The sequence below is a fragment of the Achromobacter sp. RTa genome (genome assembly GCF_000757485.1).
In the GTDB taxonomy this organism is placed as follows: Bacteria; Pseudomonadota; Gammaproteobacteria; order Burkholderiales; family Burkholderiaceae_B; genus Achromobacter.
The window spans coordinates 606,501-721,843 of sequence record NZ_JPYO01000042.1 but is presented as its reverse complement, the minus strand read 5'-3'; the positions used below and the strand labels follow the sequence as shown (position 1 = coordinate 721,843).

Sequence of the window (115,343 nt, the reverse complement as noted above, 5' to 3'; positions counted from 1 at the left end):
GGTGGCCGAGCAGGGCCGCGCGTCCGATGCGCCGCCGAAACGCGGCGCGCCGGCCTCCATGCGCGTGCTGTACCGGCGCGCGGGGGCCATTGTGGGGGCGCTGGCCATCGACGTGGGCGTGGTGGTGCTTGCCGCCATGGCAGGCGGAGCCGCGGCCCTGTGGAGCACGCCCGGGCGCGGGACGCTGGATGCGTTGGCGGCCGTGTTCCTGAAGGCTTTCGTGTCGGTGGAGATCGTCAAGGTGGCGGTCCGCACGGTATTCGCCGTCAAGCATCCGCACCTGCGCCTGCTGCCCATGGCCGACGAGCATGCCAAGTACTGGAATGCCTGGCTGCTGCGCATCGTCGTGGCGGCCGGCTACGGCACGCTCCTGGTCGATCCCGTGGTGTCGGCCTCGCTGTCGCCCGCTCTGGGCAGGCTGGCCAACCTGATCATCATGCTGGCGGTGTACGCATATGCCGTGCGCGTCATCTGGCGCAACCGCCAGACGGTGCGCGAACGCCTGGACCGCCGCGCCGCCAGCGCCACCACGTTCATGGGATCGCGCTTGCACATCCTGTCGCGAGTGTGGCATGTGCTGGGCATCGGCTATTTCACGATTCTGCTGGTCGTCAGCCAGATAGACCCGACCAACGCGCTGCCATTCATGGCCCGCGCCACCGCGCAGACGCTCCTGGTCATCGGCGTGGGCAGCCTGCTGATCCTGCTGCTGAACGCCGTGCTGGCCAAGCCGATCAAATTGCCGGCGGACCTGCGCCAGCGCCTGCCGCTGCTGGAGGCCCGCGTCAACGCCTACGTGCCGGCCATGTTGAAGCTGATCGGCCTGATCATCCGCATCGTCCTGGTGCTGCTGGTCCTTGACGCCTGGCACGCCTTCGACCTGTCGAGCTGGTTGGCGTCGGATGCCGGCGGCGCGGCCATCAAGATGGTGCTGAACATCGCCATCGTGCTGCTGATCGCGGCGCTGGCCTGGACCGTGGTCGCCAGCGTGATCGAGCACCGGCTCAGCCAGAGCGAAGGGCGGGGCATGCCCAGCGCGCGCGAACGCACGCTGCTGGCGCTATTTCGCAACGCCGCGCTGATCGTCATCGTGACGATGACGCTGATGGTGCTGCTGTCGCAGATCGGCATCGACGTGGGCCCGCTGATCGCCGGCGCGGGCGTGGTCGGCCTGGCCATCGGCTTCGGGGCGCAAAAGCTGGTGCAGGACATCATCACCGGCGTCTTCATCCAGCTTGAGAACGGGATGAACGAGAACGACGTGGTGCAGGTCGCGGGCGTGTTCGGCACGGTCGAGAAGATGACGATACGCTCGGTGGGCATCCGCACGCTGGACGGCGGCTATCACCTGGTGCCATTCTCTTCGGTGGACGTGGTGGCCAACCATATGCGCGACTTCTCGTACCACCTGGGCGAATACACCATCGCCCACCGCGAAAGCGTGGACGACGCGATCGTGCACCTGCGCGCGGCCTTTGCCGAGCTCATGACCGACACGGTGCTGGGGCCCGAGATCCTGGAAGAGATGACGGTCGCAGGCGTCACGGCGGTCAACGAAAAGGGCGTGACCATCCGGATCCTGATCAAGACCACGCCCGGCATGCAGTGGGCCGTGCAGCGCGGCTACAACCGGCTGTTGAAGAAGCATTTCGACGCCGCGGGCATCGAGCTGCCGTACCCGCACACCGTGGTGTACTTCGGCCAGGACAAGCGGGGGTTCGCGCCGGCGGCCAACGTGACGCTGCAGGCCGAACGCCCCGACGAGGGCGAGGATGCCCGCGCGGCGGGGCACACGCGCCGCCGCCTGGAGCCGCAAGCGCCCAGCGAGGACTCGGCCGAGGTGCTGGGCAACGAGCTGGAGGCGCGCGAGGATCCCGACGCGCCGCGCGCGTAGCGATACGCGGGTCAGGCGCGGGGGCCGCCGGATTCGGCGGCCAGCGCCTGGATCATGTGCCGCACGAATCTCTCGGTGGCGTCGGGTAGCGTGACGTGGCTGGCGGTCTGTATCTGCAGCGTGCGTTCGGCGAACACCGGCTGTTGCAGTGCGACCGCCACCAGCGCGCCGCTGGCCAGCGGTTCGGCGAGCGTGATCTCGCCGGCCAGCGTAATCGCATGGCCGGCCTCGACGATGGCGCGGGTGACCGAGGAAGAGTTGCTGGAATAGGCGACGTCGAAGGGCGGGCCGTTGCCGTTGGCGGCGGAGTTGTCGAACAGCAGGCGCACGGTGGTGCCGGAGTCGGTCAATGCGATCGGATAGTGGCGCAGATCGTCCAGCGAGAGGCTGGGGCGCCCGGAGAGGGGGTGGCCAGGAACCATGATCGCGCGCACGGGCGACACGATTTCGTAGCGCACGTCGATGCCGCTGCCGGCATTGATGCTGAAGGCCAGGCCTACGTCGATGGCGCCGTCGCGCAGGCGCTGGGTGACCACGCCGGGCGAGGCGATGTGCACCTGGAACGCCACCTCGGGATGCTGGCCGCGGTAGGCGCCCAGGATGCTGGGCAGAACGTTGCGCGCCACGGCTTCGTTCGAGCCGATGCGGATGGTGGTCAGCTCCGCCTGCCGCAGGCTGCGGATGTCGCGCAGCACATGTTCGGAATCCATGGCGGCGCGGCGCGCGTAGTCGGCCAGCAGCTCGCCGGCCCGCGTCAGCACCATGCCGTGAGGGCGGCGCTCGAACAGCGCCGCGCCGCAATCGTGCTCCAGCTTCGCGATCTGCCGGCTGATGGCTGAAGGCGCCACGTGCAGGGCGGCGGCAGCTTCCTTGATGCTGCCGCCCCGGACCACTTCGAGGAAATAGCGATGCGCGGTGCTGAGCATGGATTTGATTCTAAAAAATGCAATCAAGATGCGAATTATTGATCTTGATTGCCTAAACAGCAATTCATAGAATGGATTTGCCTATCGGCGGCCGGATGAGCGGACAGAGAGCCGAGGCCGGCCGCGTTTTCATGGACCAAGGGGAATCGCATGTCCATTGCCGTCTGCAAATCGAATCTCACCGGATCGCGCCCGCTGGGCCGCGGTCTCCTCACGCGCGCTCTTGCCGCGCTGGCGCTGTCGTCGGCCATGGCCGGAGCGCTTGCCGCAGACTTTCCGCAGCGTTCCATCCAGCTGATCCTGTCGTTTCCGCCGGGCGGAGCCACCGATGTGCTGGCGCGGGAACTGAGCCAGCGGCTGGGCGATACGCTGGGGCAGTCCGTGGTGGTGTTGAACCGCCCTGGCGCGGGCGGGCTGATAGGGATGCAGGCGGCGGCAAGGTCCGAGGCCGATGGCTACACGCTGTATATCTCGTCCGTAATGTCCAACTCCATCTACGAGGCCCTCAACGGCAAGCAGCAGGTGTCGCTGGACGGAGATTTCGATGCGGTGGGCGCAATTGCAAGCGCGCCGCATATCCTGGTCACGCCCTCCAAGCTCGGCATCAAGGATTACGCCAGCCTGGTGTCCTACCTGAAGGCAGCGCCGGGCAAGTACAACTACGCCTCGATGGGAGCGGGCACGCTGTCCAACCTGGAAGCCGAGATATTCAAGGAACAGACCGGCGTGGATGCGCTGCAGATCCCTTACAAGGGCAGCAGCCAGGCGCTGCCCGAGGTGATCTCCGGCGCGTCGGTATTCATGTTCGATAGCGTCACCAGTTCCTTGCCGCACAAGCAGGGCGGACGCATCGATGTGCTGGGCGTGGCGTCGGCCAAGCGCCTGCCGGTGATGCCCGAGGTGCCCACGCTGAAGGAGCTGGGCGTGCAAGGGCTGGAGGCCGAGAACCTGTTCGCGCTGATGGCGCCGCGCGGCACGCCCCAAGACAGGCTGGACATCGTGGCCCGGGCGTTGGCCAAGGCGCAGGACGACGCGGCCTTCCGCAAGGCGATCGAAGCCCAGGGTTTCCAGATCAGCGAGATTCCCGGCGCGGCGCTGCCGCGCTTCATCCTGGACCAGCAGGCCTTCTGGAGGGACAAGGTCAAGGCCTTGAACATCAGCGCCGGCAAATAGCGGCGGCAATTCCGAACTTCCGAACCGACACCCATGCCCATTCCAAACGATCCCTTCTGGCAGCTTCCCTATCCCTCGCAGCGCATGCCGGTGCTGGCGGACAACGTGGTCAGCACCTCGCAGCCGCTGGCCAGCGCCGCAGGCCTCCAGATGTACGCGCGGGGCGGCAACGCCGTCGATGCGGCCCTGGCAACCGCCATCGCGCTGACCGTGGTCGAGCCGTGCATGAACGGGATCGGCGGCGATATGTTCGCCATCGTCTGGCACGAGGGGCGCCTGCACGGCCTGAACGCGTCGGGACGGGCGCCGGCCGCATGGGAAACGGAGCGCTTCGCACACCTGGACGGCATGGATCCCATTGGTTGGGGCAGTGTGACCGTGCCCGGCGTGGTGTCCGGATGGCGCGCGATCTGGGAGAAGTTCGGTTCCCTGCCGTTCGAGGACCTGTTCGAGCCCGCCATCCGCTACGCGCGTGACGGCTACCTGGTGTCGCCCACCGTTCACCGGCAATGGCAAAAGCAGGTGCCGCGCCTGAGCGGGCAGCCGGGCTTCGCCGAATCCTTCGCGCCGGGCGGCCGGGCTCCCTTGCCGGGCGAGCGTTTCCGCTGCCCTGGGCAGGCGGCCACGCTGGAAAGCATTGCCCGCAGCAAGGGCGAAAGCTTCTATCGCGGCGAGCTGGCGGCGGCCATCGCGGCCCATGCCCGCAATACCGGCGGCTACATCACGCAAGCCGATATGGAGCGCCATCGGGCGGATTGGGTGGAACCCATCGGCATGCGCTACCGCGACCTGGAATTGTTCGAGATCGGTCCCAACGGCCAGGGCATCGGCGCCCTGATGGCCCTGGGCATGCTGGAGCGCTTCGATCTGCGCGAGAGCGGCCGCGATACCGGGCGCACACTGCATCTGCAGATCGAGGCCATGCGCCTGGCGTTCGCCGATCTGTACGAGCACGTGGGCGATCCGGATCACATGAAGGTATCCAGCGCGCAGCTGCTGGACCCCGCGTATCTGGCCGAGCGGGCCAGGCTGATCGATCCGGGGCGCGCCGGGGCGCCGCGCCCCGGCAATCCGCACAGCGGCGGAACGGTGTACCTTACCGCTGCCGATCAGCACGGCACCATGGTGTCGTTCATCCAGTCCAACTTCAAGGGCTTCGGCTCCGGCGTGGTGGTGCCGGGCACGGGCATCGCCCTGCAGAACCGGGGGTGGGGCTTCTCCACCAAGCGGGGCCACCCCAACGTGGTCGCGCCCAACAAGCGGCCGTTCCACACCATCATTCCCGGCTTCCTGATGAAGCAGGGAAAGCCCTTGATGAGCTTTGGCGTGATGGGCGGATCGATGCAGGCGCAGGGGCATTTCCAGGTCACGAGCCGGTTGGCGGACTTCGGCCAGAACCCGCAGGCGGCCAGCGATGCGCCGCGCTGGCGCGTCAAGGACGATAACGTCGGCGTGGCGGTGGAATGGAACTGCCCGCCCGAGGCCGTGGAGCAGTTGCGCGCCTTCGGTCATCAGGTCGACGTGGCGCCGAGATTCGACCTGGAGTTCGGCAGCGCCCAGATGGCCATGCGGCTGGAGCAGGGCGGCTATCTGGCGGCATCCGATCATCGCAAGGATGGGTATCCGATAGGGTATTGAGGCGCCGCATGGCGAGCGGGATGCGAATGCGCCGGCCCGTGGGCCGGCGCATTCGCTTACGAATACCTGCCGTTCGAATGAAACAACTATTTTCAAAAAAGGGCTTCGAGGCCGCGCAGCCGATGGCGGCGCGCCGTTTTGTCGAGCCGAATCCACGTTTCGTCGAAAAACGCTGAGACCTGTCTTGGCGCGGTGATAAAAATCGAAACTTCTTCGATTTGAATCGAAACAGCCTCCAGCTGATTGTGACGGCCGGAGCTGCCCGCAAAGGATTAGCGATGAAGAAGCTGACGACCAGCCTGACGATGCGCAGAAGTGTAGCGACGGTATTCGGACGGGACCCCAGGCCGGCGCGGCCGCATTTCAGCCTGCTTTCCTCCATGTCGGTCACGGCGGTGGGGCTGATCCTGGCCCAGCCGGCCATGGCGGACGTCTCCTGCCCCACGCCCAATTCTTCGACTTCATCGGTCACCACCTGCACTGTCGATTCCAGCGCAAGCGGCAACCTGACCGTCGATTACACCGGCCCCACGGGTACCGGCACCAACGGCGGCGGCTATGGCGGCAACTATATCGTGGTGAACAATGGCTACCTGGGCCCGAGTCCGCAGCAGGCGGTGCTGCTGGTGCGCCTGAAAGGCGGCACCGGTTCGCCGGACGGCGACGACGGCGGCACGTTCGGGGGCTGGGGCGGCACGATCACCATCACCAGCAACGAATCGATTTACGCCAACGGCACTCCCACGGAGGCTGCACAAGGTTCCGCGCCGGGAGTCTGGGACGACAGCAGCGGCCAATTCGGCATTTACGGCGCCTCGGTGGGCGGCACGGGCGGCACTCCGCCGGACGACATCGGCGGCGGCAGCGGGGGCAGCGGCGGCAACGGTTCCCCGGTCACGATCAGCAACAACGATAGCGTCACGTTGGTGAGCCTGCCCTATGGCGGGGTGGGCATCTACGGGGCCAGCATCGGCGGGCTGGGCGCCGACCAGATGAGCGCCGCGACGGGCGACCAGGTAGGCGGCAATGGCGGCAACAGCGATATCGTCAACATCACCAATAACGGTTCGGTCTCGGTGTCGTCCAACAATGCGGGCCGGTATGCCTGGGGCGTAGGCGCGGAATCCATCGGCGGCGCCGGCGGCGTGGCCAACGGCTGGGGCGGCACGGGCGGAGGCGGGAACCCCGACGGCACCACCATCGTTACGAACAACGGAAAGGTGGACGTGCAGGTCGAAATCCCCGGCAGCGCCACCAGCAATCTCCTGACCAACGGCGTGCGCGGGCTGTATGCCACCAGCCAGGGTAATGCCGGATTCGCGTCCACCGACGGCAGCGACAACGGCGGCGCGGGCGGCGGGTTCGGCACGGTCGCGGCCGTCAATAACGGCCAGATCACAGTCACCAGCTACTCGGTGCCGGCGCCGACGACCCTGGCGAGCCTGTCCGGCGGCATCGTGGTGGTTGGGCTGGGCGGCAATGGCGGCGACGGTCCCGATACCATCACCAACACCACTGGCGAGATCGCCGGCGTGGGGGGCACGTCCAAGTACGTGGCGAGCGTCACGCTGAACAACGGATCTTCGATCACGACCACAGGCGATTATCTGCCTGGCGTCAGCGTGGTCAGCCAGGGCGGCAACGGCGGGGCGGGGCGCGAAGACAGCAATGGGGCCGACGGCGGCAAGGGCGGCCCCGTTCAGATCGGCATGAACGGCACTGCCAAGATCACGACCTACGGCGCGCAATCGCACGGCATTGCCGCGCGCAGCTACGGCGGCGGGGGCGGCGGCGTGCTGACCAGCAGCGGCCTTGTCGATTTCACGCCCGAGAACGCGGGCGTGGGCGGCGCGGGCGGCACGGTCACCGTGGCGACCGGCGATGCCTCGGCGAATGTCGCCGGTGGCACGATCGTTACGCAGGGATCCAATGCGATCGGCATCCTGGGCCAGTCCATGGGCGGCATCGGCGGCACCACCACCGGCAATTTCGAACTGTTCGGAGATGCCGGAGCCAATGCCGGCAGCGGCGGCGCCAGCGGCACCGTCAATATCGACAGTCTCACCACCATCTCGACGTTCGGATCTTCGGCGCACGGCATCGTGGGACAGGCCATCGGCGGGGGCGGCGGCACGGCGGGCCCCAGCAGCGGCATCATCGCGGTGGGCGGCGCGGGCGGGAGCGCGGTCGCCGGCGGCACGGTGACCGTCACTCAGGGCGGCAACCTGAGCACCTCGGGCTCCGCGGCCATAGGCATACTGACCCAATCCATTGGCGGCGGCGGCGGGGATGGCGGCGGCGCCAATGGCGTGGCCGTGATCGGCGGCTCGGCTGGTGGCGGGGGGGCGGGCGGCAATTCGACGGCTAAGCTTACCGGATATACGGTTTCGACCGGCGGCGATCATGCCTATGGCATCGTTTCGCAGGCGATCGGCGGCGGCGGCGGGACGGGCGGCGCGGCCTCGGCCTACGATGCCGGCGTGGGGTTCTCCATGGCGGTGGCGGTCGGCGGCACGGGCGGCGGCGGCGGCAGCGGCGGGGTGGCGCAGGCCAACGTGAGCAACGCCAGCGTGAAGACCAGCGGAAGCGACGCGCATGGCGTGATCGCGCAATCGATCGGCGGAGGCGGCGGCGCTGGCGGCGCGTCCGTGGCCCAGGCCATGACCATTGCGGTGCCTACCGAGGATGCCTCGTTCGGCGTGGCTGTCAGTTTCGCCATGGGCGGCACGGGAGGCTCGGGCGGCTCCGGAAACTCGGCAACGGCAACGCTGACCAACGCCGGGGTCTCGACGCAGGGCGCGAACGCGCAGGGCGTGATCGTGCAGGCCATCGGCGGGGGCGGGGGCATGGGCGGCAGCGCGTCCGCCACGTCGACGGTGATCGGTACGGGCGAATCGATCGGCGGGTCGCTGCAGGCGTCGCTGGGCGGCAGCGGGGGCAGCGGCAACACGGGCGGCAGCGCGACGCTGACGATGACGGGCAGCAATGTCTCCACGATGGGCGACTCCGCCAATGGGGTCCTGGTGCAGAGTGTGGGCGGCGGCGGTGGGGCCGGAGGTGTGGGATCGGCCACGGGCCGCAGCGCCAATACCGACGCCAATGTGTCGATCTCGATGGCGCTGGGCGGCACCGGAAACACGGGTGGCTTTGGCGGGCTTGCCAGCCTGACTATCGATTCGGCCAGCTCCGTGACCACGCATGGCGACGGCGCGCGGGCCGTGCTGGTGCAATCCATCGGCGGCGGGGGCGGCGCATCGCAGGGAGGCCAGGTGGGCCTGGAAGTCCAGGCGACCGAAGAGGACAGCACCACGGACTTCAACGGTTCCGTGGAAGTTGGCGGCGGGGGCGGCGGCGATAGCGGCGTGATCGATTTGAACAGCGACGGCAATATCACCACCTATGGCGCTGATGCGGACGGCCTGCTGGTGCAGAGCATTGGCGGCTCCGGCGGCCTGGGCGGCGCGGTGGGCGGCAATAGCGCCACGACCTCTCCGCTGCCTTCGGTGAACGATTCCGGAACCACTTATCAATTCCATGTATACGTGGGCGGGACGGGCGGGGGGAGCGGCAGTGGCGGCGACATAGGGAGCAGCAGCGCGCCCGCCATCCTGGGCGCATACACCCAGACCTACGGTGACTATGCGGACGCGGCGGTGGTGCAATCCATCGGCGGGGGGGGCGGCGCGGGCGGCGCCTCCACGGTGTCGTCCAGCCTTTCCACGTCCAATGTGACGCTGGCGGTCGGCGGCCGCGGCGGCGGCGGCGGGGGAGGCGCCATCACGGCCGCACTGAATGACGACGGCGGCAATGGTTTCAACACTGCCGGCTACGGCGCGGCGGGTATCGTCCTGCAGTCCATCGGCGGGGGCGGCGGCATGGCGGGGTCCGGATCCCCGCGGGCGAGGGGTCAATTGTTGCTGGGAGGCATGAGCGGGGACGGCGAAAGCATCACCGTCACGCCTGGCAGCTGGGCCAACATCGAAACGAAGGGCGATAGCGCCTACGGCCTGGTCGCGCAATCGATCGGTGGCGGCGGCGGCATCGCCATGGCGGGCAGCGCCGGTTCGGCGGCAACTCCCGGCAGCCTGCAGTTCGGGATGGTCGCGGGCAACAGCGGCGGAGGCGGCTTTGGCAGCTCCGTTAAGATTTCCACAGGCTTGAGTCTGAACACCTACGGCGACAGGGCGATGGGGGTCATCGCGCAGTCCATTGGCTCTGGCGGCGGCATCGCGACCTCTGGCGCCGCGGACGGCGTGAGCTCGCTCCAGCTGGGCAGCCAGCGCAACACCGGTTTGGGCAGCAGCGCCGGCGGCGTGAGACTCGACCTGACCGGCAGCGTGACGACGCGAGGAGCCGGCGCCCACGGCATCGTCGCCCAATCCATCGGCGGGGGCGGAGGCATCATCGGCGATGTGTCCCAAGCCATCCAGTTCAATTCGCAGGGCTTCAATAGGCAGTCGGTGTCGGTCAACTCCGAGGGCGGCGGGGGCAACATCGTCAACGTTTCCTTCAACGGCAGTCTGATCACCTCCGGCGCCAATGCGCACGGCATTGTCGCGCAATCGGTTGGCGGCGGCGGCGGGCTTGCCGGTGGCCCGCAGGGGGGATTCGCGGGAGCCGCCGGACAGAATGGCACTGCGAGCCCCGTCTCCGTCGAGCAATGGGGAACCTTGAATGCCACGGGCGAGGGATCGGCGGGCGTCTTCGCGCAAAGCGACGGTCAGGCACGGGTAGAGCCGGTTGGGGTCGTCGTCAACGGAGATGTGCAGGGCGGCTCAGGATCGGGCAGCGGCGTGTGGATCGCCGCAGGCAAGAAAAACCAATTGGCTGTACGTGCCGGCGCCTCGGTGGGCGCCTTGTCGGGCGTGGCCGTGCGCTACGACGGCTACGGCGCCTCGTCGGGTTCCAGGCTGACCATCGATAACGCCGGCAAGCTGGCCGGCAGCACGCTGTGCCACAACGGCGACGGCAGCAACGCCTGCATCTTGAACAACCAGGCCGGCGCTGTCGCGACCGACGCCGTTGCCTACAATGCCGACGTCCACAATGACGGGCTGATCGTGATCGGCAAGCCCGGCCAGTTCCAGACCCTTACCGTCAGCGGCAGCCTGACCCAGTCCGGCAGCGGCGTGCTGCGCGCGGATGTGGACTTCGACAAACTGCGGTCCTCACGCATGGTCGTGGAGGGCGACGCCAGCCTGGCGGGAGGCATCGACGCGCTGCCGCAGGCGCTGCTGCCCAATCGCGAGCTTTCGGTCGTGACGGTGCAGGGGAGTTCGCAGGGGGCGCTTACCGCGGTGGACAGCCCGGTCTATGACTACGAAGCGCGCCAGATCGGGCCGGACACCCGCATTCGCGTTGCGTCGGCCAATTTCAGCGCGCCTTCCATGGAGTTGAAGGGAAATCAGAGCGAGGTCGCTGGCCACCTGCAGCGCATCTGGAACGCGGGCGGAAATTCCGCGCTGGCGCCGCTCTTCGCGCAGCTGGACCTGGCGTCGCGCCAGGGCGCGGGCGCATATGGCGACAGCGTCGCCAACCTGTCTCCGGGCGTGACCATCGCGCCGGCCGTGCAGTCCGCCGCCAACCTGGGGCAGTTCACCGGGGCCATGATGTCGTGCCCGACCTTCACCGGCGTGGACGCGCTGACCGGAGAGCAGAACTGTTTCTGGGGCCAGGTTACCGGCCGGGCCACGAACCAGGATGGCAGCCGCGGCACGGCGGGTTTCGATTACGACACCGTTACGTACCAGTTCGGCGGCCCGCGCGAGGTCAGCCCCGGCTGGTTCCTGGGCGGGTCCGTGGCCTACGAGAACAGCCACGTGCGCGCCAGCGACGGCAGCGTGCGCGGCAACGGCGACAGCGGCTACGCCGGGGTGGTGCTCAAGCGCGAGGAGGGGCCGTGGGTGTTCTCGGCCGCGCTGGGCGGCGGCTACGGCGGTTATCGCATGGACCGCGACATCGACATCGCGGGCTACCAGGACACGCTCACCAGCCGGCCGGACGTCTACGGTTTCAACGCGCGCCTGCGCGCGGCGCGCACCTTCGCCTACAGCAACATGTACGTGAAACCCTACGTGGACCTGGACTTCAGCTACAGCCGCATGCCCGCATACACGGAATCGGGCTCCAATCCGCTGGCGCTGTCGGTCGACAGCAGCGACCGCTTCATCATGGGCGTGTCGCCCATGATCGAGTTCGGCGGCCGGTCGGAACTGAAGAACGGCGCCATGCTGCGTCCATTCCTGTACGCGGGCGTGTCCTTCCTGTCCCAGGACGACTGGACCTCGAGCGCGCGCCTGCGCGGCGCCCCGGCGGGCACGGGATCGTTCGACACCACGCTGCCCATCGACGACGTCGTCGGCAGGGTAGGGGCGGGCCTGCAGGTGATGAATGCGGGCGGCGTGGACTTCCGCCTGCAGTACGACGGGCAATTCTCCGAACACGTGCGCAGCAACAGCGCAACGCTGAAGGTGATGGTGCCGTTCTGAGCGGCGCTCAGGACTGCGCCACGGCCCGCCGCAGCCGCAGCGATGCGACGCGGCCCAGGACGACGGGCGCGACGTCGTTGATGAACGCCACTTCGGTCTGGGAACCGGAAAGCTGCGACAGATGGGAGATATGCTCGAGATTGATGATGATCGACCGGGACAGGGCGCAGAAGGGCGGGCATGGAAGCTGCGCCGCGAGCCGCTTGAGCGTGATGTGCATCAGCTCGTTCGCGCGCTCGGCGCCGCACAGAAGCACGTAGTCTCCCTGGGCCTGCGCGAGCGTCAGCTCGTGGATCTTGATGAGTTTCGTGCCGGCCTTCGTCCGCATGGACAGGTAGCCCGCCGAGCGGGGGCGCAGCCGCGCCAGGGCCTGGACCAGCCTGTCGGGGCGCACGGGCTTGAGCAGGTAGTCGACCGCTTCGACGTCGAAGGCGCGGGCGGCGTAATCGTCGTGCGCGGTGACGAACACGACCGCCGGCGCCGGGCCGGGGCCATGCAGGAGGTCGAATCCGGTGCCGGACGTCAGTTCGATATCCAGGAAAACGGCGTCGGGGCGAAGCTGCCGCAGCAATGCCTGAGCCTGTTCGACGGTGGCGGCTTCGCCCGCGACCTGGACTTCGCCCGCGGCTTCGAGCAGGCGGCGCAGGTAGCGCCGCGCGGGGGCTTCATCGTCCACGATCAGCACGCGCAGCATTTTCCTCCTTGCCGCCCGGACGGGGCGGGTATAGTTTTCCGGTCCAGCACGCGGGTAAATATAAGGCCATATGCGGTGTTCAGTGAACCCTGTCCATCGCGAAAATCCGGCTTCGAGAGGGGGCGTCCATGATCTTCACATCCGTCAGCCAGGAACTCAGCCAGGGGGATTCCGCGCCGGGGTTCTGGCGCGCCCAGATCGTGGGGTGGATGTTCCTGGCGTTCGTGGGGTTCTTCATCCGCCTGGCCGTGTTCGGCAATGCGGTCGTGGCGTTCTGGCTCACGCTGGGCCTGGAGCCGCTGGCGTTCGCGATGACCAGCGCGGCCGCTGTGCTGCACGGGCGGCGCTCGGACAAGGCCGATGCGCCGCTCCTGGTCCTGGCCTGCGCGGTGCTGCTGTGCCTGGCCGCGTCCGCGCTGCTGGCGCTGATCGCCTACGGCATCCACGGCCTGTTCGCTTCCGAAACGATCAGGGTGGTTCCCGGCAACCAATACCGGCTGGGCTTCATCTACTACATGGGGATCTGTCCATCTGGACATTGATCTATTTCGGCGTGTCGGCGGAGCTTGCAGCGCGCACCGAGCGCCTGTCCAAGATGCGGGCCGAAACACGGTCCCTGAGGCTGGAGCTCGAACACCTGCAGTCGCAGATCGAGCCTCACTTCCTCTTCAACGCGCTCAATACCATCGTGGCTGAGATCGCCGAGCGGCCCGCCATCGCCGAGGAAATGACCCGCAGCCTGGCTGGCTACCTGCGGTATTCGCTGGACAGGCGGGGGCGGGGGCTGTCCCGGCTCGAGGAGGAAATCGAAGCCGCGCAGGCCTACATCCGCATACAGGCCTTGCGGTTCGACAAGCGGCTGGAATGCCGCTGCCAGATAGACCCGGCCACGCTGGAGATCAATATTCCCCGCATGACGTTGCAGGGCCTGGCGGAGAACGCCATCAAGCACGGCATGCGGGCCCAGCACGACAGGTTCCAGATCCGGATCCGCACCCGGCTCGCAGGCGACGAGTTGATCATTGAAGTCGACAACCCCGGACAATTGCAGGCGCCCTTCGACCTCGCCAAAGGCGGTGGCGGGCTGGGGAATCTCTGCCGCCGATTGGCGCTGCGATACGTGGACAGATACGCTTTCTCGCTGGAGCAGCGAGGCGAGAGGACCGTGGCCGAGATCAGGCTCAAGGGGAGTCCGGAAGCCTTGTAGCGCGCTTTCGCCGGCTATGCAATCGTGTCAAACTCGCGCATTGATTCGATCTGGCCTCAGGGCTGCCTTCGCCTGGAATGGCATTGTCTTGGGACGATATGAAAATACAAGGAAAGACCGCCGCCGAGATCTTCGACTGCGTGCGCGCGCTGCTGCAATCGGGGCAGCTGCGGCCGGGCCAGGCCCTGCCCCCCGTGCGGGACCTTGCGGCCGAGCTGGACATCAACCGCAATACCGTCGCCGCGGCCTATAAGCGCCTGGCGTCCGCGGGCATCGCGGTGACGCAGGGGCGCCTTGGCACCCTCATCCGCGAGCCCTCCGGCCCCGGCGAGCAGGAGGGCGCGCTGGCCGATACGCCGCTCGTGGACCTGGCCAGCGGCAATCCGGGGCGGGCCTGGCTGCCGGACATCACCGCGGCGCTGGCCATCCGGCCATACGTGCCTCGGCTTTACGGCGAACCCACCGTCAACCCGGGCCTGGAAGCCTATGCGCGGGCCTGGTTCGCGCCGGATTGCCCCGCGCCTTTCGAGGTCGACCTTACCCATGGCGCGGTGGACGCCATCGAACGGTTGCTCGGCTCGCACCTGGTTCCGGGCGACAAGGTGGCCGTGGAGAACCCCTGCTTTCTCAGCAGCATCAACATGCTGCGCATCGCCGGCCTGCAGGCGGTCGGGGTGCCGGTCGACGCCGAGGGTATGCAGGTCCAGGCCCTGGAGGACGCGCTGGCCAGGGGCGCGCGGGCGGTCATCCTGACGCCGCGCGCGCACAACCCGACCGGCTGCAGCCTGAGCGCGAAGCGCGCGCGGGCGCTGGCGCGCGCGCTGGCGAAGCATCCCCAAGCAATGGTCATCGCGGACGATCACTTCGCGTTGCTGTCCGGCGCACAATACCACTCGGCGCTGCCGGCGGGCGCGCAGCGCTGGGCGCTGGTCAGGTCGTTGACCAAGGCGCTGGGGCCCGACGTGCGCGTGGCCATGGTTGCGAGCGATCCCGCGACGTCCCGGCAACTGCGCGGGAGGCTCGCGTCCGGCACCAGCTGGGTAAGCCATCTGCTGCAGGATATGGTGGAGGTCACGCTGGGCCGGCCCGAGGTGGCCAGGCAGATTGCGCAAGCTCGTGAAGACTATGCCCGGCGCCGGCAGGCGCTGGAGGGCGCGCTGCGCGAGCAGGGCGTTTCTTGCGCGGCCCAGGGTGACGGCCTAAATCTCTGGATCCCGCTGGACGGCGGCGGCCAGGCCGTGGCCCTCGCCCTGGCCCAGCGGGGCTGGCTGGTGCGCCATGGCGATGCCTTCGCCGTCCAGGATCCCGTCGAAGGGCTGCGCATCACGGTGACGGAACTGGAGCCCAGCCAGTGCCGGGAACTGGCGCGCGATATCCGCGCCAGCCTGGGTTAGGCGGCTCGCCGCAGCCTCACCGCCGGGAAATCCACCGGAACGGCGAAGGCCACATTGACGTAGTTCGTGAACAGGTTCAGCGCCACGTGCGCAAGCATCTCCACGATCTCCTGGTCGTCGAACCCCGCTGCGCGCACGGCCTGCACGTCGGCGTCGCTCAATTGACCGCGGGCCTCGACCAGCTGCAGCGCGAAGCGCAGCGCCGCGGCGGTCTTGGGATCGGCGGCATTGCCGGCCTGGGCGGCGGACATTTCCTCGGCGCTGGCGCCTGCCTTGCGGCCCAGCGCGGTATGGGCCGCAAGGCAGTACTCGCAACCATTGCGGTCAGCCACGGCCACGGCGATCTGCTCGCCCAGCCTGGCGGGGATGACGCCCGCGCCCAGCGCGCCGAACGCGCCCCACATGCTTTTGAGCGCCGCCGGAGAGTTGGCGACGGCCCGGAACATATTGGGCGTGGCGCCGAAGGCGCCTTGGACCTGCGCCAACAAGGCCTGGCGGTCGGCGGTGGTGTTGCTGGCATCGATAAGAGGGACTCGGGACATGTCGGTAACTCCTGAAATAAGGAAGAAGGCCATCCCTATCGGGTGGTTGATTGAAATCTTACGTAGTATTGCTGGACGATAAGTGCTTTAATTTCCATAAATATTGTCCATTCGTCCAAATCATGAGTGACCCTGCCATTTCCCAGGTAGACCGGCTGTCGGCGCTGCTGGACCGCTTCCGCGTGCGCGCCACCCTGTTCCATACGGGCGCGCTGTGCGGCGCCCAGGCTTTCGAGGCGGTGCCCGGGCGCGGCTTTCTGCACGTTTTGCGCCGCGGGGCGATGGAATTGCGGCATCGTCCAGGTGAAGCCGTCGCGCCGCGCCTGCGCCTGGACGAACCTACCTTGCTGTTCTATCCGCGCGCCTTGCGCCATGAATTCGTGAATCCGCCCGTGGACGGCCCGGATTTCACCTGCGCGGCGCTCGACTTCGATGGAGGCGACCGCAATCCCCTCGTGCAGTCGCTGCCGCCCTTCATCCGGGTGCCGCTGGACGCGGTCGATGGCTTGAGGCCGGCGCTGGACCTGCTGTTCGCCGAAGCCGATCACGTGCGCTGCGGCTCGCGCCTGCTGGCCGACCGGCTGTTCGAAGTCGTGCTGATCCAGCTGCTCAGATGGATCGTGGACCATCCCGAGGAGGCCGGCGTGACGAGCGGCCTGATCATGGGCCTGTCGGACCCGCGCCTGGCGAGGGCGCTGGTGGCCGTGCACCGGTCGCCTTGCGACGAATGGCCGCTCGCGAAAATGGCGGAGGTCGCGGGCATGTCGCGCAGCGCCTTCGCGGCGGCGTTCAAGCAAGCCACCGGTTCCACGCCGGCGGCCTATCTGACGGATTGGCGCCTAAGTCTTGCGGCGTCCATGATGCGTTCGGGCCGGCCGGTAAAACAGGTCGCGGTGGAGCTGGGCTTCGCCAGCGCGTCTTCCCTGTCCAAGGTGTTCAGGCAGCGTTTGGGAGCGTCCCCGCGCGTTTGGCTGGCCGCCAAGGGCTAGCGCGGCGCAGCCCCAAGGTTGCGTTCATATCGATAGGTCATTATATTGTTTGACCTATGACAAAAACCAGGGCCGGCGCGGATCGCATCCGGTCCGCGTTACGTTCCTACGCGAGGTGCAGGCATGAACGACGACATCCAGGGCCTGGGCGGCGGCACCCAGACGCAGCACGACCAGCATGGCCTTTGGCCGAAGGCCGAAACGGTCGAGGACTTCCGCCGCAACCTGGACACGGTGCACGCGCGCATCGCGGCAGCGTGCCAACGCGCCGGACGCGATCCCGCAAGCGTGCGCCTGCTGCCGGTCAGCAAGACCGTGGAAGAGGCGCGCATCCGGCTTGCCTATGAGGCGGGATGCCGCTACCTCGGGGAAAACAAGCTTCAGGAAGTGTCGCGGAAGTGGGAAGCCATGGCCGACCTGGCCGACTTGAAATGGTCGGTCATCGGCCACTTGCAGACCAACAAGGCCAAGCTCGTGGCGCGCTACGCCGCGGAATTCCAGGCGCTGGACAGCCTGAGGGTGGCGGAGGCGCTCGACCGCAGGCTGCAGGCCGAAGGGCGCGCGCTGGACGTGTTCGTGCAGGTCAATACCTCCGGTGAGGCCAGCAAGTACGGCCTGCATCCGGACGAGACGGCGGCCTTCCTGCGGGAGCTGCCGGCCTTTCCGGCGCTGCGCGTGCGTGGACTGATGACGCTGGCGGTGTTCTCCGCGGAACCCGCGCGCGTGCGCCAATGCTTCATCCTGCTGCGCGCGCTGCGCGACCGGTTGCGCCAGGAAGCCCCGGACGGCATCGGCCTGGATGAACTGTCGATGGGCATGTCCGGCGATTACGAGATCGCGATCGAAGAAGGGGCAACGGTGGTCCGTGTCGGGCAGGCGATCTTCGGCGCCCGCAACACGCCCGATTCATTCTACTGGCCGGCGGAGCCGGATGCAGGCACTGCGGCCTGAAGGCCGGCAGCGGGGTACCGCCAGCGCGCGACCGTGGATAGAATGGCCGGTCTTCACAGGCTAGATTGATCCTATTGGGCAGACCGCATGGCAAAGACATTCGAGCTCGAGACGCTGAAGATCCGCCTGAACGACGAGGACCTCCAGCGCCTGGACCTGAACCAGCGCATCCAGCGTGCGCTGCGTGCACTGATACTCGACACCGCGCTGGGTCCGGGCGTGAAACTGCCCGCGACCCGCGTCCTGTCGAAATCGCTGGGCGTTGCCCGCGATACCGTCGAGAATGCCTACGTGCAATTGCATCGAGACGGCTACATCGTGCGCCGAGAAGGCTCGGGCAGCTACGTGTCCGACTCGGTGGGCACGCAGTTGCGCGGCGCGGCGCGCGGGCGGGCTCGGCCCGATCCGGCAAGCCGCGCTGCGGAACCGGGGGCCGGCCTGAGCCGGCGCGGCAGGATGATTCTGGACAGCGGCGGGATCGCCGACCAGCAATCGATCAAGGCATTCGCCACCGGCCTGCCGGAAACCCGGAACTTTCCCGTCGACGTCTGGGAGCGCCTGCAACGGCAGGTGCTGAAGGATTACCGCGCCAGCGTCTTGCTTCATGGCGACCCCCAAGGCGCCGAACCGCTGCGCAAGGCCATCGCCGCCTATCTGAACCTGGAGCGCGGGGCCAAGGTCGCCCCGGAACAGATCCTGGTCCTGAGCAGCACGCGGCAGGCCTTGTACCTGTGCGCGCAACTGCTGGTGGACGCGGGCAAGCCCATCCTGATGGAGAATCCGGGCTACTTCGGCGCAAGAAAGGCGTTCGAGTCCGCGGAGGTCCGGATCGTGCCCATCGACGTCGACGCGCAGGGCATCCGCACGGACCTGCTGCGGGCGGATCGCAGTGGGGCGAACTGCGTCTACGTGACGCCGTCGCACCAGTATCCGACGGGCGTCACGCTGTCGTTGGCGCGCCGGCTGGAGCTGACGGGCTGGGCCGCCGCGAACGGCAAATGGATCATCGAGGACGACTACGACAGCGAGTTCCACTACGATGGCCTGCCGACCGCCTGCGTGCAGGGCCTGGACAGGCATCAGCGGACCATCTATCTCGGCACGTTCAGCAAGACGCTCTACCCCGGCCTCCGGATGGGATACATGGCGCTGCCGCAGGAGCTGGTGGGCGCTTTTTCACGCGCGCGCAGCATCATGGATGGACATACCCCCCAAGTCCTGCAGCTGACGCTGGCGCGCTTCATGGAGCACGGCCATTACAACGCCCACGTCAGGGCGATGCGCAAGCTCTACGCCGGGCGCAGGCAGGCGCTTTTCGAATCGATAGACAGGCATCTCGGCGGCATCGCGACGGCCATCCGGCCGCCGGGCGGGCTGCAGATACCCTGCTTGCTGGAACGCGGATGGCAGGAAGAGGAAACCATCCGCCTGGCGGCGGCCGCCGGCGTTAAGCTGGCCGGCCTGGAGCGGCTATACGCGGGCGCGCAACGGCGGCAGGGCTGGCTGCTGGGCTATGCCGCGTTGACGACCTACGAGATCGAGGCCGCGATGCTGCGCCTGGCCAACGCGCTGGCTGGCCGGCGGCGGCTCGGCCCAGGCCGCCGGCTGGCTCGATCTCAATAGGGCAGGGGAAAGCGCCTGGCGATGCCGCTCGGCATCGACGGCGCCCCAGATGTCGGGGTCGGCCTGTCGCAGGGGAAGGGCGTTGACGGCGGGCAGCGCGAGTCCGTCCGAATGGGCAGTTTGGGGGTGGCGGGTCCAGTGTAGGAAAGGGATGGGAGGGAATCGCGGGCGCTATGGCTTGGCCGGGCCGGCGGCCAGCCGGGGCTGCCCGCCATGGATCAGCAGGTGCGCCGTCAGGCCGGCCACCAGGCCCCAGAACGCGCCGCCCACGCCCAGCATCGTGACGTTGGCGGCGGTGGCCAGGAAGGTGATGAGCGCGGTTTCGCGGGTGCGGGCGTCGGCCACCGCGTTCGCCAGGCTGCCGCCGATGGCGCCCAATAGCGCCAGGCCGGCCAGCGTCGTGATGAACGCCTTGGGCAGCACCATGAACAAGGTCGCCAGCGTGACGCCGAAGGTGCCCACCAGGATGTAGAACAGTCCGCATGCCAGCCCTGCCACGTAGCGCTTGGCGGGATCCTCGTGCGCGTCCCTGCCCGTGCAGATCGCCGCCGTGATGGCCGCCACGTTGAAGGCGTGCGCGCCGAACGGCGCCATGACGAGCGACCCGAGGCCCGTCACGGTAAGGATGGGATTCGCGCTGGTCCGGTAGCCGTCGTTGCGCAGCACCAGCATGCCCGGCATGTATTGCCCGGTCAGCGTGATGACGAAGAGCGGCAGCGCGACCCCCAGCAGGGCCTGTAGCGAGAACCGGGGCATTTCGAACACCGGCGCGGCCAGGCTGAGATGGATCGCCGAAAAATCGATCCTGCCCTGCGCGATGAGCAGGCCCACGCCGATGACGAGAATGCCGACCACCGCGAAACGCGAAGTGAAGCGCTTGAGCAGAGCATAAGCAATCACCAGCACGATCACCAGCGCCGGATCCATGCTGGCGCCGCCGAAAGCATTGACGCCGAATTGCAGCAGGATGCCGGCCAGCAGGCCGGCGGCGATGCCGCCTGGAATCATGCGGACGAGCTTCTCGAAGGCGCCGGACAGGCCCAGCACGATGAAGCCCAGCGCCGAGACCATGTAGGCGCCGATCACTTCGCCATAGGACGTGAAGGGCATCACGGTAGCCAGGAAGGCCACGCCGGGCGTCGACCACGCCGTGATGATGGGCGCCTTGTAGCGGAAGCTCAGCAGCGCGCCCGTGACGCCGACGCCGATGGACACCGCCCACACCCAGGACGCGGTCTGGGCCGGCGACAGCCGGGCAAGTTCGGCGGCCTGGAACACCAGGACGAAGGTCCCCCCGTAGTTCACCAGCACAGAGATCAGGGCGGCGACGGTGGGGGAAAAGAAATCGGCGGGTCGAAGGCCGGGCGGCGATGCATTCATGGGTCACTCCGCGTTCGTCTGAAGCCCGGCTGAATGGCCAGCGGGGCGAACGGGAAGTCTAGGATCGTCGTGGCCGGTTGGTTCATGCCACATTCGGAGAGATGGGCAGACCGCTTCGACCGGCCCGGGCGCTGGCAGCGGCGCGGCTTACCTGATCAGGGCGTGAGCGTCTTCAAGGTTTTGAGGAAGTCTTTCGCCGGCCGGCCCAGTGGCTCGTACAGGAGGTGGAAAGCGTCCACGTTCACCCGCACGTCGGTGGCCAGGGGCTTGACCACCACGTCGGTGTGGGCCAGCCGCGACGCGGTCAGCGTATCCACCAGCGCGATGCCGGTCTGCTCCTCCGCCAGGGCCCAGGCGACGTGGGCCTGCTGCACCTCGATGCTGAAGCGCAGCAGGCTGCCGGCGCGTTCGGCCACGTCGCGCAGCGATTGCGCGAATGGGATATCCGTGGCGTAGCCGATCAGTTTCTGTCCTTCGAGGTCCTGGACCAGGATCTTGCGGCGCCTGGCGAGCGGATGCGATCGCGGGATCGCCACCGACCAGCCAGTCTCGCACAGCGGATGTACGCGCAGGTTGGGGTGGCCGATGGGCATGTGGGCCACGCCGATCTCGAATTGCCGTTCCAGCAAGGCCTGCAGCAAGGCGCCGGGGCTCATGGTCCGCAGGACGACCTGCACGTCGGGGTGCGCGCGCGCGAAGGCGCTGATGGCGCGCGGCATCAGGGACTGGCTCAGGTTGGCGCTGCAGGCCACGCGCAGGTACGCCGTGCGCTGGTGGATCAGGTCTTCGGCCACCTCGTTGACGCGCGTGACGTATTGATAGAGCGAATCGACTTCCATGAAGAGCCGGTTGGCTTCGGGCGTGGGGTAGATGCGCCCCTTGATGCGCTCGAACAATTGAATGCCCAGGCGCTGCTCGGTGTAGGCGACCAGCCGGCTGACGGCCGGCTGGGACACGTTGAGCACCTTGGCCGCGCCGCTGATGGAGCGCGCCAGCATGATGGCGCGGAAAACTTCGATCTGACGCAGGTTTATTTTCATTTCCGATCGATAACACGAGATTATGAAAATGGCACAAATAAGCATAAGCCATTGTGGCTTGTCCTTCCTATACTGCCTGCTCCCCTGTCTTGAGGATGGCTGACGTGAGTGACTTCGACTTGGTGGTGCGCGGCAATATCGTGGATGCCGACGCCGTCGTGCAGGACGGCTGGATCGGCATCCGCGACGGGCGGGTGGCGGCCCGCGGGCAATGCCTGGGCGGGTCGGATGCCCCCATGGCGCGGGACCGCGTCGATGCGCGCGGCCTGTGGATCGTGCCCGGCGTGGTCGATGGCCAGGTCCATGCGGCCAGCCAGGCCAACCAGGAGGGCCTGGGCCATGCGTCGCGGGCGGCGGCTGCCGGCGGCGTGACCACCATGGTCGATATGCCCTACGACGATCCCGAACCCGTCGCTTGCCGGGCCAGCCTGGACGCCAAGATCGCCGAGGTCGAGCGTGACTGCCATGTGGACGTGGCGCTATACGGCACGCTCAACGATATCCACGGCCTGGGCGCGGCCGGTGGCCTGATCGAGGGCGGCGTGTGCGCGTTCAAGTTCTCGACCTTCGAGGCCAGCCCTGGCCGCTTCCCCCGCGTCGAGGAAGATATGCTGTACGAGGCCTTCCGGCTCATCGCGCCCTCGGGCCTGGCTTGCGGGGTGCACAACCAGAACCAGGAGCTGACCCGCAAGAACATTGCCCGCATGGTCGAGGCCGGCGATACCGGCTGGGACGCCTTCATGCGCGCGCACACGCCGCTGATCGAGAACCTGGCGACCGCGGGCATCTACGAGATCGGCGCCGAGACCGGGGCGCGCGCGCACGTGGTGCACGTTTCCACCGCGCGTGGCTTCGAGATCCACGATATGTACCGCCGCAGCGGGCACGCCGTCTCGATCGAGACCTGCGTGCAGTACCTGATGCTCAATCATGAAGAGCACACCCGGCGCTTCGGCGCCAAGACCAAGCATTACCCGCCGATCCGGCCCAAGGACGAAGTCGAGCGGCTGTGGACCCACATTGCCCGGGGCGACTGCACCTTCGTGTCATCGGACCACGTGAGCTGGGGCCTGGAGCGCAAGCAGAACCCCAACGTCTTCAAGAATTCCTCCGGCGGGCCGGGCCTGGAAACGTTGCTGCCGGCCTTCTGGACGGGTTGCGAAGACCGCGGCATTTCGCCCACGATGGTTACGCGGCAGCTGAGCGCCAATCCGGCGCGTCATTTCCTGCTGCACGATCGCAAAGGCGGGCTGGCCGTGGGGCAGGACGCCGATCTGGCGCTGCTCACGCCGGAGCGCTACGCGTTCGACCCCGCCGGCAGCCTGTCCGCCGTGCAGTGGAGTTCGTTCGAGGGCATGGAATTCAGCGTGCGAGTCAGCGCCACCTATTGCCGCGGGCGCTTGGCCTACGACGGCGCGATCCGCAATGAGGCGGGCTTCGGCCGCTTCCTGCGTCCCGCAGCGGGAGCCTCGCGTTGACCGCCGCTCCCCGCATCGACGCGGACCGGCTGTGGCAGCGGGTGCAGCGGCTGGCCGAATTCACGCGCCCAGGGGCGCCCTGGACGCGCCGCGCCTTCGGCCCGGAGTTCGCCGCCGCGCGCGCCTGGCTGGCGGAGTCGTTCCGCGAGGCCGGACTGGAGACGCGGGTCGACGCGGCGGGAAACCTGATCGGCCGCCGGCCCGGGCGTCGCGGCGGCCTGCCGCCGCTGGCGACGGGCTCGCATTGCGATACGGTGATCGACGGCGGTCGGTTCGATGGCATCGCCGGCGTGCTGGCCGGGCTGGAGATCGCGCATTGCATGCAGGAAGACGGCCTGCGCTTCGAGCATCCGCTGGAGATCATCGATTTCCTGTCCGAGGAGCCCAGCGATTACGGCGTGTCCTGCGTGGGCAGCCGCGCCCTGGCCGGCGCATTGACGCCGGACCTGCTGGCGCAGGAGGATCCGGCGGGCGAGACGCTGGCGCAAGGCATTGCCCGCATCGGCGGCGACGTCGCGGCCATCGGCTCGGCGGACCGCCGCGGCACGCCCAACGCCGCCTTCGTGGAGCTGCACATCGAGCAGGGGCCGGTGCTGGAAAGCCGCGGCCTGCCGATAGGCGTGGTCAGCAGCATCGTGGGCATCCGCCGCGTCGCGATCGAGGTGCTGGGGCGCCCGGACCACGCGGGCACGACGCCCATGGACATCCGGCGCGACGCGCTGGCCGGCGCGGCCGAGATCGTCCTCGAAGCGCGCAACCGGGCGAACGTCTATCTGGGCGGCCCAGCCTACGTGGTGGCGACGGTGGGCCGGCTGGAAATGACGCCGAACGTGGCCAACGCGGTGCCCGGCGCGGTGCGGATGACGCTGGAGGTGCGCAGCGGCGACAGCGCCGTGCTGCGCGTCTTTCCGGAACGCGTGCTGGAGGCGGTGGAGCCCCGGCTGGAAGCAGCCGGACTGCGCGCGTCGATGCGCGCGCTCACGGATGCGCAACCCACCGACTGCTCGCCCGCGGTCATGCGGACGATCGGCGAGGCCGCGCAGGAACTGGGGCTTGCGAGCATGGTGTTGCCCAGCGGCGCAGGTCATGATGCGGCCTACATGGCCGCGGCAGGCCCGATGGGCATGATCTTCGTGCCCTGCCTGAACGGGCGCAGCCATTGCCCGGAAGAGTGGCTGGAGCCCGGGCAGTTGGCGGACGGCGCCCGGGTCCTTTATCAGACATTGCACAAACTCGACCGCGCGTTGGCGCGGTCCTGAACGACGGGGCTCGCTCCGGAGGGGAAAGAAATGGAACCACGACGCATTCGGGCACAACGCGGCACCGCGCTGCGCTGCAAGGGCTGGCACCAGGAGGTGATCCTGCGCATGCTGGAGAACAACCTGGAGAACGGCGAGCGTCCTGAAGACCTGGTGGTCTACATGTCGGCCGCGAAGGCCGCGCGCGACTGGGACAGCTTCGACCGCATCGTCCAGGCGCTGAAGACATTGGACAACAACGAGACGCTGATCGTGCAATCCGGCAAACCGGTGGCGCGCTTCCGCACGAACGAGCGGGCGCCGCGGGTGCTGCTGGCCAACGGCAACGTGCTGGGCCGGTGGGCGGGCGACGACGCCATGTTCCAGCTGGAACAGCGCGGCCTGACCATCCTGCCGGGCATGACGGCGGCCTGCTGGCAGTACATCGGCAGCCAGGGCATCGTGCAGGGCACCTACCAATCCTTCGTCGGGGCCGCGCATCGGTATTTCGGCGGTTCGCTGGCGGGGCGCGTCATCCTGACGGCCGGCTGCGGCGGCATGGGCGGCGCCCAGCCGCTGGCCGGCAAGATGGCGGGCGCGGCCACGCTGGTGGTGGACGCCAATCCCGACGCCTTGCAGCGCCGCGCCGACACGGGCTACCTGGACACGATCGCGGCATCCCTGGACGATGCCCTGGAGCGCATTCAGGCGCTGGCCGACGCGGGCGAGGGCGGTTCGGTGGGACTGGCCGGCAACGCGGTCGACCTGTACGAGGCCATGCTGGCGCGCGGATTCCAGCCGGACATCGTCACCGATCAATGCATGGTCGATCCCTATCGCGGCTATGTGCCGTCCGGCTCGACGCCCGCGCAGGCAGCCCGCTGGATACAGGAAGATCCGGCCGCGGCGCTGGAGGCCGCCGCCGCGACCCTGCGGCGCCACGCCGGCGCCATCCTGGAGTTCGAGCGCCGCGGCGCGCTGGCGTTCGAGTACGGCAATACCTTGCGCGCCCGCGCCGTCGAGGCGGGGTTGCCGCAGGCGGCGGAGCTGGAATCCTTCGTTACGCTGTTCATCCGGCCGCTGTTCTGCCAAGGCATCGGGCCGTTCCGCTGGGTGGCGGCCTCGGGCGATCCGAAGGATATCGAGGCCGTCGACGCCCTCATCGACGAAACCTTCGATGCGGGGCATCCGATCCGCCATTGGATCGGCATGGCGCGCAAGCATATCCAGTTCCAGGGCCTGCCGGCGCGCATCGGCTGGCTGGGGCACGGCGAGCGCAGCCGCCTGGCGCTGCGCGTGAACGAGGCGGTGGCCAGCGGTCGCATCAGCGCGCCGATCGCGTTCACGCGCGACCACCTGGACGCCGGCTCGGTGGCGTCGCCGTATCGCGAAACGGAAAAAATGCAGGACGGCAGCGACGCCATCGCCGATTGGCCCTTGCTCAATGCCATGCTGGCCTGCAGCGGCGGCGCCACGCTGGTGGCCATCCATTCGAACGGCAACAAATCCCAGAGCGCGGGCCATACGGTGATCGCCGACGGCACGCCGCTGGCCGCCGAGCGGCTGGCGGCGGTGCTGGACGGGGACACGGGGATCGGCGTGACGCGGTATGCCGAGGCAGGCTACGAACAGGCGCGTGGCGTCGCCGAGGCCGCCGGGCTGGGCGTGGCGCGCGCGGGGAGGCAGGCATGAGCCAGGACACCTTGGGCTTGGACGATATCGACGCCGCCATCGCGGGCGGATTGCTGCTCTCGGCCGGCGGCAGCGGCCGCGCCCGCGTGGCGCAGAGCCGCCGCTTCGCCGAACTGGCCTGTGCCCGCGGACCGTTGGCGTTGCGTTCGCTGGCCAGCCTGCCGGCGGACGGGCAGATCCTCGTTTCGACGGCGGTGGGCGCGCCGGGCGCGGGCAAGCACCTGGCGGATCCCGATCATGCGCTGCGCGCCGCGCGCAATCTGGTGCAGGCCAGCGGCGCGCGCATCGACGCCGTGATGCCGGGTCACGTGCCGGGCTTCTATGCCTGGCTGCTGGCGGCAGAACTGGGCGTGCCGCTACTGGACGCGGCCTGCAACGGGCGCGGGCATCCCACCGTGCGGATGGGCAGCCTGGGCCTGTCGTCCCGGCCGGACGCGCTGCTGTACCAATGCGGCGTGGGCGCGGGGCTGGAGATCACCCTGCACGGCAATATGCTGACGACCGCCGCCCTGCTGCGCGCGGCCGCCGTGCAGGCGGGCGGGCTGATCATGGCCTGCCGAGGACCGTTGGCCGCCGGCATGGTTTCGGACGCGGCCGCGCATGGCGCCATCGGCTACCAGCTCAGCGTCGGGCGCGCCATGCTGGCCGCGCCGGCGCAGGGGGAGGCCCGCCTGGCCGCCCTGGTGGCGGCCACCGGCGCGCGGGTGCTGGCGCGCGGCGAGATCGCGGGCTCGACGGTGGTCTATCGAGAAGGTTTCGACGTGGGCGAGGTGGCGGTCACCGACGCAGGCACCGGGGCCCGCATCGCGCTGGGCGTCTGCAACGAGTTCATGACGGCCGAGGCCGACGGACGGCGCGTTTCCACGTTCCCGGATCTGCAGGCCGTGCTCGACGAGAAGACGGGCGAGGTTCTGGCCATTTCGGAGCTGGAGGCCGGCCGCCGCGTGGCGGTTCTGGTCGTGCCCAAGGGACGCCTGCCGATGGGCGCCGGCATCTTCGATCCGGCCGTCTATCCCGACGTGGAGGCGCGCATGAACGCGCCGCTCGCCGAGTACGCACTGAATCCGGACGCTTGAGGGGACTGGGCATGACCATTCTTTACGACAGCCGCAATTCGGGCAACGGATGGAAGATCAGGCAGCTGCTCAGCCTGCTCGGCCTGCCCTACGAAAGGCGCATCCTGGACCTGGCGGCGGGCGAGTCGCGCACGCCGGAATTCCTGGCCATCAATCCCCAGGCCCGCGTGCCGGTGCTGCGCGAGGCCGGCGGCCTGGTGCTGCGCGAGTCCAACGCCATCCTGGCGCACTTGGCGCAGGGCACTCCCTACCTTCCGGAGGGCAGGGCGGCGCGCGCCGAGGTGATGCAGTGGCTGTTCTTCGAGCAGTTCGACCACCTGCGCAATTTCGCGCGGCCGCGCTTCCTGGTGAGCCTGGCGCGCAGCGCGGCGGCGGACTCGCCGGAAGTGCTGGCCTTGCGCGGGCAAGGCGCCAAGGCGCTGGCCGTCATGGAGTCGCACCTGGCCGGGCGCGACTACCTGGCGGGCGGCGTTTACACCATCGCCGACATTGCGCTGTATCCCTACACCCGTCTCTCCCCCATGGGAGGGTACGACCTGCAGCCTTATCCGCAGGTCCGGCGCTGGCTGGAACACATTGCCGCTCGCCCGGACACGATCGCCTTGCCCTGATTTTCCGTTCAACCCGTCCGATCCGGACGCCGGAGCCTCTCATGTCCTCACGTCACAGTATTGCCGCCGTCCTCGGCTGCCTGAGCTTGTCCTTGGCGTCCGCCGCGCCGACGGCCGCCGCCGACGCGTATCCCAGCAAGCCGATCCGGCTGATCGTGCCGTATCCCGCCGGGGGAGGATTCGACACGGTCGCGCGCCGCCTGGCCGACGGCCTGCGCGAGCGGCTGGCGACTCCCGTCATCGTCGAGAACAAGCCGGGCGGCAACACCATCATCGCGACCGATGCGGTCGTGCGCGCGCAGCCCGACGGCTACACGCTGCTGATGAACGCGCCCGCCGGCATCGTGCAGGGGCCCTGGCTTCAGAAACTTCCCTACGATCCCATGCAGGCGTTGCAGCCGCTCTACATGGTGGCGCAGGTGCCCACGGCGCTCATCGTGCCCACTTCGCTGGGCGTGTCCACCTTCGACCAGTTCAAGGCCTATGCCGGCGCCCACAAAGGCGAGATGGCCTATGCCAGCCTGGGCAGCGGCAGCACGCTCCACATCTTCGGCGCGATGCTCAACGAGCGCCTGGGGGCGCAAGCCACCCACGTGCCCTACAAGGGCGACGCGCCGGCCATGGGCGACCTGGTCCCCGGCCGGGTGCAGTTCATGTTCAACAACCCGGTATCCGCCATCAACTTCGCCAAGCAGGACAAGGTGCGCATCCTGGCCATCAGCGGGGCCGCGCGGCTGCCGGCGATCAAGGACGTCCCGACCCTTGGCGAACTGGGCATGCCGGAGTTCAACATCACCGGCTGGTACGGACTGTTCGCTCCGGCGGGAACGCCGCGTCCCGTCGCGGACAAGCTGGCCGACGCGGTCAAGGCCGTCATGCAGACGCCTGCGTTGCGCGAGTACCTGGAAAGCGTCGGCGTGGTGGGCGGGGATTCCGGCGTGGATGCGTTCACCCGCCAGGTCGCCGAGGAGTACCAGGCGTGGGGCGAACTCATCAAGAAGAACAACATCCGCATAGAGTAGCGGCCATGTGCATCCCGCGCATCCCGCGTATCGCGCGTATCCCGCGCTTCGCAGGCGAGCTGGACGCTGCGCGGCCGTACCGGCGGCGGCCTTGGCGCGATCGAACGCAGTGTTTTCGATCCGGCCGGCAGCCGTAGCAAGGTTTTCGTTTTCGGGTATGCCGCGCCTCGCGCGGATTTGAACTGACGCCGAGTCAGGAAGGAACCAGAACATGAAGAACGCGATGAAGCCGCGCGGGCTACGCCTGCCGCGGGCGCTGGCGCTATGCTGCGCCGTCATGCCGGCCTGGGCGCTTGCGCAGCAGACCGTCCGCCTGGACGGCGCCAGCCTGACCTACGAACAGGTCGCGCTGGTGGCCCGGTCTGGCGCCAAGGTCGAGATCGCGCCCGAGGCCCGCCGCCGCGTGGCCCAAGGCCACGACGTGGTGCTGGCCGCCGCGCAGGCGGACATGCCGATCTACGGGCTGAATCGCGGCGTCGGCGCGGCCAGGCAGGTCGCCGTGCTGGAAGGGCAGCGCGAGAACGCCGTCGATGTGCGCAAATCGTCGGAGGCGTTCAACCGCAACCTGCTGATTTCGCACAGCCGGGCGACCGGGCCCGCGACCGATGCGGCCATCGTGCGCGCCGCGCTGACCGCGCGCCTGAACACCGCCCTGACGGGCGCCTCCGGCATGCAGCCCGAGATCGCCGACATGTACGCGACGCTGCTCAATGCGGGTATCACGCCGGTCGTGCCGCGCGACGCGTCGGTGGGCGAGGCCGACATTTTCCTGCTGTCCTACACAGGCCTGGCGATGATGGGCCTGGGAGAGGTGCTGGTCGACGGCCGCCGGGTGCCTGCCGCGCAAGCGTTGCGCGCCGCCGGCATCGCGCCGGTGCGCCCGTTCGCCAAGGATGCCTTGGCCATCATGAGTTCGAACGCATACTCGGCCGGCCATGCGGCGCTGGTCGCCTACGACCTGGGCCGTCTGCTGGACCGGGCGGACCTGGTGTTCGCCGCCAGCCTGGAAGCGTTGAACGGCAACGTGGCGCCGCTGCTGCCCGACAGTGTGGCCGCGCGCCCCTTCCCGGGGCATCGCGAGGCCGCCGGACGGATCGCGGCGCTGCTGGACGGCAGCTATCTGTGGAAGAAGGACTCCGCGCGCTTCAGCCAGGATCCGCTGAGCTTCCGCACGACGCCACAGCTGCATGGCGCCCTGCGCCAGCAGTTCCAGGCGCTGGCGGAGCATTTGCGCACGCAACTGAACGCTTCCGACGATAACCCCGTCGTCCTGCTGGACGTCACGCCGGCGGAAGGCGCTCGCGAGCAGGAGGCGCGGTACTACGTCAAGGGAATGGTCGATGGCCGTCCGGTGGCCGGCGCCGTCGTTCCGACCGCGCACTTCGAACCCGTGGGTTGGGCCCTCGACGCGCAGGCGATGGCGGTGGGCCTGAGCCACCTGTCCAACCATTCCATGCAGCGGGCCAACCGGCTGGCGACCAAGGATTTCACGGGCATCGACCTGCTCGACGGTCAGCCGCCGGGCAGCCTGGCCGGCTTCTGGAAGACCGCCAACGTCCTGCAGACGCGCATCTATGCGGAGACGGTGCCGGTGTCGTCGCTGGTGCAGCCCTCGGCCCGGGACATCGAGGACGTGGGCACGCAGGCGCCGCTGATTGTGGAGCGCCTGGACCGCGCAGCCGAGCTGGCCAATCGGATGCTGGGCGTCGAATTGGCGGTCGCCGCCCAGGTCGTGGAGCAGCGCCAGCGGCAGCACCCGGAACTGGCGCTGGGCCGCGCCACCGGCGCGCTACTGGGCGACACGCGCAAGGCCATGGCGGCGCAACCCGCGCCGCGCCTGCCGGGAGGGGATATCGACGCCGCCTATCTGCAGTTGCGCTGATTCGGGTGGGCGGCGGCGGGCGCCTGCGGCAACGGCGGCTGATGCCGGGCCCGCCTCTCCGTGAAATCCGGTATGTTCCGCCGGCGGCCGCGCCGATACACTGCGTTTTCCCACCCCATAACGAGAACGCCATGAGACATCTACTTTCCACCCTGGGCGCGGCCCTTGCCCTGTCGCTCGGCGCCCAGGCTGCGTCGGCCCAGCAGGCGCAGTCGCCGGCGCCACGCGATCCGTTCTTCTGGCTGGGCGAAATCAACAAGGCGACCGCCGTCATCAACACGGACGAGGGGCTGCTGGACAAGTCCATGGCGCCGCGCCTGGCCGCGGGCGTGGCCAAGGTGATCGCCGACGGCAACGAGCCCGGCGCCAAGCGGCCCTCCAGCGTCATCACCTTCGAGCCGCTGCTGATCAAGGCGGCGGGCGAGGACGTGACGCTGCTGCACGCGGGGCGCTCCAGCCAGGACATGCACGCCACCTACCGCAGCGCAATCCTGCGCGACAAGCTCCTGGAGCTGGCCGACCAGCTCAACGCCACTTCGACCACGCTGGTGGAACTGGCCGCCAAGCATGCCGGCACCATCGTGCCGAACTACACCAACGGCGTGGCCGCGCAGCCGAACAGCTACGGGCATTACCTGCTGGGCCAGGCGGCCGGCCTGGCGCGGGACGCCCAGCGCATCCGCGAGGCCTATGCGCGCATCGACCGTTCGCCGATGGGCACCACGGTGCTCAATGGCACCAGCTGGCCGCTGGACCGCAAGCGCATGGCGCAATACCTGGGGTTCGAGGCCCTGGTCGACAACGCCTATGACGCCTCGCAGATTTCGTCGATGGACCAGCCGGTCGAGGTGGGGTCCATCGTCACCAGCATCGCGCTGCGCACGGGGAATTTCGTGGAAGACGTGATGACCCAGTACGCCCAGCCGCGCCCGTGGATCCTGCTGGAGGAGGGAGGCGGCAACACCTATGTGTCCAGCGCCATGCCGCAAAAGCGCAATCCCGGGCTGCTGAACGACACCCGCAGCGATGCGTCCACCGCGGTGACCCTGGCCATGGGGCCCGTCATCCAGACGCACAACATCACGCCGGGCATGAGCGATCCGAAGGACGTGAAACAGAACTCCGCCATGGTGGACGCGGGCATCTCGGCGCTGAAGCGCTGGAACCGGGTGCTGAAGGCCATGGTCATCAATCCCGACCGCGCGCTGGAGGAACTGAACAGCGACTGGACGGCGTCGCAGGAACTGGCCGACGTGCTGATGCGCAAGTACAAGCTGCCATTTCGCGATGGGCACCATTTCGCGTCCGAGGTCGTGAGCTACGCCAAGGCCAACAATATCAAGCCGCTGGACTTCCCCTACGAACAGGCGCGGCGCATTTATGCGGACGCGATGAAGGATTCGAAGTACGGCGCCGATCTGCCCATGAGCGAGGCGGAATTCCGCTCCACGCTGGATCCGGTGGCCATCGTGAAGAACCGCGCCACCAGCGGCGGTCCGCAGCCGGCCGAGATGGACCGCATGATCAAGGAGGCGCGCGCGCGGCTCGCGTCGCAGGATGCCTGGATCAAGGCGCGCCGCGCCCATATCCGCGACTCGCTTGCCGAGCTGGACAAGCAATTCGACGCGCTGGTGGCCAGCGCGCCGAAGGATAAAAGCCAGTAAGGGGCCGCCGGGCCGGCAGCCCCGGCCTCAGGCGGCCGCGAAGGGCGGCGCGAAGCGGCGCAGCCGCAGCGCGTTGCTGAGCACGAACACGCTGGACAGCGCCATCGCGCCCGCCGCGAATACCGGCGACAGCAGGCTGCCGTTGACCGGGTACAGCAGGCCCGCGGCCACCGGGATCAGCGCGACGTTGTAGGCGAACGCCCAGAACAGGTTCTGCTTGATGTTGCGCAGCGTGGCCTTCGACAGGGCGATGGCGTTGGGCACGCCGCCCAGGTCGCCGGACATCAGCACGACGTCGGCGGCCTCGATGGCGATGTCCGTGCCTGTGCCGATAGCCATGCCCACGTCGGCCTCGGCCAGCGCCGGCGCGTCGTTGATGCCGTCGCCCACGTACGCGATGGGGCCATATTGCTGCTTCAGGCGCTGCACGGCCGCTACCTTGCCGTCGGGCAGCACTTCCGCGACCACCTCATCGATGCCGAGCTGGCGCGCGATGGCCTCGCCGGTGCGGCGGTTGTCGCCGGTGATCATGGCCACCTTCAGGCCCAGGTCGTGCAGGGCGCGTATGGCCGCGGCAGTGGTTTCCTTGATGGGATCGGCCACGGCGATCATGGCGGCCAACCGGCCGTCGATCGCGGCATATAGCGGCGTCTTGCCCTCGTCGCCCAGCCGCGCGGCATCCGCGCCGAACGCGTCCACGTCCAGGCCGAGCTTGCGCATGTAGCGGTCGGCGCCGATCTCGACGCGGGCGCCGTCCACGCTGGCCTTCACCCCGAAGCCCGTGACCGATTCGAATTCCGTGATCGCGCCAAGCGCGATGCCTTGCTCGCGGGCGGCCTCCACGATAGCCTGCGCGATCGGGTGCTCGGACTTGGCCTCGACGGTTGCGACCTTGCCCAGCACCGCGGCCCGCTCGAACCCCGGCGCCACGATCAGGTCGGTCAGCTCGGGGCGGCCCTTGGTCAGCGTGCCCGTTTTGTCCACGGCCACGACCCGGGCGTCCTTCAGCGATTGCAGCGCCTCGCCCTTGCGGAACAGCACGCCCATCTGCGCGGCGCGGCCCGTGCCCACCATGATGGAGGTCGGCGTGGCCAGGCCCATCGCGCACGGGCAGGCGATGATCAGCACCGCCACGGCGTTGACCAGCGCGAAGGTCAGCGCGGGCTCGGGGCCGAACGCCAGCCAGATGATGAAGGTCAGGACGGCGGCAGCCATGACCGCGGGCACGAACCACATGGTGATGCGGTCGACCAGCGCCTGGATCGGCAGCTTGGAGCCTTGCGCCTGCTCGACCATGCGGATGATCTGCGCCAGCACCGTATCGTTGCCGACCTTGGTCGCGCGGAACGTCAGCGCGCCGTTCTGGTTGACGGTGCCGCCGACGACCTCTGAGCCGGGCGCCTTCTCGACCGGCACTGGCTCGCCGCTGATCATGGATTCGTCTATGAAGCTGCTGCCTTCCACGACCTCGCCGTCCACGGGGATGCGTTCGCCGGGACGGACCTCGATCAGGTCGCCCGCGACCACTTCCTCGATGGCCAGTTCCATCGTCGCGCCGTCGCGCACGACGCGCGCGGTCTTGGCCTGCAGGCCAAGCAGGCGCTTGATGGCCTCGGAGGTATTGCCCTTGGCGCGGGCCTCCAGGTAGCGGCCGAGCAGGATCAGCGCCACGATGACGGCCGCGGCTTCGTAATAGACGTTGACCGTGCCGGCCGGCAGCAGGCCCGCGGCGAAGGTGGCCACGACCGAGTAGGCGTAGGCGGCGGAGGTGCCCACCGCGACCAGGGAGTTCATGTCGGGGGCGCCGCGCAGCAGCGCCGGGACGCCCTTCTGGAAGAAGCGCAGCCCGGGGCCGAACAGCACGATGGTGGACAGCGCGAACTGGATGTACCAGCTGTTCTGCGTGCCGATGGTGTCGGCGATAAGGTGATGGAATGCGGGCACCATGTGGGCGCCCATTTCCATGATGAACACGGGTAGCGCGAAGAGCGCGGCGATCGCCAGCGAGCGCTTGAGCGCCTTCAGTTCGGCGGCCTGGCGTTCGGCCACGGCGTCGGCGTCGCTGGACTCGCCGGAGAGGATCCGGGCCTCGTAGCCCGCCTTGGCCACCGCCTGGACCAGCGCGCTGGCCGCGACGCCGCCCGCCGCGGTGACGTGGGCGCGTTCGGTGGCCAGGTTGACCGTCGCGCCACTTACGCCCGGAACCGCCTTCAAGGCCTTTTCGACCCGGCCCACGCAGGATGCGCACGTCATTCCGGTGACCGACAGTTCGATCCCGGTCTCGGGGACGGCATAGCCGGCCTTCTGCACGGCCTGGACCGCGGCGGCCACGTCCGGGGCGCCGGTGAAGGTGATGTCCGCGCGCTCGGTGGCCAGGTTGACGCTCGCCTTGCCGACGCCCGGCACTGCTTTCAGCGCCTTCTCGACGCGGCCGACGCACGAGGCGCAGGTCATGCCTTCGATCGGCAGGCTGACCGCGATGCTGTCTGCTGGGTTGGAACTCATTGCCGCTCCTTGGAATCGGGGATTTCCTACTGATGGCTCCCACTATAAAGATTCCAATGATGGCAAGGTCAAGCGGCCGGCCGGCCCGGCCGCTTTTATGGGGTCAGATCATGGATTTGCCGCTGCGTTTCGCGGCGCGGATGTCCCGCCACAGCGTGACGCAGAGCAGGGCCAGGATGAGGGCGGAAATGGCCGGCCAGACCATGAAGTACAACGTCAACCACATATCGGTCTCCTTGTTTGCGTGGACGGGTCAGCCCTTGGCGGGCTGGACGATGGGGCGCTGGGCGGCGGCCTGGGCCTGCGCTTCCTGTTCCCGGTGGAAAGAGGTCACCCGGTCGGCGAGGAGGGTGAAATCGAACCGCTGCGTGTTGCGCAGGCTCAGCCCGACGCATACCGCCGTGCTGACGCCGTAGGCGGTCAGGGAGCCCATCAGGACGATGTACTCGCGCAACGTTCCGACGAAGACGGGCAGCATGACGGCCAGACCGGCCGCGCCCACGGCGATCGCCGCCTTGCGGCCGAAGAAGCCGAACGTCATGAGGCCCAGCACCACGCCGCCGCCGATGGCCGCGCAGATTTCGAAGAACACCGCGACGATGCCCTCGATGGGGATCAGTTCGAAGCGCACGATGGTGAACAGGGCCACGGCGCTGAGCACCGACCAGACGAAGGCGCGGTTGTCCACGCGGTCCCAGTAGAAGCTGGCGATCACGGGGAAGACGATGGCGCCCCACAGCGCGCCGACGAAGACCAGCATGACCAGGATGTCCAGCCGCAGGCTGGCGAAGATGACGCCGACCATCGTGGCGACGATCATGGTGGCGCGGCCCCACCAGAGCATGCGCTGGGGATCCGGACGGCCGCGCGAGAGGTTCTTGGCGTAGACGTCGGTCATGACGATGGCGGACAGGGCCGCCAGGTCGGAGTCCGCGGTCGAGGACAGGGAGCCGACCACCAGGAGGAAGAACAGCGCGATGCCGAAGGGCGGCAGGTAGGTCGACGCCATCTGGGGGATGATGTTGTTCATGTCGCCGTTGGCCGGTTCGAGGCCCACGAACAGGGCCAGCAGGCCCAGCATGCCCAGGCCGATCACCACCGCGCCGTATCCGACCGTCGCGGTCAGGAAGGTGGGTTTGATCAGGTCTTCGCGGACGGCGAACAGGCGTTGCGCGATCGTCTGGTTGCCGATGGCGTAGGCAAGCACCGCCACGAAGTAGGGCGCGCCCTGCTCCAGGATCGCCTTGGTGGAATAGAAGTCGGCCTGCTCGGCGTTCAGGCGCCACATATTGGCCTGCAGCACGTCGGGGCCGCCGGCGTTGAAGAAGATCAGCGGAATGATGATGACCGCCGCGATGATCATTGCAGCGAGCTGGGCGAAGTCGGTCATGACCGAGGTGCGGAAGCCGGACCACAAGGTGTAGGACAACACGCCCAGGCCGGCGATGAGCACGCCCTGGATGAAGGTCAGCGGGCTCAGGATAGAGACCAGCGCCCCGGCCGCGGTGAAGTTCACCATGAGGCTGATGCAGCTGCCCACGATATTCGACACCGCCATGATCATCTGGCTGGACGTGCCGTGCCGCGCGTGGATGACCTCGGCCAGGGTATGGGCCTTGGGCGCCAGCTGGCGGAACCGCTTGCCGAAGGGATAGATGAAGAGAATCATCAGCGCGCCCCAGAAACCGTAGTGCAGGGGGCCGGACAGCCCGTACTTGTAGCCCGAGGTGGCGCTGGCGTAGAACGATGCGGCCCAGATCCAGGTGGCGATCATGCTGGCGGTGGACAGGCCGAAGCCGACCGCGTTGTTCGACACCATGTAGCCGTCGACGTTCTCGTTCTTTTCGCCGATGAGGAGCGACATGAGGAATGTCGCTCCATAGAAGCCCGCGAGCAGCAGGATGGCGGTTGTCGCCGATAGCTGAAAGAATTCTGTCTCTTGCATCGTCTTCGTCCTTTCTCCTTGACAGCGTGTTCATGACGGACAGTCATGGCTGCATGAAGGCCGTTTCCGCGGGATGCGATGGGCGGCAAACCCCGATGACGCAGCCGAAACACCAGGCGAGCGGCCGTAGGCGCGATCGCGAGCCTGCGCGGCGCGGGAGCGGCAAGCGGCTCCTGCGGCCGGACAGCGACAAGGCACACCGTGTAGGTGTCTTGCTGCCGCATTGCGCCGAACGTGCGTTGCTTTAGACGTTGCTCAATGCGGTGAGCGATGGTCCTGCATGGTAAGCAGGGAAATTTGTTCCGCAGCCTGCATGGCTGGGTTTTGGTGTTTCGGCGTTACACGCCGGGCCGCTGTGCGCGGCCTTGTGACGGATGCCCCGGCGACGTTCGTCGGCCAATGGCATGCGTGGTGAACTACAGCAAGACGGAAGTATAGGACCATACCTGTTTCGAGTCCAGCATGCGGCCGCCATGCGCGCGGGCGCCGGGGTATTGCGATTCCCATTGGCAGGCATCGCAACACTTAATTGGCCGCGCGCGGCGCGCTCCGATAAGGTGGAAGGCTTTGAGGGCCAAGCCGCAGCCCGCGCGCGGCCCTCTGCAAGACGAAGGCGAACCATGACAGACCGCGTATTCATCAATGCCGTCGGTATCGACGGAAATCCGCAAGCCCTGGCCGTCCGCGACGGGCGCATCCTCGCTATCGGCGCCGAGCCGCCGGTCCTGGGCGCGGCCGAGGTGATAGACCTGGGGGGCCACCTGGTGTTGCCGGGTTTCGTGGACGGCCACATCCACCTGGACAAGAGCTTCGTGGGCGACCGCTGGCATCCCCACCGGCCGGCGGCCACGCTGCGGGAACGGCTGGCCATCGAAAAGGGCGAGCTTGCCGCTGCGCCGCCGATCGAAGGGCGCGCCGACGCGCTCATCGCGCAGGCGGCGGCCTTCGGCACCGTGGCGATGCGCAGCCACGTCGACGTGGATGCCACCACGGGCCTGGCGAACCTGCATGCCGTGATGGCGGCGAGAGAGAAGTGGCGCGGCATCGTCGATATCGAGCTCGTGGCGTTTCCGCAGGCGGGCGTGATGTCCTGTCCGGGGACGTTGCAATTGCTGGAAGCTGCCGCGCGCGAAGGCGCGGAGGTAGTAGGCGGAATCGATCCGTCCACGCTCGACGGCGATGCCGACGGGCAGCTCGATGGCATCTTCGGCATCGCCGAACGGCTGGGCGCGAAGATCGACATCCACCTGCACGAGCCGGGCATGCCTGGCGTGGAGCAGCTTGCCCGCATCGCGGCGCGGACCAGGGCGCTGGGGCTTGCCGGGCGCGTCGCGGTCAGCCACGCCTACGCGCTGGGCGACGTGGGGCCGCAGGCGCTGGACGAGGCCGCGCGCAAGCTCGCCGACGCCGGCGTGGCGATCATGACGAACGCGCCGGGCGACCGGGCCTTCCCGCCGGTGCTGCGCCTGCGCGAGGCGGGCGTGCGGGTGTTCGCCGGCAACGACAACATCCAGGACACCTGGTGGCCCTATGGCAATGGCGACATGCTGCAGCGCGCGATGCTGATCGGCTACCGCTCGGGCTTCTACACCGACGCCGATCTGCTGGCAGCGCTGGAGCTGGCGTCCAGCGCCGGGGCCGCCGTGCTTGGCCTGGAAGGCTATGGGCTGCAGGCGGGCAACGAGGCCACTTTCGTGGCGCTGCCCTCGCCCAACGGGCCTGCCGCCGTCGCCGCGGCGCCCGCGCAGCGCTTCCTGTTCCGCAAGGGAGAGCCGGTGGGCGAGGCGGCCGGGTTCTTCGCCGGGGCCGTCAAGCAGCCGGCGGCGTGACCTTGCCGGCGCGCAGTTCGCAATAGGCCTCCAGCGCGCGCCGCAAGGCCAGGCCTGCGTCGCTGAGCCGCGAGCGCGCATAGAGCGCCAGGCGCAGGCCGCAGGGGGCGGGAAAGCCCTCTTCGGCCGTCAGCGCGCGGTGCTCCGCGGTAACGCAGACGGCCGGCAACAGGCTGATGCCCAGCCCCGACGCGACTGCCGAGACCAGGCTGGGCAGACTGGGGCTGGAGAAGCGCACGTGCCACGGTTTTCCGCCTGTTTCCAGCATGGCGGTCATTTCCTGGCGGTACAGCGCGCCCGCGGGAAAAGCGACCAGCGGCACGGCCGTGTCGGGCGCGGGCGGCGGGGAATCCACCGCTGTGATCCAGCATAGGGGCTCGGGCCATTGCGCGTGGCAGTCCGCGTCGACCTCCCATTGTTTCACGAGAAGCAGGTCCAGCTCGCCTTCGCGGTAGCGCCGCAGCAGTTCATGGCTGAGGCCGCCCTCGACCTCCACGCGCAGCAGCGGGTAGGCCGACTGCACGGATGCGATCGTGGGCATCAGCGTGGCGCCCATGAACTCCTCGGGCGCGCCCAGGCGCAGCACCGCGCTCGCCTGCGCGGCCGCGACGCTTTCGCGCGCCTCCTCGGCCAGCCGGAGAATGCTGCGGGCATATCCGAGCAGGCGCTCGCCTTCCTCGGTGGGCAGGACGTGGCGCTGAGTCCGGTCCAGCAACCGGCAATCCAGGCTGTCTTCCAGGCGGATGACATGCTGGCTGACGGTGGATTGCGTCAGGTGCAGGTACTCGGCCGCCCGGGTGAAATTGCCCGTGTCCACAACCGTGACGAAGCTGCGCAGCAGGACCGGATCAAGCATTGCAACTCCCACTGAATGTTATTAATCCAATTAATTTCATAATACCGCGCCGCATCGCCATACTAGGACCCGTGCCCCGGGACGGTCCGGAGACGCTTTATCACGGGAGATTTCGATATGCCTATTTTTGGCGCATGCCGCATCTGGCTGGCGGCGTTTCTGCTGAGCGTAGGGGGCGGAGCTGCCGCCGCCGGGCCGGATGCGGCGCTGCTTGCGGCGGCGGGCGACGGCGACGCGGGCCGCGTCAAGTCGCTGCTGCGGCAAGGGGCCGCGCTGGAGACGCGCGATGGCGGCGGCAATACGCCGCTGCTGCGCGCAACCCAGGGCAACCACGTGGAGGCCGCCCGCGCCCTGATCGATGCGGGCGCCGACGTCAACGCGAAGAATGCGATCCATGACAGCGCCTACCTGCTTGCGGGCGCTCGCGGCTTGCGCGAGATCCTGGCGATGACGCTGGCGCACGGCGCGGATCTGAAAAGCACCAACCGCTATGGCGGCACGGCCCTGATTCCCGCCTGCGAGCGCGGGCACGTCGAAGTCGTCGACGTGCTGCTGCGTGCCGGCGTGGATCCGGACCATGTGAACAACCTGGGGTGGACGGGCCTGCTGGAGGCCGTGATCCTGGGCGACGGCGGCCCGCGCCACCAGGCGATCGTGAAGCGCCTCATCGAGGCCGGCGCCGACGTCAACCTGGCGGACGGCAAGGGCGTGACCCCGTTGAAACATGCGCGCGAACGCGGCCAGGCCGAGGTCGCGCGCATGCTGGAAGCGGCTGGGGCGAAGGGCTGAAGCGGTTTAGAACCCTTCGCGCGGCACGTGCACGCGGCCTTCCATCAGGATCCGCGCGCTGCGGCTCATGATCGCCTTGGTGACTTTCCATTCGCCGTCCACGAGCTTGGCCTCGGCGCCGACGCGCAAGGTGCCGGACGGATGGCCGAAGCAGACGTTGTCGCGTTCGCCGCCGCCCGCGGCCAGGTTGACCAGCGTGCCCGGCACCGCCGCGGCGGTGGCGATGGCGACGGACGCGGTGCCCATCATGGCGTGGTGCAGCTTGCCCATGGACAGGGCGCGCACCAGCACGTCGATGTCGCCCGTGCCGATCTTCTTGCCGCTGGAGGACACGTATTCCTTGGGGGGCGCGACGAAGGCGACCTTGGGCGTGTGCTGGCGGCTGGCGGCCTCTTCCAGTTTGCCGATCAGCCCCATGCGCAGCGCGCCGTGGGCGCGGATGGTCTCGAAGCGCGCCAGCGCCGCGGCGTCGCCGTTGATGTCGTCCTGCAGTTCCGTGCCGGTATAGCCCAGGGCCTCGGCGTCCAGGAAGATGGTGGGGATGCCGGAGTTGATCATGGTGGCCTTGAAGGTGCCGATGCCGGGCACTTCCAGGTCGTCCACCAGCTTGCCGGTGGGGAACATCGAGCCGCCGTCGCCTTCTTCCGCCGGATCCATGAATTCCAGGCGCAGCTCGGCGGCGGGGAAAGTCACGCCGTCCAGCTCGAAGTCGCCGGTTTCCTGCACGGCGCCATCGGTGATGGGCACGTGTGCGACGATGGTCTTGCCGATATTGGCCTGCCAGATGCGCACGACGGCGGTGCCATTTTGCGGCACGCGGGCCGGGTCGACGAGGCCGTTGGCTATCGCGAAGGGCCCGACGGCCGCCGACAGGTTGCCGCAGTTGCCGCTCCAGTCCACGAAGGGCTGGTCGATGGAAACCTGGCCGAACAGATAGTCCACGTCGTGGTCCGGGCGAGTGCTCTTGCCGACGATGACGGTCTTGCTGGTGCTGGAGGTGGCGGCGCCCATGCCGTCGATCTGCTTGCCGTAGGGGTCGGGGCTGCCGATCACGCGCAGCAGCAGCGCGTCGCGGGCGGCACCGGCCACCCGCGCCGATTCGGGCAGGTCGTCGAGTTTGAAGAACACGCCTTTGCTGGTGCCGCCGCGCATGTAGGTGGCGGTGATCTTGGTCTGTGGAGCATGGGTCATGGGGCAGTCCTGATGATTGGTGTGGGGAGGGGACGCCATCGGCGTCCGCCTTGCCGATGACGGTTCAGCCGGACTTCTTTTCGGCGCCGGAGGCCTCCAGGAAGTCCTGCGCGAAGCGCTGCAGCACGCCGCCGGCTTCGTAGATCGACACTTCCTCGGCGGTGTCCAGGCGGCACGTGACGGGCACCTGCTCGGTCTTGCCGTTGCGGCGGTGAATCACCAGCGTCAGGTCGGCGCGCGGCTTGCGCTCGCCGATGACGTCATAGCTCTCGGTGCCGTCCAGGCCCAGCGTCTTGCGGTTCACGCCGGGCTTGAACTCCAGCGGCAGCACACCCATGCCGATCAGGTTGGTGCGGTGGATGCGTTCGAAGCCTTCGGCCACGATGGCCTCCACGCCGGCCAGGCGCACGCCCTTGGCGGCCCAGTCGCGCGAGGAACCCTGGCCGTAGTCGGCGCCGGCCACGATGATGAGCGGCTGCTTGCGGTTCATGTAGGTTTCGATGGCTTCCCACATGCGCATGACCTTGCCTTCGGGCTCGACGCGCGCCAGCGAACCCTGCTTTACCGTGCCGTCGTCGTTCTTCACCATCTCGTTGAAGAGCTTGGGGTTGGCGAAGGTGGCGCGCTGCGCGGTGAGGTGATCGCCGCGGTGGGTGGCGTAGGAGTTGAAATCCTCTTCGGGCAGGCCCATCTTGTGCAGGTATTCGCCGGCGGCGCTGTCCATCAGGATGGCGTTGGACGGCGATAGGTGGTCGGTCGTGATGTTGTCGCCCAGCACGGCCAGCGGCAGCATGCCGCGCAGCGTGCGTACGCCTGCCAGCGCGCCTTCCCAGTACGGCGGGCGGCGGATGTAGGTGCTCATCGGGCGCCAGTCGTACAGCGGGCTGACGGCCGCGCGGCGCTCGTCCTGGATCCCGAACATGGGCGCGTAGACCTTGCGGAACTGCTCGGGCTTGACCGCGGACTTGACCATGGCGTCGATCTCTTCGTCGCTGGGCCAGATGTCCTTCAGGCGGATGTCGCGGCCATTGGCGTCCTGCCCCAGCACGTCGCGCTCGATGTCGAAGCGGATGGTGCCGGCGATGGCGTAGGCGACCACCAGCGGCGGCGAGGCCAGGAACGCCTGCTTGGCGTAGGGGTGGATGCGGCCGTCGAAGTTGCGGTTGCCGGACAGCACGGCGGTGGCGTAGAGGTCGCGGTCGATGATTTCCTGCTGGATCTTCGGGTCCAGCGCGCCCGACATGCCGTTGCAGGTGGTACAGGCGAAGGCCACGACGCCGAAGCCCAGCTTTTCCAGGTCTTCGGTCAGGCCGGCCTCGTCCAGGTACAGCGACACCGCTTTGGATCCCGGCGCCAGCGAGCTCTTCACCCAGGGCTTGCGCGTCAGGCCCGCGCGGTTGGCGTTGCGCGCCAGCAGGCCGGCGGCGATGACGTTGCGCGGGTTGCTGGTGTTGGTGCAGCTGGTGATGGCGGCGATGATCACGGCGCCGTCGGGCATCTGGCCGGGATTGTTTTCGACGACCCCCGAGATACCGCGCTCGGCCAGGTCGGCCACCGGCAGGCGGCGATGCGGATTGGACGGGCCGGCCAGCGTGCGCACCACGCTGGACAGGTCGAAGCGCAGCACGCGCTCGTATTCCGCGTTCTTCAGGCTGTCGGACCACAGGCCCGCGGTCTTGGCATAGGTTTCCACGAGCGCGATCTGCTCGTCTTCGCGGCCGGTCAGGCGGAGGTAGTCGATGGTCTGCTGGTCGATGGAGAACATCGCGGCCGTGGCGCCGTACTCGGGCGCCATGTTCGAGATAGTGGCGCGGTCGCCCAGCGTGAGGCTGGAGGCGCCTTCGCCGTAGAACTCCAGGTAGGCGCCCACCACTTTTTCCTTGCGCAGGAATTCGGTCAGCGTCAGCACGATGTCGGTGGCGGTGATGCCGGGCTGGGCGCGGCCGGTGAGTTCCACGCCGACGATGTCGGGCAGGCGCATCCAGGAGGCGCGGCCCAGCATGACGTTTTCGGCTTCCAGGCCGCCCACGCCGATGGCGATCACGCCCAGCGCGTCCACGTGCGGGGTGTGGCTGTCGGTGCCGACCAGCGTGTCGGGGAAGGCCACGCCGTCCTGCGTGTAGATGACGGGCGACATCCGTTCCAGATTGATCTGGTGCATGATGCCGTTGCCCGGGGGCACGACTTCGATGTTGCGGAAGGCCTGCTTGGTCCAGTCGATGAAGTGAAAGCGGTCTTCGTTGCGGCGGTCTTCCACGGCGCGGTTCTTGGCGAAGGCGTCGGGGTCGTCGCCGCCGTATTCCACGGCAAGCGAGTGGTCGACGATCAGCTGCACCGGCACGACCGGGTTGACCTTGGCGGGGTCGCCGCCTTTCTCGGCGATGGCGTCGCGCAGGCCTGCCAGGTCCACCAGCGCGGTCTGGCCCAGGATGTCGTGGCAGACCACGCGGGCCGGGAACCACGGGAAGTCCAGGTCGCGGCGGCGTTCGATCAGCTGCTTCAGCGAATCCGTCAGCGTGGCGGGGTCGCAGCGGCGCACCAGGTTTTCGGCCAGCACGCGGGACGTGTAGGGCAGGCGGTCATAGGCCCCAGGCGAGATCGCCTCGATGGCGGCGCGGGTGTCGAAATAGTCCAGGCGGGTGCCGGGCAGGGGCTTGCGGTAGGAGTGGTTCATGCCTCGGTGCGCTGCAGGTTGCCCTGCGCGATCTGCTGTTCGATGTTGAGACGGGATGCGCGGATGTGGCGGCGCATCAGGATTTCAGCCAACTCGCCATCGCGGTCGGCGATGGCGTCAAGAATGCGGTGATGTTCGGCGTAAGCTTGCCGGGGGCGGTTGGGCGTGGTCGAGTACTGGATGCGGTACATGCGCGCCAGCTGGTAGAGCTCGTCGCAAAGCATGCGGAACAGCATCTGGTTGCCGCTGCCCTTGACGATGCGGTAGTGGAAATCGTAATCGCCTTCCTGCTGGTAGTAGCCCAGCCCGGCCTGGAAGGCCTCGTCGCGTTCATGCGCTTCGAGCACGCCGCGCAGCTCCGCGATCTCGGCGGGAGGCATGCGTTCGGCGGCCAGGCGGCAGGCCGTGCCTTCGAGCGATTCGCGGATTTCGTAGAGTTCGGAGAGTTCCTGCCGCGACAGCGACACCACGCGGGCGCCGGCATGCGGCACGCGGACCAGCAACCGCTGGCCTTCCAGCCGGTGCAGGGCCTCGCGCAGCGGCCCCCGGCTGACGCCATGGATGCGAGCCAGCTCGGGTTCGGAAATCTTGCTGCCGGGGGCGATTTCGCCCTTGACGATGGCGGACTGGATCTTGCGGAAGATGTGTTCCGCAAGCGTCTCGCTATCGCCAGGGGCGGCGCCAGGCAGCGTGATCACTTTACTCATGGTGTCGACAATTTTCCGTTTTCAGTGAGAAAAAATCGGAATAGGGCGCGGCTTTGCGCAAGATTGTCAACAATTTACCCCGAGACCGGGGCCGGAGCAAGGGGCCGGCCCCCGCATGCGGGGCGGTGGGCCGGCCGGCGCGGCGCCTAGCGCTTGTGATGCACCTCCTGCAGGCCGTAGACCTGCACGGGCAACCCCACCTGGCGCGCCTTCAGTTGCAGGGACAGGTATTGCGAGTAGTGCCGCGACTGGTGCAGGTTGCCGCCGTGGAACCACAGGGCTTCCTGCTGCGTGGGCTTCCACATATTGCGCTGCTCGCCCTCCCAGGGGCCGGGGTCCTTGGTGGTGTCCGACCCCAATCCCCAGCATTTGCCGACCTTGTCCGCGACTTCCCGGCTGATCAGATCCGCGGCCCAGCCGTTCATCGAGCCGTAGCCGGTGGCGTAGACCACCAGGTCCGCGGGCAGGCGGATGCCCGATTTCAGGACGACCGCGTCCCGGGTCAGGTGGCTGACGTCGGTGCGTGATTGCAGCTTGATGCTGCCGTCGATGATCAGGTCGCAGGCGCCCACGTCGATGTAATAGCCGGACCCGCGCCGCAGGTATTTCATGAACAGGCCGGAGCCGTCGTCGCCCCAATCCAGCATGAAGCCGGCGGCTTCGAGCTTGCCGTAGAACTCCGAGTCGCGCTCGCGCATCTGGTCATACAGCGGGATCTGGAACTGCGCCATGATCTTGTAGGGCAGCGAGGCGAAGGTCAGGTCGGCCTTGCGGGTGGTCATGCCGTTGGCCAGCGCCTGCTCGGAATACAGGCCGCCCAGGCCGATGTCCATCAGCGTGTCGGAGCGCACGATGTGCGTGGAGGAGCGTTGCACCATGGTGACGTTGGCGCCGGCTTCCCAGAGCGCCGCGCAGATGTCGTGCGCGGAGTTGTTGGCGCCGATGACGACCACGTTCTTGCCGCTGTAGGCGTCGGGGCCGGGATGGCGCGACGAATGGTGCTGTTCGCCCTGGAACTCGTCCTGGCCGGGGAAGGTGGGGATATTGGGCTTGCCGGACATGCCGGTGGCCAGCACCAGCTGCTTGGGCCGCAGCACTACGGGCTCGCCCTCGCGCAGCACGGTGACTTCCCATTCCTGCTTCTGCTCGTCGTAGCGGGCCGATTGGCAGACGCTGGACGTCCAGTAGTTCAGCTCCATGATCTTGGTGTACATCTCGAGCCAATCCCCGATCTTGTCCTTGGGCGCGAAGATCGGCCAGTTCTCCGGGAAGGGGATGTAGGGCAGATGGTCGTACCAGACCGGATCGTGCAGGCACAGCGACTTATAGCGCTTTCTCCAGCTGTCGCCGGCTCGTTCGTTCCTTTCGATGATGATGGTGGGCACGTCCAGCTGGCGCAGGCGCGCGCCCAGCGCGATGCCGCCCTGGCCGCCGCCGATGATGAGCACGTAGGGCTGGGTCTGGTAGCCGAGCTCGGCGGCCTCCTGCTCGCGCTTTTCCAGCCAGGTCCGGCGGGTCCGGCTGCTGCCGTGCTCGGCGCCCTTGGGCCGGCGCGCGCCGCTGGGCTCTTCATGCCCCTTGAGCTCCGACATGGTGGTCAGCAGCGTCCAGATCTTGCCGTCCTTGACGCGGATGTGGCCGTAGCCGCGGGCGATGCTGGTCTCGATCTCGATCCAGCCCTGGAGCAGGCCGCCGTCGTCGGAAACGGCTTCCTTGGCGTCGCGGCTGAAACGCACCGGTTCCACCTGCGCCAGCTGGTGTTGCAGCATGTCGCGTATCTGGCCGCGCCCTTCCAGGGTGCGCAGGTTCCAGGTGAACAGCACCAGGTCGCGCCAGTAGCACTCGTCCTGGAAGAGGTCGGCGACGGCATCGAAATCCTTGTTGCCCAGCCCGGCGTTCAGGCGGGCGAGCACGGCGTCCAGGGCGGTGCCGGCATGATCGGTCTGCATGTCTTGTCTCCTTGCCCGTTGCGGGCGGTCGTTGTCGTGGCGGGCCTGGGGCGGCCCGTCGACGGCCCCGGCCTGTGCCGGCCGGTGGACGTCGATAACGATCAAGCAATCGCCGTGCCACCCGCGGCGGCGCGCGCCGCGCGCCGGGAGCGCGGCGGAGGCCGAGGGCCGTGGCGTGGCGGCGCGCCACAGCTGTGGCGCTCGGGTGTGGCGGAGGCTTCAGGGACGGGAGGAGAGCCCGTAGCGCCGCATCTGGCGATGGACGGTGGAGCGGTCCACGCCCAGGCGGCGTGCGGCTTCGGACACGTTGCCGGCACAGCGGGCCAGCATGGCGCGCAAGGCGGTCTCCGCGGGGCTGGCGGCCGGGGCCACCGCCGCCAGCGCGTCCGGCAGGTCGCCGGGTTCGATGACGCCGTCATCGCACAGCGCGGCGGCCACGGCGATGGCGTTGGCGAGCTCGCGGATGTTGCCGGGCCAGGCATGCGCTTTCAGCGTCATCAGGGCGGCGGGGGACAGCACGGGGGCGCCGGATTCGTCCTGGTGGCGCGCCAGCAGACGGCCGATCAGCCATTCCAGATCGTCGCGTTCGCGCAGTGGCGGCACGGTCAGCGTGGCGGCATTGACGCGGTAATAGAGATCTTCGCGGAAGCGTCCTTCGCGCACCAGCGCCGCCAGGTCGCGATGCGAGGCCGACACGAGGCTGAGGCGCACGGAGCGCGGGGCGTTGGCGCCGATGGGCGTGACCTCGGATTCGGCCAGGACGCGCAGCAGCCGGCTTTGTAGCGCCAGCGGCATATCGCCGATCTCATCCAGGAACAGGGTTCCGCCGTCGGATTCCTCGATCAGGCCCTTGCGGCCCTTGGCCGCCGCGCCGGTGTAGGCGCCGGGCAGGTAGCCGAACAATTCGCTCTCGATCAGGGATTCCGGGATCGCCGCGCAGTTCACGGCGACGAAACGTCCGCCGCGTTGGCTCGCGTCATGGATGGCGCGGGCCAGGTATTCCTTGCCGACCCCGGTCTCGCCCTGCAGCAGGATGGGCAGGCTCTGCCCGGCCAGCTTGGCGGCGCGAGCCAGCATGGCGGCCATCCTGGCGTCGCCGCCGTCCAGGCCGCGCAACGCGGCCGGCGCGCCGCGCGCGGCGATGGACGCGCCCCGGGAGCGGCGATTGGGTTCGATGGCGTGCGCGAACAGGGCGTTGCCGTCGCGCGCGACGATCAGGCGCTGCTGCGGCGCGTGGGCCCGGGTGTAGCGAGGCAGCTCGTCCAGCTGCACGTCGAAGAAACGGGTGACGGGTTGGCCGATGAGGCCGGCCGGATTGCGCCAGTCCAGGCCGGCGGCGCGGGCCAGCAGCTTGGCGCCCGTGTGCGTCATGCCCAGGATGCGGCCCGAGCCGTCCAGCGAGATCGCCGCCTCGGGGTCCACGTCCAGGAACTCGGGCGAGCGCGCAAAGCGCAGCACCCATTCGTTGCTGGTGCGTGCCATCAGGTTGGCCATTTCGATACGCCGCGTGGTGCTGGTGACCAGGTGCAGCGCCAGGTTCTGGCTGGCCTTCAGGATGGGGGAGCTGAGCAGCGAGATATCCAGCACCGCCGCCAGTTCGCCGTCGGCGCTGTAGATCGGCGCGGCGGTGCAGGAGAGCGGCGTGTGGGTGTTGTCGAAGTGGTCGGTCTGGTGGATGGTGAGCGCTTCGCCGCTTTCCAGGCAGGCGCCCACGGCGCAGGTGCCGGCGCGCCGTTCCGACCATTCCGACCCCAGATAGAGCCCGGCCTTGCGCAACTGGGCGGTCTGCAGGGCGTCGCCCAGGAATTCCACGGTGACGCCCTGCCTGTCGGCCAGCAGCAGCACGTAGTTCTGTCCGGCCACATGGCGGAAGAGATTGTCCAGGCCGGTGCGGGCGATGGCGATCAGGCCCTCGGATTGCTGGCGGTGCTCCCGCAGCCGGCCATCCGGCACGATATACGCCTCGCAGGCGTGCGCGGGATCCAGCCGGTACTGGTCCAGGCAGCGCAGCCAGCTGCTGACCACGAGCGCGTCGCGCTGCGTGGGGCGGCCCAGGCCGACCTGCTCGATCTCGCGGATATGGGCGGAGTGGTTCGACATATCGTCTCCTTGGTGCGCCCGATCTGCGCCGAGTCGCAGAGCAGCATGCACAGAGGACGATATGCCTGTAAATGCTGGTTATCCAGCAGAACGGGCGCAGGAACGCTACAGATCGACCTTCACCTTGCCTGCCTGTACCAGCGCCGCCACCTCGCGTATTTCCGCCAGCAGCGCCTGCTGCAGCTGCGCCGGCGTGCCTCCCGTGGGCTGGAAACCCTGTTCGGCCAGCTTGGCGCGGACCGTCTCGGTCTGGAGCGCCCGGTTGACGCCCTGGTTCAGCGCCGCGATGGCCGCTTCCGGCGTACCCGCTGCGCAGTAAGTGCCGAACTGGATCTGCGCCGAGAAGCCGGGATAGCCGCTTTCGGCCACCGTGGGGATGTCCGGGTACTTGGGCAGCCGTTCGGGGCTGGTCACCGCAAGCACCCGCAGGCGCCCGCCTTGCAGATAGGGTTCGACCGCGGCCACGGTGGCCACCACCACCTGGATCTGTCCGCCCAGCAGATCCGTCATCATCGGGCCCGTACCGCGATACGGCACGTGCAGCAGTTCTACGCCGCAAGCCATCTGGAGCAGCTCGGTCGCCAGGTGCTGGGGCGTGGCGTTGCCGGGGGTACCGAAGGTCAGGCCTTTGGGCTCGCGCCTGGCCTGGGCCACGAGTTCGCCCAGGGTCTTGGCAGGGAGGTCGGCGTTGACCGCCACCATGTACGGCGAACGCGCGATGGGGCAGACGGGAGCCAGCTGCTTCAGCACGTCTTCGGGCGGCCGGGCGTAGTAGCGCACCGAGGGCACCAGGCCCGCGAACAGCAGCACGCTGCCGTCCTTGGCGCCGTTGGCGGTGTAGTCGGCGCCCAGCATGCCGCTGGCGCCGGGCTTGTTCTCGACGACGACGGGACGCCCGAGCGCACCTTCCAGCGTCGCCGCGATGACTCGGCCCAGCACGTCGGTGCCACCGCCCGGCGGGAACGGCACGATGACGCGCAAGGGGGCTTCGCGCGCGCTGGCGGCGCGGCTGAGGACGGCGCCGGCCGGCGCCATGGCCAGGGCCGCCAGGTTCTTCAGGAGGGTTCTGCGGTTCATGTTGTGTGTCTCCGTTTCCACGCTGCTCGTGTATGCCGCCGGCCGTCTCTAGGAAAGGGACGGGCCGCCGGCCTCCGGCAGAAAAAATCCTTGCAGGGCCGACGCCACGATTGCGGGCTCCTCCACCGGCAGCATATGCCGCTGGCCGGCCACCACCCGCGCCTGGCCATGGGGCACGGCCGCGGCCAGTTCGCGCGTCATGCGCGGGGTCGATCCCACGTCCTCTTCGCCCGTCATCGCCAGCGTGGGGCAGGCGATGCGGGGCGCGGCCTGGGACAGGACGGTATCGCCCAGCGCGAACACCCGGTAGGCCGCCAGGAAATGAGGCCGGTGGTTGCGCAGCAATCGCCGTCCGATGCTTGTGACCCGCTCCGGGCGCCGCGCCTGGAAGCCAGGCGTGAACCAGCGCTGAAGCGACACCTCGGCGGCGGCCTGCGGGTCCTGCGTGGCGGCGGCGTCCAGACGCGCCAGTACGGCGCGCGCTTCTTCGGGGCTGCGCTGGAACACCGTGCTGAGCAGCGCCAGCCGGGTGACGCGCTGCGGCCGGGCGGCGGCGTAGGCGCCCGCGATCAGGCCTCCCATGGAATAGCCCAGCACGTTGGCGCTGCGCCAGCCCGCGCGGTCGAGCTCGGCATCTAGCTGGCCGATGTAGTCCTGCACCGAGACGGTTTCGTCTATGCCGGGGCCGTTGCCGTGGCCCAGGAGGTCATAGCGGAGAACCTCGAAATGCGGCTCCAGCAGCGGCGCCAGGTCATCCCACAAAGTGTGGTCCAGGCCGACGCCGTGCAGCAGCACCAACGGTTCGCCGCGGCCGGAGCGGCGGGAATTCTCGCTCATTTCGCCTGGGCCTCGCGCTCGAGTTCCTGGAGGTCCGAATAGCGGTTGCCGATACGATGATGCGGGCGCCCCGAGGTGGCGGCGCCCAGCGCGACCACGATTTCGTCCGGCGCCGGAGCGTCGTTGATGGTCGTCTGCACAGTGAGATAGTGCGAACGCAGGCCTTCGTCATGCTTGTGCATCAGAGGAATCGAGATCACGCAGCCCGGCCCGCCGCGCATATTGGTGAAGCTCAGGTAGCTGGTGCCGCCGACGGCGTTGCGGTAGGCGTTGCCGAAGCGCAGCGTATGGATCAGCGCGGACGCATGCTCGACCTCGCCGGCCGTGCCCACGACAGCGGCCTTGCCGTAGGCCTCGACCTGGTCCGCGGATCCGGCCTGGCGCAGGATCTCCTCGACCAGCAGCGCGCCCAGCGGCGGCGCGGCTTCCAGGATCTGCGGGCGCAGGTTTTCCTGGAAGGGCAGGCCGGCCCACGGATTGCGGATCACGGCGGCGGCCACGATCATCACCAGCGGGCGCTCGGCCGCGCGGCCCCCTTCGATCAGGGTTTTCTCGACGTAACTGACGACTTTGCGTACTTGCAGGGACATACCGCGGCTCCACGACCTGTTGGATGAAAGACGGGGCATTGTTGGGTTCGCCGCTGGGTTTTGACAATCCAAATTAACGTAAGTTAATTTCGGAAAATCCGAATTCAGCATCTTCCGCCATGCCGCCTCCCCTGAAGATCCAGCACCTGCGCCAGTTCCTGCTTGCGGCCGATCACGGCAGTTTCCGCCAGGCCGCCGAAGGCACTTTCCGCTCGCAGGCCGCGGTGTCGGCGGCAATGCAGGACCTGGAGCAGCAGCTGGGGGCGCCCCTCTTCGAGCCCGGCAAGCGGGCGCAGCTCACGCCGCTGGGCATTGCCGTGGCGCCGCTGTTCCGCGAGCTGCTCTCCACCCATGACCGGGTGCTGGATGCGGCGCGCCAGCTGGGGCTGGGCAGCCAGGGGGCCGTATCGCTGGCGGTCATGCCGTCGCTTGCCGATGAGTGGCTGCCGCGGCTCCTGGAGCGCTATGCGCGCATGCATCCGGCGATCCGCATCCGCGCCATCGACGAGTCCTCGCAGGACGTGCACCGGCTGGTGCTGAGCGGAGAAGTACAGGTGGGCGTGGCCGGGCAGGTGCCGCGCACCGGAGAGGTCGCCTTCGCGCCGGTGGCGCGGGACGCCTTCGGCCTGGTGTGCCGCAAGAACCATCCGTTGGCGCGCCGGCGCGGCCCGGTGCCGTGGTCGGCGCTGGCCGGCGAACGGCTGATCGGCAACGCCACGTTCGACACCCTGCGGAACCGGCAATTGGGCGGCGCGATCGAGGACCCCTTCATGGTGGTGTCCAACCGCGCGTCGCTGCTGGCCAGCGTGGTGAGCGGCCTGGGCGTCACCGTGCTGCCGGTGCTGGCGCGGCCGGCGGCCGCCACCGGCCTGGCTTTCGTGCCCCTGGCCGAACCCACCGTGGAGCGCATCGTAGGCGTGCTGACCCGCAAGGAGGAAACGCTGCTGCCCTCGGTGGCCGCCATGCATGCGCTGGCCCTGCGTTCGCTGGCCCAGTTCACGCGGCGCAAGGGCGCCGAGCTGGTGTAGCGGGGCGCGTCAGACGCCGCAGGCGTACATCATGAACTGGCGGAAGGCCTCCGCCGGCTTGGCGATGGCCGCGCGGGGATGCCACAGCAGGCCCGCTTCCATGGGCGGGACGGCGTCGACGACGGGCACCGCCTCGATCTTGCGGCCTTCCAGCGACCAGGGGCGGTAGACCATGTCCGACAGCACCGTGACGCCGAAGCCGTGCGCCACCAGCCCACGCAGCGCCTCCATCGACCGCGTGCGGAACGCGATGTCGGGCCGCAGGCCGTGGGCCTGCCAATAGGCCAGCGCGGAGCGTTCCCCTTCGTCCATTTCCAGCAGGATGTAGGGATACCGGGCGATATCCGCCAGCGACGGCGGCGAGGACGCCTGCAGCAGCGGATGGCCGGACGCCGTCCATAGCTGACGCCGGGAGCGCACCAGCACCTGGTGGCCGAAGCGTTCGCGGTTTTCCACGTTGGACAGCAGCGCCACTCCCAGCTCGACCTCGCCGCTGGCCACCGCGGATTCGATTTCGGGGCGATCCAGGTCCACCAGGTCCAGCACCACGTCGGGATAGCGCCGGCGGAATCGCGCCAGCAGGTCGGGCAGGAAGTAGCCCAGCACGGTGTAGGACGCCGCTATCCGCACGGATCCGCGCAGCGCGTAGCGCTGGAAGCCGGGTTCGCGCAGGGCATCGTCCAGGGAATCGAGCACATCGCGGGTGCGCTGGTGGAAGTTGTGGCCTTCGGGCGTCAGCGTGACACCGTGGGGATGGCGGTCGAACAGACGCACGCCCAGCTGGGCCTCCAGCGCCAGGACGGCATTGGTGACGGCGGATTGGGAAACATGTTCGTCGGCGGCCGCCATGGAAAACCGGCCCGTGCGGGCAGCTGCCGCGAAGTAGCGCAGCTGGCGCAGAGTGACGTCGTTAGCCATCTGTTTATCGAATACCTGGTAGCTGAATATATGAATATACGATATCCAGCGCCGTTCCTACACTGCGGAAAACATCAAAACCTGGAACGCAGGAGACAAGCGTGAACGCCTTACTTCCTACCGGCGCGGCCGATACCCATGGCCTGACGCTGGACGACAAGTACACCCGCACCCAAGGACGCATCTACCTGAGCGGCACGCAGGCGCTGGTGCGGTTGCCCCTGATGCAGAAGGCGCGCGACCGCCTGGCTGGCCTGAACACCGGCGGCTATGTCTCGGGCTACCGCGGATCGCCGCTGGGAGGGTTGGACCAGGCGCTGTGGAAGGCCAAGCGGCACCTGCAAGCGCACGACGTCGTGTTCCAGCCGGGGGTGAACGAGGACCTGGCGGCCACCGCCGTCTGGGGATCGCAGCAACTGAACCTGTTCCCCGGCGCCACCCGCGACGGCGTATTCGGTATGTGGTACGGCAAGGGGCCCGGCGTGGACCGGTCGGTGGACGTGCTCAAGCATGCCAATTCGGCCGGCACGTCGGCGCATGGCGGCGTGCTGATGCTGGCGGGCGACGACCATGCCGCGAAGTCCTCGTCGGTGGCGCACCAATCCGAGCACGTGCTGATCGCCAGCGGCATTCCGGTGCTGTATCCGTCCAATGTGCAGGAATACCTGGACTACGGCCTGCATGGCTGGGCCATGAGCCGCCATACGGGGCTGTGGGTGGCCATGAAATGCGTGACCGACGTGGTGGAGTCCAGCGCGTCGGTGGACGTGGACCCGGAACGGGTGCGCATCGTGCTGCCGCAAGAGGCGTTGCCGGAGGGCGGATTGAACATTCGCTGGCCGGACTCGCCGCTGGCGCAGGAAGCGCGGCTGCTCGACCATAAATGGTATGCCGCGCTGGCCTACGTGCGCGCCAACAAGCTGAACCGGATCGTGCTGGATTCGCCGCGCGCACACTTCGGCATCATGACGGCCGGCAAGGCCTATCTCGACGTGCGCCAGGCATTGAACGACCTGGGGCTGGACGAGGCCGCCTGCCGCGAGGCGGGCATACGCGTACTGAAGGTGGGCTGCATCTGGCCGCTGGACGCCCAGGACGCGCGCGAGTTCGCGACGGGGCTGAAGGAAATCCTGGTGGTCGAGGAGAAGCGCCAGATCCTGGAGTACGCGCTGAAGGAAGAGCTCTACAACTGGCGCGACGACGTGCGGCCGCGCGTATACGGAAAGTTCGACGAACGCGACAACGGCGGCGGCGAATGGTCCACGCCGCGGGGCGGCTGGCTGTTGCCGGCGCGCCATGAGTTGTCGCCGGCGCTGATCGCCAGGGCGATCGCCGCACGCCTGGACAAGGCGGGCCTGTCGGAGACGCTGCGCGCCCGCATCGCGGCGCGGCTCGCGGTGATCGACGCCAAGGAGCGCGAAGCCGCCCGGCCCACGCTGGTGGAAGAGCGCAAGCCCTGGTTCTGTTCGGGCTGTCCGCACAATACGTCCACCCGCGTGCCGGAGGGCTCGCGCGCCGTGGCCGGCATCGGCTGCCACTACATGGCGATGTGGATGGACCGCAAGACCGATACCTTCAGCCAGATGGGCGGAGAGGGCGTCGCCTGGCTGGGCCAGAAGGACTTCACGTCCGAACGCCACATTTTCGCCAACCTGGGCGACGGCACCTATTTCCATTCGGGGCTGCTGGCGATCCGCGCTGCGGTGGCCGCGCGCGCCAGCATCACCTACAAGATCCTCTACAACGACGCGGTCGCGATGACGGGCGGGCAGCCCGTGGACGGCGTGCTGACCGTGCCGCAGATCGCGGCGCAGATGCAGGCGGAAGGCGTGGCGAAGACCGTGGTGGTGACGGACGAGCCGGAGAAGTACGCAGGCGCGGGCGCCTTGCCGGCCGCGGTCGAAGTGCACCATCGCCAGGAGCTGGACGAGGTGCAGCGCGCGCTGCGCGACATCCACGGCACGACCGTGCTGATCTACGACCAGACCTGCGCCACCGAGAAGCGCCGGCGCCGCAAGCGCGGCGACTATCCCGACCCGCCGCGCCGCGCGTTCATCAACGAGGCCGTCTGCGAGGGCTGCGGCGACTGCTCCGTGAAGTCCAACTGCCTGTCCATCGAACCGCTGGACACGCCGATGGGCACCAAGCGCCGCGTCAACCAGTCGTCCTGCAACAAGGATTTTTCCTGTGTCGAGGGCTTCTGCCCCAGTTTCGTGACCGCTGAAGGCGCCGTGCTGCGCAAGCCGGGCGCGGCGAGGGCGCCGGCGCTGGCCGAGGCGCCCCTGCCCGACCGCGCGGACATCCCTGCGGGCGGGGCCTACCGCGTGGTGATCGCGGGCGTGGGCGGAACGGGCGTCGTGACCATCGGCGCGCTGCTGGGGGCGGCCGCGCACATAGAAGGCAAGGGCGTGACCGTGCTGGACATGGCGGGGCTGGCGCAGAAGGGCGGCGCCGTGCTCAGCCACGTGCAACTGGCGAACCGCCCAGAAGACCTGCACGCCACGCGCGTAGCGCTGGGCGAGGCGGACCTGGTGATCGGCTGCGACGCGCTGGTCTCGGCCTCGCCCGAAGTGCTGTCGCGCTTGCGGCCGGATCACAGCCGGGCCGTGGTGAACAGCACGGCGGCGCCCACGGCCGCGTTCCTGTCGCAGCCGGGCTGGCGTTTTCCCGGCGCGCAGGCCGAGGCCGCGCTGGCGCGCAGCACGGGCGGCAACTGCGGCTTCATCGAAGCGGGGCCATTGGCCGAGGCGCTGCTGGGCGACGGCATCTACGCCAACCCGCTACTGCTGGGTTACGCCTGGCAGCAGGGCGGGCTGCCGCTATCGCTGGACAGCCTGCGGCGCGCGATCGAATTGAACGGCGTGGCGGTCGAAAAGAATCTGGCCGCTTTCGAGCTGGGCCGCCAGGCGGCGCACCGGGGCGCGGATGCGCTCCGGCCGGCGCCTACGGCCCAGGTCCTGGGCCTGCCGGAATCCCTGGATGGCCGCATCGGCCGCCTGGCCGAGCATTTGCGGGCCTATCAGGACGAGGCCTACGCGGCGAAGTTCGTGGCCGCCGTGGAGGCCGTGCGCGCCCGCGAGGCCCTGCTGGCGGATCCGGGCGGCTTCGAGGTGACGCAGACTGTCGCCCGCAACCTGGCCAGGCTCATGGCCTACAAGGATGAATACGAGGTGGCCCGCCTCTACGTGGATCCGGCATTCAAGGCCCGGCTGCGCGAGCAATTCGAAGGCGAGCCGGGTCGCGATTACCGCCTGCGCTACTACCTGGCGCCGCCCGCGACCGCCCGGCGCGACGCGCAGGGCCATTTGCGCAAGCGCGCCTTCGGCCCGTGGATGGCGCAGGTGTTCCGCCTGCTGGCCCCCATGAAGCGGGTGCGCGGGACCTGGCTGGACGTGTTCGGAAAGACCGCCGAGCGCCGCATGGAAAGGCAGCTGGCGTCCGGCTACCTTGCCCTGGCGGAGGAATTCTCGCGAACGCTGGAGGCGGGCAACCGCGATGCCGCACTGGCGCTGGCGGCGCTGCCGGACGACATCCGCGGCTATGGCCACGTCAAGGAGCAGGGCGTCGAGCGGGCGCGCTCGCGCGAAGCTGCGCTATGGGAACGCTACCGCGGGCGGGCGCGGGAACCCCTGGCGGCCTGAGGAGCGGGCGTGGTGTACGATCCCCGGCATCAAGGGGCGCCGCCCCGCGCCTGCCAGCCAGACCATGGAAAACCTCCTGCGCAAACTCGATCTGACTTCGCTGCGGCTGTTCGTCGCGGTGTGCCAGGAGAACAGCATCGCACGCGCCGCCGAGCGCGAATTCATCGCGCCGTCCGCGGTCAGCCGGCGGATCGCCGACATGGAGTCGCTGGTCGGCCTGGCGCTGATCGAACGCCATACCCGCGGCGTGAGCGTGACGCCGGCGGGGCAGACGGTGCTGCGCCACGCGCGGCGCATCATCGGCGATGTCGAAGCCATGGGGGCCGAGCTCTCGCGGCTGTATGCCGGCGTGAAGGGCCACGTGCGGCTGGTGGCGAACCTGTCGGCCATCGTGCAGTTCCTGCCCGAGGACGTGGCGGCATTCCAGCGCCTGTTTCCCGAGGTGGACATCGATCTGGAAGAGCAGCACAGCCCTGACGTGCTGCGCCTGGTGCGCGAGCGCGCCGCCGATTTCGGGATCTGCAACCGCATCGCCGGCGCGCGGGGCGTGGAACAGCTGCCCTACCGCCGCGACCGGCTGGCGGTGATGCTGCCGGCCCGGCATCCCAAGGCCGCTGCCCGGCAACTGAGCCTGCGGGACATCGCGGAAGAAACCTTCGTGGGCCTGCGCGAGAACAGCGCGCTGACGCAGTTGCTGGCGGCGCAGGCGGCGGAGCTGGGCGCCACGTTGTCGGTCAAGATCCGCGTGGCGAGCCTGGACGCGCTGTGCCGCATGACCCACGCCGGCCTGGGCATCGCGGTCATGCCGCAGCAGGTGGCCGAACTGTATCTGCAATCCCTGGACGTGGTGGTGCGGCCCTTGTCCGACGACTGGGCGCAGCGCCAGCTCTGCATCGTTTTCCTGGACCAGAGCCAGCTGTCCGCCACGGCGGGCACGCTGGTCAAGTTCCTCGCCCAGCAGGGCTGACGCCATCTCGGTTCGCGATGGCAGGCGTGCCGAGAGGACACTTCGGCGTACGGCGGCATCTCCTTATAGTCAAGGCGCGTCATGCGAAGGGACGGGGCAACGAGACCCCGCGGCGCCTTACAAGGAGACAACATGAAGACCCCCATCCGATTCCTCGCGGGCTGTATGCTCGCGCTCGGCGCCCTCGGCGTCGGCGCCCAGGCGCTTGCGGCGGGCTACCCGGACCGGCCGATCCGCCTGATCGTGCCGACCTCGCCCGGCTCCACCGCCGACGTGGTGGCGCGCGTGGTCGCCGAGAACCTGGGCAAGACTCTGGCCCAACCCCTGATCGTGGAGAACCTGGCCGGCGCGGCGGGCATCCCCGGCACCCGCCAACTGGTGGCCGCGAAGCCCGACGGCTACACGCTGGCCATCGTCTCGTCCAACCATGCGATCAATCCCAGCCTGTACAAGAGCATGCCGTACGACTCGGTGAAGGACGTCACGCCGATCTCCGTCATCGGCACGACGCCGCTGGTAATGGTGGCGGCGGAAAACTCGCCGTACCGCAGCATCGGCGAATTGCTGGCCGCCGCCCGGGCGCAGCCGGGAAAGATCAACTACGGCTCGTCGGGCAGCGGCAGCGTGCTGCACCTGGCCGGCGAACTGCTGAAATCCCGGGCCGGCGTCGACATGATGCACATCCCCTACCGGGGCGGCAACGCGCTGATCACGGACGTGATGTCCGGCCAGATCCAGGTGGCGTTCCTGGCGGTGCCCTCCGTGCTTGCGCAGGTGCAGGCGGGCAAGCTGCGCGCCCTGGCCGTCAGCACGCCTGAACGCGTCGCCGCGCTGCCCGAGGTTCCCACGCTGGACGAGTCGGGCGTGAAGGGCTATTCGTATGACGCCTGGATTTCGCTGATCGGGCCGGCGGGGCTGCCTGCCGCCATCGTCCAGCGGCTGCAGGCGGCCACGCAGCAGACCATGCACGATCCGGCGGTCCTGAAGACGTTGACGCCGCAGGGATTCGTGTCGCAGGGCAGCAGCACCGAGGTTGCGGTCCAGACGCTGGCCGCCGAAATTTCCAAAAGCCGGGCCCTGGTCAAGGCCGCGGCCGTGACACCTGAATAGCGCTCCGACATGCCTACCTACGTACTCGACGCGCCGGCGCGCCTGCTCTTCCTGTCGCGCGATCCGGCGCGGATCGCTGCGCAGCTGACGGGCTCATTCCTGACCCAGGAGCAGGCCGGGCCGCTGCGCGACGACATTTCCACCGATGAGATCACGCCAGTTCCGATCCTGACCCATTTCGACGAGAAGCTGGGCCGGTATCCCTACACCGGCCTGCGGGCCGGCGACGCCTTGCCGATCGGCGTGGATGCGATCAGGCAGGCGGGTGTCAATGTCGTCGTGGGCGGAAAGCGCTATGGCAAGGGGTCTTCGCGCGAGCACAGCCCCATGGCCGAGAAGTCCGCGGGCGTCCGGCTGGTGATCGCCGAGAGCTTCGAGCGCATCTACCGGCAGAACGCCGACAACATCGGCCTGTGCACCAGCACCGACATGGGCCTGGCGGAACGCCTGGGGCGGGGGGAAAAGGTCACCGTAGACGAAATCGTGGCGGGCCGCGACACGCTGGCCGCCGAGATCGTCAAGGCGGGGGGGCTGCTGGCGTTCGGGCAGGCGCGGCTGGGCGGCGTCGAGCCGCAGCCGGCCGCGGCGGATACTGCGCCGCGCACGCTGTTCGAGAAAATCATCCAGCGGCATCTGCTGAGCACGTCCGTGACGCCGCCCGCGCCCGAGCCGGGGGCGGGCGTGTTCGTCCGCGCAGACTGGCGCTTCATCCATGAGTACTACACCGGAATGGCGGCCCATATGCTGCATGCCCGTTTCGGAAGGCCGCTCCGCCTGGTGGACAGCGAGCGCATCGTGGTCTTCGAGGACCATACTTCCTACGTGGAAGAGAGCCCCAACCACGTGCGGGCCGGCATCGTCCCCAACGTGCGCGCCATGTGCCAGGCGCAGCGCGACTTCGCCGAAGCCTATGGCCTGCGGCAGCACCGCACGCTGACGGAGGCCGAGGCCGCGCGGGACGACGGGGCCAACGTGGCCGGCATCTCCCATGCCATGATGGCGGAACGCTACGCGCTGCCGGGGCAGGTGGTGGTGGGAACGGATTCGCACACGCCGCACAGCGGCGCGCTGGGCTGCGTGGCGTTCGGCGTGGGCACCACCGACATGGCCAACGCCTTCGTCACCGGCGCCGTGCGCTTGACCGTGCCCGAGTCGTTGCGGGTCGAGCTGGCGGGGGCGTTGCCGCCGGGCGTGACGGCCAAGGACGTCGTGCTGCATTTGCTGGCCCTGCCGGAAATCCGGTCGGGCGCGGGGGTGGGGAAGGTATTCGAGTTCACGGGGGAGGCGGTGGCGGCCCTGTCCATCGACGAGCGCGCGACCCTGACCAACATGACCGCCGAACTCGGAGGGCTGACCGGCATCGTGGCGCCGGACGCCGAGACGGCGCGCTTCCTGCGCGAACGGCGCGGCGTGGATGCGGTCATTGAACCTTGGATGCGCAGCGATCCCGGCGCCGCCTATGCCATGACATTGACGGTGGACTGCGGCGACCTGTCGCCCCTGGTGGCCGCCCCGGGCGATCCGGGCAACGGCGTGCCCCTGACATCGCTGCGGGATCGGCCTCGCGTCGACATCGCGTATGGCGGCTCCTGCACCGCCGGCAAGCGCGAGGACTTCGACCGCTACCACGAGGTGCTGGCCTGGGCGGTGGAGCGCGGCCTGGGCATTCCGGACGGCGTCGCGCTGTATCTGCAGTACGGCACCACCGCGGTGCGGGACTATTGCGTGGCGCGAGGCTACGACCGGACCTTCGCGGCTGCCGGCGCGCGCATCCTTCAACCTTCCTGCGGCGCCTGCGCCAATTGCGGACCGGGCTCGTCCACCGATGCGGGGCAGGTGACGGTCAGCGCCATCAACCGCAATTTCCCGGGGCGCTCCGGCCCGGGCAGCGTCTGGCTGGCCAGCCCGCCCACGGTCATGGCCAGCGCCCTGGCGGGCGAGCTGACGTCGTTCGCGGAGTTGCAGGCGCGGCACGCGCCCTGAACCGCTTCGCGGCGGGCGAGCCGGCCGCGAAGCGGCATGCCATTAGGGATTCCCCGCCACTTCGCGCCGGCTGAAGCCCTGCTTAAGCAATTCTCAATTGGCATTCCCTCGGGCTTGGGTCAGAGTTGCGCATCATGGAAAACGGCCGCCAGATGCCGTTTCCGGCCGCGGACTTGCGCGGCCGTCGAGAAGCCCGCACACAGAAGACATCCTGCCCTTTGCACGCCAGCGGCGAACCCGGGACACACCGGGCGCCGGCTGATCGGCCACGGCCGTCCGGCCGCGGTTCCCCTGTTGGTCCGAGGAGACAACAATGAGCAAGAGTTGGAAAACGCTGTTAGGCGCGGCGGCGGTCGTGGCGGGCGGATGGGCCCACGCGGCAGATGCGCCGCCGGACATCAAGCTGATGCAGCTGTCCGTCGGCAAGATCGAACTGGACAAGGGCTTCATGACGGCCATGGTCGACGTGGGCACCAAGATCAAGATTCCCGTGCCGGCCTATGTCATCCAGCACCCTCGCGGGCTGGTGCTGTTCGATACCGGCATGAACCAGGCCACCGCCGACGGCAACTGCGCCAACTATTGGGGCCAGGGGCTATGCGGGGCGTTCAATTCCATCCAGGGACGCGACGAAGTTATCGACCGCCAGCTGAAGGCCGCGGGCTTCGACGTGGACGACGTGAAGTACGTCGTCTATTCGCACTTCCACCTGGACCACGCCGGCAACATCAAGATGTTCCCCAAGGCCCGCCACGTCGTGCAGAAGGCAGAGCTGCGCGCCGCCTGGTGGCCGGAAAAATTCCAGCGCGCCGCCTACGTCATGAAGGACTTCGACACCACCCGCGACTATGACTTCATCCAGGTGGAGGGCGATTTCGATCTCTTCGGCGATGGCACCATCGTGCTGCTGGACACCAAGGGCCATACCCAGGGCCACCAGTCCTTGCAGGTCAAGCTGAAGAACACCGGCACGGTGCTGCTGGCGGCGGACGCGATCTACACGGGCGAGAACGAGGCGGGCGTGATCCCGGGCATTACCTGGAACACGGCGGCGTCCATGCTGGCCATCGATCGGCTGAAGCAGATCCGCGATGCGCGGCAGGGCCAGCTCTGGTACAGCCACGACGCGGAGCAGCACGCGCAGAACGCCAAGACCAAAGTCTTCGACTGAGGGCGCGCCATGCAGCCGGTTGTCGCCCTGCATGAAGTCTGCAAGTCGTTCGGGCCGCGCCAGGTCCTGCACTCCCTGAGCCTCTCCGTGGGCCCGGGCGAGATCGTGGGCCTGCTGGGCCCGAACGGCAGCGGCAAGACCACCACCTTGCGCCTGATGGCGGGCTTCTATGCGCCCGACAGCGGCCGCATCACGATCCGCGGCCGCCGGCCGGCCGCGGGCCGCGGCAACGCCGACATCGGCTATCTGCCGGAACGCGCGCCCCTGTACGACGCGCTGACGGTATTGCAGTACCTGGATTTCGTCGCGGGCGTGAAGGTAGCCGGCGGCGCCGGGGCCAGGCGGCAGGCGATCGAGCGGGCCATCGAGGGCTTCGACCTGCAAGGCGTGGCGCGCACGGTGATCGGCCGCCTTTCCAAGGGGCAGCGGCAGCGCGTGGGCCTGGCCCAGGCCGTGCTGAACGATCCGCCGGTGCTGTTGCTGGACGAAGCCACCAACGGGCTGGATCCGGTGCAGATCGTCGAGGCGCGCGCGATGATCCGGCGCTGCGCGCAAGGGCGCGCCGTGGTGTTCAGCAGCCATCTGATGCAGGAGGTGGAGGCCTTGTGCACGCGCATCGCCATCCTGCGCCAGGGCCGCCTGGTGGAGGACGCCGCGCTGGGCGAAACGCCGGCGGCGCTGCAGCTGAGCCTGGCGCTGCCCCAGGCAAGGCACGCGGACTTGCGTGCCGCCTTGCTTGCCTGCCCCGGCGTCAAGGGCGCCGATGCCGAGGCCATCGATGCAATGCACAGTAAGTGGCGCATCGGCTGGGACAGCCAGGCGGCGGGAGGGGCGACCTGCGACGCCGTGCTGCGCATCGTGCTCGCGCACGCGGAACTGCGCGCGGTCCTGTCCATGCAGGACGCCGTAGAGGCGCGGCTGCTGGCAGCGCTGGCGCCGAACGACGCGCCATTGCGGAGGCGCGCATGAGAGGCTTTTTCGCCCTGTACCGCAAAGAACTGCGCACCGATTTCGGATCGCCCGTGGCGCTTGCGGTGGTGGCCGTGTTCTGGGCCCTGTCCGGCTACCTGTTCAGTTTCAACCTGTTCTTCGTCAGCACGGGGAAGATGGTGACCGCCTTCCACAACATGACGATTCTGCTGATCCTGGTGATGCCGCTGGTGAGCATGCGCGCGTTCGCCGAGGAGGCCAGGCAGGGAACGCTGGAATTGCTGCTGACCCTGCCGCTGCCCGATTTCACGCTGGTGGCGGCCAAGTACGCGGCCGGGCTTACGGTGCTGGCGCTGATGCTTGCGGGCACGGCGTCCGCGGTGCTGCCGCTGGCCTGGTACGGGCAGCCCGACTACGGGCCCATTGCGGGCGGCTACATCGGCGTGTTCCTCTATGGCGCGCTGTTCCTGGCCATTGGCATCGCGGTGTCCAGCGCCTGCACCAACCAGATCGTGGCGGCGAGCGCAACCTGGGGCATCCTGGTGCTGCTGTGGTTCATCGATTATCCCGCGGCGCTGGACGCCTTCCCGGCGTTGTCGCCGTTCTTCCAGGCGCTGTCGCTGTCGGCACAGCACGTGGATTTCATTCGCGGCGTGCTGCCCGGTCCGGCCACGGTCACGCTGGCCAGCCTGACGGTGCTGGCGCTGATGGTGGCGGCCGTCAACCTGAAGCGCTGGAGGCTGCGATGAACCGCCATGCCGTGCGCCGCGCCGGCCAGCGCCTGGCGCTGTGGCTGCCCGTCATGGCGGTGGCGGCGCTGCTGCTGGCCCTGAACCTCTGGGCCGCGCGCCACCTGGGCCGTGTCGATCTCACTGCGCAGCGCCTGTACAGCCTGGCGCCGGAGAGCATAGAGGTGGCCAGGCAGGTCGGCCAGCCGGTCGAGGTGACCTGGTTCTACGATTTGCGCAACAAGAGCATGGTCGATGCGCTGGAACTGCTGCGCCAGTACGAGCGCGCCAATCCGCTGATCCGCGTGCGCGGCGTGGATCCGGCCCTGCGCCCGGCCGAAGCGCGCGAGGCGGGCATCCAGTTCGCCGGCAGCGCAGTGCTGGCTTCGGGCGCCCGCCGGATGACGATCAACGGAGGCACCGAAACGGATTTCACCAACGCGCTGATCCGCATCGGCCAGCGCGGCGCCCAGACCGTCTGCTTCACGCAAGGCCATCGCGAGGCCCCGCTCGACAGCCTGTCGTCACTGGACGATCTGGAAGAGCACGACGGCGACGAAAACCTGGTGGCCCGCGTGGAGGTGCACGAGCAGCACGGCATGGCGCTGGCCCGCAATGCCTTGCGCACGCTGGGTTTCGCCACCCGCGGCGTGAACGCGGGCAGCCTGGCGCAGGCGCTGCCGGAATGCGCGGTCGTCGTGGCGGCCGGCCCGCGCGCGCCGTTCGGCGATGGCGACGCGCAGGCGCTGCGGGACTGGACCCTGGCGGGCGGCAAGACTCTGCTCTTGCTCGAACCCGATGCGCCGCATGGCCTGGACGCGCTGCTGGGCGATTTCGGGATCGCGCGGCCGCCGGGCGCGCTGGCGGATGCCGCCAGCCACTACCGCAACGATCCCGGCAGCCCGGCCGTCAGCGACTACACGCGTCACAAGATGACGCGCGGCCTGCCCTTGAGCTTCTTTCCGGGCGCCGCGGGCCTGGAGCCGGCGGGCGACAGCCTGCCCCGGGGCGTGGTCGTGACGCCGCTGGCGCAGACATCGGACCAGGCGCAACTGCCCGGCCGTTCCGCTGCGCGCTACGCCTTGATGGCGCTGGCTACGCGCAACGCCCAGGCGGCCGGCGCAGACGGTTCGGCGCGGCCCACGCTGCTGGTCGCGGGCGACAGCGATTTCGCGACCAACCGCCATTTCGCCGTGCTGGGAAATGGCGCGCTGTTCACCAACGCGGTGTCGTTGCTGGCGGGCGAGGACGCGCGGCTGACCATCCGGCCCCGTCCCTACGAGAACCGCCGGGTGGAGCTGACCAACCGCCAGATGCGCGCGGTTTTCTGGACCAGCACCGTGGCCTTGCCCTTGTTGGCTCTCCTGGCCGGGCTGCTGATGTGGTGGAGGCGCCGGTGAACGCCGCCCGCGCCGGGTGGTCGATGCTGCTGGCGGCGGGCATCGCCTTGTCGCTGTGGCAATGGCGCGAGGCGGCCGAGTCGCCGCAAGGGCATGGCGGCCATACCCACCTGCACGACGATTCCGGCAAGCCTGCGCGCCTGTATGCCTGGGACGCGGCCAAGGCGGCCCAGGTGATCCTGGCCACGCCGGACGCCACCTTGCGGATGAGCCGCAGCGCCCGGGACTGGACCACGGCGCCGCCGCAAGCAGGGAGGGGATTCGACGCGGCGGATTTCGTGGCGCTGTTCTCGCAGGCGCGCAGCGACCGCGTGCTGGCGCCTCAGCCGGGGCAGCCGTATGGCCTGGCGCCGCCGCTGCTGCGGATCGAAGTGCGCGACGCGGCCGGCGCCACGCTGGCGAGCCTGGACGTGGGCGCGCTTGCGCCGGATGGATTAGGCCGTTATGTGCAGGTGCCGGGCGAGCAGCAGATCCGCATCATCCCCGCCTACCAGACCCGCGCGCCGCTGGCGGCGATGGCGCTGGAAAACCCTTGAAGCGCGGCCTCTCTACGGATCGCGAAACCTGGCTTGCACAAAGATAAATAGTCGCTGAACAGGCGCATACCTATACTTCAAATCCATTAACAGGCAGGTTCCGCCCGTCCCTCAACGGCCCGCGGAGCGCGCCGGATAAGCGCCTTCCCATCCGCCTCGCAACACGCTGCGGCCGGATACGGAAAGGTTGATAACGAGACATCGGCGCGCGGTGCGCGCCAGGGCGACAGCCCGCACGGCAAGGCTTGCGATTCCCGTTGTTGCGGCAGCGGTGAGCGGGCGCGGCGGGTGCTCAGCGTAATGGGAGAAAACGCTTGACCTTGGATCTACTGCCTCTCGCCTTGGTGGACGGCGTGGCGTACGCCAGTCTGCTGTTCCTGGTATCAATGGGGTTAACCCTCGTGTTCGGCGTGATGGGAATCCTGAACGTCGCCCACGGCGCCTTCTACGCGTTCGGCGGCTACGCGGCCGCCAGCTTCGTGATGTTCCTGGCGCCCAAGACTGACTCCCCCGTCCTGCTGTTCGCCGCCTTGTTCGTCGCGGCCGTCGCGGTGGGGCTCGCGCTGGGCAGCATCATGGAGTTCCTGCTCATCCGGCGCGCACAGAACTACGACCCCATCCTGAAACTGTTGCTCACCTTCGGCGGTTTCCTCATGCTGGAGGACATCCAGCGCATGCTGTGGGGCGCGCAGCCCTACAGCGCCAGCGAGGTGGTCAACCGCCTGGGGAACATCGAGCTCGGCGACATCACCTACACCACGTACCAATTGGTCGTCGTCCCGGTGACGGCGCTGCTGGCCTATGTGTGCCTGGAATTCTTCCTGCGCCACACCAAGCTGGGCAAGCAGACGGTCGCCACCACGCACAACCGCGAGGTCGCCACCTCGCTGGGCATCAACGCCAAGAAGATCGGCTACGTCACCTTCGTCATCGCCACCATGCTCGGCGCCCTGGGCGGCGCCATGGCCGCGCCGACCACGTCGCTGGTGCCCGGCGCGGGCACCGACATGACCGTGCTGTCGTTCGCGGTGGTCGCCACCGCGGGGCTGGGCCAGATCACCGGCGCGCTCATCGCCTCGCTGCTGATCGGCGTCATCCGCGCCATAGCCGTCTACGCGGCGCCGGAGCTGGAAGTGGCGGTTCCATACATCATCATGGTGCTGGTGCTGATCATCCGGCCGCACGGCCTGTTCACCGTGGCCCAAGCGAGGACGATCTGATGAAAGTGCCCGCAATCAGCCTGCTGGCCGCGCTGGCCACGCTCGTTCTCGGCTACACGTATTCCTGGACCATCACGCCCATCGTCATCGGCCTTACCTACGCCATCGCGGCGCTCGGCGTGTCGGTGATGGCCCGCGCGGGGCAGATTTCGTTCGGCCACGCGATGTACTCATGCATTTCGGCCTATACCGTGGCTTTCCTGGCGCGCGCCGTGCCGGGCACGGATGCGCTGACGCTGATCCTGGCCGGCGTGCTCGCCAGTTTCCTGGCGGCGATCGTGATCGGCCTGTTCGTGGTGCGCTATCGCGGCATCTTCTTCGGCATGCTCAACCTGGCGCTGAGCATGGTGCTGTTCGCGTTGCTGGGAAAGCTCTATACGCTGACCGGCGGCTCCGACGGCCTGCGCATCGTGCGTCCCGCCATCGCGGGCATCACGATGGAGCGGGAGTCCTTCGAGCGCGCGCTGCTGGTGCTGACGCTCGTCCTGTCGCTGGCGCTGGCCTGGTGGGTGCAGCGCTATTTCCGCTCGGGCAGCGGCCAGGCCCTGTCCGCGATCAAGACCAACGAAACGCGATTGGAATATCTCGGATTCTCCGCCTACTTCATCATGTGGAAGGGCTACCTGCTGTCGGCCGTGGTGGTGGGATTCTCGGGCGCCATCCTGGCGTTGATGCAGGGACTGGTCACGCCCGAAATCGGATCGTGGCTGCGCTCGGGCGAGTTCGTGTTCATCACCATCCTGGGCGGCGCGGGCCATGCGGCGGGCGCCTTCCTGGGCGCGGTGGGATTCGAATCGGTCAAGCTGGTGTCGGCCGCCTATTTCCCCGGCCTGTGGCAATTCCTGCTGGGCCTGACGCTGATCCTGGTGATCTTCATGTTCCCCACCGGCTTCGTCGGCCAGATCATGAAGCGCATCGAGGCGCAGAAGCGCGAGCACAACCGGGTGGAGTCCCCGGCGCGGATCCCGGTGAGGAATTGACGATGAAACCCCTCATTAAGACGACAGACCTGTACCTGGCCTTCGGCGGCGTGGTAGCCGCCGACAACATCAATTTCGAGCTGCACGAGGGCGAGCGCCTGGCGGTGATCGGGCAGAACGGGGCGGGCAAGACCACATTCATCAATATCTGCACGGGCTACCTCGCGCCATCCAAGGGCAAGGTCTATTTCGACGGACGCGACGTGACCGCGATGGCGCCGCGCAGGATCGTGCGCCTGGGGCTGGGCCGTTCCTTCCAGCTGCCGCAGCTGTTCACCGAGCACACCGTGCGCCAGTGCGTTCAGATCGCCGCCGCCCGGCGCAACAAGGAACTGAGCTGGTTCCGCTCGCTGGAAAGCACCATAGACGCGAAGGAGGTCGACGCCACGCTGGATCTGGTCGGGCTGCTGCCGGATGCCGAAGAGCTTTCCATCGGCCTGCCCGAGGGCAAGCGCAAGCTGCTGGACGTGGCGATGGCGCTGGCGCTTCAGCCCAAGCTCCTGATCATGGACGAACCCACCAGCGGCGTCGCGTCGGAAGACAAATTCGGCCTGATGGAGACCGTCATGCGCGCACTGGGTGAACGGCGCGTGACCAGCTGGTTCGTCGAGCACGACGTGGACATCGTGTCGCGCTATGCCACCCGCGTCGCGGCGTGGATCGCGGGCAAGGTGGCCGCAGACGGCACGCCCGACGAAGTCTTGAACAACGCGCAGATCAAAAGCGAAGTGCTGGGGGCCTAGGGCCTGCTGATACTGAAAGGAGCCCCTAACCATGCTGAATCTATCGGCCGTCAACGTCGACCTGGCGGGCAACCGCATCCTGCGCGACGTCAGCGCCACCTTCGAACCCGCCAAGACCATCGGCATCGTCGGCCGCAATGGCGCCGGCAAGACCACGCTGTTGCGCACCATCATGGGCCTGACGCGGATCAAGTCCGGCAAGATCGCCTTCGACGGCACCGACCTGACGGCGCTGCCCGGCCACCGGCGCGCGGCGCTTAAGGTGGGCTATGCGCCCGAGGATCGGGTGATCTTTCCCACCATGACGGTGGAAGAAAATCTGCATCTGCCTTGCGAAGTCCAGGGCCAGTCCAAGGAGGAGATCCAGGCGCGGGTGGCCGCGGTGCTGAAGGTGGTGCCGCAACTGGAGCCGATGCTGAAGCGTTCGGGCTCGGCCCTGTCGGGCGGCCAGGGAAAGATGGTGGCGCTGGCGCGCGCCGTCATGGTGGGCACGCGCCTCCTGATGCTGGACGAGCCTTTCCAGGGCCTCGCGCCCAAGCTGGCGCGCGACTACACCGAAGCGCTGGCGCGGCTGAAGGAACTGCAGCCCGACCTGTGCGTGGTGATCACCGAGTCCAACGTGAAGTTGCTTGGCGACATCCCTGACCAGATTTGGACGATCGAGCGCGGCTCGATTTCCTTGAATTGAATTCGACGGAGACATTCATGACGCAGATGATCATCAACGGCCGCCAGGTCGACGCGGCCGACGGCCGCAGCATCGAGGTGGTTTCGCCGGTGGACGGCAAGGTGTTCACCACCATCCCGCGCGGCCAGCAGGCCGACGTGGACGCGGCGGTCCAGGCCGCGCGCGGCGCGCTGGACGGCGAATGGGGCCGCATGACGGCGTTGGATCGGGGCCGTCTGCTGCTGCGCCTGGGCGAAAGCGTGCTGGCCCACCACGAGGAACTGGCGCAGCTGGAATCGCGCGACACAGGCAAGCCCATGTCCACTGCGCGCGCGGATATCACCGTGCTGGCGCGTTACTTCGAATTCTACGGCGGCGCCGCCGACAAGGTGCACGGCCAGACCATTCCCTTCCAGAAGGACTATTCCGTCCAGCTGATCCGCGAGCCGCTGGGCGTCACCGCCCACATCATCCCGTGGAACTACCCCGCGCAGATGTTCGGCCGCAGCGTTGCCCCGGCGCTGGCCATGGGCAACGCCGCCGTCGTCAAACCGGCCGAAGACGCCTGCCTGTCCATCATCCGCGTGGCGGAACTGGCCCTGGAAGTGGGCTTTCCCGCGGGCGCCCTGAACATCGTGACGGGCCTGGGCGAAGAGGCGGGCGCCAGCCTGTCGCGCCATCCCGGCATCAACTTCATCACGTTTACCGGCTCCAACGAGGTCGGCGTGCTGATCCAGCAGGCCGCCGCGCTGAACGCGGTCAAGTGCGTGCTGGAGCTGGGCGGCAAGTCGGCGCACATTGTGTTCGACGACGCCAGCTACAAGCTGGCCATTCCCGCCATCGTGAAGGGCATTGTCCACAACGCCGGCCAGACCTGCACCGCCGGCAGCCGCCTGCTGGTCCAGAAAGGCATCTACGCGGACTTCATGAAAGCGCTGGCGGAAGAATTCTCCAAGGTGCGCGCCGGCACGCCGGACATGGACCTTACTTGCGGCCCCGTCGTCAACAAGGCGCAGTTCGAGCGCGTCAACCGCTATATCTCCAAGGGCCTTGCGGATGGGCTGAAGGTGGTGGCCGAGGGCGGTATCGCCGACGGCGTGCCCGAGGGCGGCTACTTCGTCAAACCCACGCTCTTCAGCGCGGCCACCCATGATTCCGACCTGATGACCCAGGAGATCTTCGGGCCGGTGCTGGTGGCATTGCCCTTTGCCGACGAAGCCGAGGCGATCCGCCTGGCCAACGCCACGGACTACGGCCTGCTGGGCGCGGTCTGGACCGAGAACGGCGGGCGCCAGCAGCGCGTGGCGCGCGGCATCAAGTGCGGCCAGGTCTACATCAACGGCTTCGGCGCGGGCGGCGGCGTCGAACTGCCGTTCGGCGGCGTGAAGAAGAGCGGCCATGGACGCGAGAAGGGCTTCATCGCGCTGGAAGAAATGAGCACGACCAAGACGATCATCCAATTCTATGGCGAGTGATCGCCGGAAAAAAAAAACGGAGACAGGAAATGAGTCAGTTGCAAGGCAAGGTCGCCATCGTCACGGGCGGGGGCAGCGGCTTCGGCGAAGGCATCGTCAAGCTGTATGCCAAGGAAGGCGCCAAGGTCGTCATCGCCGACATCAACAAGGAAGCCGCGGACCGCGTGGCGCGCGAAGTGGGGCCCGCCGCCCTGGCGGTCAAGGCCGACGTGTCCAGCCGCGCCGACATCGACAATGTCGTGCGCGCCTGCCGCGAGGCCTTCGGTTCCGTGGACATCGTGGTCAACAATGCCGCCATCACCCACAAGAACCAGCCCATGCTGGACGTGGACGAGGCGATGTTCGACCGCATGTTCGACATCAACGTGAAGTCGATCTACCACATGGCGCAGGCCGTGGTGCCCGTGATGCGCGAGCAAAAGCGCGGCGTGATCCTGAACGTGGGCTCCACCGCGGGCATCCGTCCGCGTCCCGGACTCAGCTGGTACAACGCGTCCAAGGGCGCCGTCAACGTGCTGTCCAAGTCCATGGCGGTGGAACTGGGCCCCGACGGCATCCGCGTCAACGCCATCTGCCCGGTCATGGGCATCACGGGCATGTTCGAGCTCTTTATGGGCCTGCCGGACACGCCGGAGAACCGGGCCAAGTTCGTGTCGACCATTCCGCTGGGCCGCTTCTGCCAGCCGTCCGACGTGGCCGCCGCCGCGCTGTTCCTGGCCAGCGATGCGGCCGAGTTCATCACCGGGGTCGAGTTCCCGGTGGACGGCGGCCGCACCGTGTAGCGCAGGCCGCGCGCCCGGGTCTTCCCCGGGCGTTTCCCTTTCTCCGTGGATGATAGAAAAATGAAAATCAGAGCGGCGCTGTTGCGGGAAGTCGGGGTCGAAGGCCCCTATGCCCAGACCCGGCCATTGAGCATTGCCGAGATCGAACTGGACCCTCCGGGATTCGGCGAGGTGCTGGTCAGGATCAAGGCGGCGGGGTTGTGCCATTCCGACTTGTCGGTCATCAATGGCGACCGGCCCCGCGGCGTGCCTATCGTGCTGGGGCACGAATCGTCCGGCGAGGTCGTGGAGACCGGCCCCGGCGTGACCGACCTGAAGCCGGGCGACCACGTCGCCATGGTGTTCGTGCCCAGCTGCGGCTGCTGCAATCCCTGCATGGAAGGCCGGCCCGCGCTGTGCGAACCGGGCGCCGCGGCCAACACCAAGGGCACGTTGCTGGGCGGCGAACGCCGCCTGCACATCGGCGACGAATACATCAACCACCATACGGGCGTGTCCTGCTTCGCGGAGTACGCCGTGGTGTCCCGCCGCTCCTGCGTCAAGGTGAACGTGGAGCTAAGCCACCGCGAGGCCGCGCTGTTCGGCTGCGCCGTGCTGACCGGCGCCGGCGCGGTCATCAATCGCGCGCGCATCAAAATGGGCGACACGGCCGCCATCGTCGGTCTGGGCGGGGTAGGGCTGAGCGCCTTGCTGGCCGCGGTGGCCGCCGGCGCGCGCCGCGTGGTCGCGGTGGACCTCAGCGACGAGAAGCTCGCCCTGGCGAAGGAGCTGGGCGCCACGCACGTGGTCAACCCCAAGCAGGTCAAGTCGGACGACGATCTGTTCGACCTCGCCGGCGGCCGCGTCGACTACGGCTTCGACATGGCTGGCGCGGTGCCCGCCTTCGAAACCGCCTACAAGCTGACCCGCCGCGGCGGGGCGACGGTGACGTCAGGCCTGCCTAATCCCAAGTTCAGCTTTCCGCTGTCGCTGTCGCAGATGGTGGGCGAAGAGCGCGAGATCCGGGGCAGCTACCTCGGCTCGGGCGTCCCGGCCATCGACATCAGCCGCTACATCGACCTCTACAAGGAGGGCAGGCTGCCCGTCGACCGCATGATGGGCAAATCGTTTTCGCTGGACCAGATCAACGAGGGGTTCGACCACCTCGCCACCGGCGGCAGCCTGCGCGACGCCATCGTTTTCTAAGGGCGCAGACCCGATAACAACACTGGAGACTAGACCATGAAACTCTCTCGACTGGCGGCGCTTGTGGGCGCCTCCCTGCTGTCCGGCGCCGCGGCGCTGGCGAACGCGGCGGACAAGCCCAAGGAACTGAACATCGGCATTTCGACCTACCTGTCGGGGTCCGCCTCCGTATTCGGGGTTCCGGCGCGCGATGCCGCCGAGATCCTGATCCAGGACATCAACGCCAACGGCGGCATCGACGGCGTGAAGCTGGTGCCCAGCTACATCGACGAAGGCGGCGGCGGCGAGAAGCTGCTCTCCGAATACCGCCGCCTGGCCGAAGGCGGCACGCGCGTCATGCTGTCGGCCATTTCCAGCGGCCACTGCAACATCGTCGCGCCCGTGGCCGAGGACCTGAAGGTGCTGAACGTGCTGTGGGACTGCGGCACGGAGAAGGCGCTGGAAGGCAAGAAGTACAAGTACGTGGTGCGCACGCAGGCCAACGCCACCACGGAAATGGTCGCGCAGGTGCTGTACCTGATGAAGGTGAAGCCCGATTTCAAGACCATCGCCATCGTCAACCAGGACTACGCCTGGGGCCGCGACTCGCGCGACATCTTCCTGGCCGCGCTGAAGAAGTTCAAGCCGGACGTCAAGGTCGTGGCCGAGATGTTCCCCAAGTTCGGCGCCGCCGACTTCTCCACAGAGATCAGCCGCCTGCAGGCCTTGCGCCCGGACGTCATCGTTTCCACGTCGTGGGGCGGCGACCTGGACAACTTCGTGCGCCAGGCCTCGCAGCGCAACCTGTTCAAGAACTCGACCTTCGTCCTGTCGCTGGCCGAGAGCTCGCTGGAGCGCCTGGGCAACGCGCTGCCTGAAGGCGTCTACGTAGGCGCGCGGGGCGACCATTACTTCCTGCATCCCGAGACCAAGGACGATCCGCAGCATCAGGCCTTCGTGAAGAAATTCCACGACAAGACCGGCGCCTATCCCATTTACTCCGTCTACCACATGGTGCAGGCGATCCAGGGCCTGAAGGCGGGCTATGAGCAGGCCATCAAGGCCAACAATGGCGCATGGCCCACTCCCGAGCAAGTGGCGGCCGCCATGCACGACGTGTCCTTCAAGGGCTTCGGCCGCGAGGTGAAGATGCACCGGGCCGACGGCCAGGGCCTCGAGGCGCAGCTGTTCGGCGTGACGAAAAAGAGCGACAAGTACCCGTTCAAGGTGCTGGCCGACATCACGATCGTGCCGGCTGAACTGGTCACCCCGGGCGTGACGGACACGTCGATGGAATGGATCGAAAAGAACCTGACGCCAGAAGCGCTGAAGAGCGACCAGATCAAGGTGTATTCGAACTGAGCAATCGGTGCAGTGCGCGGGACTAGCCCCGGCGGGAAACTGCCGGGGTTTTTTTGGCCGGATCCGCTTCAGGCCGGCATTTCCCACAGCACGCAGTTGCGGCCGTTCAGCTTCGCCTTGTACAGCAGCTCGTCGGCCCGACGGGACAGGCGCGCCAGGGCTCTGGCGTCGCCGCCACGAGCGTAGGCGACGCCAAAGCTTGCGGTCATGCCGAAGCGCCTTCCGTCGGCGGCGGCGATCCGGGCGTCCGAGATGCTCAAGCGCATGCGCTCGGCAATGTCGTGGGCCGCATCGACGCTGTGGCTGCGGCAGAGCACCGCGAATTCTTCGCCTCCCACGCGGGCGACGACGTCCGATTGGCGGAAGGTCTTGCGGCAGAGATCGGCAACGGTCTTGAGCGCTTCGTCGCCCGTGGGATGGCCGTGCGTGTCGTTGATGGCCTTGAAGTGGTCTATGTCGAACAGGATGAAGGCCAGGCCTTCGTCATCGCCGCGCAGGTCCCGCAATTCGGCTTCGAGCCGCTTCTCGAAGGCGCGCCGGTTCAGCAGGCCGGTCAGGAAATCCGTTTCGGCCATGATCGCCAGGTCTCGTATCAGGCGGTCGCGTTCCAGTTCCAGCTTGCGCACGGCGGCGGCGTTGTCGTTGAGCACATTCAGGGCCTTGAACATGTGATTGACCTCCCCGCGGTATTCATCCGCGGGGATTTCGGGCACCGCGCCGCCCTTTGCAATCTTGCCGATGATGTCGGTGGCCTTGACGAAGGGCCGGATGACGCGCTTGCGGAACAGCGCCAGCCCGATGATGAGGGCGGAGGTGAGCATCGCGGCGGCTGCGAGGGTGGTCAGCAATACCCGGATCGCGGCCTCCCGGCTTTCCTGGATGCGCCGCTCCACGCGGTCGAGCATGAGGTCGCGGAACCGCACGATCGATTGCATCCGAGGCACGTAGTTCGCGGCCAGTTCGTACATGGATACGGAAGGCCCTTCGTCGGCGCCTTCCGCCAGGGCGCGGACGCTTTCGATGTAATTCATTCCCTCGCCGAAGTACTGCTGCTGCATGTCCCGGTATGCCGCCGACGCGGAGTGCCGCGGCATGCTGGCGATGTTGGCATCGATCAGCCCGCGCAGTTTGTCGATGCGGCCCACTACGCGCTCTATCCGGAGCTGGTCGCTGGCGGTAAGCGTGCGGCGCTTGGTCAGCGCGGGCGCGAACGTGGAGCCCAGCAGCCCCGCCTGTTCGCGCAAATCCCCGGCCAGCAGGGCCAGGGTCAGCAGGTCGAAGTCCTCGCCCTGGTTCCGAGCGACCAGGCCGATGCCGTCGGACATCGTCGCGCGCAGTTCGGGGACCAGCGCGACCATGTCGCCGACCACCGTCCACAGAGTGAAGCCCGAGATGCTCGCCCGGGGCGCGGCGATCGCCCGGTCGGCGCCGTCGCGGGCGTCGAGCAGGGCCTGCCGGACGCGCTGGAGATGAGTGAATTCCCGCGCGCCGTTTGGATTGTAGGGCGCGCGATAGAGGGAGAGGAGATCGGCGATCCGCGCATTCGTGCGCTGGCGCGCTTCGTCCAACGCATGGGTGATCGCGTCCGGCACCGGCTGGTCGGCGCCCATGGCCGAGTTCATGGGGCCGCGCTCGGCCGACACCGCCTCCATGGTCTGCAGCGTCGCGCGCACGATGACGAAGCCTCTCATGGCGTCGTCGGTTGCGGTAAGGGAACGCCAGTTCTGCTGCACCACGATGGCGGTCAGCATGGAAACCGGCAGGGCCACGCCGGCGGCCAGTGTCAGGAAATACCTTTCCAGGGATTTAAGAGCGAAGACATTGCGGAACATGCGAAAACACTGGCTCGGAACAATGACTGGCGGCAGATTACTTGAAATGGATCACCGGCAGCATCGTTTTCCCGCATCATTTCGGCGGTTCAGCTTTTGTATCGCATTAAGTCGGAATATCTCATGGGAGCGCGCGTCGGAAGCCGGCCGCGGACGCGTATCGGAGGCCCGTTGGCGCCCGTGCCGCGCATGGGGTATGTTGCGGGCTGAGCGGCTCCGGCCGCGCATGACCGACAGAGAAGAAGTTCATGGGACGTTTAGCCATACTGGGCGCCTTGCACGAAGAAATCGCCGACCTGCTCGCCGCGATGGACCCAGGCGCAGTCGTACACCGCATCGCCATGCGCGATTTCCACGTCGGCACCTTATGGGGCACGCCTTGCGTGATCGCGCTGAGCCGCATCGGCAAGGTGGCCGCGGCGGCAACCGCGTCCATCGTCATCCAGCAGTTCAAGGTGTCGCGCGTGATCTTCACCGGCCTGGCCGGAGGCTTGCACGCGGATGTGGCGGTGGGCGATGTGGTCGTGGCCAGCGCGTTGATGCAGCACGACATGGATGCGCGGCCCTTGTTCGGCCAGTACGAAATTCCCTTGCTGGCCCGCGCGCAGTTCGACACTGATGCTGCCTTGAGCGCGCGCCTGCGGGAGAGCGCCGAGGAGTTCCTGGAAAGCCATGCGCCGGCGCTGGGCGGGCGAGCGGCCTTGCGGCCTCGGCCGAGGGTGCATTGCGGGCTGATCGCGACCGGCGACGTCTTCGTCAATGACAATGACGAGGCGCAGAAACTGCGCCTGCGCCTGCCGGAGGCGCTCTGCCTGGAAATGGAGGGCGGCGCGACGGCACAGGTCTGCCACGAGTTCGGAATCCCCTTCGCGGTGCTGCGGGTGATCTCGGATCGCGCCGATCATGCCGCGAAGGTGGATTTCACTGATTTCCTGGTGAATGTGGCGCGCGTCTACACGGCCGGTATCCTGGCGCCCTTGCTCCGGCCGGGCGTCCTGCCGGATGCCTGACCGCGAGCGCGCGGGCCGGATCAGCGGCCCGTGTCGGGATAGTTGGGGCCGGCGTCGCTGAAGCCGCCGCTGCTATAGGGATTGGCGGCGCCGGGGTGGGGAGGCCCGCCTTCGCCCGGCGCGCAGCCGGCGAGGAACAATGCCGCAGCCGCGACGGAAAGCAGCCGTACCAGAGCAGATTTCATGATGGTCTCCTGCGCGAGCCCCTACGGCAGGCGCGTAGCGTGCAGCTTGTGGTGCCTGCCATTTTACGCCTCGGGGTGTGCCGCGGCGCCGGTCGCCGGCCCCTAGCCGTGCTCCAGGCGATAGAACTGCTGGCTGGCGATCAGCGTGGCCCCGCAGGATGTCTTCATGCCTTCCAGCGCCGTCCGCCGGTCCGAGCTGACGCCCGCCGTGCCTTCCACGATGGTGTGGGTGCCGCCGCACTTGGGGCAGGTGACGCGATCGCCCAGCCGGGCCATGGGCTGGCCGAAAATAATGACGGTTTCGTCGTCCGTGACGACCACGCCGCCGTGGGACGTGCGATCGCCTTTGCGTATCACCGATAGCTGCGCCATGGCTGCTCGTTGCTTTGTTAGGTTTGTTATATGTGCTTACAGATAGGTGCCGTCCGGCGCCTGGCGGGGCACGCCGATGACGAAGGTTCCGTCGGGCGCCATGCGGACCGGGCCGTCGCCGCCCAGATAGCGGCCATCCGGCGCGCGCTGCGGTTTGCCGGCCACGTAGGTGCCGTCGGGCGCCCGCGTGATGGGGCCGCCGTCGCCGACATAGGTGCCGTCGGGGCAGCGGCGCGGCTTGCCGTTGATGAAGCGGCCGTCGGGCAGCATGTGGAATGACTTGTTCATGGTGATTCCTGATCCGGTGAAATCGCATGATATCCAGCCTGCGTGATGCGCTTTGTAATAGGACGTGTCATCTTCAAACGCAACGCCGTTACAGATATGGGAAGATCGGGCCTTCTCCCGGCGCCCCGCGCGCAGCGCGGCGGGCCCATCCAGACATCCAACAAGACCAATATGAGCGATATCGACACACTGCTGCAGCCCATCCCGGGCGAAGCGCCATGCGGCGCCGACATGGTGTTCTCGGCCGAGTTCGACGCCATCCGCGAAGCCCGCCGCCACGACGATCCGCACCTGGACCAGGGCGACTGGGTCATCGACATCAAAGAAGCCGATTGGCCGCAAGTGATCAGCATCTGCACGGGCGTGCTGCGCGAGCGCAGCAAGGACGTGCGCGTAGCCGCCTGGCTGGCCGAAGCCTGGGCCAAGACTCGCGGGTTCGCGGGCCTGCGCGATGGATTTCTGCTGCTGGACGGCTTGTGCCGCCGCTATTGGGACGGCCTGCACCCCGTGCCCGAGGAAGGCGACGTGCAGCAGCGCGTGGGCAATCTGGCGTGGCTGCTGTCGAGATCGCAGCAACTGGTCCGCGAATTGCCGTTGACGCAGTCCGAGGGCGGGCGTTTCGGCGCGGCGCTGTGGGAAGGCGCGTCGCAGCTGGCCAACGCAGTCAAGCGCACGCCCCAGAACGCGGCCGAGCTTACGCGCGGCAAGCTGACGCTGGAGCAGTTCGACGCCGCCCGCCGCGATACGCCGCCGGCCTTTTACTCGGAACTCGAAGGCAATCTGCAGAGCTGCTTCGGCGCGCTGGACGTGCTGGAGCTGACCCTGGCCGAACGCCTGGGCGATGACGGCCCGGCGTTTTCCCCCGTGCGCGAAGCCTTGAAGGACGTGACCGAACTGACGCATCGCTTCGCGCGCGAGGCCGGCCTGCTGGTGCGGGCGGACATGACGCCGCCGCCCGCCGCCGCGCCCGCGCAGCCCGCCACTCGCCTGGAGCCCACCTTGACCCCTGCCGATCACACGCCCGCGGCGCCCGCGCCCGCGCGCGGCCCGCTCCAGACGCGCGACCAGGCGCTGGCGCAGCTGCGCGAAGTGGCGGAGTTCTTCCGCCGCACCGAGCCCCACAGCCCTGTCGCCTATCTGGCCGACAAGGCCGCCAGCTGGGGCGAGATGTCGCTGCACCTGTGGCTGCGCACCGTCCTCAAGAACGACGAGACGCTTTCCGGACTGGAAGAGCTGCTGGGCGTGCAGAAGCAGCCGGACAGCAACGGCTGACGATTCCTAGCGGCTGGCCCGGAATTCGATGCGGCGGTTCTTGGCGCGGCCTTCCGCGGTGGCGTTGGTGGCCACCGGCTGGTCCGGCCCCGCGCCCAGCGTTTCGAAGCGCCCGGGCGGCAGGCCCTTGTCCACCAGGTAGGCCCTGACCGCGTCCGCGCGCGCCTGGCTCAGCGCCAGGTTGGTGCTGCGGCTGCCGGAGCTGTCGGTATGGCCAATGATCTGCACCTTGTCGCTGTGCAGCTTGGGCACCACGTCGGCCACCTTGTCCAGCAGCTCGCGCCCGCGAGCGGTCAACGTGGTGCTGCCGGTTTCGAACTCGACCACGCGGTTGGCCAGGAGGTTGTCCAGCAGCCCCTGTTCATCCTTGCCGGCCGATACGCGCAGCCCGTTGACGATCTTGTAGGTGGGGTTGAGCGAGGTCGCGAAGTTGCTGGCGATCTGCTGGCGCGACGCCTCGTTCTGCACTTCGCCGCGCAGGCGGATCTGGGTGCCGTCGATTTCCAGCTGGCCGCGGTTGATCTGCTTCAGAGGCTGGCCGATCAGCTTGCCCACGTGCTCGGACCAGTTCGGAGGCGCCACCACGCCGCCCACGTCGATGCGGTCGATGACATTGCCCACGCCATACACCTGTTGCAGCCGCGTCAGCACATCGGCCTTGGTGGCCTCGTCGGGCACGGCGCCGCTGGCCACGACCTGGCCCGGCTGGGGGATGACGTTGGCGGGAACGACGGTGGCGCCGTCCTGCGCCGCCGCGACGCAGGAATACAGCGCCGCCATGATCAGGAGAGAGACGCGCATGGTCAGGCTCCGGTGAAGACTTCGCGGAACGTGTCCAGCGCGATGCGCAGGGACAGCCGCGGTTGGTCCAGATAGCTGGAAAGCTTGGCCAGCCCGTGGCTGGCCGATACGTGGTTGCGCACCCAGGGCGCGTCTTCCAGCACGATGTGCTGTTCGGCGTAGACCTGGGGCGTGGAAAGCAGGCTGGCCAGGGTTTGCGGCGAGGCGCCGCGGAACCCCACCGCCAACCGGTGCTTGCCGCCGATGCGGCCGATGAAAATCGTGATCTCGAAGTCCGCCCGCGACAGGAACGGGGCGATCAGCGCCATCCAGTAGGCCGCCACCAGATTGATGTAGAGGGGATCGTCGGGCAGCGGCAGCGACAGCCCCTTGTCCAACTGCGATGAGCCGCTGGACATCACGGGCTCCAGCAGGATGCCCAGCGCCAGGATGATGTCGTGCACGCTTGCCGCATGGCCGTTGCCGCGCAGCATCGCTTCCAGGCGCTCCACGGTCTGCAGGTCCACGAAGGCGTCGAAGCCGTCGTCGGCGGCGGTGCGGATCTCGCCCTCCAGTTCGTTCAGGGTCTGCAGGGCCGCGGCCGGGTCGCTGTCGGTCGCCAGCATGGCCGCTGCGGCGCCCATGCGGTTCCAGAGCCGGCTGAAGGCCATGGGGCTGCGCGCGATGAATTCCAGCGGGCGCTGCACTTCCAGGGAGGTGGCGGACAGGAACGGGAAGCGCCGGCCGGACTGGTCCTGGCTGGGCTGCAGGTGCCCCGCGATGGCCAGCTTGCCGCGCGATCCCAGGATGGCGAAGGGCATCGGCTCGGCTTCGTCGTAGAGCGCCTTCCAGTGCGGTTCCTGGGCCAGGATCTCCATGGTGTCGGCGACCCAGGCGTCCAGCGTGGCCATGAGCTGCGGATGCGACGTGTTCTTCACGAAATCGCCGCGGCTGGGAATCTTGCCGAAGTAGGCCGTGCGGAACAGGGGGGACTGCGTGTTGCTCATTTCGGCGCTCCGGATTGCGTCTGGGCGGAGGATTCAGGGGAGGAGCCGACCACGGAGGAGGGCAGGCGCAGGTTGCGCAAGCCCTGACTGCCGCCGGGCTCGCTGCCGCCGGCGCCGGGCGCCTGGGCGTTGCTGATGATGCGCAGCTTCACCGGCACCGTCACATTGGATTTGCCCCAGCTCATGTTGAAGCTGCCGTCCGGATTCGCCGTGCGCTGGGCGGTGGAGATCAGGCGCTCCAGGCCGAAGCGGCCGGGCTCGTTGACGATCTCGACCACGCTGCCGTCGAAGGTGGTGGCGGTGATGCGCGCGCCCGGCGCGCCCTGCGCGTTGGGCCAGACGAAATTGACCCATTGCGGCGGGGTGTTGCGGTAGCGCAGCTGCTGGCCGTCGATTTCGATGGTGTATTCGGTCACGCCGCCGGCGGGCTTGGGCTGGATCTGGAACAGCGTCTGTGGCTGGCTGGCTGCGCCGGCGCCCGCGGCGCCGCCGGACAGTGGCGCCACCCATTGCGCGAAATTGGCCGTGAAGGTCGGCTGCAGGCTCACGCCCATGTCGCCCCAGGTGCGCGCTGTCAGGATGTCGCCGCGGCGCACGGTCAGCGGGCCCAGCGTCTCGTTGACGTAGCGCGCGATGCTGCCTTGCGGGCCGAAGACCTGGCCGATCTCGTCGCTGCTGGCCTCCACGCTGGCGCGGCTGGCGAACGGATACTTCTCGGCCAGGGTCTGGTTGAACGGCTGGTAGACCTGCGCGTTCCAGACCTTGTTGAGCTCGGCTTCGGCGGGCTGCATGGTCACGGAGTACGCCTGGATCAGCGGACGCACCAGCAGCGGGCGCAGCGTTTCGCGCTGCGTCGCGCTCATGCCGGCCAGCATCTGTTCGTCCACCAGCTTCAGCGCCTCGGCCAGCTCGGAATCCTTGCCTTCCAGCGTCTGCCGCATCAGCGTAAGCGCGCCGGGGCCCGGATCGCCCTGGTTGTTCAGCAGGTTGAAGCGGGTGCGGATCTTCGAGAGGGCGCCCATGTAGTTGCCCAGCAGCGACTGGTTGTCGCGCGTGACGACCAGGCGCGCCACGTCGGAAAACTCGCGGCCGACCGGGCCCATGGGTATCGCTTCGCCGTTGGCGGCGGTGGCCGGCGCGGTGGGCGACGGCGGCGTCTGGCGCAGGATCACGCGCTTGAACCAGCCGACCACGCCGCTTTGCGCCTGCTGCAGCCCGGCGTTGATCAGCGAGGGGTTGTCCCAGGACGTCTGCTCGTACGTGGTGTTGATGAGCTTCGCGATGGGCGAAGTCTGCGGATCGCCCAGGCGGTTCATCGCGCCGACCGACTGCTCGAAGCTGGAGAACGGCTTGATCGTGACGCCGCGCAGGAACTTCTGCCATTCCTCGGCGTACTCCGTCTTGTACATCGTCGCCAGGCTCTTCTGGATCTGCTCCGGGCTGCCCTCCAGCGTCAGGTCGTCGCGGGCGTTCACGCCCAGCACCCAGTCGCTGGTCTGGACTTCCTTCTTGGCGGCCTCGCTGATGGCGGGCTGGACGTACTGCTCCCAGGCCTCGCGGGTGAAGGTGCCCGGGATGGCGTAGCTGCCTGCCACCACGCCGGCGTCGTTCTCGCCGACGATGCGCGCCACCGTCATGGTCTGGAAGCGAGTGGCGGCGCGGGCCTTGAGCGTGGCGTAGGCGCGCTCGCGGGCCGGCATGCCCTGCATCACCGCCCGCAGGCTGCCCCGGGTTTTCTCGACCAGGGCCAGGTTGGTGTCGATCTGCGGCCAGCCGGCATCCGGCGCGCGGCTGACGTAGAACGAGATCAGGCGCTCGGCGCTGCGGATCAGCTGGTCGCGCGGCATCGCGCCGCGGTTGGTTTCCAGCCAGCCGCGCCAGAAGCGGGTGATCTGGTCGGACAGGTGAGTGGGGTCGACGTGCTGGTGATTGGCCATCATCAGATACGTCTTGAGCGCGTTGTAGGCGTCGTCGGCGTTGGTGGGCGAGGCGTCCTGGAACAGCGTGTCGCCGCCCGCGGCGTGCGCGGCGCGGGCTTGCTGCGGCGCCGGCTGCGGCGCGCCTCCCGTGGCGGCGGCGGCCGAAGTGTCCACCTTCGCCAGGAAATCCTCCAGGCTGGTCTTCACGGGCGCCAGCATGAACTGGCGCACGCCGTTGTAGTACTCGGCCAGCAGACGGTCTTTCAGCACGTCGCCCTGGTACAGCCCCAGGCCCAGCGACCACGGCCGGCTGGACGAGTAGCGGTCCAGCTGCTCGATGCGGTCCTGCAGGATCTCCATCGCTTCCAGGCGGCTTTGCAGATCGGTGCGCTCGCTTTGCAGGCGCACCACCTTGTCCAGGTCGGCCTGCACATTCTGCGCCAATTGGCGGTTGCCCAGGTACGACCAGCTCCAGCCGCCCAGCACCAGGCCCAGCGCCAGCACCAGGCCGAAGAAGGTCAGATAGCGCATGCGGGTCTTGGCCGGGCTGGCATGCTGGCGCACCAGTTTCTTGTCGGCGAAGATCACGCTGGAAAACAGGTCGCGCAGGAAGAAGCCGTTGTGCGAGGACACGTTGCGCGACAGCGCGCGCCGCGCGGGGCGCAGGTCGAAGCGTTCGGCCAGGCGTTCGGTGGACGAGCTTTGCGATACGCCTTCCTGCAGGGCGCTGGTGAAGTAGAAGCCGCGGAACATCGGCTTGTACTGGAAGGGATTGGTCTCGAAAAGCGTGGACAGGAACGTGCGCAGCGCGGGCTTGATGCCGGCGAACTCCAGCGGGAAGGTCAGGAGGCCGGGAGGCAGCTCGCGGTTGGCGCGCAGCGATATCTGCGCAGTGCCCATTTCCTTCAGGCCTTCGTACAGTTCGTCGAAGCGCTCATCGAACTGCGCCAGCACGTCGCGGTTTTCTTCCGCGCCGTAGGGCAGGGTGGCGCCCCACACGCGGTCGCGTTCGCGCTGGTCGCTGTCGGAGAAGAACTCGCTGAAGCCGGAGATCAGGTCGGCCTTGGTGAAGATGATGTAGACCGGCGCGAACACTTCAAGCCGGTCGGTCAGTTCCTGCACGCGCTGGCGCAGGTTCTTGGCCAGGTTGATCGCGAATTCGGGGCCCGCGCCCGTCAGTTCCTCGATGCTGGCGGCCACGATGATGCCGTTGATGGGCGCCTTGGGGCGATGGCGCTTGAGCAGATCCAGGAAGCCCATCCATTCGTTGCGGTCTTCCTCGTGCACCGAGTAGCGTCCGGCCGTGTCCAGCAGGATGCCTTCCGTGGTGAAGAACCAGTCGCAGTTGCGCGTGCCGCCGACTCCGCGCACCGCCGCGCCATTCTTATCGGCGAAGGGGAACTGCAGGCCGGAATTGATGACCGCGCTGCTCTTGCCCGCCGCCGGATTGCCGATCACGATGTACCAGGGCAGCTCGTACAGCGCTTCGTTGCCGGAGGCCTGCCCGATCTTCGAGGTCTTGATGGTGCGCACCGCCTGGGTCAGGCGCGAGCGCAACGCCTCCACGTCGTTGCGGTTGGCGGCGGCGCCCGTCTGCACCTGCTGTTCCAGCATGTCGCCCAGGTTCTTGTTGGCGCGCCGCGTGCGCCGCCGGCGCCACAGGTAGACGCATAGCCACAGCAGCAGGCACACGCCGAAGGCGATGCCCGCCCAGGCCAGGCCGATTTCCACGGTGCCGGCGAACAGGAATAGGAACACCAGCAAGGCGATCACGCCAATCACCATGAAGGTGCGCGGATTGGCCAGCACGCGCGACGTCCAATGTCGGCCTTCGCTCATCGCGCTGGATATGCTGGAAAAGAAACCTGAGGGGCTACGCATGGTTTTTTACGGTTTTCTTGTGGTTCAGGCAGAGGGGCGGATGGGGCGGGACACCAGCGCCAGCGTCCGCAACGCGGGGTCCTGGGTCATGACGGCGAGCACTGGCGCGTCCGTTTGCGCGCAGGTTTCGCCGGCGATCGCCAACGTCAGCAGGTGCGACGCCGCGCCCGTGTAACCGCAGGCGGAGCCTACGGACAGACAGTCCTGGTTCGGATCCAGCGCGGGGAATACCGCGCTTGCCAGGCCCGCGGTTTCCAGCGGGCGGCTGCCGCGGTGGTCGGCGTCGCTGACCACCGCGCGGATGGCGTCCGGGCGCTGCCCCAGTTGTTCCAGGAGGCGCGTCGTCAGTTCGGCCAGCATCGGTTCGCCGGCGGCGCCGCGCGCGTCCGCTTCGGTGGCGCGGCGCGCGGTCGGCGACAGGGTCAGCGCGACGGCGTTGACGGGCGGCTCGTCCGGCTGGGCGGCGTCCGGGACGCCCAGCGCCAGGTCCAGGAGCAGGCCGGCGGCGGCCTCGCCCGGCACGCGGCCCTGGGGGTTGGCGGTGCTGACCAGCTTGCCTTCCGCATCCCAATCCTGCACCAGGCCGGCATCGATATAGGAATCCGCCGCGGCCACCAGGCGCAGCGTGGCGCTCGTCTCGTTCAAGGGTTCCTGCGCCAGCTGGCGCAGCAGCGTATCGCTGGCGAGCGCTCCAGGAGCGTTGTGGACGCGGACATCCAGGCGGCCCGGCACCCACACGGCCGCGTCGCGCGCCCGGTCCTGGGCATGCATGCGCGCGCGCTGCGGCCATTCGGCCGGCAGCAAGAGCTCCAGCTGCAGCTGCGGCCAATCTTCGTCGCGCCGAGGTTCGTCCTTGTCCAGCACGCGGGCGCGAGCTTCTTGCGAGAGAGTTTCGACGACCTCGGACAGCAGCGCGGCGGCACGCAGGCAGTCGTCGGGCAGCGAGCCGTCGCCGCCGGCTTCCGCGCTTGCGGCTTCGCGCAGCGCGACCGTGTCCAGGTGCTCGGCGCGGCCGCTGAAGATGGGAAAGCCTTGCGCGTTCTTCAGCGACGCGTCCAGCGCGGGGCGCTGGTGCTTGGATAGGGCGGCATGGATGGCGGCCGGATCGTCGCCCAGGGCCGCGCGCGCCGTGCTGGCCAGCACGACCATGCGCGCCAGGTCCTCGGCCGGGGCGGCTTCCTCCTCGCCGGCTGGCGCGGCCGGCGCGGGCGCGGCCTTGGCCTCGCGGCGCGCGCGGATGATCCGGCCGCCGGCCCAGCCGGCGGCGATCAGCGCCAGCGGCAGCGCGAACAGGTACAGGGCGATGTCCGTGCCCGTAGGCAGCGTGCGCGACTCCTGCCACCAGATGATGACGGCCAGCCAGACGACGCCGAAGACTAGGGCCAGCAGCAGGCCGGTTTTAAGGATGCGGCTCATGGGCGATCTATCAGGTTTGCGGCAAGGGCGGTCGGGATCATTTCGCGGCTCCGTCGCGCCGCATGACGCCTGGGCGGCGCAGCTCGGTGTGGCCGAAGTCCATCATCTTCCAGCGCCCGCCCCAGGTCAGGCCGACGCGTTCGGCGGTTTCGCCGAAGAGCTCGTAGCCGCGCATGGCCCAGGGATCCTTTTCCGACACGACCACTTTTCCATCCCGCAGGAAGGCGCTGTCGGCGGCCAGTCCGTACTGGTGGTAGCTCTGGTAGGCGCCGGCGTTGGTCACGTGCGACCCCATGCCGGCCAGCTGCGTCTGGCGCTCGGGGCTGCGGTAGCCTTCGATCAGCACCATTTCGTAGCCATGTTCCTCGCGCATGACGCGGTACGCGGCCAGCAGGCGCTGGCGGTAGTCCGCGTCCAGCAGATTCCAGTCGCGGCTCGCGCCGCCCAGATTCGGGCGCACCAGCTCCACCTCGCGCGTGGTGAAGGCTTCGGGAGGAAGCGGAGGCGGCGGGACCAGCCTTTCACCGGTCAGCAAGGCCTGGATGCGGGGGTCCGGACCGGCGGTCCGATCCTCGTAAACAAATGTGTGATTGTGTCGCATGACGAAAGCAAAAAGCGACGGAAACAACACGATCAGCAGGCCGATCGCGATATGCCAGCGGTAGGCCGAGAATGCGCCACCGGCCTTTCCGAAGCCCGCGCGGACCGCCTGCGCGGACCCTTCGACCACCTCTCCCGCGTGGCCCGCGCCGCGCGCCATTCTCTGGCGCACGCCCTGTGCGAGCGCGCGCGTGCCCCGCGCGGCGGCCTCCCGGAATGACGGGAAGACGAGCAGCGCGGACACGCCGATGGCGAGCAGGAAATATAGCGGCAGCAGGAGAAGCAATGAGGTCCCTCGGTTACGAAGGCGTAATCTTTTGTTCTATTTGAGATTCAGGCAAGCGCTTGGACGTTGCAAAACGCGTCTGTGGCTTAGAACTCGTAACAAGAAATGGTGATCGGGCTGATGTCATCGGGTATTCTCAAACCCCTTGGTTACAGGGGCGCGCACGCTTCCCTGCAAACACGGGACCTCGCATGGCAGAAGACGAAAAAAGATCGCGATCACCGACCTCCGCTCCTAGTTTGCTGGCTGGACGTTCACCGTCTCCGAATGAACGCGCCTCGTCGCGCATTCTCGCAACGCTCGAAGGCCGCGTGCCCGACGCCGAGGTCAAGCACCTGGCGCCGAAGCGCCGTTCCCGGGCTCCGTTGCTGTTGCTGCTGCTGTTGCTGATCGGCGCGGCGGGCGCGGGTCTGCTCGCCGTGTTCGATGCGCCGGACTTGCCCGTGGTGGCGAAATCCGATGCGCCGCCGGCATCTCCACCGGCCGCCGCGCCGCCGCCCGCGGCGGCAGCCGCCACGCCCGCCGCCGCTAGCGAGGCCGGCGCGCAGCCGTCCTCCGCGGCCATCATCGAAGATCATCCGCTGGCGCAATTGACGCGGCCCGACGAGGACGACACCCGCGTGGCGCAGAACCCGCTCTCGGCGCTCGCAGTCACGGCCGCGCCGCCGCAAGCCGCTTTGTCCGCGCCAGAGGCGTCCAAGGGCGCGGGACCGACGGTGCGGCGCGCCGAGCATGCCGCGAGCGGCGCGCACGCCGCAACGGCGCCGTCCGCGCCGCCGCGCGCCAAGGCGCCGCGCAATGATTCCGACGCGGCGCTGCTTGCGGCGCTGATGTCCTATGGGCTGCCTCCCGCTTCGCCGCCCGGCACGAAGGTGTACAAGACCGATGGCGTCTTCGTCCGGGAACTGCCGGGCTCGCCCTTGCCCACTCGCCTGGAGCAATGCCGCAAGCTCGGGTTCCTGGAAAGCGAGCAGTGCCGCTTGCGAGTCTGCGCCGGCCATTGGGGAACCGCGCCCGAATGCCCCAATCCGCAGGCCAACATCGAGCCCTGAGCCTCTAGAAAAAAGGTTTTTACCCGCAATGGATTCGACCGCGACCGCCGGCCTGTTCAGTTCCGATGCCCGCCTCTACAGCCTGGAAGGCGAGGGCGCGCTCGCGTCCTTGCAGGTGGAAGGCTGGATCGGGCGCGAAGCGCTGTCGGGCGTGGCGCAGATGCGCATCGTGGCGCTGGCCGACAGCGCCGGTCTGTCCCTGAACGACATGATCGCCCGCCCGCTCACCCTGTGGACCACGCGCGCGGACGGCAGCCGCGCCAGCCGCAGCGGCCTGGTCCGCGAAGCGGAATTGCTGTCCGGCGACGCCGGCCTGGCGCGCTATCGACTGACGGTCGCGCCATGGCTGTGGCTGGCCACGCAGCGCCGCACCAGCCGCATTTTCGAAGCCAAGCCCGTGCAGGACATCGTGCGCCACGTGCTGGACGCATACGAGGGCTATGCCTACCGCATCGCGCCCGACGTGGAACCGGCGCTGGCCGATCTGGCGCCGCGGCCCTACGTCACGCAGTACCGCGAGACCGATTACGAATTCCTGAGCCGCCTGCTGGCCGAGGCGGGCCTGGGATGGACCGTGGTGGAAGATGCAGACGCGCCGGCCAGGCACGCGCTGCTGATTTTCACCGACAGCCGCGGCCTGCAGGAGGACGAGGAGTCCGCCGGCGGCGGCGTGCGCTTTCATCGCGCCGACGCCACGGAATCCCGCGACACCGTGCAAGCGCTGGCGCGCCAGCGCCGCCGCGTGCCCGACCGCATCACCGTCCTGGGCTGGCACGACAGCGGCAAGCGGGCGGTAGCGGCCGAGGCGCTGGTCAACCCCGCCAGCGGAGAGGACGACGCGGCGGGCCTGGAATGGTACGAGCCCGTGGGGCACGGCGGCTTTGCCGACGAGGCCCAGGCCAGGCGCCAGGCCACCCTGGCCATGGAGGCCGTGCGCGCCCGCGCCGAGACCTTCATCGGCCGCGGCGGCGTGCGCACCTTCCGTTCGGGCACGCGGTTCACGCTGCAAGCCATGTCGTCCCTGGGGCCGGCGGGCGAGGACGGCTTCGAGCCGGTATTCGCGTTGGATCGCATCGAGCACGTGGGCATCAACAACCTGCCGCCCGAGACGCGCGCCTCCCTGGCGCAACGCCTGGGCGGGCTGGACGCGCACCTGCTGCTGGACGAGGACGCGCCGCCGCCTCCGGGAGGCGAGCCGCAAGCCGGCGCGACGGCGTCGTCGGCGGATGCCGCGGTCCTGGCCAAGGCGCGCGAGGTCGGCTACGCGAATCGTTTCGAAGCCGTGCGCTGCGACCGGCCCTGGCGCCCCGAGCTGCCTCAGGAACGCGGCGCGCGCCTGAGCGGCGCGCCTTCCGTGCACGGGGTGCACTCCGCGGTGGTGACCGATGCCGAAGGCGGAGCGCAAGCCAAGGAGCAGGACGAGATCCTGCGCAACAAGCGCGGCGACGTGCGCATCAAGTTCCATTGGCAGGGCGACGCCAAGGACGGCGAGGCCAAGAGCCGCTGGGTGCGCGTGGCGCAGCGCCAGTCCGGCGCGGGCATGGGCATCAGCTTCGTGCCGCGCATCGGGCAGGAAGTGCTGGTGCGGTTCCTGGACGACGACGTGGATCAGCCCATCGTGGTGGGCGCGCTGTACAACGGCCGCGGCGAAGGCGGCACGCCCGCCACGCCGGGCGGCCGCCAGGGCAGCCAGGCCGACACCCAGGTCTACGCCGCCGCGCGCGACGCCACACCCAGCGCGCAAGCCAACCTGGCGTCCGGCAATGCGCCCGCCTGGCACGGCGCCGGCGCGGGCGACGCGAACCATCGCAACGCCGCTGCCCTGAGTGGCTTCAAAAGCAAGGAATTCGGCGGGTCCGGCTACAACCAGATCGTCTTCGACGACACCGACGGCCAGTTGCGCGTGCAGATCAAGAGCAGCCAGGAGGCCAGCGAGCTGAACCTGGGCCACCTGATCCACCAGGCCGGCAACTACCGCGGCGGCCTGCGCGGCCTGGGCGCGGAACTGCGCAGCGACGGCTACGGCGCGGTGCGCGGCGGCGCCGGCGTGCTGCTCAGCACCTACGTTTCCACGGGCGGCCCCGCCAGCGGAGCGGGTGACGCCGCGGGCCTGCAGGCGCTGGCGGGCCAGACGGACCAGATGGCGCGGTCGCTGGACAGCGTGGCCGGCGCGCACGAGGGGCTGCGCCTGGCGACCGCGCTGGGCACCAGGGGGCCGGAAGCGAGCGCGCTGGATGGCGGCAAGGCCCCCCTGGCCGCCATGCACCGCGCCGTGTCGGGCACCGTCGCCGGCGACAGCCTGGAAAGCGCGCGCGGCGACGCATCGGCCAAGCACACGCAGGCGGCAGAAGGAAAAGTGCCGCACCCCACCGATCCGGTGGTGCTGATGGCCGCCCGCGCCGGCCTCGCGCAGATCGCGGGCCAGCACATGCAATACACCGCCGGCGAAGCCGTGCACTGGTCCTCGGGCAAGGACCAGAACCTGGCCGTGATGGGCGCGCTGCGCCTGCACACCGGCCAGGGGCTGGGCATCGTGGCCGGCCTGCAGCAGGGCGGGGCGGACTCCGGATTGGACCTGATCTCGGCCAAGGGCAATGTGGACGTCCAGGCGCAGCACGACATCCTGCGCGTGCAGGCGCAGAAGGACATCAGGATAGGCAGCGCCCAGACGTCCGTCGAATGCGCCGCGCCCAAACGCATCCGCATCGCAACGGCGGCGGGCGCCAGCATCGTGCTCGAAGGCGGCAACATCACGGTGACCGCGCCGGGCAGGATCGATGTGAAGACGGGGAACAAGCAGTTCTCGGGACCGGACCGCATGCCTTACGCCTTCCCCCAATACACCGTCTGCAAGCAATGCGTGCTGGATGCGCACGATGGTGTGCAGTCCATCACGGACAAGGCTTGAGGCCGGGCGCGCGATGAAGCATTGGGAAGCCCTACTTGGCGATCTGCTGCGGCAGGCGGAAACCCTTTCCACCGAAGCAGGCGTGCCGGCGAATGCCTACCTGCTGGTTGATTTCCGCGGCCGCGCGGAACTGGCCGAACCTGTCCGGGCCAGCGCCGAACTCAGCTACGGCTCGGTCTGGCTGGGCACCGAACTGGCCGTCTACGGTGAAATCGAACCCTTGCTGATCGAGATCGACGACTTGGCGCGCGCCGAGTTGCGGCGCGGCACGGATGAGCCGTATACCTCCGAGTTGCTGCGCATGCTGCGCAGGCTGCACGAGACGGATGGCGGACAGTTCGCGGTGACCTACCTGCTGTCGCCCTTGGCCCTGGCCGAACTGATGGCGCATTGCGCCTATTTCAACGATTACGGCCTGCCGGACGGCCGCGAATACTACCTGCACTTCTACGACAGCCGCATCCTCGACCGGGCGTTCCAGGTCTGGAGCGATGCCGAACGCGAACGCTTCCTGGCGCCCATGAACCTGGTGCGCTACCTGCGCCGCGATGGGGAGCTTGCCCAATGGAAGGGGCGCGGCGCCGGGCGGCAGGTCGTTGCCGGCCTGCCGCGGCCGCATCCGTTCACGCTGGAACAGCATCTCGCCCTATTGGAGCTTGATTATCCGGACAAGCTGGCCCAGCAGATCCGCCGGCTCTATCTGGGAGTGCTGGGCAGCGGCCTGCGGCAGGACGAACTGTACGAGCGCGTTCTGGAGCAGATGGCGCGCGCGCGCGGCTACGGCGTGGAGACCGAGCGCGACATGCTGGATTATGTGGCGTGGGGAATCACCATTTCCCCGCGTTTCGATGAACACGAGGCTATTCAGCCGGCGTTGCGCGCGTTCAAGGGCCGGGGCCCGGGCCTGTCGCAAGCCTTGGCGGATGTGCCTGACGCGGTATGGGACAGCCTGCCGCGGGCGGAGGAGAACGATGCGTAAAAGTCTGATTGTCTTGTTGCTGTGGTTGGGAATGCTGGCGGGCTGCAATGGCGAGCCCAGCTATCGAGGCTTGTCCTTCATCACGTACAACTACACGCCTTGGGACCTGGATAGGATCCGGATCACGGACTCCGAGGGGAATTTTGCTGCAACGGGCTCGATTGGTGCGGGTGGCGGGGAGGGTTCGGTCACCTGCTGCTACAAGCTGAAAGGCACCGATTTCAAGGTGCGATGGAGAGGCGTGGACGGGGAAGAAGCCATAAAGCACTTGGACGATGGCACGTTGGACGAGGTGGTTTTCAACAAGGAAACGCCGGTGCACTTCCCTGCTTCGGCCATCCCGCCCGGAGACGGGCCGCTGTATCTCGAACTGCACATCTATCCGGATGAGCACATGGAAATGGCGCTCAGCCGCAAGCTGCTCGGGCAGGTTCGCATTCCCATCGTCGATACCACCCGCTGGCTGTATTTACAGCATCGCGATGTCCTACAGGATTATCGAGACAGTTCCGAAGTCAGGCGTGTCTTGGCCAAGGTGGCCAAGACGGCCTGGATCAAGTACCGCATTGAAGATAAAGAGGACATGCGGCAGTACATGTACCTGTACTTCACGGTTGCATCGAATTTCGATGCCGACCCGGAGATCGCGGCGGTGCTGGCCAGGCCCGGCCGCCAACCGGGAGATTTCGCGCAGGCGGTGGAGTCCATGCCCGAAGAGAAAATCGCCAGGCTGAAGGCGACGGGCACGGCTCCGGGAGACAAGAATGGCTGACAAGGCACCCGACGGAATGCCGCAGGTAAATCGCACGCCGGCCTCCGTGCTCAAGAAGATGGCGGAGAACGAGGCGGCTTATCCCAAGCAGGACTGCAACGAATGCGGCGCGGTGATACGCATCGGTTTCTTCTTCGATGGCTTTGGCCGTCACCGGGACTTGGACAGCGAGCATCCCACGTTCTATTCGAATATCTGCCGGCTCTGGGAGGCGCACTATGCGCACGAGGATGAAGACCGGCCAGTGAATCAATATTGGTTCCGTTTCTACTATTCGGGGCTGGGCACGGATCTGAACGAGGACGCGAAGATAGACGATTTCATCTACGGCGCGACGGTAGCCGGCAAGAAGGTACTCAGCGAGACGGTCAAGAACGCCAAAAACGCGGCCAAGAATATTACGCGGATCGATGAGATCCCTGAGCATGATGCCTTGAAACGAGCGCAAGGCGCGGTGCAGAAAGCGATCAAGGAAGGCTCATTCCAGCCTATGGTAAAGGCCTACAAGGACGTCGTGAAAGACGTCAAGACGCTGCCCGACAAGGTTGTGCGGGTCTGGAATGCGTGGGACCCGGAGCGCATGGCCAACCGCGCAAAAGGAACCGTCCGGGGATTCTGGCGCGGCTTCAAGAACAATCCGCTGAAGGTCGCGTGGACGGCGGGCAAGGAAATCGTCAAATCCACCGCGCTGGAAGGCGTTCCCATCATACGCGACAACGAGACCGTGGCCTATCTGATGGGCACGGGCGTGGACAAGCGTGTGGACGCGGCGCTGCGCCAGCTCAAAGCGGCCCACGAAGCGGTAAGCGCCGATATGAACAATGTGCGGCGGATCGAAATCTCGGTGTTCGGCGGCGACCGGGGCGGCGTCATGGCCCGTCAGTTCGTCAACGACGTCGTCAAGAAGTACCGCCGCCGCCACGACAAGGACCTGGTGTTTCCGGGGCAGAACGGCGCGCGCGGCGCCGAGATCCAGATACGCTTCCTGGGCCTGCTGGATTCGGTGTCGTCCATCATGGACGAAAGCACCTTCCTCGGGTTCTTGCCATTTACGGACCTTATCAAGCAAACGCACAAGGACCGTACGCTGACCGTGCCTGGCGCGGTGGCGAAATGCATGCATTTCGCCGCCGCGCACGAACTGCGTGCGAATCAGCGCCTGGACAGCCTGGAGAAGACCCGGGGGGAACAATACCTTTACCCGGGATCCAGCGGCGACGTGATGGGGGTCAGCCCCGAGGGTTCGCTGGGCTCGCGCACGGAACTGTCGCGAGTGCCGCTACGGGACATGCTGAATGCCGCACTGTCGAATGGTGTGGCTATCTACAGCATGGAGCAGTTGCGTTCCAAGCGCCCGCAGACTTACGACAAGTTTTCGTTAGGCTCCCAGATCAAGGACGGCGGGCAAAGCTATTACATCACCGATCTGGTCGAGGCCTATCGCGGCGTCGTGAAGTACCAGCCTGGCGTCGACTTCATGCCGCACATGGAGGTCTTCCTGCGCTGGCTCGCGGTGCGCTACCAGGATCCGGTCTTCAAGGCGGAATTGTCGGACCCGGCCGAAAAATGGATACAGGATCGGGACTTCTTCACGCCCGAGCAGGCCTACAACGAAGAGTACCGCCGAGTCCTGGCCATGTCTGAGGAGGATAGGAAGAAACCGGAGAACACGGCTCGGCTGGATGAACTGAGGGCGCTAAGGGAAGAGCGCTGGAACCGCGCGGTCGCCAGCCGCGGCGAACTGCCGCCGCAGCGCTTCAAGCCGCTATGGCAGCGCCTCGAAGAAGAATACCGTGAACTCGAAAAGGCGGAACGGCAGGATGCCGAGACCGAGCGGCGCAAGGAAGAATACCGGCGCGCCTTTCCCAGCCATGCGAGCGTCATGGATAGCTGGGAGCTGGACATCGATAACCCCCGGCACCCCCAGAACCTGCGCAACGAAATGATAAAGCGACACGGCGGCGAATTGACGGAAGCGGACAAGCCGAAAGATCCTTTCGCCGACATGAAGGCCAAGCGCGCGACGCAGCGGCGCTTGCTCGAGGTCTGGCGCGAGGCGAGCACGGGAACGAATCCTCTGCCTCCCAAGGTCATGGCGCTGTTCGATTTTCTCGTGCACGACGCCATGCTGAGCAGCTGGCCCGACCACCTGCTCGCCAGCACATCTATGTATTTCCGGGTGCGCGATAAGGACATCTTCGGCAAGACCGATTTCAAGAGCGAAGAGGCGAAACTGAAGACCGATACCGATTCGGCGGCCCGGATCGACCAGTTGAACGCCAAGCTGGACACCTTCGTGCCGGTTCGTCCCTAGCGCAAAGGGGAACGACATCCAACCCCTGGGCTCCCGATCGGATCGGAGGAATGCGGCATGAAGCCGAAACGCAGCTCGCGCTGGGCGGTACTGGCCCTGGCGGTGGCAGGCGCTGCGCTTGTCGTTGGCCCTCCCGTCTACCGTTGGGCGCATGCCGCGCTCATGCCGCCGGTTTTGCTCTGCGAAGCCCGCAACGACACGGACGCCGATATCGGCTATCGCCTGGAAGATTCGTCCGGCGCGTTCCCGGGCGATCGGGTCGCGAGAGCCTCCGGGGCGCCCGCCGGGCCCCTTTCGGGCGCTTGCTTCTATGGGCCGGACAGCCGGAACAAGCCCGTCCAGTTGGTATGGGGGGCGATGAATGGCAACGAAGCGCGTTATCCGCACAGCGTCGAATTGAAGGTGCCGCGCCCAGGCAACGCTGCCGCGCTGCTGTTGCGCTTTACCGCTGCGGATCGAGTGGAGGCCCGCTATGCGACGGAAACAGAAATGCCGGAGCCCGCGGACGCGCCGGAATCGGTCTGGAACAGCGGCGACTGGGTGTCGAATCAATGACTGCGATGAAGCGACGGGGAAATGCGTAAGCGCCTGATCCTCGCACTGGTGTGCCTGGGAATGCTGGCGGGCTGCGACGGCGAGCCCAGCTATCGAGGCTTGTCCTTCATCGCGTACAACTACACGCCCTGGGACCTGGACAGGATCCGGATTACGGACAGCGAGGGGAATCTTGCTGCAACGGGTGCGATTGTCGCGGGAGGCGGGGAGGGTTCGGCGGCTTGCTGCTACCGCCTGAACGGCACCGATTTCAACGTCAAATGGACAGGTGCGGACACGGAGGAAATTAGAAAGCACATGTCCGATGGACAGATATCCGATGAAAAGTTGGGCGCGTTGATGTTCAACAAGGAAACGCCGGTGCACTTCCCTGCTTCGGCCATCCCGCCCGGAGACGGGCCGCTGTATCTCGAACTGCACATCTATCCGGATGAGCACATGGAGATGGCGCTCAGCCGCAAGCTGCTGGGGCAGGTTCGCATTCCCATCGTCGATACCACCCGCTGGCTGTATGCACAGCATCGCGATGCGCTGCAGAATTATCGGGATAGTTCCGAAGTCAGGCGTGTCGTGGCCAAAGTGGCCAAGACGGCCTGGATCAAGTACCGCATCGAGGGCAAGCAGGACATGCGGCAGTACATGTACCTGTATTTCACGGTGGCATCGAATTTCGACGCCGACCCGGAGATCGCGGCGGTGCTGGCCAGGCCAGGACGCAAGCCGGGCGATTTCGCCAGGGCCGTGGAGGCGATGGGGACCGCAGGCGGCAGCCGCTAAAATGCCGCCATGCTTCCTCCTCAAGTCGCCGTCGCCCTTATCGTCCTGCTGCTCGCCGTCGTTGTCCCGCTATGCGCGGTGGCGATTCAGCTGATCCGCTTCATCCATTGGTTCGCATGGGCGGACAAGGACACGCGGGGCGAGCGCCCGCATTTCACGGGGCCGGTCCTGGCCCTGTTCTTCAGCACGCTCGCCGCCAGCGATTTCATGGGCTTCGAGCCCTTCTTGACCTTGTCGGCCCTCAATCCCGTGCCCATGGAGCACCGCGCCTATCTGCTGGTCGCCATGCTGGCCCTGGCGGTGTGGTGCTGGGCCTATGGGCGATCGATCCGGGATCGCGTGCTGCGCATGTTCAGGCCCGGCAGCGCCGGGCCGGGCTGAAGGGCGGCAGCTATTGCGCGGCCCGCACCTCGATCGTGACGGCGTTCGAGCGCAGGCCGTTGGCTTCCACGTAAACCTCGTAGACGGCTTCCTGCTTCGGCAGCCCGGCGGCCGCGGCCACGTCGGTGCTGAATTGCGTCCCGACGCTGACGCCGGGCTCGATCGGTGTATCCCGCGGTGGAACCGAGCCTGGCGCGATATCGATGTCCATGCCGCGCGGTTGCGGCCGCTTGCGCTGATAGGCGATGCCGCGATAGACCTTGCCGGTTGCCTTGTCCGTCGCGACGATGGCAGGCGGCGGCATGTTGGTGGTGACGGGGATGATGCCACGGGCGCAAACCGGCACGACCAGCTTGCCGGCGGCCTGGAGGGTGACGCGCCGAGGGCCGGCCAGGTGCAGTTGAGGGTCGCTGTCGGCCCGGTTGGCGGGCATGCAGGCGTGCTCGCGGGTCGTGCCCACGGGGGCGGTCGCGAAGGCGGGGGGATCGATCCAGTCGGTAGTCATGGGCGAGGGCGGCGAAGCGCCGGAGGGCGCGGACGCGAGCATGAGGCCGGCGGCCGCGCATAGCGCGGCCAGCAGCGGGCGCCAGCGCGGCGCGCGGTTAGAAGGAAGGCCAGCCATTGGAGAAGTCCACTTTGCGCACGGCCTTGGCGCAGGTCGGGCAGAAGCGTATGGGGGCCCCGCTGATGCCGAACATGACGCAGGAGCCCGATTCGTAGGCATAGTCTTCGACGTTGGCCAGCTTGGCCAGGCCGAAGTGGCAATGGCGGCCGTGGGACGAGTAAAAGTAGGGCGAGGCGTCCAGGTGCGAGTCGTCGTCCTCGTAGCCGTTCGCCTGCGCCCACGCCGGCCCGCTGGCCACCATATAGATCAGATGGCCGATCTCATGCACCAGCGTCTGCTGGCGGCCTGCGGGGTCCGCAGGATCCCAGGGGGTGCGGGCCGCGACGCATAGCAGATTGGTGCCCGGAAACGCCACGCCGGTGGCTGCCGAGTCCATCAATTGCACGTTGAGGTGGATCTTGCCCAGCGTCCGCGTCGGCGTCAGGCCATCGACGATCACGCCCACGCCCGGGCATTCCAGGGGCTTGCCCTGGTCTTGAGGCACCGGGAAGACGCGATCGGGCGGAATGGGGATGCGCCGGACCTGGCCCGAGGCGTCCGTGTATTCGTAGGTGGCGTTCAGGAACCACGGATCGTTGTCGATGCCGTACCAGAGGAAATGGGAGGCGCCGTCGCCGCCCACCAGCGGCACATAGACCTTGCGCTCGCCCGGGCCCGCGTAGGCGTCCCGATAGATGGTGTGCTGGGGCGCCTTGAAGGCCAGGCGTTCCACGTGGCAGACGACGATCGTGTAGGGCTCGTGGTCAGGCCCTTCGGATTGATCGTAGATCGCCCTCGCCTGGCGCTGGAGCAGGTCGGCATCGGCCTGGTCTACGTCGTAGTTCGGGTTTCCGGCACCCTGCCGCACCGGAAGGTGCGCGACATCGATGCCATGACGGCGGTACTCCGTGACTGCCGCGCTGTTGTCCTGCGCGCGCGCCATGGGGTCGGGGCCGGGCAGCACCAGTTCCTGGATGTAGAGCCGGCGGGCCGTCTCCACCGTTTCGGTGGCGATGCGCTGGTTCCGCGCATCCCGGACCTCGAAGGTGTAGGTATTCAGCCCGGCGGCGGGCAGCGCGATGTCGTTCACGACCTTGGTGCCGTCCGGATCCGTCTGGTATTGGAACGTCTTGCCGTTCGGGTCGCGGTAGGGGGCGTGGCGGCCCTTCTCGGCTTGCGAGTAGGCGATGTTGTTCTTGCCCGCGATCACCTTGATGCTGAACTTGTGGACGGCGGCCTTGCTGAATTTGACGCGGATCCTGGGCTTTGCCGTCTGCCGGTCTTCGCTGATGAGGACCGTGCCGTCGTTCCAGAACTCGTCTTCCTCGGCGAAGTTCACGAACTGCAGGTGCGCGCCCGTCTGGCCGCGGTAGGTGGTCAGCGCATTGGAGACGGCGGGTTCGCCGGCATCCTGCGCGCCTCCTGCGCCCTGGGCGGCGGCTCCGGGCGTGCCCGGTGGCGCGAAGGGCGGCGTTCCCGAGCTTGGCAGCACGCCCGCCATCTGCAGCATCTTGGTCACGGATGAAGGCAGCATGTCCGGGCTGAAGCCCGGCGTGCGCATCACGGTGGCGGCGACCGCGGGCAAGCCCGAGCCGCTCACGGCCGGAGACTGCAGGACCGCGCTTGCCACGGCGGGCAAGGCGGAAGCGTCCAGGCTGGGCGCGCGCATGATGGCGCTGGCGACCGCTGGCAGCCCGTATTGCCCGGCCCGGGTCGATCCCAGCAGCCCATTGACCGCTGCGCCGATCGCCGACCCCCGGTCGCCGTCGCCGGTCAGGGCCTGCGCCATGGCGGGGTTCACGAATTCGCCGATCTTGCCGGCAGCGTCGCCGGCGGCCGCAAGCATGTCCTTCGCGCCCGACAAGGCGGAAGCGCCGCCCGCGGCCGTGGCGCTCAGCAGCCCCGAGGCCGCACCCTGGGAGGCGGACCCCGCGGCAGTGCCCGCCGCGGAGGAAGCGGCGGTGGCGGCGCTGGCCGCCATGCCCGAGGCCGTGGCCCCGGAGACGTTCGCGGCGGCCGCGCCGACGGCGGTATCCGCCGCCGCGGAAACGGCCGTGCCTGCGCTGGCGCCAGCGGCGTTTCCGGCCGCGCCGGCCAGGCCCGCTCCGGGCCCGCCCATCAGCGACGGCGTGACGGCGTTGGCGGCCGAGCGCGCCAGTTCGCCGGCCTTCTGCGCCGCGCCATTCATCAGGTCGGCGCCGGTTTGCCGGGCGTTGTCGATGGCGCCGGTGACGGCGGAGGACGCGCTCTTGATTGTTTGCGCGGCGCTGCTGGCCAGATTGCCAGCCTGGCCCGCCAGCGCGGATGCGCGGCCGGCCAGGCCCGGCTCGGCCGCAAGGGGCGCCGCCGTGGCGCCGCCTGCAGCGGCGCCCGTTGCGGCGCCCGTTGCGGCGATATCCGGGCCGGTTGCCGCCCCGCTTGCGCCGGCGGCGGCATGGCTGGCCTGGGCCGCCCCGGTCTGCAGGCTGGCCAGCGCCTTCGCCTTGGCCCGGTGCACCAGTTCGGCGCTCACGATCATGGGGTCGCCCACCTGGGTCGACGGCAGCGCGGGCAGCGCGGCTGCATCGCTGCCGGGGCCGATCAGGCTGTGCGAGGCCCCCTTGACCGAGAACATGCCCGGCCCCTTGAACAGGATGTCGCCGCCGTCCAGCACGATGCTGCCGTTCGCGGCCTGCAACGTGATGCGTTCGTTCGCCAGGATTTCGATGCTATCCGTGGTCGACGTGATGGTGACGTCCTGGCCCGCAAGCATCTCCAGCATGTCGGTGTGCGCGTGCAGGGAGACCGGCGCGTTGGCCGCGATGGCGCGCAGGCCGCCATCCTGCACGAACAGGCTGGTCGACTTGCCCGATGCGCTGGCGAAGGTATGGCGGGCGGCGACGTGGCCGTCTTCCTGCGCGGTGACGTGCAGATTCTCGCTCGCGTGCAGGATGGCCGACGCGGGCGTGGACAGGTTGAGGGAGGAGGGCGCGTCGACCAGCATGCGCGCGCCGTCGATGCGTTCAACCGGTTCGGTGCCGGTGCGCTCGCCGCCGCTGGCCTTGACGGCCTGCTGGCCGCCCACGCTGCCGGGATAGCGGCCGTCGGCCGTGGGGTCGAAGGCCTTGATCTGCGCATCGAACTGGCCGGTGGCCGCCAGTTCGCGCGCCTGGCGCTGCGCGGCGGCGGTGTTGATGCGCTGCGCGGCGTGCTGCGCGCCGCGCATCTGGGCCACCGCCTCTTTAGCGTCGGCCTGGGTGGAGGCAGAGTTTGGCCGCGCATTGGCCGACAGCAGCATGCCCTGCCCCGAGCGCACCACGGTCCAGGCGTCCGAACGCAGCTCGAAACCCGTGCCGCGCCAATCGCCGCGGCTGGACTCGTCCGCCGCCTGCTGGACCAGGTGGCCCAGGCCCAGCTGCGAGGCGGCCGCCGAGCTCGACAGGCGCGTGCGGACCTGCCCCGCGGTGTCGTCGAACAGCCACTGGCTGTGGCCTTCGCCGTCCAGGCCCAGGCTGTGCCAGCCGCTCAGCGTGCCCGGGTGGTTGGCCTCGGCGTCCACGCCGGCCGACCAGGGCGGCAGGTCGGAATCGTTGTAGAGCTGCGCCACGACCACGGGCTGGTCGATGTCGCCATCCAGGAATTCCACCACGACTTCGGTGCCCTGGCGCGGCAGATGGTGCGCGCCCCAGTTGGGGCCGGCCTGCGCGCCGGCCACGCGCAGCCAGGTACCGGAGCTGTCGTCGCCCGGCGCATTGCCTTCATCGTCGCCATGGCTGCGGTGGGGCAGGCCGCCCGGCAGGGGGCGGCGTCCGCGCTGCCACGGAAACTGCACCTTGATGCGCAGGTCGCGCCCCGACGAAATGGCTTCGTCCTGGGCCGTTACCACCATGGCGGCCAGGCCTTCGGGGGCGGTCGGCTTGGCGATCCACGGAGGCAGCAGCGCGGCCGCGGCGGGCTGGGCGCTGAAAGTGTTCCGGTAAGCGCCGTGTTCCAGGTCGGCCGCGCCCGGCACCTGGGCGGCCTGGCTGCCCAGGTTGTTGGCGGCTTCGTGCAGCACGTGCAGCAGCGTGTACCGGTTGCCGCCCAGTTCGTCGACCGCCTGGCCCGAGCCTTCGGCGTAGCGGTCGTGCTGGGTCAGCGTGAAGTCGTGGCCGGGCGACATCTGGCGCGCCGTGCCGCCGCCGTCGAAGCGCACCATGCGCGCCTCGTGGGCCAGCAGGCTGCGCGCGGCCCGTTGCTCGGCGCCGGCGTCGTCCGTGTAGCGGCCGTGGCCGTCGTAGTCATAGTCTTCCAGCGGCGGCACCGAGCCCGCATCCAGGCCGGACTGGGCATGCGCGCCATGCGCGAGCAGCGCGCGGTCGTTCCAGGCCACGCGCGTGACGGCATTGGGCTGGATGGCGCGAGCGGCGCCGAAGCGCGTGACGCTGTCTTCGGTTTCCGTGGCGTCGCTGCGGTGGAAGCGCAGCGTGGCGGCGGGATTGGCGGGATGCGCGGCGCCCGCGTCGAACACCACCAGGCGATGCTGCGCGCCTCCTGAGGCGCCGTCCTGCTGTTCGCCCTGCTGATGGTCGAAGCGAAAGCTCAGGCCCGCCTCGGCCATCAGGCGCAGCACGAAAGCCAGGTCGGTTTCGCGGTATTGGGTGCGCACCGGGCGCGGCGCCGGCGGCTCGGTGATGTCGAACGCGAAGGAAGCCAGCGGATAATCGGCGAACACTTCGCTCAGGATGTCGGTGACCGGCTTGTCCTGGTAGAGGAAGCTGTCGCGGCGCAGGCGCAGCGTGGCCAGCCAGGGCGCGGCGTGCAGGCGGTAGCGCGCCAGCCCGCCATCGGCGCCCAGGGAGTCCACGCCTTCCACCACCGCGTGCCAGAGGCGCCTGCTGCCGTCCGCCAGCAGCAGGCCGACGCTGATTTCCTTGCCCAGCAGCGGCTCCACGTCCAGCTCCGCCGACGACGCCAGGCAGTCCAGGGTCAGGGCGAACAGTTCGGACACGCCTTCGCGCAGTTGCATGCGTTCGACGGTAAGCGCGTCGCCCAGCGGCGTGCGCACTTGCAGCAGGCGGGCGTTCTGGGACAGCGAGGCGGCATCCAGGCTGCTGAAGCCCGCAGGCGTGGAGGAGCGATCGATCATGGGACGTGGCGGTGTGAGTGGGCCTTCAGGGAAGCGAGATGGTCAGGTGGGCGGCGCGCGGGCCCAGCTTGACGATGTCGTGATAGGGCGCCATGGCGGTTTGCATGTCGGCGTTCAGGAAATGGCTCATTCCCAGGTACGCCAGCAGGCCGAGCAGCGCGAACATGGCGCCGATGCTCCACAGCGGCACGTCGCGCTTCAGGGTATGGGCGATCTTGTCGGGCAGCGGCCAATGCGGCGCGAAGCCCGCGCGCTTGCCGCGCAGCAGCGCGATCTCGTCGCCCAGGCGCGCCGTCAGGTAGCCGAGCTTCTCCTGGCCCTCGATCATGTATTTGCCCTGGAAGCCCAGCAGCAGGCACATGTAGAACACTTCCAACGACTGGAGCCGCGGCGCGCCCTGGGCGCGCAGGTCTTCGAGGCGGGCGAAAAAGTTCTCGCCGGCCAGCTGTTCGCCGAACAGGGTCAGTTGCAGCGGCTGCAGCATCCATGCGTCGCGGATGGAGAAGCCCGAGTTCAGCACGGTTTCGTCCACTGCCGCGCAGAAGGCGTATTTGGTCGCGTAGACGTCTTCGGCCGGGATGTCCATTTTCTTGGCGCTGCGTTCGAAGTCCGCCAGGAACTGCTGTACGCGCGCCGAAAACGACGCGGCGCTGGCGGGCTCCTGGCCGCTCTTGAGCAGGAACAGCATCAGGAAGCCGTCGTACAGCAGGTCCAGCAGCGACTTCGCGGGGCGCGAGCCGTAGAACTCGGCGGCTCGGGGAGGGAGCGAGGCTCCGGGCATCAAAGAGGGCGCGTCGGCAGTCATGGCGGGCTCTTTCGGTTGGCGTCGGTTAGCGGGTGACGGCGATCAGGTCCAGCTTCAGTTCCGGAATGCCGGAAGGAGCGTAGATGGCGATGCTGCGGGCCTGCAGCATGCGGTCGTAGAGCGAGCCGCGCGTCTGCAAGGTGAAATAGCAGGCGCCCGGCTTGACGGGCACGGCCGGCGGCACCTGCGGCGTGTACACCAGCTGCACGCCCGGCATGGCCGACAGGACCAGCTTCTCCACGTCGTCGGGCGCGCCGACCTTGAAGCGCAGCGGCACGGTCTCGGCCAGTTCGCTGGCCGGCGTGGCGGCCGATACCGACAGGTAGAGCGCAGTGGTCTCGTCCAGCTTGTCGGAGTCCAGGCGGCCGACGTGGAACGACGGACGCAGCTCTTCCAGCACGATGGAGAAGTAGCGGGTGGAGATGACGGTGTCGAGCAGGTCTCGCAGGATGCCGTCCAGTTGCGCAAAGGCCGCGCCGGGCTGCTCGTGGCGGTACGCAGGCAAGTCCGCCAGCGTGTGCACCTTGGAGAAGGTCATCAGCGCGCCGGCCAGGCGCAGCATTTCCTGGAACAGGCGCTCCGGGTGGAGCTGCGGGTTGTGGAACAGGTGCGAGAGCGCCGAATAGGCTTCGTTGGCGGTATGTAGCAGCCAGAAGGAGGCCACGTCGCCCGAGCGGAACTCGATGATGTTCTTGTTGGGCTCGCGGTGAAAGCCGTACAGCGCATTGACCTTGGCCTGCAGCGCGTCCAGCAGGCGGCGCAGCTGCTCGAAGAGCGCGCCGCAGGCCTGCACCGTGAGGCTGGGCGCGATGAAGCTGGTATCCAGCTCGTAGCCGGCGCTGGACGTGCGGCGCACGCGCGCGACGGGTATCGTCAGGAGCGCGTCGCGCGGCTCGTGCTCGGACAGCAGGCGCACGTTCTTGCGCAGGAAGGCGAGGTCGGCCGTGCTGGCGTTGGTGTAGAGGTCGGGGGCGGGGCTGTCCTGGTGCGCGTAGCGGGCATCGAAGCCCTGGCCTTGCTGGGCATCGCGGTAGTTGCCGCCGATGTCCTTCATGGGATGCAGCGCCAGGTAAAAGACCGCTTCGCTCGCGCCGTCCAGCCCGTCCAGCGCCACGGCGGGCGGCAGGTCGTCGTTGTGGGGCGCGTTGTAGATTTCCCCGTCGGGGAAGATCGCCGACAGCTCGGTGGCGCGCAGCATGCCGTTGGCCAGCGCGGCGGCATCAAAGCGCGCGGCGCGCAACCCCCAGGAATAGGGGTGCAACGCGCGGCTCATTTCGGCGAGGCGGGCTTCGTGGTAGGCGTCTTGGCGTTGAAAGTGCTGGGGCCGCAGGAATAGCCCCTCTCCCCATAGGATCTTCGCTGAATGGCTCACGTTTTCTGGCTCTTGTTCATATTAGAGAGACGGCGGTTCATGACGGCGGGGCGGCGCGGATCGCGCGTTCAGCCTGGACACTGCACCGATCCCAGCCGCGCCGGGTCGAAGCTGGGCACGCCCGGCGGCAAGGTGATCTTGCCGGTAACGACCGTCATCGCGCAGGCATGGGCGCCCATGACGATGCCGGTATCTTCCGCGGTTTCCACTTCGAACACGTACTTCCAGCGCTGTGGCGCGGGTGCGTAAAACAGGCCCGCAACGGCGATATAGGCGGCGTTCTTCGGCACCTTTTCCAGGTTTTCGTAACGCTGCCCCGGTGTCAGGGTGACCTCGCGCGAGGCGATGATGCTGTCGCCCAGCGCCGACTTTTCGCCGTCAGTATCAACTAATTGCGTGAGCGGTGCGCGCTGAAATGCCTCGGCATTCTTCAAATAGTATATTTTCGTAACGACGGCCATGGGCTGGCCGCTGCTCGCGTTCAAATTTTCTCCGGCGTGTATCGCCAATTTCACATCGACAGGCGCATTCGGGTCTTTCTTCAGGCCCGCCATATCCATTACGCCACCGGTCATTCCTGCCACCGCTCCGATCGCCGAAACCGCTGCGCAACCACTGATGACGGGGGTTGCCGCGATCAGCGCCATCGCTGCCACGCGCCGAGAAAAATAGAGATGTTTTGACATGGCTCTTTATACCGGAAGCCCGCGACAACATATAGATCGCTGCACGATGCGCGAAATTTCGTTGTGAGTTACATGAAGTAATGCACTGTAGTGCTGTGCTAACAAAAGGTTGTTGAAATACGCGGCCTTGGTTACACCCACCTACAAGCCAAAAAATGCACATTTCCCGGGTTCTCCTCATAAGCGGAATGCTGGCTGTCCTAGCGGGCTGCGCAACATCGTCCAAGCCGCCCACGGATGCCGAATACAAGCAATCCATGACTCACGCCACGGAGACGCTGGCAACGAAAGGCAATGACCAGGCCGTCGCCGAATTCGAAGAGATCGCGCAGCTCAACCCGTCACGCGGCGCGCCGTGGTCGTATATCGCCAAGATCCGCTTCGACGAACAGAAGTACGGCGAGGCCATCGTCGCGGCCGACGAGGCCCTGAACCGCGATCCCGAGGATTTCACGGCCAAGACCGTGCGCGCGGTAGGCGGCCTGCGCGTGGCGATGCAGTCGCTGGCCGACCTGCGCGCCGACGCGCTGCTCGCCGGCAATGCCCGCACCGATGCGGTGGCGCTGGCCGCCGCCATGCGTGAAACCCTGGGCCAGGACGTGCTGTTCCCTGAAGGCCGCAAGCCGCGTCCGCGCCAGCCTCGGCGCAACGATCCGCCGGCCGCCGCAACGCCGGCTGCCGGGGCACCGGCCGCCGCGGCGCCGGCAAGCGCGCAGGCGGCCAAGCCCGCCGCCGGTACGCCCGCCGCCGGTATGCCCGCCGCCGGTATGCCCGCAACTCCCGCCGTTCCCCCCGCCGCTGGTTCGCAGGCCGCGACCCCGCCGGCGCCCGCCGCCGCTCCCGCCGGCCGCGCGCCGGATCCCTTCGGCAATCTCCTCAAACCCTGATCGGGCCGCCAGCCCCGTCACTATGCACTTCGCTTGGAGCCCCCATGGCTAAGAAAGAAAGCGTTCAGAAACGACTCCAGAAAGTACGTCCGCCGCGCGTCCAGCTGACCTATGACGTCGAGAAGGGCGATGCGATCGAACAGAAAGAGCTTCCCTTCGTCGTGGGCGTGGTGGGCGACTTCAGCGCGCAATCGGAAGCCGAGCTTCCGCGCCTGAAGGACCGCAAGTTCGTCAATATTGACGTGGATAACTTCGATGACGTGATGCGTGGCCTGGAGCCCCGCGCCGCCTATCGCGTGAAGAACCGCCTGACCGACGAGGGCGGCACCTTTGGCGTGGACCTGAAATTCCGCTCGGTGGAAGACTTCCGCCCCGAAGCGGTGGTGCAGCAGATCGAGCCGCTGAAAGAGCTGCTGGACATCCGCACCAAGCTGGCCGACCTGCGCAACAAGCTGGCCGGCAACGACAAGCTCGAAGACCTGCTGGGCGAAGTGCTCAGCAGCACGGAAAAACTGCAGCAACTGACCAGCGAAGCCGGCAAGAATGGCAAGGGAGGCAGCAATGAGTAATTCCGCCGCCGCGCAGAACGTATCCGCCCCGGCCTCCGAGGCCGATTCGGGCCTGCTCGACCAGATCGTCGAGCAGAGCCGGGTGGCCAAGTCCACCGCCGAGCACGACCGCGCCAAGGACCTGATCGGGGAACTGGCCCGTGAAGTCATGAAGGGCACCGTGGTGGTGTCGGACAACCTGTCCGCCATGCTGGACGCCCGCGTGGCCGAACTGGACCGCCTGATCTCCGCCCAGTTGAGCGAGGTCATGCATGGCGCCGAATTCCAGAAGCTGGAAAGCACCTGGCGCGGCCTGCACTACCTGTGCCAGGAGAGCAACACCGGCCCGATGCTGAAGATCAAGGTGCTCAACGTCACCAAACGCGACCTGGTGCGCGATTTCCAGACCGCCATCGATTTCGACCAGAGCCTGATGTTCAAGAAGGTCTACGAGGAAGAGTTCGGCACCTTCGGCGGTTCGCCCTTCGGCGCGCTGCTGGGCAATTTCGAGATCACGCGCCAGCCCGAGGACATGTACTTCATCGAGCAGATGTCGCACGTGGCCGCGGCCTCGCACGCGCCGTTCATCGCCTCGGCCTCGCCCGAGCTGCTCGGACTGGACAGCTTCGCAGACCTGGGCCGGCCGCGCGACCTGGCGAAGGTCTTCGATACCGTGGAATACACCAAGTGGCGCAGCTTCCGCGATTCCGAGGATTCGCGCTACGTGGGCCTGACCATGCCGCGCTTCCTGGGGCGCCTGCCCTATGACCCGAAGGAGGGCACCTCGGTGGAGGGCTTCAACTTCGTCGAAGAAGTTGATGGCACCGATCACGCGAAGTATCTGTGGTGCAACGCCGCCTGGGCATTCGGCGCGCGCCTGACGGCCGCGTTCGCCGACTTCGGCTGGTGCGCGGCGATCCGCGGCGTGGAGGGCGGCGGCCTGGTGGAGAACCTGCCCACGCACACTTTCAAGACGGACGACGGTGAAATCGCCCTGAAGTGCCCGACGGAAATCGCCATCACCGACCGCCGCGAGAAGGAACTGAGCGACCTCGGCCTGATTCCGCTGGTGCACTGCAAGAATTCCGACTACGCCGCCTTCTTCGGCGCGCAGTCCGTGCAGAAGGCCAAGAAATACAACACCGACAGCGCCAACGCGAACGCAGTGCTGTCGGCGCAGCTGCAATACATATTTTCGGTGTCGCGCGTGGCCCATTACCTGAAGGCCATGATGCGGGACAAGATCGGCAGCTTTGCCTCCGCGCAATCCGTCGAAAGCTTCCTGAACCGCTGGGTCTCGCAGTACGTGCTGCTGGACGACAACGCGAGCCAGGAGCAGAAGGCGCAATTCCCCTTGCGGGAGGCATCGGTGCAAGTCGCCGAAGTACCGGGTCGCCCCGGGGTGTTCAGGGCCGTGGCGTTTTTGCGGCCTCACTTTCAGCTCGACGAGCTTTCGATTTCGCTGCGTCTGGTCGCGGAGCTTCCCGCGCAGGCCCAGAAGTCGTAAAGCCCGTCAGATTCGACGCTTTTTTTACTGGAGAGGCTATTAATGAAGGACATCTACGTCAAATTCGGCAATCCTGCGCTCAAGGGCGAGTCCCAGGACAAGGACCACCCTGACTGGATCGAAGTCGGTTCGTGGCGCCATGAAATCATCCAGCCGCGCTCGGCTACCGCTTCGACTTCCGGCGGCCATACCGCCGAACGCACCGAGCATGGCGAGATGGTCTTCACCAAGGATCTGGACGTCGTCAGCCCGCTGCTGTATCAGCACGCCTCCGGCGGCACGACCTTCGACGAAGTCACCATCGATTTCCTGCGCGCCGACGGCGAGGGCAACCGCGTCAAGTACCTGGAGATCAAGCTCAAGTACGTGATCATTTCGCGCGTGGCCCCCGAGGTCGTCAGCGAAGGCCTGCCGCACGAGTCTTTCTCGCTGAAGTACGCCGCGGTCCAGTGGAAGTACACGCAGCAGAAGGTGGGCGGCAATCAGGGCGGCAATGCCCAGGGCGCATGGAGCCTCACCAAGAACGACAAGACGTATTCGGTCTGAACGTGACCGCGTAGACGGTAAAGGCCGCGGCTCGATCCAGGCCGCAGCCTTTCCTGAATGAGGTCCGTGATGAAAGGATTCGAACCCAGCCTGTTCGACAAATTGTTCGACGGCGACGGGAAAACGCCGCACGCGCTGCGGCGCCTGTCGGTAGAGGAAATCAAGGAAACCGTCGCTCGCGACATCGAGGCCCTGCTCAATACGCGCATGGTCTTCACCGAGGAATCGCTCAAGCGATATCCGAATTGCCAGCGGTCCATCCTCACCTACGGGCTGTCGGATTTTTCCGGCCTGAGCCTGGCCAGCCACTACGACCGCGAATTCATCTGCCGGTCGCTGGAACAGGCGATCGCGCGCCATGAGCCGCGGCTGACGCACGTGCGGGTAATGCTGCAAGTGGACAGCCGCGCCACGTCGGTGCTGTATTTCGCGATCACCGCGATGCTGGACGTGGGTCCGGCGCATGAACCGGTGACATTCGATGCAACGCTGCAGCCATCTACTTTGCAGTACTCGGTGAGCAAGGGCTGGGCCAAGACCGCAGCCGCCGCCTGAACGAACAACATACGCGGGCGCCGGCGCCATGCCGCCGGCGGAGAAGGGAAAGATGGAAGAACTGCTGCCTTATTACGAACGCGAGCTGGGGTTTCTGCGCAGTTCGTCGCGCGATTTCGCGCAGCGCTATCCCAAGATCGCCGCGCGGCTCGGGCTGTCGGGCGAAACCTGCGAAGATCCGCACGTGGAGCGGATGATCGAGTCGTTCGCCCTGCTGGGCGCGCGCATCAACAAGAAGCTCGACGACGACTATCCGGAATTCACGGAAGCGCTGTTCGAGGTGATGTACCCGCACTACCTGCGCCCGTTCCCCTCGTGTTCGGTGGCGCAGTTCGACATGGGCGGCGTGGCCGCCCAACTGACCGCGCCGGTGCGCCTGCCGCGCGGCACGGAGCTGAAATCCCATGCCGTGCGCGGAGTGGCCTGCCGCTTCCGCACGGCCTACGACGTCACGCTGGCGCCCGTGGCGATCCGCCAGGCGGGCTTTGCGTCGACCGCCAACGCGCCGTCCTCCACGTCCTTGCCGCCGGGCGTGACGGGCCGCCTTTCGCTGACCCTGGCCTGCCTGGCCGAAACGCAGAATTTCTCCACGCTGGCCGTGGACAAGCTGCGCGTCTATCTGCATGGCGAGCCGTCGTTCGTGGCGGCGCTGCGCGACTGCGTGTTCCTGCGCACCGCCGCGGCCTATGTCGAGACGCAACCAGGCCGCTGGAATCGGCTGCCGGATGTGCCGCTGGCGCAAGCGGGCCTGGCCGACGAGGACGCCCTGATCGATTTTCCCGCCAGCTCGCATCCGGCCTACCGCCTGCTGGCCGAGTACTTCGTCTTTTCCGAGAAATTCAATTTCGTGGACATCGACCTGGCGGCGCTGCGGCGCGCGGTGGGGCCGGTCCGCGAATTCACCCTGCACCTGCCGGTGAAAGGGCTGCGCGCCGACTCCAATACGGCGCGGCTGCTGGAGTCCGCGTCCGCCGACAATTTCCGGCTGGGCTGCACGCCGGTGGTGAACCTGTTTCCCCAGCGCGCCGACCCTATCCGCGTCACGCATGCCGCGGCCTCCTACCCGGTGGTGGCCGACGCGCGGCGCGCCTATGGCTATGAGGTCTATTCCATCGACCGCGTGCGCCAGGTGCGCCAGAACGCCCAGGGCGACTCCATAGTCGAATTCCGCCCCTTCTATTCCCTGCATCACGGCGAGACGCCGGAGGGAGCCAGTCACTACTGGACGGCGCGGCGGGATTCGATGGTCGCCGAGCGCAGCCCCGGCTACGAGATGGAAATGTCCATCGTCGACATCGACTTCGATCCTTCGGTGCCGCAGACGGAAACGCTGAGCCTGGAGCTGACCTGCACCAACCGGGACCTTCCCTCGCACCTGGCCGTGGGCCAGCCCGGTGGGGACCTGTTCCTGGAAGGCGGGTCCGTCGCGCGCGAGATCCGCATGCTGCGGCGGCCGACGCATACGCACCGTTTCCAGCAGGGCCGGGCCGCGCATTGGCGCCTGATATCGCATCTGGCGTTGAACCACCTGTCGCTGGTGCAGAGCGGCCTGCCCGCCTTGAAGGAAACGCTGCGGCTGTATGACCTGTCGCATGCGGCGGTGGCGGCGCGCCAGATCGAAGGGCTGGTGGGGCTGGACTACAAGCCCGCCACCCACTGGATGCCGGGCGAGCCGTTCGCCACCTTCGTGCGCGGCATCGAAATCCGGCTGACGATCAACGAAGACAACTTCGTCGGAACCAGCCTGCATGCCTTCGTGGCGGTGATCAACCGCTTTTTCAGCCTTTACGTGCATGCCAACAGCTTCGTGCAGTTGGTGGTGCTGTCGCGCCGCGGCGCGGAAGAAATCCTACGGTGCCCCCCATGCAACGGCGACGCGATCCTAGCGTAATCGAATCGCTGCTGGCCGAGCCGCAGCGCTTCAAGTTCTTCCAGGCCGTGCGGGTGCTGGAGCTGTGGTTTGCGCGGCAGGAAGGCACGCGCGCCAAGAATGCCGTGCCGGCGCACCTGCGCTTCCTGAATTCATCCTCGCTGGGCTTTCCCGCCAGCGAGATCGCCGGGCTGACGGCGTACGACAAGGACGGGCAGGCGCTGGACGATGCGCAATCGCGGCTGGCCGCGCTGGCCTCCGGCAAGCTGGGACGGGTCGAGATCGAGCCGGCCTTCTTTGGCCTGCTGGGCGCGCAGGGCGCCTTGCCGCTGCATTATTCCGAGATACTGAGCCACCGCGAAAGCGCCAAGCGCGACCGCGGCGCGCGCGCATTTTTCGACATTTTCTCGAACCGCGCGGCGGCGCTGTTCTATGCGGCATGGAAAAAGTACCGCATGCCGCTGCGCCACGAAACCGAGCAGGACCATCACTATCTGCCGCTTCTGCTGGCGCTGGGCGGGATAGGCCATGCGGCCCTGCGCGACCGGCTGCACTCGGGCCAGGGGCAGGTTTTCGACGAGTCGCTGGCCCATTACGCCGCCGCGGCGCGCCAGCGGCCGGTGTCGGCCGCTTATCTGCAGCGGGTGCTGTGCGACTACTTCCAGGTGGACATGCGGGTCGAGCAGTTCGTCGGCCGCTGGTACAACGTGCCGCCCGAACACCGCACCCAGCTCGGCATGCCGGGCGCGGTGCTGGGCGTCTCCGCCATGGCCGGCGACCGCATCTGGCAGCGCGACATGCGCATCCGGTTGTGGATCGGCCCGCTGTCCAAGGCCGCGTTTGCCGACTTTCTGCCCGGCGGAGCCCGCGCCCAGGCCCTGGCAAAGCTGCTGACGATGTTCGGCGGCATGAGCTTCGAATACGAGGTGCGGCTGATCATGGACAAAGCCGACGTTGCCGGCAGCGCCCTGGGCGGGGAAGGCGAGGGCGCGCGCCTGGGCTGGAATTCCTTTCTCTGCACCGAACCAGTGGCGTCGGATCGCGACGACGCCAGCTATGAACTGCACACCATTCACTAGAAACAACACCACCTAGAACATGGCCACACCCCTGAAAACCCTGATCGGGAAACTGAACCAGACCTGCCGCCAGGCCGCCGAGCGCGCCGCCAGCCTGTGCATGGCGCAAGGACACTACGAGGTGGACCTGGAGCATCTGTTCCTTGCCCTGCTGGAAAAGCCCGCCAGCGATTTCAGCATCGTGGCCCGTCGCAGCGGAATCGACGCGTCCACGCTGGAAGCGGACCTGAACGCGGAAATCCGGGGGTTCAAGAATGGCAATACGCGCACGCCCGTGTTTTCGCCGCATTTGCCGCGCCTGTTCGAGCATGCCTGGCTGATCGCCTCGCTCGATACGCAGACCACGCGCATCCGTTCGGGCCATTTGCTGCTTGCTCTGTTGACGGAGCCCGACCTGGCGCAGCTGGCGCGGCGCGGCTCGCATCTGTTCGAATCGTTCCGGCTGGAGGAGCTGAAGCACGATTTCGCCGCGCTGACGGCGGGATCGGAGGAGGCCGGCCAATCCGTTTCCCTGGGCGACGGCGCCGAGGGCGCCGCCGAGGAAAGCGGCGCGCCGGCCTCCGGCCTGTCCAAGACGCCGGCGCTGGACCAGTACACGGCCAATCTCACGGAACGCGCCCGCGAAGGCAAGATCGACCCGGTCATCGGCCGCGACGCCGAGATCCGCCAGATGATCGACATCCTTACGCGCCGGCGGCAGAACAATCCCATCCTGACCGGCGAGGCGGGCGTGGGCAAGACGGCGGTGGTCGAGGGGCTGGCGTTGCGCATCGTGGCGGGCGATGTGCCGCCGGCGCTTGCCGGCGTGGCCCTGCGCACGCTGGACATGGGCCTGTTGCAGGCCGGCGCGAGCGTCAAGGGGGAATTCGAGAACCGCCTGAAGAACGTCATCGACGAGGTCAAGCAAAGCTCCACGCCCATCATCCTGTTCATCGACGAGGCCCACACCATGATCGGGGCGGGCGGGCAGGCGGGCCAGAACGACGCCGCCAATCTGCTCAAGCCGGCGTTGGCGCGAGGCGAACTGCGCACCATCGCCGCCACCACCTGGAGCGAATACAAAAAGTACTTCGAGAAGGATGCCGCGCTGGCGCGGCGCTTCCAGGTGGTGAAGGTGGAAGAGCCCAGCGAGACGCTTGCCGCGAGCATGCTGCGGGGCATGGCTCCGCTGATGGAACAGCATTTCGGCGTGCGCGTCCTGGACGAGGCCATCGTGGCGGCGGCGCGCCTGTCGCACCGCTACATCAGCGGCCGCCAGCTGCCGGACAAGGCCGTCAGCGTGCTCGATACCGCGTGCGCGCGCGTGGCCCTGGGCCGCAGCGCCACGCCGGCCCTGATCGACGACGCTCGCCATCGCCTGGCGCGCCTGGAGACCGAGCGCGCCGCCCTGCGCCGCGAAGCGGCGGCGGGCGCGGCGCAGTCCGCGCGCCTGCGCGAACTGGACCAGGAAATGGACGCCACGCGCGCCGCGCTGACGGATGCGGAAGCGCGGCTGGCGCAGGAAAGCGAACTGGTCAGGCAGATTCACGCGCTGCGCGAAGAACTGGAGGCCGCGGGTGCAGATGCTGCGCCCGAGTCCACCGGCAAGCGCCGCTCGGGCAAGGCGGCCGAGCCCGCCGCCACGCCCGGGCAGGCTCAACTGGCTGAACTGCAGCAGCAGCTGCGCGCCTTGCAGGGCGAGGCGCCGCTGGTGCCGGCCTTCGTGGACGCGCAGGTTATCGCCGAGATCGTGTCCGCCTGGACCGGCATTCCGCTGGGCCGCATGGTCAACGACGAAATCCGCACCGTCCTCGAACTGCAGCCCCTGCTGGCGGAGCGCGTCATCGGGCAGGATCACGCCCTGCACGCCATCGCCCAGCGCGTGCGCACCGCGCGCGCCGGCCTGGAGGATCCCAACAAGCCCAAGGGCGTATTCCTGTTCATCGGCCCCTCGGGCGTGGGCAAGACCGAAACCGCGCTGGCCGTGGCGGACGTCCTGTACGGCGGCGAGCGCAAGCTGGTCACCATCAACATGAGCGAGTACCAGGAGGCTCACAGCGTATCGGGCCTGAAGGGCTCGCCGCCGGGCTACGTGGGCTACGGCGAAGGCGGCGTGCTGACCGAAGCCGTGCGCCGCCAGCCCTACAGCGTGGTGCTGCTCGACGAGATCGAAAAAGCCCATCCGGACGTGCTTGAACTGTTTTTCCAGGTGTTCGACAAGGGCGTGATGGACGATGCCGAAGGGCGCGAGATCGACTTCCGGAACACGCTGATCATCCTGACCTCCAACGTCGGGTCGCCGGCCATCATGCAGGCCTGCCTGAACAAGAGCGCCGAGGAACGGCCCGACCCCGAGGCCTTGCAGGAACTGCTGGCGCCACAGCTGTACAAAGCCTTCAAGCCCGCCTTTCTGGGCCGCATGAAGACCATCCCCTACTACCCGGTGGACGACGACGCCCTGGCGCGCATCATCGGCCTGAAGCTGGGCCGCATCGCCGAACGGGTGCAGGCCAACCACCGCGCGGTGTTCGACTGGGACGAAGCGCTGGTCGAGGCCGTGCTGGCGCGCTGCACCGAGGTGGATACTGGGGCGCGCAACGTCGATCACATCCTGAACGGAACGCTGCTGCCGCAGATCGCCGAGCAGGTGCTCAGCCGGATGGCGCAGGGCGAGGCGATCGCCCGGATCCGCGTCACGGCCGCCAAGAACGGCGATTTCCGTTACCGCCTGACCTGAGCCGGGAGCCGCCGCCATG

89 protein-coding genes (2 of these 89 cut by a window edge) are annotated in these 115,343 nt (G+C 67.9%); 57 read left to right on the top strand and 32 right to left on the bottom strand.

Features of this window, described 5'->3' with window-relative positions; translation table 11 throughout:
- Positions 1 to 1,894, top strand: partial view of a mechanosensitive ion channel domain-containing protein gene (locus tag JL37_RS20825; RefSeq protein ID WP_043546465.1) — the 3' portion only. The gene continues 476 nt to the left of window position 1, outside the view; 1,894 of the gene's 2,370 nt are visible here — the last part of the coding sequence; its start codon lies off the left edge, out of view; its stop codon occupies positions 1,892 to 1,894.
- 11 nt (positions 1,895 to 1,905) lie between these two features.
- Here JL37_RS20825 and JL37_RS20820 read toward each other — a convergent pair whose 3' ends face one another.
- Positions 1,906 to 2,820 (bottom strand): LysR family transcriptional regulator, encoded by a 915-nt coding sequence (locus tag JL37_RS20820; protein ID WP_043546463.1) that lies wholly within the window; start codon positions 2,818 to 2,820, stop codon positions 1,906 to 1,908.
- A gap of 150 nt (positions 2,821 to 2,970) precedes the next feature.
- On the opposite strand from JL37_RS20820, the gene JL37_RS20815 reads away from it, so the two are divergent.
- From JL37_RS20815 to JL37_RS20805, 3 genes are all read left to right on the top strand, one after another.
- The gene (locus JL37_RS20815; RefSeq protein WP_052097464.1) at positions 2,971 to 3,993 is read left to right on the top strand and encodes a tripartite tricarboxylate transporter substrate binding protein; all 1,023 of its coding nucleotides are present in this window, start codon (positions 2,971 to 2,973) and stop codon (positions 3,991 to 3,993) included.
- Between the two features lie 33 nt (positions 3,994 to 4,026).
- On the top strand, positions 4,027 to 5,631 hold the full coding sequence (locus JL37_RS20810; protein ID WP_043546462.1) for a gamma-glutamyltransferase family protein: 1,605 nt from the start codon (positions 4,027 to 4,029) through the stop codon (positions 5,629 to 5,631).
- A 278-nt stretch (positions 5,632 to 5,909) separates the two neighbouring features.
- On the top strand, positions 5,910 to 12,119 hold the full coding sequence (locus JL37_RS20805) for an autotransporter outer membrane beta-barrel domain-containing protein (protein WP_052097462.1): 6,210 nt from the start codon (positions 5,910 to 5,912) through the stop codon (positions 12,117 to 12,119).
- Between the two features lie 7 nt (positions 12,120 to 12,126).
- On the opposite strand, the gene JL37_RS20800 is transcribed toward JL37_RS20805, so the two are convergent.
- Complete coding sequence (locus tag JL37_RS20800) at positions 12,127 to 12,813, bottom strand: LytTR family DNA-binding domain-containing protein (RefSeq protein WP_043546461.1); 687 nt, start codon at positions 12,811 to 12,813, stop codon at positions 12,127 to 12,129.
- Between the two features lie 128 nt (positions 12,814 to 12,941).
- Between JL37_RS20800 and JL37_RS30930 the strand changes: the two genes are divergently transcribed.
- The 3 genes from JL37_RS30930 to ptsJ all read left to right on the top strand — a co-directional run bounded on the left by JL37_RS30930 (position 12,942) and on the right by ptsJ (position 15,414).
- Entirely contained in the window at positions 12,942 to 13,355 is a 414-nt protein-coding gene (locus JL37_RS30930) for a hypothetical protein (protein WP_231570402.1), read from the top strand.
- Positions 13,352 to 14,020: a sensor histidine kinase gene (locus tag JL37_RS30925; protein WP_231570401.1), complete on the top strand. Its 669-nt coding sequence runs from the start codon at positions 13,352 to 13,354 to the stop codon at positions 14,018 to 14,020. The genes JL37_RS30930 and JL37_RS30925 overlap by 4 nt, the downstream gene beginning before the upstream one ends.
- A gap of 98 nt (positions 14,021 to 14,118) precedes the next feature.
- Positions 14,119 to 15,414, top strand: a complete 1,296-nt coding sequence (ptsJ, locus tag JL37_RS20790) for a transcriptional regulator PtsJ (protein WP_043546460.1) — start codon at positions 14,119 to 14,121, stop codon at positions 15,412 to 15,414.
- Here ptsJ and JL37_RS20785 read toward each other — a convergent pair.
- Positions 15,411 to 15,956 (bottom strand): carboxymuconolactone decarboxylase family protein, encoded by a 546-nt coding sequence (locus JL37_RS20785; RefSeq protein WP_043546459.1) that lies wholly within the window; start codon positions 15,954 to 15,956, stop codon positions 15,411 to 15,413. The two genes, ptsJ and JL37_RS20785, sit on opposite strands and share 4 nt — an antisense overlap.
- Positions 15,957 to 16,078: 122 nt before the next feature.
- Between JL37_RS20785 and JL37_RS20780 the strand changes: the two genes are divergently transcribed.
- From JL37_RS20780 to JL37_RS20770, 3 genes are all read left to right on the top strand, one after another.
- Positions 16,079 to 16,945 (top strand): AraC family transcriptional regulator, encoded by an 867-nt coding sequence (locus JL37_RS20780; protein ID WP_043546458.1) that lies wholly within the window; start codon positions 16,079 to 16,081, stop codon positions 16,943 to 16,945.
- A 123-nt stretch (positions 16,946 to 17,068) separates the two neighbouring features.
- Entirely contained in the window at positions 17,069 to 17,896 is an 828-nt protein-coding gene (locus JL37_RS20775; protein ID WP_052097460.1) for a YggS family pyridoxal phosphate-dependent enzyme, read from the top strand.
- 87 nt (positions 17,897 to 17,983) lie between these two features.
- The gene (locus tag JL37_RS20770; protein WP_052097459.1) at positions 17,984 to 19,519 is read left to right on the top strand and encodes a PLP-dependent aminotransferase family protein; all 1,536 of its coding nucleotides are present in this window, start codon (positions 17,984 to 17,986) and stop codon (positions 19,517 to 19,519) included.
- A 171-nt stretch (positions 19,520 to 19,690) separates the two neighbouring features.
- Here JL37_RS20770 and JL37_RS20765 read toward each other — a convergent pair whose 3' ends face one another.
- Positions 19,691 to 20,899 (bottom strand): benzoate/H(+) symporter BenE family transporter, encoded by a 1,209-nt coding sequence (locus JL37_RS20765; protein ID WP_043546456.1) that lies wholly within the window; start codon positions 20,897 to 20,899, stop codon positions 19,691 to 19,693.
- A 155-nt stretch (positions 20,900 to 21,054) separates the two neighbouring features.
- Entirely contained in the window at positions 21,055 to 21,939 is an 885-nt protein-coding gene (locus JL37_RS20760) for a LysR family transcriptional regulator (protein WP_043546455.1), read from the bottom strand.
- 104 nt (positions 21,940 to 22,043) lie between these two features.
- Here JL37_RS20760 and JL37_RS20755 point away from each other — a divergent pair, with 104 nt between their 5' ends.
- From JL37_RS20755 to JL37_RS20720, 8 genes are all read left to right on the top strand, one after another.
- Positions 22,044 to 23,417: a dihydroorotase family protein gene (locus tag JL37_RS20755; RefSeq protein WP_043546453.1), complete on the top strand. Its 1,374-nt coding sequence runs from the start codon at positions 22,044 to 22,046 to the stop codon at positions 23,415 to 23,417.
- Complete coding sequence (locus JL37_RS20750; protein WP_043546450.1) at positions 23,414 to 24,676, top strand: Zn-dependent hydrolase; 1,263 nt, start codon at positions 23,414 to 23,416, stop codon at positions 24,674 to 24,676. The genes JL37_RS20755 and JL37_RS20750 overlap by 4 nt, the downstream gene beginning before the upstream one ends.
- 30 nt (positions 24,677 to 24,706) lie before the next feature.
- Positions 24,707 to 26,347: a urocanate hydratase gene (locus tag JL37_RS20745; protein WP_043546448.1), complete on the top strand. Its 1,641-nt coding sequence runs from the start codon at positions 24,707 to 24,709 to the stop codon at positions 26,345 to 26,347.
- Positions 26,344 to 27,423, top strand: coding sequence for a DUF917 family protein (locus tag JL37_RS20740; protein ID WP_052097457.1), 1,080 nt, complete (start codon positions 26,344 to 26,346; stop codon positions 27,421 to 27,423). The genes JL37_RS20745 and JL37_RS20740 overlap by 4 nt, the downstream gene beginning before the upstream one ends.
- 11 nt (positions 27,424 to 27,434) lie before the next feature.
- Positions 27,435 to 28,034 (top strand): glutathione S-transferase family protein, encoded by a 600-nt coding sequence (locus JL37_RS20735; RefSeq protein ID WP_043546447.1) that lies wholly within the window; start codon positions 27,435 to 27,437, stop codon positions 28,032 to 28,034.
- Between the two features lie 41 nt (positions 28,035 to 28,075).
- Positions 28,076 to 29,056 carry a tripartite tricarboxylate transporter substrate binding protein gene (locus JL37_RS20730; protein WP_043546446.1) on the top strand — a complete coding sequence of 327 codons (981 nt, stop codon included), beginning with the start codon at positions 28,076 to 28,078 and terminating at the stop codon, positions 29,054 to 29,056.
- Between the two features lie 211 nt (positions 29,057 to 29,267).
- Entirely contained in the window at positions 29,268 to 30,938 is a 1,671-nt protein-coding gene (locus JL37_RS20725; RefSeq protein ID WP_052097452.1) for an aromatic amino acid ammonia-lyase, read from the top strand.
- A 131-nt stretch (positions 30,939 to 31,069) separates the two neighbouring features.
- Positions 31,070 to 32,602, top strand: a complete 1,533-nt coding sequence (locus JL37_RS20720; RefSeq protein WP_043546445.1) for an argininosuccinate lyase — start codon at positions 31,070 to 31,072, stop codon at positions 32,600 to 32,602.
- Positions 32,603 to 32,629: 27 nt separating this feature from the next.
- Here JL37_RS20720 and JL37_RS20715 read toward each other — a convergent pair whose 3' ends face one another.
- The 3 genes from JL37_RS20715 to JL37_RS20710 form a co-directional block, all read right to left on the bottom strand.
- A complete protein-coding gene (locus JL37_RS20715; protein ID WP_043546444.1) occupies positions 32,630 to 35,107 on the bottom strand; it encodes a heavy metal translocating P-type ATPase in 2,478 nt (825 codons plus the stop codon).
- Positions 35,108 to 35,210: 103 nt separating this feature from the next.
- Positions 35,211 to 35,333 (bottom strand): putative transporter small subunit, encoded by a 123-nt coding sequence (locus JL37_RS30920; protein ID WP_231570400.1) that lies wholly within the window; start codon positions 35,331 to 35,333, stop codon positions 35,211 to 35,213.
- A gap of 27 nt (positions 35,334 to 35,360) precedes the next feature.
- Positions 35,361 to 37,052: a sodium:solute symporter family protein gene (locus tag JL37_RS20710; RefSeq protein ID WP_043546443.1), complete on the bottom strand. Its 1,692-nt coding sequence runs from the start codon at positions 37,050 to 37,052 to the stop codon at positions 35,361 to 35,363.
- 620 nt (positions 37,053 to 37,672) lie between these two features.
- On the opposite strand from JL37_RS20710, the gene JL37_RS20705 reads away from it, so the two are divergent.
- On the top strand, positions 37,673 to 38,881 hold the full coding sequence (locus JL37_RS20705) for an amidohydrolase family protein (RefSeq protein ID WP_043546442.1): 1,209 nt from the start codon (positions 37,673 to 37,675) through the stop codon (positions 38,879 to 38,881).
- On the opposite strand, the gene JL37_RS20700 is transcribed toward JL37_RS20705, so the two are convergent.
- Positions 38,862 to 39,737, bottom strand: coding sequence for a LysR family transcriptional regulator (locus tag JL37_RS20700; protein ID WP_043546440.1), 876 nt, complete (start codon positions 39,735 to 39,737; stop codon positions 38,862 to 38,864). The genes JL37_RS20705 and JL37_RS20700 overlap by 20 nt on opposite strands.
- A 117-nt stretch (positions 39,738 to 39,854) precedes the next feature.
- On the opposite strand from JL37_RS20700, the gene JL37_RS20695 reads away from it, so the two are divergent.
- Positions 39,855 to 40,526, top strand: a complete 672-nt coding sequence (locus JL37_RS20695) for an ankyrin repeat domain-containing protein (protein ID WP_043546438.1) — start codon at positions 39,855 to 39,857, stop codon at positions 40,524 to 40,526.
- A 6-nt stretch (positions 40,527 to 40,532) separates the two neighbouring features.
- Here JL37_RS20695 and prpF read toward each other — a convergent pair whose 3' ends face one another.
- The 8 genes from prpF to JL37_RS20655 all read right to left on the bottom strand — a co-directional run bounded on the left by prpF (position 40,533) and on the right by JL37_RS20655 (position 51,651).
- Positions 40,533 to 41,717, bottom strand: a complete 1,185-nt coding sequence (prpF, locus tag JL37_RS20690; protein ID WP_043546437.1) for a 2-methylaconitate cis-trans isomerase PrpF — start codon at positions 41,715 to 41,717, stop codon at positions 40,533 to 40,535.
- A 64-nt stretch (positions 41,718 to 41,781) separates the two neighbouring features.
- Positions 41,782 to 44,391, bottom strand: coding sequence for a Fe/S-dependent 2-methylisocitrate dehydratase AcnD (gene acnD / locus JL37_RS20685; protein ID WP_043546435.1), 2,610 nt, complete (start codon positions 44,389 to 44,391; stop codon positions 41,782 to 41,784).
- Positions 44,388 to 45,098 carry a GntR family transcriptional regulator gene (locus JL37_RS20680; RefSeq protein ID WP_043546434.1) on the bottom strand — a complete coding sequence of 237 codons (711 nt, stop codon included), beginning with the start codon at positions 45,096 to 45,098 and terminating at the stop codon, positions 44,388 to 44,390. The genes acnD and JL37_RS20680 overlap by 4 nt, the downstream gene beginning before the upstream one ends.
- A gap of 146 nt (positions 45,099 to 45,244) precedes the next feature.
- Entirely contained in the window at positions 45,245 to 47,047 is a 1,803-nt protein-coding gene (locus JL37_RS20675; RefSeq protein WP_043546433.1) for an NAD(P)/FAD-dependent oxidoreductase, read from the bottom strand.
- A gap of 219 nt (positions 47,048 to 47,266) precedes the next feature.
- On the bottom strand, positions 47,267 to 49,147 hold the full coding sequence (locus JL37_RS20670; RefSeq protein ID WP_043546432.1) for a sigma-54-dependent Fis family transcriptional regulator: 1,881 nt from the start codon (positions 49,145 to 49,147) through the stop codon (positions 47,267 to 47,269).
- A gap of 105 nt (positions 49,148 to 49,252) precedes the next feature.
- Positions 49,253 to 50,224, bottom strand: a complete 972-nt coding sequence (locus JL37_RS20665; protein WP_043546431.1) for a tripartite tricarboxylate transporter substrate binding protein — start codon at positions 50,222 to 50,224, stop codon at positions 49,253 to 49,255.
- Between the two features lie 48 nt (positions 50,225 to 50,272).
- Entirely contained in the window at positions 50,273 to 51,061 is a 789-nt protein-coding gene (locus tag JL37_RS20660; RefSeq protein WP_043546429.1) for an alpha/beta fold hydrolase, read from the bottom strand.
- The gene (locus tag JL37_RS20655; RefSeq protein WP_043546428.1) at positions 51,058 to 51,651 is read right to left on the bottom strand and encodes an amino acid synthesis family protein; all 594 of its coding nucleotides are present in this window, start codon (positions 51,649 to 51,651) and stop codon (positions 51,058 to 51,060) included. The genes JL37_RS20660 and JL37_RS20655 overlap by 4 nt, the downstream gene beginning before the upstream one ends.
- Before the next feature lie 119 nt (positions 51,652 to 51,770).
- On the opposite strand from JL37_RS20655, the gene JL37_RS20650 reads away from it, so the two are divergent.
- The gene (locus JL37_RS20650) at positions 51,771 to 52,679 is read left to right on the top strand and encodes a LysR family transcriptional regulator (RefSeq protein ID WP_043546426.1); all 909 of its coding nucleotides are present in this window, start codon (positions 51,771 to 51,773) and stop codon (positions 52,677 to 52,679) included.
- A gap of 9 nt (positions 52,680 to 52,688) precedes the next feature.
- Here JL37_RS20650 and JL37_RS20645 read toward each other — a convergent pair whose 3' ends face one another.
- Positions 52,689 to 53,597 (bottom strand): LysR family transcriptional regulator, encoded by a 909-nt coding sequence (locus tag JL37_RS20645; RefSeq protein ID WP_043546423.1) that lies wholly within the window; start codon positions 53,595 to 53,597, stop codon positions 52,689 to 52,691.
- A gap of 101 nt (positions 53,598 to 53,698) precedes the next feature.
- On the opposite strand from JL37_RS20645, the gene JL37_RS20640 reads away from it, so the two are divergent.
- The 17 genes from JL37_RS20640 (at position 53,699) to JL37_RS20560 (ending at position 74,456) form a co-directional block, all read left to right on the top strand.
- Complete coding sequence (locus JL37_RS20640; RefSeq protein ID WP_043546422.1) at positions 53,699 to 57,238, top strand: indolepyruvate ferredoxin oxidoreductase family protein; 3,540 nt, start codon at positions 53,699 to 53,701, stop codon at positions 57,236 to 57,238.
- A 64-nt stretch (positions 57,239 to 57,302) separates the two neighbouring features.
- A complete protein-coding gene (locus tag JL37_RS20635; protein ID WP_043546420.1) occupies positions 57,303 to 58,205 on the top strand; it encodes a LysR substrate-binding domain-containing protein in 903 nt (300 codons plus the stop codon).
- Positions 58,206 to 58,337: 132 nt separating this feature from the next.
- Positions 58,338 to 59,315, top strand: a complete 978-nt coding sequence (locus JL37_RS20630) for a tripartite tricarboxylate transporter substrate binding protein (RefSeq protein ID WP_043546418.1) — start codon at positions 58,338 to 58,340, stop codon at positions 59,313 to 59,315.
- A 9-nt stretch (positions 59,316 to 59,324) separates the two neighbouring features.
- Positions 59,325 to 61,298, top strand: coding sequence for an aconitase family protein (locus JL37_RS20625; RefSeq protein WP_043546417.1), 1,974 nt, complete (start codon positions 59,325 to 59,327; stop codon positions 61,296 to 61,298).
- 313 nt (positions 61,299 to 61,611) lie between these two features.
- Positions 61,612 to 62,469 (top strand): N-acyl homoserine lactonase family protein, encoded by an 858-nt coding sequence (locus tag JL37_RS20620; RefSeq protein WP_052097450.1) that lies wholly within the window; start codon positions 61,612 to 61,614, stop codon positions 62,467 to 62,469.
- 9 nt (positions 62,470 to 62,478) lie between these two features.
- Entirely contained in the window at positions 62,479 to 63,438 is a 960-nt protein-coding gene (locus JL37_RS20615) for an ABC transporter ATP-binding protein (RefSeq protein WP_043546415.1), read from the top strand.
- Positions 63,435 to 64,148 carry an ABC transporter permease gene (locus JL37_RS20610; RefSeq protein ID WP_043546413.1) on the top strand — a complete coding sequence of 238 codons (714 nt, stop codon included), beginning with the start codon at positions 63,435 to 63,437 and terminating at the stop codon, positions 64,146 to 64,148. The genes JL37_RS20615 and JL37_RS20610 overlap by 4 nt, the downstream gene beginning before the upstream one ends.
- Positions 64,145 to 65,527, top strand: a complete 1,383-nt coding sequence (locus JL37_RS20605) for a Gldg family protein (protein ID WP_043546411.1) — start codon at positions 64,145 to 64,147, stop codon at positions 65,525 to 65,527. The genes JL37_RS20610 and JL37_RS20605 overlap by 4 nt, the downstream gene beginning before the upstream one ends.
- Positions 65,524 to 66,063: a DUF4340 domain-containing protein gene (locus JL37_RS20600; RefSeq protein ID WP_231570399.1), complete on the top strand. Its 540-nt coding sequence runs from the start codon at positions 65,524 to 65,526 to the stop codon at positions 66,061 to 66,063. The genes JL37_RS20605 and JL37_RS20600 overlap by 4 nt, the downstream gene beginning before the upstream one ends.
- A 314-nt stretch (positions 66,064 to 66,377) precedes the next feature.
- Positions 66,378 to 67,283, top strand: a complete 906-nt coding sequence (locus JL37_RS20595; RefSeq protein WP_043546409.1) for a branched-chain amino acid ABC transporter permease — start codon at positions 66,378 to 66,380, stop codon at positions 67,281 to 67,283.
- Positions 67,283 to 68,263 carry a branched-chain amino acid ABC transporter permease gene (locus tag JL37_RS20590; protein ID WP_043546407.1) on the top strand — a complete coding sequence of 327 codons (981 nt, stop codon included), beginning with the start codon at positions 67,283 to 67,285 and terminating at the stop codon, positions 68,261 to 68,263. The genes JL37_RS20595 and JL37_RS20590 overlap by 1 nt, the downstream gene beginning before the upstream one ends.
- A gap of 2 nt (positions 68,264 to 68,265) precedes the next feature.
- Positions 68,266 to 69,006, top strand: a complete 741-nt coding sequence (locus JL37_RS20585) for an ABC transporter ATP-binding protein (protein ID WP_043546406.1) — start codon at positions 68,266 to 68,268, stop codon at positions 69,004 to 69,006.
- Between the two features lie 31 nt (positions 69,007 to 69,037).
- Positions 69,038 to 69,694 (top strand): ABC transporter ATP-binding protein, encoded by a 657-nt coding sequence (locus JL37_RS20580; protein ID WP_043546405.1) that lies wholly within the window; start codon positions 69,038 to 69,040, stop codon positions 69,692 to 69,694.
- Between the two features lie 17 nt (positions 69,695 to 69,711).
- Positions 69,712 to 71,148 (top strand): aldehyde dehydrogenase family protein, encoded by a 1,437-nt coding sequence (locus tag JL37_RS20575; protein WP_043546404.1) that lies wholly within the window; start codon positions 69,712 to 69,714, stop codon positions 71,146 to 71,148.
- A 29-nt stretch (positions 71,149 to 71,177) separates the two neighbouring features.
- Entirely contained in the window at positions 71,178 to 71,930 is a 753-nt protein-coding gene (locus JL37_RS20570; protein ID WP_043546403.1) for a glucose 1-dehydrogenase, read from the top strand.
- 60 nt (positions 71,931 to 71,990) lie between these two features.
- Positions 71,991 to 73,115: a zinc-dependent alcohol dehydrogenase family protein gene (locus tag JL37_RS20565; RefSeq protein WP_043546402.1), complete on the top strand. Its 1,125-nt coding sequence runs from the start codon at positions 71,991 to 71,993 to the stop codon at positions 73,113 to 73,115.
- Between the two features lie 36 nt (positions 73,116 to 73,151).
- A complete protein-coding gene (locus JL37_RS20560; protein ID WP_043546401.1) occupies positions 73,152 to 74,456 on the top strand; it encodes an ABC transporter substrate-binding protein in 1,305 nt (434 codons plus the stop codon).
- A 68-nt stretch (positions 74,457 to 74,524) separates the two neighbouring features.
- On the opposite strand, the gene JL37_RS20555 is transcribed toward JL37_RS20560, so the two are convergent.
- Positions 74,525 to 76,288, bottom strand: coding sequence for a diguanylate cyclase (locus JL37_RS20555; RefSeq protein ID WP_052097447.1), 1,764 nt, complete (start codon positions 76,286 to 76,288; stop codon positions 74,525 to 74,527).
- Between the two features lie 248 nt (positions 76,289 to 76,536).
- Between JL37_RS20555 and JL37_RS20550 the strand changes: the two genes are divergently transcribed.
- Positions 76,537 to 77,298, top strand: a complete 762-nt coding sequence (locus JL37_RS20550; protein WP_043546400.1) for a 5'-methylthioadenosine/adenosylhomocysteine nucleosidase — start codon at positions 76,537 to 76,539, stop codon at positions 77,296 to 77,298.
- Positions 77,299 to 77,318: 20 nt separating this feature from the next.
- Here the strand turns inward: JL37_RS20550 and JL37_RS30745 are convergent, their stop codons facing one another.
- The 3 genes from JL37_RS30745 to JL37_RS20540 all read right to left on the bottom strand — a co-directional run bounded on the left by JL37_RS30745 (position 77,319) and on the right by JL37_RS20540 (position 78,143).
- On the bottom strand, positions 77,319 to 77,483 hold the full coding sequence (locus JL37_RS30745) for a hypothetical protein (RefSeq protein ID WP_197064640.1): 165 nt from the start codon (positions 77,481 to 77,483) through the stop codon (positions 77,319 to 77,321).
- Positions 77,484 to 77,585: 102 nt separating this feature from the next.
- The gene (locus JL37_RS20545; RefSeq protein WP_043546399.1) at positions 77,586 to 77,855 is read right to left on the bottom strand and encodes a PAAR domain-containing protein; all 270 of its coding nucleotides are present in this window, start codon (positions 77,853 to 77,855) and stop codon (positions 77,586 to 77,588) included.
- A gap of 36 nt (positions 77,856 to 77,891) precedes the next feature.
- The gene (locus JL37_RS20540) at positions 77,892 to 78,143 is read right to left on the bottom strand and encodes a hypothetical protein (RefSeq protein WP_043546398.1); all 252 of its coding nucleotides are present in this window, start codon (positions 78,141 to 78,143) and stop codon (positions 77,892 to 77,894) included.
- 171 nt (positions 78,144 to 78,314) lie between these two features.
- Between JL37_RS20540 and tssA the strand changes: the two genes are divergently transcribed.
- A complete protein-coding gene (gene tssA / locus JL37_RS20535; RefSeq protein WP_043547116.1) occupies positions 78,315 to 79,415 on the top strand; it encodes a type VI secretion system protein TssA in 1,101 nt (366 codons plus the stop codon).
- A 6-nt stretch (positions 79,416 to 79,421) separates the two neighbouring features.
- Here tssA and JL37_RS20530 read toward each other — a convergent pair whose 3' ends face one another.
- From JL37_RS20530 to JL37_RS20510, 5 genes are all read right to left on the bottom strand, one after another.
- Positions 79,422 to 80,216, bottom strand: coding sequence for an OmpA family protein (locus JL37_RS20530; protein WP_043546397.1), 795 nt, complete (start codon positions 80,214 to 80,216; stop codon positions 79,422 to 79,424).
- Positions 80,217 to 80,218: 2 nt separating this feature from the next.
- Complete coding sequence (gene tagF / locus JL37_RS20525; protein ID WP_043546396.1) at positions 80,219 to 81,202, bottom strand: type VI secretion system-associated protein TagF; 984 nt, start codon at positions 81,200 to 81,202, stop codon at positions 80,219 to 80,221.
- Positions 81,199 to 84,960, bottom strand: coding sequence for a type VI secretion system membrane subunit TssM (tssM, locus tag JL37_RS20520; protein WP_052097445.1), 3,762 nt, complete (start codon positions 84,958 to 84,960; stop codon positions 81,199 to 81,201). The genes tagF and tssM overlap by 4 nt, the downstream gene beginning before the upstream one ends.
- Positions 84,961 to 85,026: 66 nt before the next feature.
- On the bottom strand, positions 85,027 to 86,418 hold the full coding sequence (locus JL37_RS20515; protein ID WP_043546394.1) for a hypothetical protein: 1,392 nt from the start codon (positions 86,416 to 86,418) through the stop codon (positions 85,027 to 85,029).
- Between the two features lie 37 nt (positions 86,419 to 86,455).
- Entirely contained in the window at positions 86,456 to 87,304 is an 849-nt protein-coding gene (locus tag JL37_RS20510) for a M15 family metallopeptidase (RefSeq protein WP_043546392.1), read from the bottom strand.
- A 311-nt stretch (positions 87,305 to 87,615) separates the two neighbouring features.
- Between JL37_RS20510 and JL37_RS20505 the strand changes: the two genes are divergently transcribed.
- Genes JL37_RS20505 through JL37_RS20470 form a run of 8 tightly spaced genes read left to right on the top strand, consistent with a single transcriptional unit; the run spans position 87,616 to position 97,042 of the window.
- Positions 87,616 to 88,356, top strand: coding sequence for a hypothetical protein (locus JL37_RS20505; protein WP_043546391.1), 741 nt, complete (start codon positions 87,616 to 87,618; stop codon positions 88,354 to 88,356).
- 28 nt (positions 88,357 to 88,384) lie between these two features.
- On the top strand, positions 88,385 to 91,264 hold the full coding sequence (locus JL37_RS20500; RefSeq protein WP_043546390.1) for a type VI secretion system Vgr family protein: 2,880 nt from the start codon (positions 88,385 to 88,387) through the stop codon (positions 91,262 to 91,264).
- Positions 91,265 to 91,277: 13 nt separating this feature from the next.
- Positions 91,278 to 92,243: a DUF4123 domain-containing protein gene (locus tag JL37_RS20495; protein ID WP_043546389.1), complete on the top strand. Its 966-nt coding sequence runs from the start codon at positions 91,278 to 91,280 to the stop codon at positions 92,241 to 92,243.
- Positions 92,236 to 93,015, top strand: a complete 780-nt coding sequence (locus JL37_RS20490; RefSeq protein WP_043546388.1) for a DUF3304 domain-containing protein — start codon at positions 92,236 to 92,238, stop codon at positions 93,013 to 93,015. The genes JL37_RS20495 and JL37_RS20490 overlap by 8 nt, the downstream gene beginning before the upstream one ends.
- A complete protein-coding gene (locus JL37_RS20485; protein ID WP_043546387.1) occupies positions 93,008 to 95,329 on the top strand; it encodes a DUF2235 domain-containing protein in 2,322 nt (773 codons plus the stop codon). Before JL37_RS20490 ends, JL37_RS20485 begins: the two co-directional genes overlap by 8 nt.
- A gap of 57 nt (positions 95,330 to 95,386) precedes the next feature.
- Positions 95,387 to 95,884 carry a hypothetical protein gene (locus tag JL37_RS20480; RefSeq protein ID WP_043546386.1) on the top strand — a complete coding sequence of 166 codons (498 nt, stop codon included), beginning with the start codon at positions 95,387 to 95,389 and terminating at the stop codon, positions 95,882 to 95,884.
- Positions 95,885 to 95,905: 21 nt separating this feature from the next.
- Positions 95,906 to 96,661, top strand: a complete 756-nt coding sequence (locus JL37_RS20475) for a DUF3304 domain-containing protein (protein ID WP_052097443.1) — start codon at positions 95,906 to 95,908, stop codon at positions 96,659 to 96,661.
- A gap of 9 nt (positions 96,662 to 96,670) precedes the next feature.
- Entirely contained in the window at positions 96,671 to 97,042 is a 372-nt protein-coding gene (locus JL37_RS20470) for a hypothetical protein (RefSeq protein WP_043546384.1), read from the top strand.
- A 10-nt stretch (positions 97,043 to 97,052) separates the two neighbouring features.
- Here JL37_RS20470 and JL37_RS20465 read toward each other — a convergent pair whose 3' ends face one another.
- The 5 genes from JL37_RS20465 to tssJ form a co-directional block, all read right to left on the bottom strand.
- Positions 97,053 to 97,664 carry a hypothetical protein gene (locus tag JL37_RS20465; protein ID WP_043546382.1) on the bottom strand — a complete coding sequence of 204 codons (612 nt, stop codon included), beginning with the start codon at positions 97,662 to 97,664 and terminating at the stop codon, positions 97,053 to 97,055.
- Positions 97,645 to 102,753 carry a type VI secretion system Vgr family protein gene (locus JL37_RS29795; RefSeq protein ID WP_052097442.1) on the bottom strand — a complete coding sequence of 1,703 codons (5,109 nt, stop codon included), beginning with the start codon at positions 102,751 to 102,753 and terminating at the stop codon, positions 97,645 to 97,647. Before JL37_RS29795 ends, JL37_RS20465 begins: the two co-directional genes overlap by 20 nt.
- A 25-nt stretch (positions 102,754 to 102,778) precedes the next feature.
- A complete protein-coding gene (gene icmH, locus JL37_RS20450; RefSeq protein ID WP_231570413.1) occupies positions 102,779 to 103,534 on the bottom strand; it encodes a type IVB secretion system protein IcmH/DotU in 756 nt (251 codons plus the stop codon).
- Between the two features lie 49 nt (positions 103,535 to 103,583).
- Positions 103,584 to 104,930, bottom strand: coding sequence for a type VI secretion system baseplate subunit TssK (gene tssK, locus JL37_RS20445; RefSeq protein WP_043546379.1), 1,347 nt, complete (start codon positions 104,928 to 104,930; stop codon positions 103,584 to 103,586).
- A 68-nt stretch (positions 104,931 to 104,998) separates the two neighbouring features.
- Positions 104,999 to 105,616, bottom strand: a complete 618-nt coding sequence (gene tssJ, locus JL37_RS20440) for a type VI secretion system lipoprotein TssJ (RefSeq protein WP_231570398.1) — start codon at positions 105,614 to 105,616, stop codon at positions 104,999 to 105,001.
- 257 nt (positions 105,617 to 105,873) lie between these two features.
- Between tssJ and JL37_RS20435 the strand changes: the two genes are divergently transcribed.
- The 9 genes from JL37_RS20435 to JL37_RS20395 form a co-directional block, all read left to right on the top strand.
- Entirely contained in the window at positions 105,874 to 106,503 is a 630-nt protein-coding gene (locus JL37_RS20435; protein WP_231570397.1) for a hypothetical protein, read from the top strand.
- A 44-nt stretch (positions 106,504 to 106,547) separates the two neighbouring features.
- Complete coding sequence (gene tssB / locus JL37_RS20430) at positions 106,548 to 107,072, top strand: type VI secretion system contractile sheath small subunit (RefSeq protein WP_013396290.1); 525 nt, start codon at positions 106,548 to 106,550, stop codon at positions 107,070 to 107,072.
- Positions 107,065 to 108,558 (top strand): type VI secretion system contractile sheath large subunit, encoded by a 1,494-nt coding sequence (gene tssC, locus JL37_RS20425; protein WP_043546374.1) that lies wholly within the window; start codon positions 107,065 to 107,067, stop codon positions 108,556 to 108,558. Before tssB ends, tssC begins: the two co-directional genes overlap by 8 nt.
- 42 nt (positions 108,559 to 108,600) lie before the next feature.
- Positions 108,601 to 109,104 (top strand): type VI secretion system tube protein Hcp, encoded by a 504-nt coding sequence (locus JL37_RS20420; protein ID WP_006395404.1) that lies wholly within the window; start codon positions 108,601 to 108,603, stop codon positions 109,102 to 109,104.
- A gap of 69 nt (positions 109,105 to 109,173) precedes the next feature.
- Complete coding sequence (gene tssE, locus JL37_RS20415) at positions 109,174 to 109,659, top strand: type VI secretion system baseplate subunit TssE (RefSeq protein ID WP_043546372.1); 486 nt, start codon at positions 109,174 to 109,176, stop codon at positions 109,657 to 109,659.
- A 52-nt stretch (positions 109,660 to 109,711) separates the two neighbouring features.
- Positions 109,712 to 111,550, top strand: a complete 1,839-nt coding sequence (gene tssF / locus JL37_RS20410) for a type VI secretion system baseplate subunit TssF (protein WP_043546370.1) — start codon at positions 109,712 to 109,714, stop codon at positions 111,548 to 111,550.
- Positions 111,514 to 112,608 carry a type VI secretion system baseplate subunit TssG gene (tssG, locus tag JL37_RS20405; protein ID WP_197064638.1) on the top strand — a complete coding sequence of 365 codons (1,095 nt, stop codon included), beginning with the start codon at positions 111,514 to 111,516 and terminating at the stop codon, positions 112,606 to 112,608. Before tssF ends, tssG begins: the two co-directional genes overlap by 37 nt.
- A gap of 19 nt (positions 112,609 to 112,627) precedes the next feature.
- Entirely contained in the window at positions 112,628 to 115,324 is a 2,697-nt protein-coding gene (tssH, locus tag JL37_RS20400) for a type VI secretion system ATPase TssH (RefSeq protein WP_043546367.1), read from the top strand.
- 16 nt (positions 115,325 to 115,340) lie between these two features.
- Positions 115,341 to 115,343, top strand: the beginning of a protein-coding gene (locus JL37_RS20395) for a type VI secretion system Vgr family protein (protein ID WP_043546364.1). Its footprint extends 2,694 nt past the window's final position; only the first 3 of its 2,697 coding nucleotides appear in the window; its start codon is at positions 115,341 to 115,343; its stop codon lies off the right edge, out of view.

Coding starts and splice junctions, on each gene's coding strand:
- tssF (WP_043546370.1), top strand. CDS start 109,712: ATGGAAGAACTGCTGCCTTATTACGAACGCGAGCTGGGGTTTCTGCGC.
- JL37_RS20665 (WP_043546431.1), bottom strand. CDS start 50,224: ATGAACCGCAGAACCCTCCTGAAGAACCTGGCGGCCCTGGCCATGGCG.
- JL37_RS20655 (WP_043546428.1), bottom strand. CDS start 51,651: ATGTCCCTGCAAGTACGCAAAGTCGTCAGTTACGTCGAGAAAACCCTG.
- tssC (WP_043546374.1), top strand. CDS start 107,065: ATGAGTAATTCCGCCGCCGCGCAGAACGTATCCGCCCCGGCCTCCGAG.
- JL37_RS30930 (WP_231570402.1), top strand. CDS start 12,942: ATGATCTTCACATCCGTCAGCCAGGAACTCAGCCAGGGGGATTCCGCG.
- JL37_RS20630 (WP_043546418.1), top strand. CDS start 58,338: ATGAAGACCCCCATCCGATTCCTCGCGGGCTGTATGCTCGCGCTCGGC.
- acnD (WP_043546435.1), bottom strand. CDS start 44,391: ATGAACCACTCCTACCGCAAGCCCCTGCCCGGCACCCGCCTGGACTAT.
- prpF (WP_043546437.1), bottom strand. CDS start 41,717: ATGACCCATGCTCCACAGACCAAGATCACCGCCACCTACATGCGCGGC.
- JL37_RS20560 (WP_043546401.1), top strand. CDS start 73,152: ATGAAACTCTCTCGACTGGCGGCGCTTGTGGGCGCCTCCCTGCTGTCC.
- JL37_RS20420 (WP_006395404.1), top strand. CDS start 108,601: ATGAAGGACATCTACGTCAAATTCGGCAATCCTGCGCTCAAGGGCGAG.
- icmH (WP_231570413.1), bottom strand. CDS start 103,534: ATGCCCGGAGCCTCGCTCCCTCCCCGAGCCGCCGAGTTCTACGGCTCG.
- JL37_RS20620 (WP_052097450.1), top strand. CDS start 61,612: ATGAGCAAGAGTTGGAAAACGCTGTTAGGCGCGGCGGCGGTCGTGGCG.
- tssJ (WP_231570398.1), bottom strand. CDS start 105,616: ATGTCAAAACATCTCTATTTTTCTCGGCGCGTGGCAGCGATGGCGCTG.
- JL37_RS20540 (WP_043546398.1), bottom strand. CDS start 78,143: ATGAACAAGTCATTCCACATGCTGCCCGACGGCCGCTTCATCAACGGC.
- JL37_RS20695 (WP_043546438.1), top strand. CDS start 39,855: ATGCCTATTTTTGGCGCATGCCGCATCTGGCTGGCGGCGTTTCTGCTG.
- JL37_RS20770 (WP_052097459.1), top strand. CDS start 17,984: ATGGCAAAGACATTCGAGCTCGAGACGCTGAAGATCCGCCTGAACGAC.
- JL37_RS20615 (WP_043546415.1), top strand. CDS start 62,479: ATGCAGCCGGTTGTCGCCCTGCATGAAGTCTGCAAGTCGTTCGGGCCG.
- JL37_RS20820 (WP_043546463.1), bottom strand. CDS start 2,820: ATGCTCAGCACCGCGCATCGCTATTTCCTCGAAGTGGTCCGGGGCGGC.
- JL37_RS20555 (WP_052097447.1), bottom strand. CDS start 76,288: ATGTTCCGCAATGTCTTCGCTCTTAAATCCCTGGAAAGGTATTTCCTG.
- JL37_RS20710 (WP_043546443.1), bottom strand. CDS start 37,052: ATGCAAGAGACAGAATTCTTTCAGCTATCGGCGACAACCGCCATCCTG.
- JL37_RS20475 (WP_052097443.1), top strand. CDS start 95,906: ATGCGTAAGCGCCTGATCCTCGCACTGGTGTGCCTGGGAATGCTGGCG.
- JL37_RS20800 (WP_043546461.1), bottom strand. CDS start 12,813: ATGCTGCGCGTGCTGATCGTGGACGATGAAGCCCCCGCGCGGCGCTAC.
- tssA (WP_043547116.1), top strand. CDS start 78,315: ATGAGCGATATCGACACACTGCTGCAGCCCATCCCGGGCGAAGCGCCA.
- JL37_RS20485 (WP_043546387.1), top strand. CDS start 93,008: ATGGCTGACAAGGCACCCGACGGAATGCCGCAGGTAAATCGCACGCCG.
- JL37_RS20765 (WP_043546456.1), bottom strand. CDS start 20,899: ATGAATGCATCGCCGCCCGGCCTTCGACCCGCCGATTTCTTTTCCCCC.
- JL37_RS20635 (WP_043546420.1), top strand. CDS start 57,303: ATGGAAAACCTCCTGCGCAAACTCGATCTGACTTCGCTGCGGCTGTTC.
- JL37_RS20500 (WP_043546390.1), top strand. CDS start 88,385: ATGGATTCGACCGCGACCGCCGGCCTGTTCAGTTCCGATGCCCGCCTC.
- JL37_RS20680 (WP_043546434.1), bottom strand. CDS start 45,098: ATGAGTAAAGTGATCACGCTGCCTGGCGCCGCCCCTGGCGATAGCGAG.
- JL37_RS20815 (WP_052097464.1), top strand. CDS start 2,971: ATGTCCATTGCCGTCTGCAAATCGAATCTCACCGGATCGCGCCCGCTG.
- JL37_RS20465 (WP_043546382.1), bottom strand. CDS start 97,664: ATGGCTGGCCTTCCTTCTAACCGCGCGCCGCGCTGGCGCCCGCTGCTG.
- JL37_RS20810 (WP_043546462.1), top strand. CDS start 4,027: ATGCCCATTCCAAACGATCCCTTCTGGCAGCTTCCCTATCCCTCGCAG.
- JL37_RS20570 (WP_043546403.1), top strand. CDS start 71,178: ATGAGTCAGTTGCAAGGCAAGGTCGCCATCGTCACGGGCGGGGGCAGC.
- JL37_RS20645 (WP_043546423.1), bottom strand. CDS start 53,597: ATGGCTAACGACGTCACTCTGCGCCAGCTGCGCTACTTCGCGGCAGCT.
- JL37_RS20780 (WP_043546458.1), top strand. CDS start 16,079: ATGAGTGACCCTGCCATTTCCCAGGTAGACCGGCTGTCGGCGCTGCTG.
- JL37_RS30920 (WP_231570400.1), bottom strand. CDS start 35,333: ATGTGGTTGACGTTGTACTTCATGGTCTGGCCGGCCATTTCCGCCCTC.
- JL37_RS20580 (WP_043546405.1), top strand. CDS start 69,038: ATGCTGAATCTATCGGCCGTCAACGTCGACCTGGCGGGCAACCGCATC.
- JL37_RS20700 (WP_043546440.1), bottom strand. CDS start 39,737: ATGCTTGATCCGGTCCTGCTGCGCAGCTTCGTCACGGTTGTGGACACG.
- ptsJ (WP_043546460.1), top strand. CDS start 14,119: ATGAAAATACAAGGAAAGACCGCCGCCGAGATCTTCGACTGCGTGCGC.
- JL37_RS20585 (WP_043546406.1), top strand. CDS start 68,266: ATGAAACCCCTCATTAAGACGACAGACCTGTACCTGGCCTTCGGCGGC.
- JL37_RS20675 (WP_043546433.1), bottom strand. CDS start 47,047: ATGCAGACCGATCATGCCGGCACCGCCCTGGACGCCGTGCTCGCCCGC.
- JL37_RS20610 (WP_043546413.1), top strand. CDS start 63,435: ATGAGAGGCTTTTTCGCCCTGTACCGCAAAGAACTGCGCACCGATTTC.
- tagF (WP_043546396.1), bottom strand. CDS start 81,202: ATGAGCAACACGCAGTCCCCCCTGTTCCGCACGGCCTACTTCGGCAAG.
- JL37_RS20650 (WP_043546426.1), top strand. CDS start 51,771: ATGCCGCCTCCCCTGAAGATCCAGCACCTGCGCCAGTTCCTGCTTGCG.
- JL37_RS30745 (WP_197064640.1), bottom strand. CDS start 77,483: ATGAAATCTGCTCTGGTACGGCTGCTTTCCGTCGCGGCTGCGGCATTG.
- tssH (WP_043546367.1), top strand. CDS start 112,628: ATGGCCACACCCCTGAAAACCCTGATCGGGAAACTGAACCAGACCTGC.
- JL37_RS20730 (WP_043546446.1), top strand. CDS start 28,076: ATGTCCTCACGTCACAGTATTGCCGCCGTCCTCGGCTGCCTGAGCTTG.
- JL37_RS20660 (WP_043546429.1), bottom strand. CDS start 51,061: ATGAGCGAGAATTCCCGCCGCTCCGGCCGCGGCGAACCGTTGGTGCTG.
- tssM (WP_052097445.1), bottom strand. CDS start 84,960: ATGAGCGAAGGCCGACATTGGACGTCGCGCGTGCTGGCCAATCCGCGC.
- JL37_RS20670 (WP_043546432.1), bottom strand. CDS start 49,147: ATGTCGAACCACTCCGCCCATATCCGCGAGATCGAGCAGGTCGGCCTG.
- JL37_RS20490 (WP_043546388.1), top strand. CDS start 92,236: ATGCGTAAAAGTCTGATTGTCTTGTTGCTGTGGTTGGGAATGCTGGCG.
- JL37_RS20740 (WP_052097457.1), top strand. CDS start 26,344: ATGAGCCAGGACACCTTGGGCTTGGACGATATCGACGCCGCCATCGCG.
- JL37_RS29795 (WP_052097442.1), bottom strand. CDS start 102,753: ATGATCGATCGCTCCTCCACGCCTGCGGGCTTCAGCAGCCTGGATGCC.
- JL37_RS20760 (WP_043546455.1), bottom strand. CDS start 21,939: ATGAAAATAAACCTGCGTCAGATCGAAGTTTTCCGCGCCATCATGCTG.
- JL37_RS20495 (WP_043546389.1), top strand. CDS start 91,278: ATGAAGCATTGGGAAGCCCTACTTGGCGATCTGCTGCGGCAGGCGGAA.
- JL37_RS20725 (WP_052097452.1), top strand. CDS start 29,268: ATGAAGAACGCGATGAAGCCGCGCGGGCTACGCCTGCCGCGGGCGCTG.
- JL37_RS20470 (WP_043546384.1), top strand. CDS start 96,671: ATGCTTCCTCCTCAAGTCGCCGTCGCCCTTATCGTCCTGCTGCTCGCC.
- JL37_RS20805 (WP_052097462.1), top strand. CDS start 5,910: ATGAAGAAGCTGACGACCAGCCTGACGATGCGCAGAAGTGTAGCGACG.
- JL37_RS20625 (WP_043546417.1), top strand. CDS start 59,325: ATGCCTACCTACGTACTCGACGCGCCGGCGCGCCTGCTCTTCCTGTCG.
- JL37_RS20550 (WP_043546400.1), top strand. CDS start 76,537: ATGGGACGTTTAGCCATACTGGGCGCCTTGCACGAAGAAATCGCCGAC.
- JL37_RS20745 (WP_043546448.1), top strand. CDS start 24,707: ATGGAACCACGACGCATTCGGGCACAACGCGGCACCGCGCTGCGCTGC.
- JL37_RS20775 (WP_052097460.1), top strand. CDS start 17,069: ATGAACGACGACATCCAGGGCCTGGGCGGCGGCACCCAGACGCAGCAC.
- JL37_RS20435 (WP_231570397.1), top strand. CDS start 105,874: ATGACTCACGCCACGGAGACGCTGGCAACGAAAGGCAATGACCAGGCC.
- JL37_RS20480 (WP_043546386.1), top strand. CDS start 95,387: ATGAAGCCGAAACGCAGCTCGCGCTGGGCGGTACTGGCCCTGGCGGTG.
- JL37_RS20565 (WP_043546402.1), top strand. CDS start 71,991: ATGAAAATCAGAGCGGCGCTGTTGCGGGAAGTCGGGGTCGAAGGCCCC.
- JL37_RS20530 (WP_043546397.1), bottom strand. CDS start 80,216: ATGCGCGTCTCTCTCCTGATCATGGCGGCGCTGTATTCCTGCGTCGCG.
- JL37_RS20785 (WP_043546459.1), bottom strand. CDS start 15,956: ATGTCCCGAGTCCCTCTTATCGATGCCAGCAACACCACCGCCGACCGC.
- JL37_RS20590 (WP_043546407.1), top strand. CDS start 67,283: ATGAAAGTGCCCGCAATCAGCCTGCTGGCCGCGCTGGCCACGCTCGTT.
- JL37_RS20715 (WP_043546444.1), bottom strand. CDS start 35,107: ATGAGTTCCAACCCAGCAGACAGCATCGCGGTCAGCCTGCCGATCGAA.
- tssB (WP_013396290.1), top strand. CDS start 106,548: ATGGCTAAGAAAGAAAGCGTTCAGAAACGACTCCAGAAAGTACGTCCG.
- tssE (WP_043546372.1), top strand. CDS start 109,174: ATGAAAGGATTCGAACCCAGCCTGTTCGACAAATTGTTCGACGGCGAC.
- JL37_RS20605 (WP_043546411.1), top strand. CDS start 64,145: ATGAACCGCCATGCCGTGCGCCGCGCCGGCCAGCGCCTGGCGCTGTGG.
- JL37_RS20735 (WP_043546447.1), top strand. CDS start 27,435: ATGACCATTCTTTACGACAGCCGCAATTCGGGCAACGGATGGAAGATC.
- JL37_RS20545 (WP_043546399.1), bottom strand. CDS start 77,855: ATGGCGCAGCTATCGGTGATACGCAAAGGCGATCGCACGTCCCACGGC.
- JL37_RS20720 (WP_043546445.1), top strand. CDS start 31,070: ATGAGACATCTACTTTCCACCCTGGGCGCGGCCCTTGCCCTGTCGCTC.
- JL37_RS20575 (WP_043546404.1), top strand. CDS start 69,712: ATGACGCAGATGATCATCAACGGCCGCCAGGTCGACGCGGCCGACGGC.
- JL37_RS20515 (WP_043546394.1), bottom strand. CDS start 86,418: ATGAGCCGCATCCTTAAAACCGGCCTGCTGCTGGCCCTAGTCTTCGGC.
- JL37_RS20705 (WP_043546442.1), top strand. CDS start 37,673: ATGACAGACCGCGTATTCATCAATGCCGTCGGTATCGACGGAAATCCG.